This is a genomic window from Citrobacter sp. TBCS-15 (genome assembly GCF_005280815.1).
Classification (GTDB): domain Bacteria; phylum Pseudomonadota; class Gammaproteobacteria; order Enterobacterales; family Enterobacteriaceae; genus Citrobacter; species Citrobacter werkmanii.
This window is the reverse complement of record NZ_SZWK01000101.1, coordinates 690,635-774,166: the sequence shown is the minus strand read 5'-3', so window position 1 is coordinate 774,166 and position 83,532 is coordinate 690,635. Positions and strand designations below refer to the sequence as shown.

Here is an 83,532-nt window from a genome sequence, read left to right as displayed (position 1 = left end):
GTGTCAGTGGAGGCGCATTATAGGGAGTTATTTCAGGCTGACAAGTTAAAAATACAAAAAACTTATCAAACGATTACTTTTCACTCAACCCTTCTATTTTTGCCTGGTTTTTAAACAAAAACGAGCCCCGCAGGGCTCGTTTATTGTCGTTTTGTGACTTACTGCACTGCCACGATACGGTCGTCGTTCACTTCCAGGCGAATGGCTTTGCCAGGAATCAGCTCCCCAGACAAAATTTGCTGCGCCAGCGGGTTTTCGATCTGTTGCTGGATAGCGCGTTTCAATGGACGCGCGCCATATACCGGATCGTAACCATTCGCGCTCAGCAGTTTGAGCGCTTCGTCAGAGATATGGATTTCATAGCCACGCTCTTCCAGACGTTTATACAGACGCTGCAGTTGGATCTGAGCAATAGAAGCAATGTGCTGCTCACCCAACGGATGGAATACCACAACCTCATCTATACGGTTGATAAATTCCGGACGGAAGTTATGGCTCACAACGCCCAGCACCATATCCTTCATGTGGCTGTAATCAAGCTCGCCAAAACGTTCCTGGATCAGATCGGACCCCAGGTTCGAAGTCATGATGACCACCGTATTACGGAAGTCGACCGTTCTCCCTTGCCCGTCAGTCAGACGACCATCGTCAAGCACTTGCAGCAGAATGTTGAACACATCCGGATGCGCTTTCTCCACTTCATCCAGCAGAATGACGGAGTAAGGACGACGGCGCACTGCTTCAGTGAGATAACCACCCTCTTCGTAGCCGACATATCCCGGAGGCGCACCGACCAGACGAGACACCGAGTGTTTCTCCATAAACTCGGACATATCGATACGCACCATTGCATCGTCACTGTCGAACATAAAGTTTGCCAGCGCTTTACACAGTTCAGTTTTACCGACACCGGTCGGCCCAAGGAACAGGAATGAACCAATCGGACGGTTCGGGTCAGACAGCCCAGCACGGCTACGGCGGATCGCGTTAGATACCGCTTCAACCGCTTCGTTCTGGCCAATCACACGACTGTGCAACTCCTGCTCCATACGCAACAGTTTTTCCCGTTCGCCTTCCAGCATGCGGGCAACCGGGATCCCCGTCCAACGCGCCAGCACTTCAGCAATTTCTGCATCGGTCACTTTGTTACGCAACAGACGCATAGTTTTACCTTCCGACTGGGTAGCGGCTTCCAGCTGTTTTTCCAGCTCCGGAATTTTACCGTACTGCAGCTCGGACATCCGCGCCAGATCGCCCACACGACGCGCCTGCTCAATGGCAATCTTCGCCTGCTCCAGCTCAGCCTTAATCGTCTGAGTACCAGAGAGCGAGGCTTTTTCCGCTTTCCACTCTTCTTCTAACTCAGAATACTGGCGCTCTTTGTCGTCCAGTTCTTCGTTGAGCATATCGAGACGCTTTTTACTCGCCTCATCAGACTCTTTCATTAATGCCTGCTGTTCCAGTTTGAGCTGGATAATACGGCGGTCGAGTCTGTCCAGTTCTTCCGGCTTGGAGTCAATCTGCATACGAATGCTGGATGCCGCTTCATCGATTAGGTCGATAGCTTTATCCGGCAACTGACGGTCGGCAATATAGCGGTGAGACAGCGTAGCTGCCGCCACAATTGCCGGGTCAGTGATCTGCACATGGTGGTGCAGCTCATAACGCTCTTTCAGACCACGCAAAATGGCGATGGTGTCTTCTACTGAAGGTTCAGCCACAAACACTTTCTGGAAACGACGTTCCAGCGCCGCATCTTTTTCGATGTACTGACGATATTCATCGAGCGTGGTTGCGCCTACGCAGTGCAGTTCCCCACGCGCCAGCGCCGGTTTCAGCATGTTCCCGGCGTCCATGGCGCCATCGGCTTTACCCGCGCCAACCATGGTGTGCAGCTCATCAATAAACAGAATGACGTTGCCTTCTTGTTTAGAGAGATCGTTCAGCACACCTTTTAAACGTTCTTCAAACTCGCCACGATATTTGGCCCCGGCCACCAGCGCGCCCATATCCAGCGCCAGTACGCGGCGGCCTTTTAAGCCTTCCGGCACTTCGCCGTTGATAATACGCTGCGCCAGCCCTTCAACGATGGCAGTTTTACCGACGCCAGGTTCACCAATCAACACCGGGTTATTTTTAGTACGACGTTGCAGCACCTGAATAGTGCGGCGAATTTCTTCATCACGACCGATAACCGGATCGAGTTTGCCCTGTTCGGCGCGTTCGGTCAGATCGACGGTATATTTTTTCAAGGCCTGACGTTGGTCTTCAGCTCCCTGATCATTCACGCTTTCACCTCCACGCATTTGTTCAATTGCCTGAGTGATATTGGCGGCCGTCGCCCCTGCTGATTTTAATAAATCGGTCAGCGTACCGCGTGACTCAAGCGCCGCCAGAACGAACAGTTCTGACGAAATAAAGTTGTCCCCTCGTTTTTGCGCCAGCTTGTCGCAAAGATTCAGTACACGCACCAGATCCTGAGAAGGCTGCACATCACCGCCGGTGCCTTCTACCTGCGGCAAGCGGCTCAGCGCCTGGTCAATGGCTGTACGTAACTGGCCGGCATTAATGCCAGCAGAGGTTAATAAAGGACGTACCGATCCCCCTTCCTGATTCAGCAAGGCGCTCATTAGATGAAGTGGTTCGATGAATTGATTGTCGTGCCCCAATGCGAGTGACTGGGCATCGGCAAGAGCAAGCTGGAATTTATTAGTAAGACGATCCAGACGCATAACTCCTCCCATAACAGGTCAAAATTGCTACTGGAGATTAAATGAGGTCATCCCTCAATTATTCAAGGTGAATGACCTGAATTATGTGAAAAGAAAATTACACGTACCGGATCGTCTTGATTCTTTAGGTTATATCAGCCAAATAAAACTTGCCATACGCCCCGTGGTATTGTCGCGACGATAAGAGAAGAAAGTCTCACTTTCGCTGAAGGTGCAACGGTCACCGCCATAGAGGTTCGTCACACCAACATTTGCCAGACGCTGGCGCGCAAGCTGGTAGATATCCGCCAGATATTTGTCTGCGCGCGGTACAAATGCGAGGTCCGCCTGCGAATCTTTCGCCATAAACGCTGTGCGGACTTCTGGCCCCACTTCGAACGCGTTCGGGCCAATCGCCGGGCCTAGCCAGGCAATAATATTTTCAGGTTTGTCGGCAAAACACGCCACCGTCTCTTCCAGCACGCCGGCGCATAATCCACGCCAACCCGCATGAGCCGCCGCAACTTCCGTACCTGCACGATTACAAAATAATACGGGCAGACAGTCCGCCGTCATCACCGCACATACGGTGCCCGGCGTATTGCTGTATGACGCATCCGCACGTTTGGATGAGTACGGCTCGCCCGTCAGTTTCAGGACGTCCTTACCGTGGACCTGTTCCAGCCAGACTGGCTTTGAAGGCAGATTGCCCGCAGCAAACAGTCGTTTGCGGTTCTCTTCGACATGCTCCGGGTTATCGCCGCAATGTGCGCCCAGATTCAGCGAATCATAAGGCGGCATACTGATACCGCCAATACGGGTAGAACTACATGCCGCAACACCTTGCGGTAGCGGCCACTGCGGGACAATTAGCTTACTCATAACCAGGCAATATCATCCTTATGTTCTTCGAAATCAGCGCGCATCACTTCAATCAGTTCCACCATATCTTGCGGAATTGGCGCATGCCATTCCATTTCGATACCGGAAATCGGGTGATACAGACGCAGCATGGTCGCGTGCAGCGCCTGACGGTCGAACTTACGCAATACGGAAATAAATTCGTCAGAAGCGCCTTTCGGTGGACGCGGACGGCCGCCGTAGACCTGATCGCCCACCAGCGGATGGGTAATATGCGCCATGTGCACGCGGATCTGGTGCGTACGTCCGGTTTCCAGACGCAACCGCAGACGCGTGTGCACACGGAAGTGTTCCATAATGCGATAGTGCGTCACCGCCGGTTTACCCATCGGGTGTACCGCCATGTGTGTACGCTTGGTCGGGTGACGGCTAATCGGCTCTTCAACGGTTCCGCCCGCTGTCATATGACCAATCGCCACGGCTTCGTACTCACGGGTAATTTCACGCAGCTGTAATGACTCCACCAGACGCGTTTGCGCCGGAACGGTTTTTGCCACCACCATTAATCCAGTCGTGTCTTTGTCCAGTCGATGGACGATACCCGCACGAGGAACATCTGCAATTGGCGGGTAGTAATGCAGCAACGCATTCAAAACCGTGCCATCAGGATTGCCTGCACCCGGATGCACCACGAGGTCACGCGGTTTGTTGATAACAAGAATATCGTCATCTTCATACACGATATCCAGCGGGATATCCTGAGGCTCAAAACGAACCTCTTCGTCAATTTCTGCATTGATGGAGACCTGCTCTCCACCCAACACTTTTTCTTTCGGTTTATCGCAAAGATTGCCATTTACCAGCACGCGCTGGTCGAGGATCCATTCTTTTATGCGCGATCGCGAATAATCAGGGAACAATTCGGCCAAAGCCTGATCTAAGCGTTGACCGAGCTGATTTTCGGAGACTGTTGCGGTGAGTTCTACTCGTTGTGCCATAAACTGCTTCTTTGTTTAACGTTGGGTTTTACGGCTTTGCCGTTTAATATAGTGTGCTATTGTAGCTGGTCTTAACCGGGAGCAGGAACAGAGAATCTCCCGTAAAACATTTTGAGGAAAGTCAAAACGTCATGACGCGCATGAAATATCTGGTGGCAGCAGCCACGTTGAGCCTGTTTTTGGCGGGTTGCTCTGGTTCAAAGGAAGAGGTGCCCGATAATCCGCCAAATGAAATCTACGCGACTGCTCAGCAAAAGCTGCAGGACGGTAACTGGAAACAGGCAATAACGCAATTGGAAGCGTTGGATAACCGTTATCCATTTGGACCGTATTCTCAGCAGGTGCAATTAGATCTCATCTACGCCTACTACAAAAACGCCGATCTGCCACTTGCTCAGGCTGCCATCGATCGTTTTATTCGTCTTAATCCGACACACCCTAACATTGATTATGTCATGTATATGCGTGGCCTGACCAATATGGCGTTGGATGATAGCGCACTGCAAGGATTCTTTGGGGTTGATCGCAGCGATCGCGATCCACAACATGCCCGAGCTGCGTTTAATGACTTTTCCAAACTGGTACGTGGCTATCCGAACAGCCAGTACACCACTGATGCCACTAAACGTCTGGTGTTCCTGAAAGATCGTCTGGCGAAGTATGAATACTCCGTTGCGGAATATTACACTGCCCGTGGCGCATGGGTGGCGGTGGTAAACCGTGTGGAAGGCATGCTGCGCGACTACCCGGATACCCAGGCAACGCGTGATGCTCTGCCGTTGATGGAAAACGCTTATCGCCAGATGCAAATGAATGCGCAGGCAGAAAAAGTAGCGAAAATCATTGCCGCCAACAGCAGTAATACCTGATTTACCTCAGAATGCAAAACGGCAGCCCCAAGGGCTGCCGTTTTTTTATCCGTTTACGCCATAACTGAAGCGGTTTAGCTCCGACGCATCTCATCAAATATGGCCTGCTTTCTGCTATTCCTCAAGTAAAAAATCGCTTGTTCCTGCGGTGCCTCACAAAAAGGTTTTCTTGACAAAAAGCGACAAAATAATGTGATTTAAATCACACATTTTGACATTAGGAACGGTATGCTGGAATCACCAAGACGGGAAAGACAAGAGGTAAAATTTATGACAATGAACATTACCAGTAAACAAATGGAAATTACTCCGGCAATTCGCCAGCATGTCGCAGACCGTCTCGCCAAACTTGAAAAATGGCAAACTCATCTGATTAATCCACATATCATTCTGTCTAAGGAGCCACAGGGTTTCATTGCTGATGCCACCATCAATACACCGAACGGACATCTGGTCGCCAGCGCAAAACACGAGGATATGTACACCGCAATTAACGATTTGATCAACAAGCTGGAACGGCAGCTCAATAAAGTGCAGCACAAAGGCGAAGCCCGTCGTGCAACAACTTCAGTCAAAGACGCCAACTTCGTCGAAGCAGAAGAAGAGTAGTCCCTTACATTGAGTGTATCGCCAACGCGCCTTCGGGCGCGTTTTTTGTTGACAGGGTGAAAACAGTACGGGTACTTTACTGACGTAGCCAAAGGAAAATTACATGAAACTTGTCCCGTTCTTCTTCGCATTCTTTTTTACCTTCCCCTGAATGGGAGGCGTTTCGTCGTGTGATAAAGAATGCGAAGACGAACAATAAGGCCTCCCACAACGGGGGGCCTTTTTTATTGATAACAAGAAAGGCAACACTATGACATCGGAAAACCCATTGCTGGCGCTGCGCGATAAAATCAGTTCGCTGGATGAAAAATTACTGGCCCTGCTGGCTGAACGGCGTGGGCTGGCCGTAGAAGTCGGTAAAGCTAAACTGCTTTCACATCGTCCGGTACGTGATATCGACCGCGAACGCGATCTGTTAGACCGGCTGATTCAGCTTGGCAAAGCGCATCATCTCGACGCGCACTATATCACCCGCCTGTTCCAACTGATTATCGAAGACTCCGTCCTGACGCAGCAGGCACTGCTCCAGCAACATCTGAACAAAATTAACCCCCATTCCGCGCGCGTCGCCTTCCTTGGGCCAAAAGGCTCATACTCACACCTCGCCGCACGTCAGTACGCTGCCCGTCATTTTGAACAATTCATTGAAAGCGGCTGCGCGAAATTTGCCGATATCTTTAATCAGGTCGAAACCGGACAAGCTGACTATGCGGTGGTCCCGATTGAAAACACCAGCTCCGGTGGGATTAACGACGTCTACGACCTGCTGCAGCACACCAGTCTGTCTATCGTTGGCGAGATGACTATTACGATTGACCACTGCGTACTGGTATCCGGCACAACCGATCTCGAGACCATTGATACGGTATACAGCCACCCGCAGCCGTTCCAACAGTGCAGCAAGTTCCTGAGCCGTTACCCACACTGGAAGATTGAGTACACCGAAAGCACCTCAGCGGCGATGGAAAAAGTTGCACAAGCTAACTCACCTCGCGTAGCCGCATTGGGGAGCGAAGCCGGAGGCGTACTGTATGGTTTGCAGGTTCTCGAGCATATCGAAGCAAACCAGACACAAAACATCACCCGCTTTGTGGTACTGGCACGCAAGGCTATCAATGTTTCCGACCAGGTTCCGGCGAAAACCACGCTGCTGATGGCAACAGGCCAACAGGCCGGTGCGCTGGTTGAAGCGCTGCTGGTACTGCGCAACCATAATCTGATTATGACTAAACTGGAGTCACGCCCGATTCACGGCAATCCATGGGAAGAGATGTTTTATCTTGATATCCAGGCCAATCTGGAATCCCCCCAAATGCAAAAGGCGTTAAAGGAATTGGGGGAGATTACGCGTTCGATGAAGGTGCTGGGATGTTACCCGAGTGAGAACGTGGTGCCGGTCGATCCGAGTTAACGTGACAATGCCGGATGGCGCCAGGCTTATCCGGCATCTTACTTAAGGACGGCTGTCATTCGCCTGGCGCAGCAAAGTACGGCTTTCGCTCTGGAAGCGTTTCGCATAATCGCCAAACCAGTGCTCCACCTTACGGAAGCTGTCGATAAACGCTTGCTTATCGCCCTGCTCCAGTAAACCAATCGCCTCACCAAAACGTTGATAGTAGCGTTTGATCAGCGCAAGGTTGCTCTCAGACGACATAATGATATCAGCATAAAGCTGCGGATCCTGGGCAAACAGGCGTCCAACCATCGCCAGCTCAAGGCGGTAAATCGGCGAGGAGAGCGCCAGCAATTGTTCCAGTTGCACGTTTTCTTCCGCCAGATGCAGACCATAGGCAAAGGTCGCAAAGTGCCGCAATGCCTGAATAAACGCCATATTCTGGTCGTGTTCAACGGCGCTGATCCGATGCAGCCGCGCGCCCCAGACCTGAATCTGTTCCAGAAACCACTGATAGGCTTCCGGCTGACGTCCATCACACCAGACAACCACCTGTTTTGCCAGACTGCCGCTATCCGGACCAAACATGGGATGTAACCCCACCACCGGACCATCGTGCGCTGCCAGCATCGCCTGTAAAGGACCATTTTTCACCGATGCCAAATCGACCAGAATACAGTCAGACGGCAGACGCGGTAATTTGGCGATCACCTGCTCGGTGACGTGGATCGGCACGCTGACGATCACCATGCCTGCATCAGAGACGATCTCCGGCGCGCGATCCCAGTCCTGCTGTTCCAGGATCCGCACCTGATAACCTGACAGAGTGAGCATTTTTTCGAAAAGACGCCCCATCTGACCACCGCCGCCGACGATCACCACCGGTCGCAGAGAAGGACAAAGCGTTTTAAATCCTTTGTCATTTTCACTGGAGTAGGACTCGCGCATAACCCGGCGCAGCACATCTTCAATCAGATCCGGCGGTACGCCAAGGGCTTCCGCTTCCGCGCGGCGTGAAGCCAACATAGAGGCCTCCCGCTCCGGCACGTAAATCGGCAGCCCAAAGCGGCTTTTTACTTCACCGACTTCAGCAACCAGCTCCAGGCGGCGTGCCAGCAAATCCAGCAGCGCCTTGTCGACTTCATCAATTTGATCGCGTAATGCGGTCAATTCAGCAACCATAACCAACCTCTTATGCTACACGCGCCGTCAGCTGGCCGTTTAAATCCTGGCTAATTTCACGCAGCAGCGCATCCGTCATTTCCCAGCTAATGCACGCATCGGTTACGGACACACCGTATTTCATTGCGCTGCGCGGCTGTTCGGAAGACTGGTTGCCTTCATGAATATTACTTTCAATCATCAAACCAATGATCGAGCGATTGCCATCTTTGATTTGCGCAATCACGGATTCAGCCACGGCAGGCTGACGGCGGTAATCTTTATTGGAGTTACCATGACTGCAATCTACCATCAGGGAAGGTCTTAGTCCCGCCTGCTCCATCTCTTTTTCGCATTGGGCAACATCTGCCGGGCTGTAGTTCGGCGCTTTGCCGCCACGCAGGATCACATGACCGTCCGGATTGCCCTGAGTTTGCAGCAGCGCTACCTGCCCTGCCTGGTTAATACCGACAAAACGGTGTGACTGCGCCGCGGCACGCATGGCATTGATAGCGGTGGCCAGGCTGCCGTCAGTGCCGTTCTTAAAGCCAACCGGCATCGAAAGACCAGAAGCCATTTCACGGTGAGTCTGTGATTCCGTGGTACGCGCACCGATTGCTGACCAGCTAAACAGATCGCCCAGGTACTGCGGGCTATTAGGATCCAGAGCTTCAGTTGCCAGCGGAAGTCCCATATTTACCAGTTCAAGCAGCAGCTGACGCGCAATTTTCAGTCCTGCTTCAACATCAAAAGAGCCATCCATATGAGGATCGTTAATTAACCCTTTCCAACCAACGGTAGTACGGGGTTTTTCAAAATAGACGCGCATCACCAGGTAGAGGTTATCGCTGACCTCTGCGGCAAGGGCTTTAAATCGACGAGCGTACTCAATTGCCATTTCAGGATCGTGAATGGAGCACGGACCACATACCACCAGCAGGCGCGGATCGCGACCGGAGATAATATCTGAAATGGTTTTACGCGACTGGGCGATTTGCGCCTCTTGCGCCTGGCTCAGCGGAAATTCAGCTTTCAGCTGCTCCGGAGTCATCAGAACCTGTTCGTCGGTAATATGTACGTTGTTCAGCGCGTCTTTTTGCATGATGGTGATCCTGTTTAGCTCGTTTGCGATAGTTGATCCTCAGCGAGGAGGAAATAACGATATCACAACAGGTAAAGATTTCAATCCATAATCCGTAAATTTTACTTTACATCATGCTATTAAGCACTAAATAAAGCCCATCCATATGTATATTTAAATTTACACCCGCCCAATATCAGATCCACTATGCTTAAAAAAAACGCGGGAGCACAGGCAATGAAGCAACTCATCAGCACCTTATTGATACTACTTCTGAGCGGCTGTCAGATAGATCCCTATACTCACGCTCCTACCTGGACAGGAACCGACTGGTACGATGCCGGGATACGCGATGCCATTTCAGGCTATGCGGTTAAAGATAATGAAATTCTTGCCGACAATTACAATGATCCAGAAGTCGATCGTACGGAATATCTTAAGGGTTACGCCGAGGGACAACGTAAAACCTGCCAGCAGGATTTTGTTTACGCCAGGGGTCTGGCCGGGAAAACCTTTCCCCCAAGTTGCGATACGGTCGAAAATGTTGACCAGTTACACAACGCCTGGCAAAAAGGGGAAAACGAAGCTAATGCCTCTATAAGATTAAATTAAACAATAGCTTATATTTTATAAGCACATAAGATTTAACTTAAATTATCAATAGCTTTATACCCGGAATAATGACGACTTAGGAAAATAATGTTATTTTGTCTCAAACAATCTTGAGTGTATTTCGACGCTTTACGGCAACCGCTGGTAGGTAACTATTCATGAGCTATTCTTACCGACTCATACTTCTACTGGCACTGCTCCTGACCGGATTACCGCTGTACGCCCAGAGCGTTACGGAAGAAGCAAAATCTGTACGTGCGATGGTTTCCGGCATCGTCAGTTATACACACTGGCCTTCACTTTCCGGGCCACCAAAACTGTGTATTTTCTCTTCATCGCGTTTTTCCAGTGTACTGGTAGATACCAGTACTGGTGCTTTACCCTATCTTCCCGTCATCATTCGTACGGAACAAGAAATATTAGTTGCGCAGTGTGATGGTTTTTATTTTGGAAAAGAATCCCCTGGTTATCAGGTGGAATTAAAGAATAAATATCCGACAAAGGCACTGTTATTAATCGCTGAACAGAATCCCGAATGCGTTATTGGCAGTGCCTTTTGCCTCATAATTAAAGATGAAGATGTGAGATTTTCCGTAAATATGGATTCCCTTTCACGCAGTGGCGTAAGGGTCAGTCCAGACGTATTGATGCTTGCACGGAATAAAAAGCATGGATAAGGGCCATTCTCCCATAACACGCCCGACGTTTAAGCGGACATTACGGCGTATCAGCATAATCAGCGTCCTGGTCACCATGACGTTGATCTGGCTACTGCTTAGCATTTCCTCCGTGCTGGCATTAAGACAGTATGCGCAAAAGAACCTGGACCTGACCGCAGCCACTATGACTCGGACACTTGAAGCTGCATTAGTCTTTTCTGACAGTGTTGCGGCCACAGAAACACTGGCGGCGCTAGGGCAACAAGGGCAGTTTTCCGTAGCGGAAGTGCGTAATAAAAATCAGAACGTGATTGCCACCTGGCGCTATGACGCGCAGGACACCACTGAAAAGATCAGCGGTCTGATCAGCCACTGGCTGTTTCCGCAACCGGTCACACAGCCCATTTTGCACAATGGCAGCGTGATTGGTGAAGTGCGCCTGACGGCACGCGATAGCGTGATCAGCCATTTCATTTATCTGTCGCTGGCCGTTCTTACCGGATGCATTCTGCTGGCATCAGGCATTGCATTAATGCTCACTCGCTATTTGCACAATGGCGTAGTAGAAGCCCTGCAAAATATAACCGAGGTGGTACATGATGTCCGTACCAACCGTAACTTTTCACGACGTGTTTCAGAAGAACGTATCGAAGAATTTCATCTTTTTGCCCAGGATTTCAATAGCCTACTGGACGAAATGGAGGAATGGCAACTTCGGTTGCAGGCAAAGAACGCTCAGCTTTTGCGTACCGCGTTACATGATCCTCTGACAGGACTGGCAAATCGCGCCGCATTTCGCAGCAGCATTAACGCCCTGATGAACGACGATGCTGCCCGCAGCAGTTCTGCATTGCTATTCCTTGATGGTGATAATTTTAAATTTATTAACGATACCTGGGGCCACGCAGCGGGCGACCGTGTCCTGATTGAAGTTGCAAAAAGGCTGGCCGAGTTTGGAGGTGATCGACATCACCCCTACAGGCTTGGCGGCGATGAGTTTGCCATGGTGCTGTATAGCGTTCACTCAGAATACGAAGTTCAGCGTATCTGTGCCGCACTGTCGCAAGCGTTTAACCGACCTTTTGACCTGCACAATGGTCATCTGGCAAGCATGACACTCAGCATTGGCTTTGCGCTGACGTGGGAACATGCCTCTGCCGAGAAATTACAAGAACTTGCCGATCAAAATATGTATCAGGCCAAACATTTGCGTTCTGAACGCATTATTAAATAAGGAATTACACACATGTTAAAACGTCTATTTTCACCGTTTTTTCTGCTTTTACTGATCGTGGCAGGCTGTCAGGCACCGCAGGGAAAATTTACCCCAGAGCAAATTGCAGCTATGAAATCGTACGGATTTAGCGAAGTTTCAGGAGACTGGTCTCTTGGCCTGTCTGACAATATCCTGTTTGATAAAAACGACTATAAGCTCCGTCCGGAAAGTGAAAAGCAGATTCAGGAAATGGCATCCAAACTGGCTGCTACCGGGCTAAACCATGCACGTCTGGACGGTCATACGGATAACTACGGTGAAGACAGCTACAACGAAGCTCTGTCGCTCAAACGCGCAAATGTCGTGGCCGATGCCTGGGCACAAGGCGCTAATATTCCCCGTACCAATCTGACCACCCAGGGACTCGGGAAGAAATACCCTATCGCCAGTAACCAGACCTCAAAAGGTCGTGCTGAAAACCGCCGTGTCGCGGTAGTGATCGCCACACCGTAATCATTCCCGGCTGACTGTATCCAGAGAGTATGTAAAATCCCCCGGCAGTCAGTCTGTTCCCATAAATAAATATCGCGATAAAAAAAGGGCCAGCCTTTCGGCCAGCCCTTTTCTAACAGGATGTCGCTTGCGCGAATCTTAGTTAAGACGCTCTTTGATACGAGCAGACTTACCAGTGCGCTCACGCAGGTAGTACAGTTTAGCTTTACGAACAGCACCACGACGTTTAACAGCAATGCTGTCAACTACCGGAGAGTGAGTCTGGAAGACACGCTCAACGCCTTCGCCGTTGGAAATTTTACGAACAGTGAATGCAGAGTGCAGACCGCGGCTACGAATAGCGATAACCACGCCCTCAAATGCCTGCAGACGTTTTTTGGAACCTTCAACAACCCATACTTTCACTTCCACGGTATCACCCGGACGGAAGGAAGGTACGTCCTGCTTCATCTGTTCTTGTTCAAGTTGCTTAATAATGTTGCTCATAATTTAATCTCTTATCCTGGGTAAACTGATATTGGGGGCTTACGCCTGCCCATCATGTTTATGTTGCTGTTGTGCGTGTTCCTTTTTGAACTCCGCCAGCAACCTTGCTTGCTCTTCAGTCAGAGCCAGGTTTTCCAGAAGTTCAGGTCTTCTAAGCCAGGTCCGGCCCAGCGACTGTTTCAAACGCCAGCGACGTATCTCAGCGTGGTTCCCCGACAGTAATACTGCCGGTACTTCCATCTGCTCTAACACTTCAGGTCGGGTATAGTGTGGACAGTCCAGCAACCCGTCAGCAAACGAATCTTCGATTGCTGATGCTTCATGACCCAGAACCCCCGGAATAAACCGGGAAACGGAGTCGATCAGCGTCATTGCCGGTAACTCACCACCGCTGAGGACGTAATCGCCGATTGACCATTCTTCATCAATTTCGGTTTGAATCACGCGCTCATCGATACCTTCATAGCGACCACACACCAGAATCAGCTTTTGATTCGTGGCCAGTTCGCTGACGCCCGCTTGATCAAGCTTGCGTCCCTGAGGTGACAGATAAATCACCTTTGCGCCTTCACCAGCCGCAGCTTTTGCTGCATGAATGGCGTCCCGTAAGGGTTGCACCATCATTAACATCCCCGGTCCGCCGCCGTAAGGACGATCGTCCACGGTACGGTGCCGGTCATGAGTAAAGTCTCGAGGACTCCAGCTCTGGATGTTCAGCAGGCCATTTTTTACTGCCCGGCCAGTTACCCCGTAATCGGTAATTGCGCGGAACATTTCAGGAAACAGGCTAACGATACCTATAAACACAAGCCAATCCCCATAACGCCGACTTTTACCGTTTATCCGGTGGTTTAAAAACCAGGATCCCAATCTACTTCGATAGTACGAGTAGCGAGATCGACTTTCTTGATAACCTGCCCATCGAGGAACGGTACAAGACGTTCCTTGATACCAAACGCATCTTTCAGGTTTGCCTTGATGACGATGACGTCATTCGAACCGGTTTCCATCATATCGACGACTTTACCGAGATCGTAGCCTTCGGTGGTCACTACCTGGCAGCCCATAAGGTCTTTCCAGTAGTAGGAACCATCTTCCAGCGCTGGCAACTGCGAGGAATCCACGACAATTTCACAATTGGTCAGTAGATTCGCCGAATCACGATCGTCAACGCCTTTCAGCTTGATGATCAGATCCTGATTGTGGTGCTTCCAGCTTTCCAGCTGTACTTGCTGCCACTGACCCGCCTTCTGGATAAACCAGGGCTGATAGTCAAAAATGCTTTCGGCGTCTTCAGTGGAAGAAAACACTCTGAGCCAACCACGAATACCGTAAGAAGACCCCATTTTCCCCAAAACGATGGGTTCCACAGGAGCCTGCGCGGCGAGTTGCTTGCTCATCATGACCACCGTGACAGATTAAGCTGCTTTGTTTGCTGCTTTGATCAGCGTAGCTACGCGATCAGAAATAGTCGCGCCCTGGCCAACCCAGTGAGCGATGCGATCCAGATCCAGGCGAGTGCCTTCTTCTTTTTCGCTAGCGATTGGGTTAAAGAAGCCAACGCGCTCGATGAAGCGACCGTTGCGTGCATTACGGCTGTCGGTGACAACAACCTGGTAGAACGGACGCTTTTTAGCGCCGTGACGAGCTAAACGAATAGTAACCATAACATCCTCTTGTGTGAATAAAACACCGGGCCCCATCGAGGGAAGGGACCCGGTGTCATATTAAAAGCCCGAAAATTTTACTGATTTCTGGGAAAAAAGCAATCAACAGTTAATAACTCTGCTGTAGAAGGCCGTCGGCGGCGCAGCGAGTTCGGTGCCGGCGTGCGCGCAGCCACCGCAGCGTACACACAGTACGTGAGGATGGCTAGCACACCCCGGTGCCGAAGTAGCAAGTGAGCCAGGCCGGGAAATTAGCGCCCCGGGAAGCCTGGCGGCATCATCCCCTTCATACTCCGCATCATCTTCGCCATCCCGCCTTTCTTCATTTTCTTCATCATGCGCTGCATGTCGTCGAACTGTTTCAGAAGGCGGTTAACATCCTGTACCTGCATGCCGCAACCGGTGGCAATGCGGCGTTTACGGGAACCTTTGATGATTTCCGGCTTAGCGCGCTCTTTCATCGTCATCGAGTTGATGATGGCTTCCATACGCACCAGCACTTTATCGTCCATCTGCGATTTCACATTGTCAGGGATCTGACCCATGCCCGGCAGTTTGCCCATCAGGCTTGCCATACCGCCCATGTTTTTCATCTGCTTGAGCTGCTCAAGGAAATCGTTGAGATCGAAGCCGTCGCCTTTTTTCAGCTTGCTGGCTAATTTCTCTGCCTGCGCGCGGTCAACTTTGCTTTCGATATCTTCGATCAGCGACAGCACGTCGCCCATGCCGAGAATACGTGAAGCAATACGGTCTGGGTGGAACGGCTCCAGCGCTTCGGTTTTCTCGCCGACACCGAGGAATTTAATCGGCTTGCCGGTGATATGACGAATAGAGAGCGCCGCACCGCCACGCGCATCACCATCAACTTTGGTCAGCACCACACCAGTTAACGGCAGCGCTTCGTTAAAGGCTTTTGCGGTATTCGCGGCATCCTGACCGGTCATCGCATCGACGACAAAAAGCGTTTCTACCGGTTTGATAGAAGCGTGGACCTGTTTGATTTCGTCCATCATCGCTTCGTCAACGTGCAGACGACCGGCGGTATCCACCAGCAGCACGTCGTAGAATTTGAGTTTGGCTTCTTTCAGCGCGGCGTTGACGATATCGACCGGTTTTTGACCGACATCCGACGGGAAGAAGTCTACACCGACCTGCTCGGCCAGCGTTTCCAGCTGTTTAATCGCCGCCGGGCGATAAACGTCCGCGGAGACCACCAGCACTTTCTTCTTGTGCTTCTCACGCAGGAATTTCCCCAGCTTACCAACGCTGGTCGTTTTACCCGCACCCTGCAAGCCCGCCATCAGTACGACGGCAGGCGGCTGAGCAGCCAGATTCAGGGTCTGGTTTTCTTCGCCCATTGCCGCAACCAGCTCGTTACGGACAATCTTGACGAACTCCTGACCCGGCGTCAGGCTTTTGTTAACTTCATGACCAACCGCTTTCTCTTTTACGCGATTGATAAACTCACGCACTACCGGCAGCGCTACATCAGCCTCCAGCAGCGCCATGCGCACTTCGCGCAGCGTCTCTTTAACGTTGTCTTCAGTAAGGCGTCCACGGCCACTGATATTGCGCAGCGTGCGCGACAAACGATCGGTTAAATTATCAAACATTGTCTCTCGCCTGGGGTGGAAACGGTCGGTCGCGACAGCGACACATCAACAGAAATTTGTCGCAGTATAACATGAAGCCGCCTTTGTTGTTATGCAACGGTTGGAGCAGCGGTCACGTAACGCTATACTGCTTTTCTTTATCACTGGCCAACTGTCGACACCTAATATGCCCGTTTTTGCTCTGCTCGCCCTTGTCGCCTACTCAGTCAGCCTTGCGCTGATTATTCCCGCCCTGCTGCAAAAAAACAGCGGCTGGCGGCGTATGGCTATTCTTTCTGCGGTCGTCGCGCTGGTAAGCCATGCTATTGCCCTGGAAGCGCGTATCCTGCCCGGCGGTGAAAGCGGACAAAACCTGAGCCTGTTGAACGTAGGCTCACTGGTTAGCCTGATGATCTGCACGGTAATGACTATCGTCGCTTCCCGCAATCGTGGCTGGCTATTACTGCCCATTGTCTACGCCTTTGCCCTGATCAACCTCGCGTTCGCGACGTTTATGCCTAACGAGTTCATCACCCATCTCGAAGCGACACCGGGCATGATGATTCACATCGGGTTATCGCTGTTTGCTTATGCCACGCTGATTATTGCCGCGCTCTATGCGTTACAACTGGCGTGGATCGACTATCAGCTGAAAAACAAAAAACTGGCGTTCAGTAATGAAATGCCGCCACTGATGAGCATTGAGCGGAAAATGTTTCATATCACCCAGATCGGTGTGGTTCTGCTGACGCTAACTCTGTGTACTGGCCTGTTTTACATGCATAACCTGTTCAGTACTGAGAATATTGATAAAGCCGTTCTTTCTATCGTGGCATGGTTTGTCTATATCGTTCTGTTGTGGGGGCATTACCATGAAGGCTGGCGCGGACGTCGCGTCGTATGGTTTAACGTCGCAGGCGCAGTCATTCTGACGCTGGCCTATTTCGGCAGCCGTATACTGCAGCAGTTCGTGAGTTAAATCTTTAAGGAACCCTACGTGGAACACATCTCCACCACCACGCTCATTGTCACGCTTCTCATCATGGTGGTCATTTCCGCCTATTTTTCCGGTTCTGAAACCGGAATGATGACCCTGAATCGCTATCGTCTGCGGCATCGGGCCAAGCAGGGTAATCGTCAGGCAAAACGCGTTGAAAAGTTACTTCGCAAACCGGATCGCCTGATAAGCCTGGTACTGATCGGGAATAACCTGGTGAATATTCTGGCCTCCGCGCTTGGCACTATTGTCGGTATGCGCCTGTATGGCGATGCCGGCGTCGCCATCGCTACCGGGGTGCTAACGTTTGTGGTGCTGGTTTTTGCCGAAGTACTGCCAAAGACCATTGCCGCGCTGTATCCAGAAAAAGTCGCCTACCCGAGCAGTTTTTTGCTGGCTCCCCTGCAAATCATCATGATGCCGCTGGTGTGGTTGCTTAATACCATCACCCGCCTGCTGATGCGCATGATGGGTATCAAAACGGATATCGTGGTGAGCGGTTCGCTGAATAAAGATGAACTGCGAACGCTGGTCAATGAATCGCGCTCCCAAATCTCGCGTCGTAATCAGGATATGCTGCTGTCCGTGCTGGATCTGGAAAAAGTCAGCGTCGATGACATCATGGTGCCGCGCAGTGAAATCATCGGCATTGATATTAACGACGACTGGAAATCAATCGTGCGCCAGCTTTCGCACTCCCCTCACGGCCGCATCGTGCTGTACCGCGACTCACTCGACGATGCCATCAGTATGCTGCGCGTACGCGAAGCCTGGCGATTAATGGCGGAGAAAAAAGAGTTCACCAAAGAGACCATGTTACGCGCGGCCGACGAAATTTATTACGTCCCGGAAGGTACGCCCCTCAGCACCCAGCTCATTAAATTTCAGCGCAATAAGAAGAAAGTGGGTCTGGTGGTCAATGAATATGGCGATATTCAGGGGCTGGTCACGGTCGAAGATATTCTGGAAGAGATTGTCGGCGATTTCACCACGTCAATGTCACCGACGCTTGCTGAAGAGGTGACGCCGCAGAATGATGGCTCAGTGATCATTGACGGCAGCGCCAACGTTCGTGAAATCAATAAGGCGTTTAACTGGCACCTGCCGGAGGATGACGCACGTACCGTGAACGGTATTATTCTTGAAGCGCTGGAAGAGATCCCGGTAGCTGGCACACGAGTGCGTATTGGGCAGTACGATATCGATATTCTCGACGTGCAGGACAATATGATTAAACAGGTACAGGTGTTGCCGGTTACACCACTGCGCGAGAGTGTAGCGGACCAGTGAGCATAGTCCGGGCCGGGTAGCGCATCAGCATTACCCGGCCCAGGGCTGATTAGCCTTTGGCTTTCGCCACGGAGACCATCGCCGCACGGATGGTACGTCCGTTCAGGGTATAGCCTTTCTGCATTACCATCAGCACATTACCGGCGGCAACGTCGTCAGACTCTACCATTGCAATGGCCTGATGCACGTTCGGGTCCATCGGCACATCGATATCCGCAACCACCTGCACACCAAACTTCGCCACCACATCCAGCATTGACTTACGCGTCAGCTCAATACCTTCAATCATTGGTGCCATCGCATCATTGTCTTTGTCCGCCACTTCCAGCGCACGATCCAGACTGTCCAGCACCGGCAGCAGCTCGTTGACGAATTTTTCCAGCGCAAATTTATGCGCTTTTTCTACATCCAGTTCGGTACGACGACGCAGGTTTTCCATTTCCGCTTTGATACGCAACACGCTGTCGCGCTCGCGAGTTTCGGCTTCAGCAAGCTGAGCTTCCAGATTCGCAATTTTTTCATCGCGCGGATCCACCTGCTCAGCAGAAGCGTCTGGTTCAACCGCCTCAACTTCTTCGTGCTGATCCATGATAATTTCTTCCGGGGCTTGCCCCTCAGGCGTTTTCTGTTCTTTACTACTCATGAATTTCTCCGCGTTTTTTTCGCATTCATCTCGCTAACCTGGATTATTATGGGGATAAGATTCAGGGTTTCAAGGGAAGTACTCACATTGTCACTAATCTTCGTTACAAGGACCTCGAGAAAATGAACAATCATTTCAAGTGTATTGGCATTGTGGGGCATCCACGTCACCCCACTGCACTGACAACACATGAAATGCTCTACCGCTGGCTGTGCGCCAAAGGTTATGAGGTTATCGTGGAGCAACAAATCGCGCACGAGCTACAGCTGAAAAATGTGAAAACCGGTACGCTCGCGGAGATTGGCCAGCAGGCAGACCTCGCCGTAGTCGTCGGCGGCGACGGCAATATGCTGGGCGCTGCGCGCACCCTTGCACGTTATGACATCAAGGTTATCGGAATTAACCGCGGTAACCTCGGTTTCCTCACCGACCTTGATCCAGACAATGCCCACCAACAGTTAGCTGACGTACTGGAAGGCCACTACATCAGCGAAAAACGCTTTTTACTCGAAGCCCAGGTATGCCAACAGGATTGCCAAAAGCGCATCAGCACCGCGATCAACGAAGTGGTGCTGCATCCAGGCAAAGTGGCGCATATGATTGAGTTCGAAGTGTATATCGATGAAATCTTTGCCTTCTCTCAGCGTTCCGACGGGCTAATTATCTCTACGCCTACCGGCTCTACCGCCTACTCGCTCTCTGCCGGAGGCCCAATTCTGACGCCTTCCCTGGATGCCATTACGCTGGTGCCGATGTTCCCGCATACGCTTTCTGCGCGCCCGCTGGTGATCAACAGTAGCAGCACAATTCGCCTGCGCTTTTCTCATCGCCGTAGCGATCTGGAGATCAGCTGCGACAGCCAAATCGCCCTGCCGATACAGGAAGGTGAAGACGTATTGATCCGCCGCTGTGATTATCATCTGAACCTGATACATCCAAAAGATTACAGCTATTTCAATACATTAAGTACCAAGCTGGGCTGGTCAAAAAAATTATTCTAATTTAACGCCAACCTCTTTACTGTATAAAAAACCAGTTTATACTGTATGTAATTACAGTTATGGTTTTTCATACAGGAAAACAGCTATGTTGGCACAACTGACCATCAGCAATTTTGCTATCGTTCGTGAACTTGAGATCGATTTCCAGAACGGCATGACCGTCATCACCGGTGAGACAGGTGCGGGTAAGTCCATTGCCATTGATGCTCTCGGTTTGTGCCTGGGCGGGCGCGCAGAAGCCGACATGGTGCGCGCAGGCGCTGCGCGAGCCGACCTCTGTGCCCGTTTCGCCTTAAAAGACACCCCAGCAGCCCTGCGCTGGCTGGAAGAGAACCAGCTTGAAGACGGCCGTGAGTGCTTGCTGCGTCGCGTTATCAGCAGCGACGGCCGCTCCCGTGGCTTTATTAACGGTACCGCCGTTCCGCTATCACAGCTTCGTGAGCTGGGCCAGTTGCTGATTCAAATCCACGGTCAGCACGCACACCAGCTTCTGACAAAATCCGAACACCAAAAATTCCTGCTTGATGGTTACGCCAATGAAGCGTCCCTGACCCAGGAAATGACCGCGCGCTATCAGCTATGGCACCAAAGCTGCCGCGATCTGGCGCATCATCAGCAACAAAGCCAGGAGCGCGCAGCACGGGCGGAACTGTTGCAATATCAGCTAAAAGAATTGAACGAATTCAACCCACAGCCGGGCGAGTTTGAGCAAATTGATGAAGAGTACAAGCGTCTGGCTAACAGCGGGCAATTGCTCACCACCAGCCAGCAGGCTCTGGCTATCCTCGCGGATGGCGAAGACATCAATCTGCAGAGCCAGCTGTACACCGCAAAGCACCTGGTCACCGAACTGGCAGGCATGGACGGCAAACTTTCCGGTATCCTCGATATGCTGGAAGAGGCAACCATTCAGCTCAGCGAAGCCAGCGATGAACTGCGCCACTATTGCGATCGTCTGGATTTAGACCCTAACCGTTTGTTCGAACTTGAGCAGCGTATTTCAAAGCAAATCTCGTTGGCACGTAAGCATCACGTCTCTCCGGAAGCGCTGCCGCAGTTCTATCAGTCTTTGTTAGATGAACAGCAGCAACTTGACGATCAGGCCGACTCGCTCGAAACCTTAACCCTGGCGGTGAACAATCACCATCAGCAGGCGCTGGAAACAGCAAAAAGGTTGCACCAACAGCGCCAGCATTACGCCCAGGAACTGGGGCAACTCATTACCGAGAGTATGCATACCCTTTCGATGCCACATGGTCTCTTTTGCATTGATGTAAAATTTGAGGAGCATCATCTGAGCGCAGACGGTGCTGACCGCGTGGAGTTTAAAGTTACCACTAACCCGGGTCAGCCGTTACAACCGATCGCGAAAGTTGCTTCCGGCGGCGAGCTGTCGCGCATCGCTCTGGCTATTCAGGTTATTACCGCACGTAAAATGGAAACCCCAGCGCTGATTTTCGATGAGGTTGATGTCGGCATCAGCGGTCCGACTGCGGCGGTCGTGGGCAAAATGCTGCGGCAGTTGGGAGAATCAACCCAGGTAATGTGCGTAACGCACCTGCCGCAGGTTGCTGGTTGTGGTCATCAACATTTCTATGTCAGCAAAGAAACTGACGGCGCAATGACGGAAACACACATGCAGCCGCTTGATAAACGCGCACGTCTGCAGGAGTTAGCCCGCTTACTTGGCGGAAGCGAAGTCACACGCAATACCCTCGCAAACGCAAAAGAACTGCTGGCAGCATAAACTTTTTTCCCTTGTGAAGGTCTGAGTTCAACATAAAATCGCCGACCGACCCGACAGCAAAAGGTTTTAAAGTGGTGAAAGGTCTATTATCATCGGCATATTACATATGAGCCGCGTACTGCTCGGGCCCGAAAAGGAATCAAATCACTATGCGCTGTAAAACGCTGACTGCTGCTGCAGCAGTACTACTGATGTTGACTGCAGGCTGTTCCACTCTGGAGCGAGTGGTTTACCGCCCTGACATCAACCAGGGAAATTATCTGACACCGACCGATGTCGCCAAAGTGCGTACAGGCATGACGCAACAGCAGGTTGCTTATGCTCTGGGTACCCCGATGATGTCCGATCCTTTTGGCACTAACACCTGGTTCTATGTGTTCCGTCAGCAACCTGGACACGAAGGCGTAACTCAGCAAACGCTGACGCTGACCTTTAACAGCAGCGGCGTATTGACCAACATTGATAACAAACCTGCCCTGACCGACAACAAGTAGGTTTGAGAGATTAAAAAAAGGTGCTCAATGAGCACCTTTTTTATTGTCTGTTATTTTTTAGCGGATTTCTCTGCTCGCTGCCTGCGCAGCTCTTTGGGATCGGCAATCAACGGCCGATAAATTTCCACCCGCTCGCCGTCATGCAGAACATCAGCAAGCTTTACCGGACGGCTGTAGATGCCCACTTTATTTTTGCTGAGATCGATATCATTACGTAATTCCAGCAACCCGGAAGCGCGGATAGCCTCTTCCACCGTAGCGCCCTGCTGCAGCGTTACGCGCTGTAAATACTGTTTTTCAGGCAGCGCGTATGCCACTTCAACGACAATTTTAGCCGACGCTGACACTGTAAACCTCTTTCGCGCGAACGGTGAAAGCCTGCACCATATTCGAAGCCAGCTCTTTAAAGATGCGGCCAAACGCCAGCTCGATGAGTTTATTCGTGAACTCAAAATCGAGATGAAACTCAATGCGGCACGCGTCCTGGCTTAACGGCGTAAATTTCCAGCCGCCAATCAGTTTTTTAAACGGTCCATCGACCAGATGCATCAGGATGCTCTGATTACTGGTCAGTTGGTTACGCGTGGTGAACGTTTTGCTAATCCCTGCTTTAGAGACGTCCACAGCGGCCGTCATTTGTCCCGGAGTCGACTCCAGTACGCGGCTACCGGTGCACCCCGGTAAAAACTGGGGATAGGATTTAACATCATTCACTAACTGATACATCTGCTCCGCACTGTAAGGTACTAAAGCGGTCCGGCTAATCTGAGGCATAACAATTTCCATCAATATCAATCACACAAATAATACCATTTATCACTCGCTAAAAAAAACGCTATAGCCCAACTCGTGCTAAGATAGCGCCTTGCGCCCCGCTGGATGAAATGGGGTGTTTTTCGATTCCAGATTACCTATACTGAGCGGCATTATGACGAAGAAAAAAGCACACAAACCTGGCTCAGCCACAATCGCGCTTAACAAACGCGCACGACACGAATACTTTATCGAAGAAGAGTTCGAAGCAGGACTCGCTCTGCAGGGCTGGGAAGTCAAATCCTTGCGCGCAGGTAAAGCCAACATCGGCGATAGCTACGTTATACTCAAAGACGGCGAAGCGTTCCTGTTTGGCGCCAACTTCACACCGATGGCCGTTGCTTCAACACACGTGGTATGCGATCCCACCCGTACCCGTAAACTACTGTTAAACCAGCGCGAACTCGACTCTTTGTATGGTCGCATGAATCGTGATGGTTATACCGTGGTAGCACTTTCGCTGTACTGGAAGAACGCCTGGTGTAAAGTGAAAATCGGCGTCGCAAAAGGTAAGAAACAACACGACAAGCGCTCCGATGTGAAAGAACGTGAATGGCAGGTGGATAAAGCACGTATTATGAAAAATGCCGGGCGATAACCTTCTTTTCTTTGTGGCCAGTCTATCACCATGATGACTGGCCTTTATTTTTTAGTTATTGAAAGTCGCATTATACATTCATAGTAATTATAGATTCCATTGCTGAATCGTTCAGCTAAAAATACAACCTCCAATCCGCAGGCAAGGAGTAGCCTAATAGAATAAAACTTCAAGTACTCCCGCCCTATATTTTCCACTCTACGAAATAGCATTATTATTACTGTTGTTTATTATTAACAATAAATAATAAAAGCAATGATTACAGCAAGTTATAAATAAAGCCTATTTATCGAAACGTTTAACTCTTTTCGGTGAAAAATGTCATCATATATTTTTAATATCTGGACATTGCAGAAAAGTTTCTTTCTGACTATATCATCTAATACGAAAGAACTATTTTTGGTGCTCAGACTACGACTTTATTTGTTCAGAAACTGATATCTGTAAATCTCATCCATGAAATTACATGTGCAAGTTCATCATTATGATGAACGAGGCACCTGTCTGCTCATTTTCCCGGCACGCCGTTGCGGATTAATACTCCCGACCTGCCATCAGGAGTGAACATATGCGTCTACTCGCCGTTGTATCGAAGTTGACTGGTGTTTCTACCAATGTTGAAGCCTCTGAAATTACGCTCAACTCACCTTCTATTGTGAAACTGTCCGTTTCGCGTGAGGAGGTCAGCCAGTTGACTCGCGTTAATCAGGATCTGGTTGTCACACTCCGTTCAGGTGAAACCATCACCATTAAAAATTTTTACGTCGGAAAAGGTGATGCGCAAAACCAGCTGGTTCTGGAAGACAGCAATGGCGCGCTGTGGTGGGTTCAGGATACGGATGGCGCTTTCCATTTTCAGCACCTGGACGATCTCACGCCGCTGATGACGGCCGAAGGCAGTCATGACGGTGGCGCAGTCTGGCCCTGGGTTCTCGGCGGGGTCGTTGCCGCAGGTGGGATTGCAGCTATAGCCTCTTCTGGCGGCGGTGGCGGACATCACAATAACGACAACGGCTCAGGCAATGGTAATCCCGGTGGTAGTACGGATCCTGGCGTTGGAACAAATCCAGATGGTGGCACTAATCCAGGCGGTAATAATAGCGGAGATACCACTCCACCAACATCCCCAACTGCACTGGTGGTCTCCCCTGATGGCAAGTCGTTGACCGGGCAGGCAGAACCGGGCAGTACAGTCATCATTAAAGATGCGCAGGGCAACATTGTTGGTCAGGGTAAAGCAGACAGTGACGGCAAATTTGCGATCGATCTTAATCCCCCTAAACTCAGCGGAGAACACCTGACCGTTACCGCAACCGATGCGGCAGGTAATACCAGCCCCGCCGCGAGCGTTAACGCGCCCGATATTCCTCTGCCTGCCACACCGGTAATTTCTGCTGCTATAGACGATCAGGCTCCGGAAACCGGGACTGTCGCTAACAAGCAATTTACCAATGACAATACCCCAACGCTACAGGGAACCGGCACCCCCGGCTCAACTATCCATATTTATGTTGATGGTAAAGAGACAGGTACCGCCGTGGTGGGATCGAATGGAAAATGGAGCTTTGCTATTGCCACACCGCTGGCAGATGGTGAACACAGCTTTACAGCCATTGCTACCAACCTTAAAGGCAGCAGCGGAGAATCTACCCAATTCACGCTCAACATTGATACTCACACCCCGGAAGCCCCTGTACTTGAAGCCCTAACGGATAAAACAGGGTACATTACTGGTCTACTCATCAATAACGCACACACTGATGAAGCAAAACCAACCCTATCCGGTAAAGGTGAAGCAGGAAATACCATCACCATCCGTGAAGGGAACATCATTCTGGGGACGACTGTCGTTGATGCCAGCGGCCAGTGGAGCTTCACCCCGACAACAGCGTTAAGCGACGGCGCACATACGTTCACGATCCAACAGACGGATAAAGCAGGAAACGTCAGCGAAATAACGACAACCCCAACGATTATTGTTGATACGACTCCCCCACCTGCTGCGGTGGTTGACTCAGTCTCCGTGGATGGCACCACCGTAACAGGCCATGCTGAAATCGGCAGTACCGTCTCCATCTATGATGCCGATAACAATCTCCTCGGTTCAGCTGTAGTAGGCCAGGATGGCTTATTCAGTATTACGCTGAATCCAGCGAAAACGCATGGCGAAACGCTGGAAACACGTATCCGGGACGAGGTAGGTAATAACGGACCGGCAGGCCAATTTACTGCATCAAACTCTCAATATCCTTCTCAACCGATCATCATCACCGTGTCAGATGACATTGGGAGCGTGACCGGTGCTTTGAAAAACGGCGATGCTACAGATGACAATCGCCCGACCATCAGCGGCACTGCTGAACCGGGAAGTGTTATCACAATTAATGACAATGGCGTGCCAATGCCAACAATCCCGCCGGTGATTGCTGACAACGATGGGAAGTGGAGCTTTACGCCCTCTCAGCCACTTCCTGATGGCGATCATCTTTTTACCGCAACGGCGACAAATAACTTCGGCACCAGCGGACAGTCCATCAGCTTTGCGGTTGATATCGACACCCAACCTCCGGTGCTGGAAGATTTGGAAGTCATTAATCAGGGAACCACGCTGACAGGCTCCACCGAAGCAGGCAGCACGGTGGTGATTAAAGACAGTCAGGGAAATGTTTTGGGAAGCGGTAAGGCAGGTAATGACGGCTCATTCTCAATAGGCATTAATCCCGCCAAAACCAATGGTGAAACGCTGACCATTTCGGTTACTGATAGAGCCTCAAATACGGGTCCTGTAGAGAGCCTGAAAGTACCGGATATTTCGCCACCAGCCTCCCCTTCCGGACTAACTGTCGCTGCCGACGGTGAATCCGTTAGTGGTCAGGCGGAACCCGGTTCTACGGTTATCATCAAAGACGTCGCGGGTAACGTACTGGGTACCGGGATCGCCAACGGCAGCGGGCAATTCATCGCCCCGCTAAATTCACCACAAACCAATGGCGAAGCGTTAACGGCAACAGCCAAAGACGCTGCACAAAATGAGAGTCTACCGTCTACCGTGCTCGCACCGGATACGACCGCACCACTCGCACCAGAAGATGTGAAGGTGAGCCCGGAAGGCACCAGCGTAACGGGGACGGCTGAACCAGGCAGTACAATAACCATTACCGCACCGGACGGCAGCACCATCGGTACTGGAAAAACGGGAAGCGATGGCAACTTTAGCGTACCGCTTTCACCTGCGCAGACAAATGGCGAAACCGTCAGCGTCACCGCCACTGACAGCGCTAAAAATGAAAGCCCGGCGAAAACCGCAGTTGCGCCGGATACTACCGCCCCAGATAAGCCCATTATTTTGCAGGTATTTGATGACGTCGCAGGCGATACCGGGCCACTCACCAGTGGACAAACAACCAACGATAACCGTCCGACGCTGAGCGGCACAGCAGAAGCTGGCTCAACTGTAGAGATATTTGATAACGGGACATCTCTAGGTGTGGCCGTAATGCAGCCAGACGGTAGCTGGAGCTTCACCCCTCAGACCGACCTCGGTGAAGGGAAACACCAGCTTACGGCTGTCGCTACAGATACCAAAGGCAACGCCAGCCCGGCGACCGCGTTTGAACTGATTGTTGATACGCAGTCACCGCAAATGCCTGCCATTACCCATGTAACGGATGACAAGCCGGGCATTGTCGGTTCCATCGCCAATAACGGTCTGACCAACGATAACACGCCAACCATCAACGGAACCGGCGAACCCGGCTCAATAGTTCATCTGATGCGTGACGGGCAACTGATTGCAGATATTACCGTCGATACTAGCGGGATATGGAGCTACACCCCGCCGCAAACGTTGCCCGATAATAAATATGAATTTACGGTGACAGCCAGCGACAACAATGGAAACACGACACCTCTCTCCGCAGGGTTCACCATTACCATTGACAGCACGGCACCCCTCGCCCCGGGATTTTCTGCGATCCTTGATCCTGATAAAAATCCTATCGATACCAGTCAACCGACCAACTCTTCTCAGCCACAGTTAACCGGTAGTGGCACCGCTGGCGACACCATCACCATTTATGACAATGGCAAGCCGATTGGCGAAACAAAGGTTGGCACGGATGGAAGCTGGCAATTCACGCCGCCAGTGGTTCTGGGTGACGGCACACATGTTCTGACGGCAACCGCCAGCGATCCGGCGGGCAATGAAGGCCCGAAATCCACCAGCTTCACGCTACAGGTCGATACAAATGCGCCAAATGCACCACAAATCCTGTCAGCAACCATTGTTGTGGGTACCGAAAATGTCGTCCTGGCTAATGGCAGCACAACGAATCAGGAAACCCCACTTCTGAGCGGTACCGGTGAGCCAGGCGCCACGATCACGCTCTATAATAATGGCACTGAGGTGGACACGGTAAAGGTCAATGCACAAGGGAAATGGACCTACCAGCCAACCGCCAATTTATCTGAAGGGTTAAACGTCATTACCGCGACGGCTACCGATGCGGCAGGCAACGTCAGCCCGGTATCCGGCGTCTACTCGATCACAATTGATACCATTCCACCTGCGAAACCTGACGTACCGCTAATCACCGATAACGTTCTACCCGTTGTCGGAAACGTTGCCAGTGGTGGCACAACCAATGACACCACGCCCACCTTCAGCGGGAAGGGAGAGCCGGGTAGCACTATCACTATCTATAATAACGGCAGCGAAATTGGTCAAACAACGGTAGGTGATAACGGGAGCTGGACCTTTACCCCGAGCCCATTAGACCCAGACACGACTTACGTCATCACCACAACTGAAACCGACATTGCGGGCAATACCAGCGATCCGTCGGATCCCGTCACCCTAACCATTGACACAACAGCACCAGGCAATCCTACCATCGGATTTGCGACGGATGATGACAACACGCCCAATGCCAACTTTAACAGCGGCGCCACCACCGATGACAATACGCCGGTTATTCATGGTACGGGTGAAGCTGGCAGTATTATTACTGTATTCAATGGCGCTACCGTTCTGGGCGTGGCCACCGTCGACAGTTCTGGCAACTGGGAATTCCCCATTACCAGCGCCCTGCTCGATGGTACCTATACCCTGACCGCCAGCGCAAAAGACGCCGCCGGTAATCCCAGCGGGACATCGAACAGCTTTACCTTTACCGTTGATACCATTCCTCTGCAGGCACCGGTAGTGACGGAAATCCTTGATAACGTCAACCCGGTCACTGGCACTCTGAGCGATGGCTCCTTCACTAACGACCAGACGTTAACCATCAACGGCACCGGAGAGACGGGCAGCACAATAACGATTTATGACAATGGCACAGCTATAGGGACCGCAAACGTCATTGATGGAAAATGGACCTTCACCACGCCTGCACTTTCAGAAGATCCTCACGCGCTGACCTTCAGTGCAGATGACGGAGCCGGAAACACGACGGTTCAAACGCCGGCCATTAATATCACCGTAGATATTACACCGCCGCCAGCCCCGACGATCCAGACTGTCTCACCGGATGGCACCCGGGTTGCTGGTCTGGCAGATCCTTTCGCCACGGTTGAAATTCGCGATGCTTCCGGCACGCTAATCGGTACCGCAACCGCAAATAATACCGGCGAATTCGCCGTAACCTTAAGCCCGGCGCAGACCAACGGCGGTGAACTCACGGCGAAAGCAATTGATCGCGCGGGTAACGAAAGCCCCAATGCGACCTTTCCTGCCTCTGACAGCGGCCTGCCTGATGTGCCGTTCATTACCGCGATTGACGACGATGTCGGTAGCGTACAGGGAAATATTCTCACTGCTGGCGGTAGAACAGACGACACCACCCCCACGCTTCGTGGCACAACGGAAGTGGGGTCGACGGTCGAAGTCTTTATTAACGGCACCAGCGCTGGCCAGGCCATCGTTGATACCAGCGGCAATTGGACATTTGCGGTTCCCACCCTGCCGGGCGAAGGGAACTACAATTTTACCGTTCAGGCCACCAACGGTAACGGCAAGGGCGGTCTGTCCGCCCCCGTTGCAATAACGGTAGATTTAACCGCACCGCTCCAGCCGGTGATTGTCAACGCGACGGATGACGTTCCCGGCTACACCGGCTCACTGGCTAACGCCGCGCTAACAAACGATGCGCGCCCTACGCTCAACGGTACCGGCGAAGCAGGTGCCACTATAACCATCTTTGATAATGGCAATGCGATCGGCACTACCACCGTAGCTCAAAACGGTAGCTGGAGCTTCACGCCGGGAAGTAATCTCAGTAACAGCCAGCATGTGTTCACCGCCCGCGCAACGGATAGTGCGGGTAATACCGAGGCTATTTCGGGCGATTTCACCCTGACCATTGACGCACAAGCGCCCACCGTCCCGACAATTACATCGGTGATTGACGATAACAACCTACCGAACGTTTCCGTTTTACCAGGCCAGGCAACCGACGATCGCCAGCCCGTGCTGAACGGTACGGGCGAAACCGGTGCGACAATTAATATCTTTGATAACGGCGTACTCCTTGGTACGACTGTAGTAGGTGCAGGAGGAACCTGGTCCTGGACGGTTGACAGCGCGCTAACGGAAGGCAGCCACACCCTGACCGTCAGCGCCACCGACCCGGCAGGTAACACCAGCGCAGCCTCCTCTGGGTGGAATATCGTCGTGGATGTGACGCCCCCCGCCGTACCAACGCTCACTTCCGTGGTAGACGATCAGCCCGGTTTAACCGGCAATCTGGTCAGCGGTCAACTCACCAACGACGCGACTCCGACGCTCAACGGTCGCGGAGAAATCGGGGCTACAATTAACATCTGGCTGGATGGCGGAACAACACCGATTGGCACAGCCATTGTTGATGGAACCGGGTCGTGGAGCTTCACGCCTGGAACACCACTCACTAATGGTAACCATACCTTTACCCTTAGCGCGACTGACCCAGCCGGCAACACCAGCGCCCTGTCCGGTGGATTTACGCTGAATGTTGACGCCACTCCACCTGTAGCGCCAGTCATTACCAGCATCGCGGATAATACGGCCCCCGTGATAGGCGTCGTACCGAATGGTGGAAGCACCAATGAGACAAGGCCGACAATTACCGGAACCGGTGAAGCAGGCTCGACGATATCTATTTATAACGGCGCTTCTCTCGTGGGCACCGCCCTCGTCCAGGCCAGCGGCAACTGGAGCTTTACACCAACAAATGCGCTTGCTGCGGGCACATGGAATCTTACCGCGAAGGCAACAGATACCGCGGGAAATACCGGGCCGGCATCGGATGTTCGCTCATTCACTATTGATACCACCGCCCCCGTTGCACCTGTCATAACCACCGTCTTTGACGATCAAGGGCCACTCACCGGCAATCTCAGCAATGGACAAATTACTGATGATGCCCGCCCGACATTCAGCGGTACCAGCGAACCCAACGCCATAATCCGTATCTTTGACAACGGCTCTTTGTTAACGGAGATAACCGCTAACAGCAGCGGTAACTGGAGCTATACGCCTACGCAACCAACAGCGCCTGCAATGGCCACGGGAAACCATGTCATCACCGTAATGGCCATCGATGCGGCGGGTAATGTGAGTCCTGCATCGGACAGCTTCACATTCGTGGTGGATACCACCGCGCCATTGCTACCGGTTATTACCCTGGTGACCGAAGATATGCCCCCTGGCACCGGGGCGATTACTAACGGACAAAGTACCAACGATCCAACGCCGACGTTTAGCGGAACAGCGGAGGCCGGAGCCACAATCACCCTGTATGAGAATAATACCGTCCTGGGAACCACCACCGTGTTAGCCAACGGTACCTGGAGCGTCACCACCTCCACGTTGGGAAGCGGTACACATACCATTACCGCTGTCGCTACAGATGCAGCAGGCAACGCCAGCCAACCAACAGGCGGTTTTACGCTGACTGTCGACACATCGGCCCCCGCTACGCCAATCCTGACTACCGTCGTGGATGACGTTGCTGGCGGTGTATTCGGCAACCTGAATAACGGTCAGATCAGTAATGACAGCCGGCCAACACTGAACGGGACTGCTGAGGTGGGAAGTACGGTAAGTGTTTATGACGGCAACACCTTGTTGGGAACAACCACGGCTGGAGCAGGTGGTGTCTGGAGCTTCACGCCGGGAACCCCGCTCAGCGAAGGCTCGCACACGCTAACCGTCACCGCCACCGATGCGGCGGGTAATAACAGCCCGGCGACCAACAGTTTTGTGATAGTCGTTGATACCACCGCGCCAGGCGTGCCAGTTATTGTCAGCATTATTGATGATGTGCCTAACATCACTGGTGCAGTGGGTAATGGTCAGTCCACCAATGATACCCTCCCCACGCTCAACGGCACGGCGGAAGCCAACAGCACGGTCAATATCTTTGACAACGGCGCGCTGGTGGCCTCCGTAACGGCGAACGCCAGCGGAAACTGGACCTGGACTCCCACCTCAGCGTTGGGCCAGGGCACGCATGCTTATACGGTGAATGCCACTGATACGGCGGGTAACGTGAGCCCCACCTCCCCTGGCTCGTCGATTGTAGTGGATACCCTTGCGCCCGGCGCGCCGACAGGCCTTACTATCAATGCAACCGGCAACCGTGTCAGCGGTACAGCTGAAGCAGGGAGCACCGTGACCATTACATCCAGTACAGGAACCGTACTGGGAATCGCCACTGCGGATGGTGCTGGCAGCTTTGTGGTGGCGCTTTCCCCGGCACAAACCAGCGGCCAGGCGCTGCTGGCATTTGCTCAGGATAAAGCGGGTAATACCGGTGTTTCTGCCGGGTTCACTGCCCCGGATACCCGCGTACCCGATGCCCCAACCATCGTCAGTGTTGTGGATGATTTCGGCATTTATACCGGGATTATCGCCAATGGCCAGGTAACCAACGATGCCTTACCTACGCTAAACGGAACGGCACAGGCCAATGCCGTCATCAATATTTACAACAACGGGGCGCTGCTTGGCTCCACAACGGCAAACGCCAGCGGCGTCTGGTCCTTCACGCCTGGCAGCAATTTGACCGAGGGCTCGCACGCCTTTACCGCAACGGCAACCAACGCTAATGGCACAGGAGCCGCATCAGGTCCCGCCACAGTGGTGGTCGATACACTGGCTCCCAATACGCCAACCGGCATACTAAGTGCGGATGGCGGTTCGCTAACAGGTCAGGCAGAAGCAAACAGCACGGTGACGGTGACAATCCCTGGCGCGGGTACCTACACCACGACGGCAGGAAGCAACGGCGCCTGGTCATTGACCTTGCCGACCAAACAAATTGAAGGGCAGAAGCTGGGCATAACCGCAACCGATGCGGCGGGCAATACGTCGGGGTCGCTCTCCATTACCGCCCCAATCCTCCCACTCTCGGCTAACGATAACGTCACCAGCCTCGCTCTGACGACCACCGCAACCACCAGCTCACAAAGCTACTCTGACTACGGTCTGCTGTTGGTAGGTGCTTTGGGGAATGTCGCCTCCGTTCTGGGTAATGACACCGCACAGGTACAGTTCACCATTGCCGCCGGCGGTTCTGGCAATGTTACGATCGATGCGGCAGCGACAGGCATTGTTCTGTCATTGCTCAGTACCCAGGAGATTGTGGTGCAGCGCTTTGATGCCACTCTCGGCACCTGGAGCACCTTCATCAACACTGCAAATGGCGACTTCGCAAACCTACTGACGTTAACTGGTAGCGGCGTCACCCTGAATCTGACTGGCCTGACCGGCGGGCAGTATCGCGTGCTGACGTATAACACCAGCCTGCTGGCGACAGGTTCATATACCAGCCTGGACGTAGACGTTCATCAGACCAGCGCAGGCGTTGTCAGCGGGCCGACCGTCAATACTGGCAACGTGATGGCCGATGACGTTACGCCAACCGGAACAACACTAACATCAGTCACTGATGCCAGCGGGAAAACCACCGTCGTTGGCGCGGGAGGGGTCGATATCACAGGTCAGTACGGCACCCTGCACATCAACCAGGACGGCAGCTACAGCTACAAATTAACTAACACCAGCGCCGCGGTTTACGGTCAAAAAGAGAGCTTCACCTATACCATCACACAGGGTAGCAACAGCAGCTCGGCACATCTGGTGATCAACCTGGGGCCAGCCCCGGCGGCCACCACCGTTATTGCGGCCGACAACAATGCTGCCATGGTCTTTGATACCAGCGTCAGCTATGTCAACAATGGGTCATCAGTACAAAGCGGTCTGACGGTATTAAGCGTCGGAGTTGGTACCGTACTTAACGCCAACCTGCTTGATGACATGAGCAATCCGATTATCTTTGATGTAGAGGATGGCTCAACCCGTACGATGACCATTCAAGGGACCGTTGGCGGCGTAACGCTGGCCTCAACGTTCGATCTTTATATCTACCGCTTCAATGATGCGATCCAGCAGTTTGAACAATACCGGGTGCAAAAAGGCTGGATCAACACCCTGCTGCTGAATGGAAATTCACAGCCGTTGACGGTAACGCTGCCAGGCGGTGAATACCTGTTTGTACTGAATACCGCCAGCGGGATCAGCGCCCTCACCGGTTACACGCTCAATATCTCGCAGGATCATACCTATGCCGTAGATAGCACTACCGCCAATACCACCGGCAATGTGTTAACTAACGATATTGTGCCGCCAGATGCGGTGATCACTGAAGTCAACGGCGTGGCTGTCCCGGCATCGGGAAGCACCACCATAAACGGACTCTACGGTACGTTATCCATTGATGCAAAAGGAAATTACACCTATACCCTGAAAAACGGCGTTGGTGCGGACAGCATCAAATCCCCGGACAGCTTCGTCTATACCGTTCGCGCGCAGAATGGTGATACGGATACCGCCTCACTGAACATCACGCCAACCCCGCAGGCGTTGAATGCCGTCGATGACGTCAGCAGCATCATGGCGGTAAATACCGTTCAGGACTCGGCTGCATATGGCAGCGGCGCGCTGGGAACAGCGACAATTCCGACACTGGGGAGCAAGGCAACCGCGACAGGTTCGTTTGACATCGCGACAAATGACGTCCTGAAAAACGCTACGCTTAACTTCGATATCAACACGCTAATCACCGTCGGTACGCTCGGTGTGAGCTGGACGATAACCGGCCCTGGCGGATACACACTTTCAGGTACGGTACCTGCCAGCGCCATCAGTCTGTTAGGCAGTTCAATCGCGGTCTCGCTGGGGAATGCCGAACTGACCGCAGGTCATTATAGCGTCAGCTTCACAGGAACGATGGGAGGGCTGGCCGTGGGCGACGTCAGCATTACGCCGAACGTCACCGGCACCACCTGGCACCTTAATACCTTTGACGTCAACACCACCACGGTAAATGGCAATATTTTTGATGGTAGTGATGCGGCAGGCGCCCACGATCAGCTGTCAACCGTCCATACCCTGCTTACCGTTAATGGCTATAACGGCAGTACCGCCACGCTCAATCCGACCAGCAGTACCAGTAGCGCCACCGTTCAGGGCCATTATGGTTCACTGACCATGAATCTGGATGGCTCATACACCTACACGCTGAAGCCGGGTACGACCGTGGCATCGATGACCACCAAAGAGACCTTCACCTATACGCTTAATGACCAAAACGGACATACGGACACCGCCACGCTGACCATCAATATGAATCCGCAGCTGGCAAGCTCCTCACAACATGATGTGATCACCGGGTCGGTCTACGGCGATACGCTTATCTATCATCTGCTTAATGCCAACAACGCAACCGGAGGGAACAACAGCGACAACTGGACCAATTTCTCTATGGCCCAGGGCGACAAGATCGATATCCACGAACTGCTGAGCGGATGGAACCATCAGGCCTCAACGCTTGGAAACTACGTGCAGGTCACCACCAACGGATCCAACACCGTGATCGCCATCGACCGCGATGGTACGGGTGGAACTTATCAATCCACCAACCTCATCACCCTGGAGAACGTCAACACCACGCTGAATGAACTGCTACAGAACAACCATCTCATCACGGGTGGTTAATACATAAAGCTCCGGGCGCCACGACGCCCGGAGCAACTGCCGTAACGGTTGTATTTGAAAGGGATGAGATATGGGAAAAGTCATGCCCGTGGCATTACTGCTGGCATTAACGCTGTGTTCCATGCAGGTGAATGCCGAGGATGAACCGCAAATTATTACGCCGGAAGGGTTGGCAAATAGCCAGATGCTTCCAAACCTTGACGGCTCCGTTGCCGATCTGCCGCTAAGCTCCGCCGCCCCCGGTACTCTGACGCTGAACGATGCCGTGAGTCGTGCCGTGAGCTGGCACCCATCCATTCGTGAATCTATCGGCAAATTACTCACACAGAATGAGCAGATAGACGTGGCGAAATCGAAATATTACCCGCAGGTAACTGCCGGAATGAACAACGGCTACAGCAATACTTACACCGACCACGGCTTTAGCCCGGCCCTGGTTATTTCGGTGTCACAAATGCTGTATGACTTCGGCAAAGTGGCCAGCCAGGTCCGCGCTGAAACCGCAGGTTCCGCGCAGCAGCAGGCTAATGTGTTACTCAGTATTGATACCATCGCGCACGCGACCGCTAACGCGATAGTCCAGGTGCAGACGTGGCAGCAAATGGTGGATGCCGCCGAGGAGCAACTCGCCGCTCTGAACGGCATTGGCCGACTGACCCGGCAACGCAATGATGAAGGCGCAACCTCGCTATCAGACGTGGTGCAAACCGATGCGCGTATAGAGTCCGCTCGTTCGCAACTGGCGCAGTACCAGGCCAATCTCGACAGCAGCAAGGCAACTCTGATGAGCTATCTCGGCTGGAACTCGCTCAACGGCATCAGCAATGAATTCCCCGGCAAACTGGACAGCAGTTGTGATGTCGTTAAACCCGACGATAAGCTGGTTCCTGCCGTGCTGGCGGCGTGGGCGCAGGCAAATGTGGCGCAGGCCAACCTCGACTACGCCAACGCGCAAATGACGCCAACTATTTCTCTGGAGCCGTCGGTTCAGCACTATCTCAACGACAAATACCCCAGCCATGAGGTACTCGACAAAACCCAGTACTCCGCATGGGTAAAAGTTGAAATGCCGCTGTATCAGGGGGGTGGACTTACCGCCAGACGCAACGCCGCCAGTCATGCGGTTGAGTCAGCCCAGTATTCCATTCAACGAACCCGGCTTGAGGTACGGCAGAAATTACTGGAATCCCGCAGCCAGGCTATGAGTCTCGCCACCGCCCTGCAAATTCTGCGACGCCAGCAGCGACTGAGTGAACAAACGCGCGAGCTGTATCAACAGCAGTATCTGGATCTTGGTTCACGCCCGTTGCTCGATGTGCTTAACGCCGAGCAGGAGGTGTATCAGGCGCGCTTTGCTGAACTCCAGACCCAAAACCAGCTGCGCCAGTTACAGCTTAACTGCCTCTACAATACCGGATCGCTACGCCAGGCGTTCGCCTTAAATAACCGCAGCATTCAATCGGTGGAGATACAGCTATGAGCGACGTCGATTCACATGCGGAAGAGGCCATTGGCGAACAGCCCCTAAGCCAATGGGCGCAGGCGATGACGTATATTGCCAGCCACTATCGTGTTGCCTGCTCGCCCGGCGCAATCCAGGCCAACGCCCCGTGGTTTGCAGGGAAAAACCGCCCCCTCGCGCTGACACAACTGGCGCGCCAGGCGGGTCTGTCATTTCACGCGCTGGACACCACAAAGCAGGCGTTCAGCCAGTGGCGTTTACCGGTAGTAGCGGAACTGCGCGACGGCCAAATCATGGTGATAGAGCATTTCAACGGTGACGATGCACTGGATGTTTTTATCATCGCCGAAGAGGGGCAACGTAACCGGGTGACGGTCGCAGAGCTTGTGCCAGAGATCGTAAGCATTACCGCGCTGCGCCCGCTTTCGGCGCTAAAAGACAGTCGGGTAGACCGCTATATTTCTCGCTTTAAACCCGACTGGATGCGCGAACTGGTTTTACAGGATATCCGCCCTTACCTGCCAGTGATGGTTGCCGCTTTTCTGATTAACGTTCTGTCGCTCTCCGGGATTATCTTTTCGATGCAGGTCTACGATCGGGTGATTCCGGCGCAGTCATATCCGACGCTGTATGTTCTCTCAACCGGCGTTCTGGTGGCGGTCCTGTTTGGCTTTCTGCTGCGCGAAGCACGTACCCACATTATGGATCTGCTGGGTAAACGCGCCGATATGCGCATTTCCGATCGGGTATTCAGCCATGCCCTGCGGCTGCGTAATAGCGCCGTACCTCGCTCGACGGGGAGCTTTATTTCTCAACTCCGCGAGCTGGAGCAGGTTCGCGAGATGATCACCTCCTCGACCATGTCGACTATTGTCGATCTGCCTTTTTTCTTTCTGTTTATCGTGGTACTGGCCTGCATTGCCCCGCCGCTGGCATGGATAGCGCCCGTCGCCGCCCTGCTGATGATCCTGCCAGGTTTACTGTTACAGAAGAAGCTGGCTGTGCTCGCCAACCAGGCCGCACATGAATCCACCCTGCGTAATGCGGTACTGGTTGAAAGCGTTCAGGGGCTGGAGGACATCAAGCTGATGCAGGCGGAAAACCGCTTTTTACAGCAGTGGAACAGCTACATCCGCATTACCGGAGAGTCCGGACTGCGCACGCGCAAGCTGACTCAGGGGCTGATTGGCTGGGGCATGTCGGTACAGAGTCTGGTCTACGCCGCCATTATTATGTTCGGCGCGCCGATGGTCATTGAAGGCACGATGACCACCGGGGCCGTGGTGGCCGCCTCCATGCTCGGTTCCAGAATGATTGCCCCAATGGCTAACCTATGCGGCGTGCTGGCCCGCTGGCAGCAGGTTAAAGCAGCGAAGATGGGGTTGGACAGCATCATGCAGCTCCCCACCGAAACGCAATACGATGAAGATCGGGTACATCAGGAGATTCTTCACGGTCATTATCTCTTTGAAAACGCGCACTTTCGCTACCACAGCGACGATCAGCGCGTTCCGCTGCGTATCTCCCGTCTGGAGATCATGCCCGGGGAACGAATAGCGATCCTCGGTCGTAACGGCGCGGGGAAATCAACGCTGCTGCAGGCCATGGCGGGCGGCGTGGAGATTATTCAGGGCGAGGTCCGACTCGATAACCTGAGCCTGGCGCAAATCGATATGGCCGATTTACGCCGCAACATCGGTTTTCTCAGCCAGAATGCGCGCCTGTTTTTCGGCACCCTGCGTGAGAACCTGACTCTCGGCGCGCCGCATGCCAGCGACGCGCAGATATTCGAAGCGCTGGAGGTCAGCGGCGCAGCGGCTTTTGTTAAACAACTCGCCAAAGGGCTGGCGCATCCGATTATGGAGGGCGGCAACGGTCTGTCCGGGGGACAGAGGCAGTCGATTTTGCTGGCAAGAATGCTGCTGCGCTCGCCCAATATCGTACTACTCGACGAACCCAGTGCTTCACTGGATGAGCATACCGAGCGGGAGTTTATTCAGCGGCTGAACCTGTGGCTGGGCAACCGCACATTGATTGTCGCCACCCATCGCGTGCCGGTTCTGGAGCTGGTTGAGCGCGTGGTGGTGTTGAAAGAAGGTCAACTGGTGATGGATGCCCCGAAAGCGCAGGCGTTGAATGCGAGTCGGGCACCTGTACCGACTCACGGTCGGGAGTGGAAAAATGAAAACCAATCCGCATGACGCCGCCATGGACGATCTCGATATCCGCCGCGAACACCGTTTTTCCGGGGCCAGCCGCATTATTCTGCTCAGCACGCTGTTGTTTGCTGTGCTGGGTATCTGGGCGTATTTCGGTAAACTGGATGAAGTCTCAACCGGCAGCGGGAAAGTGATCCCCAGCTCACGTGAGCAGGTATTGCAGTCGCTGGATGGCGGGATCCTCGCCGAGCTGACGGTACGCGAGGGCGATAAGGTGCAGGCCAATCAAATCGTGGCACGCCTCGATCCTACCCGGTCTGAGTCCAACGTTGGGGAAAGCGCCGCCCGCTATCGCGCCTCGCTGGCTTCCAGCGCGCGGCTTAATGCTGAAGTTAACGATCTGCCGCTGACCTTTCCCGATTCACTGCGCGCCTGGCCTGATCTCGTCGCCTCCGAAACGCGTCTGTATAAAAGCCGCCGCGCGCAGCTTGCTGATTCTATGGCGGAACTGCAGGACGCGCTGGTCTCAGTTAACAAAGAGCTGGCCATTACCCAGCGTCTGGAGAAAAGCGGCGCCGCCAGCCATGTAGAAGTGCTGCGCCTGCAACGACAAAAAAGCGACCTGGGATTAAAAATTACCGACCTGCGTTCCCAATACTTCGTGCAGGCGCGTGAGGCGCTGTCTAAAGCCAACGCCGAAGTGGATATGCTGGCAGCTATTTTGAAAGGACGTGAGGATTCCGTCACCCGGCTGACAGTGCGCGCGCCCATGCGCGGTATTGTGAAAAATATCCAGGTCACCACCATTGGTGGGGTTATCCCACCCAATGGCGAAATGATGGAAATAGTGCCAATAGACGATCATCTACTCATTGAAACCCGTCTGTCGCCACGTGATATCGCATTTATTCACCCAGGCCAGCGAGCGCTGGTCAAGATAACCGCTTATGACTACGCCATTTATGGCGGTCTGGAAGGCGTAGTTGAAACCATCTCTCCGGACACCATCCAGGATAAAGCGAAACCGGAAATCTTCTACTACCGCGTGTTTATCCGTACCCATCAGGACTACCTGGAGAACAAACTGGGACGCCATTTCTCCATCGTACCGGGCATGATTGCCACAGTGGATATAAAAACAGGTGAAAAAACCATCGCCGACTATTTAATCAAACCATTTAATCGGGCTAAAGAAGCGCTGCGCGAGCGGTAAATCCTTGAGGATAAGGGGTTGCGGGGGCTGGTCACGCGTGTCACAAGTCTGTTATACTTGCTCTAACACATTGGGGCTGATTCTGGATTCGACGGGATTCGCGAAACCCAAGGTGCATGCCGAGGGGCGGTTGGCCTCGTAAAAAGCCGCAAAAAAATAGTCGCAAACGACGAAAACTACGCTTTAGCAGCTTAATAACCTGCTCTGAGCCCTCTCTCCCTAGCTTCCGCTCTTAAGACGGGGATCAAAGAGAGGTCAAACCCAAAAGAGATCGCGTGGATGCCCTGCCTGGGGTTGAAGCGTTAAAACTAATCAGGCTAGTCTGGTAGTGGCGTGTCCGTCCGCAGGTGCCAGGCGAATGTAAAGACGAACTAAGCATGTAGTACCGAGGATGTAGGAATTTCGGACGCGGGTTCAACTCCCGCCAGCTCCACCAAAATTCTCCATCGGTGATTACCAGAGTCATCCGATGAAGTCCTAAGAGCCCGCACGGCGCAAGCCCTGCGGGCTTTTTTGTGTCTGTTGTTGCCCGAGGGAATCCGGCTAAATCCAGAGAAAATTGGTACACGTTTAGGTACACGCTATATTGTGGTCCATTAAACGTGTACTAACTATGGAAAGATTCCAGACATGGCGCGTATCACACGCCCCCTCACTAACAACGAGATCCTTAAAGCTAAGCCCCAAGAAAAAGAAGGCATGGTCAGTTTTGAACGATATACTAACCTTTACTTGCGAAAAACTTCATAGATTACAAACTCAAGGCACTTATACAGAGCTGAAATTTTCCGGCTGCATAGAACATCAAGCCATTAAGCGTTGTTTCTCTCATGCTCAATGAGCCATTCTTTGCGCGAAATACCACCACCATAACCAGTCATTTTGCCATCTTTTCCAATTATCCGGTGACAAGGGATCACTATCGCAATTCGGTTTGCGCCATTAGCTGCAGCGACGGCGCGCACAGCATTGGGCTTATTAAGCCGAATTGAAATCGCCTGATAGTGTGAGGTCTGGCCATATGGAACTGCACGCAGCTCATGCCAGACAGATTGTTGAAAATCACTGCCCGGAGTATCGACAGAGAGCTCAAACTGTCGGCGAGTTCCGGCAAAATACTCGCTGATTTCTTTTACTGTCTGCCGGGTATGGCTGTTTTCTCCGGTGACAATTCTGGCGTTAAATAAACGCTGGATATCGCGAAATTCTGTTTCTAACATCCGGCGATCGGTAAACTCCAGCAGACAGACCCCCCTCTCTGTAGCACAGACAAACATCGGTCCAAGCATAGTGGTAAACCGGTGAATGACAATCACCTGGATTGCCTGAGTCGGCGCTGCGCCAGTAAGACGCTTGTAGGTATAACCAAAGCCGCTCAAGGATTCATAGCCATTGTCCAGCGCAACGTCAGTCGCCGCTCGTCCGCTTTTCAGCTCCTGCAGGGCAATATTCACCCGCTGCATTCGCTGGAAAGCCTGAAAAGTGATGCCATGGTGTTGCAGGAACCAGCGTCTTACCCGCTCCGGGCTGATGCCATGCTGGCGAAGCTGCGCGTCAGCTACACGGGATTTTATATCGCGCCTGACAAGCGCAAGCGCCTGTTCAACAAATAATGGCGCGCTGTGCGCATTTTCTGCGGGTCTGCAGACTTTACAGGGACGAAACCCGGCCGCCAGGGCCGATTTAGCATCTTTATAAAATTCGACATTTTCGCGTTTGGGCTTTCGTGCCCGGCATACAGAAATACAGAATACGCCAGTGGTTTTGACGCCAACAAAAAACACGCCAGTATATTCTGGAGCTCGTTCAAGTAATGCCTGATACCAGATATCACACAAATTCTTATCGGTTATTTTCATCACCAAAAAGTCCTTCAAACGTCTGACGAGTTCGGATCGCATGCATGACATCAGTCAGCGTTGACTGCATGGCCGAATGAACAAAATTGCCCATTGAAATGCGGCTTACCCCGGCCCGTTTCAGCCTGTCGAATGAGGGAAGATCGGGCATACACATGACATTCAGAGGCAATCCCATTGCCTCTGCAATGAGGCTGATGTCTTTCTCTGACGTCAGGCAGGGAACAAAAAGGCCGTCAGCACCTGCAGCTTTATAGCGTTGACCCCGTGATATCGTCTCCTGCAACGCGTCTTCATGCCCGAGCAGGTAAGTATCAGTCCGGATATTCATAAACAGGCTGTAATTTTCGCTTCTCAGCGTATCGCACACTGTTCTCAGGTTACGGGAAAAATCAGAGACATCGTCAAGCTGACGAACCCCGTTTATGACTCGGCTGTCTTCGAGGTTAACGCCTGCGACGCCTGTCTGAGCAAGGCGCCTGAGATTGGCTGCTATCTCTTCGGCTGAATCACCATACCCTGCTTCCATGTCAACGCTCAATGGCAGGTTGCTGACAGCCCGGATCCGGGTGACCATATAAAATAACTCATCAAACGGAATTCCCTGCCCATCGTCATATCCCAATGTGGACGCTATAGCTGCACTGGACGTTCCCAGAACCTGGTAGCCTGCTTTTTGCGCTGCGACAGCACTGGCGGCATCCCAGACGTTGGCGATAAGAAGAGGCTCATGCTGATAGTGGCGTTCTGCAAAGTTCATATTCATATCCTCTCGATAGATTGAAAATGAATCTAAGCACTCAGGAAGAACCTCACAACCGAAATTCAGACGACCATTTTTTAGCAAACATCGTCTGAACATGAGTGCGGAACAGACCAAACCTTTTAAGGTCAGGTTCTGGCTTCGAGCATGGCAAGAACAGCCCAACGTGCCGCATCGTCTGCGATATTTTCCGGCAACGCATCAGCCCGCAGCGTGATATAAGCATCAACAGCCTTTCTGATGGCCATGCTGACGGAATCACGATCGTGCGTTGCCAGCGTGGAAGTCAGCAAGTCATCAGGATCAATGCTGAGGAATTCGATGCGGCGAACCCCACGTTGCGGTAGATTGGCACGACGGTACAGCATAGGTCCCAGCACTTGCTCGCGGAAGAATGCCAGCATGCCTATCGCTTCAAAGAGTTCGCCTCTTCCCAGCTTAACCACTGCATAATGAAGCCAGATCCAGGCTCGGGACTCAAACCACTCCGGCGTCATGTTGGGCCACTGAGCACTAAATTTTGCCAGTTGGCGCTCCAGAGCAGTGCTATCACGGGTAAATAACACTGCTGGCTCCTCAACGCGTTTAGTGAGCATTTCCAGGGTGACGAATTTCAGATCGACATGAAGGAGTTCGGGACCATACAGGCAGATAAGCAGACGAGGCTCTCCCACATGTTCCCCGGTGAAAGCATGGAGCAGGTGACCCAGTGTTCCGGCGAACACAATACGCTGAGCCATGATTTCGTCATAGTGGAGAGGGTCTACAACAACGACAAAATCCAGATCGGAGTATTTATCAAATCCGCCATGGATAATCGAACCGCCAGCGAGAAGGGAATGAATTCGCGAATCAGACTGGAATTTAAGCTTGAGTTGCTCTGCAAAACTTCTGTGTAAATCGGGTAATGTACTAAGCATACTTTTTCCTGTTCACAAAAAATACAAAGCATTTCAGAATATCGAGTAGTTTATATTCAGGCCAGATATTTTTGCAGGAACAGTCATGTCCTTCGAAGACGCTCACTTAGCCGCATGCCCACTATTGGTGGGTAAGACCAGAGAGCGAAGTGCAGCGTTTAGTTGGGGGAACGTTTGATCATCTGCATTGGCAGCGTCCTCAGATTCCATCGAATGGTGAAATCCTGCCCACCTATCAGTCGTATTGCTAGCACAGTTTTAGAACGTCCTGTCAGAACGAGTAGCGGATATGCAAGCCAGGATAAAATGTAGTTAGTCAAACCATCAACAAGTAATCTGCCGACACGGGAAAATACGCCAGAAGAATTGCTACTTCATCGCGACTATAAATGTTCAGGAGGGTTCAATGTCTTCATCTTTTCAACATCGTTTCATTCTTACAGGTGGCCCAGGGTCAGGCAAAAGCACGATAATTGATACCCTTAAAAAAAGAGGTGTTTGGTGTTCTAAAGAAGCTGGACGAGGTGTTATACAAGACCAGGTTAACATCGGCGGTGATGCATTGCCATGGGCCAATCAAACTGCGTTCGCAGAGCTCATGCTATCCTGGGAAATGCGTTCATGGCACGAAGCAGAAGGGCAAACAAGACCCTGCTTCTTCGACCGTGGTGTTCCTGATGTTGTAGGTTATTTACGTCTTTCAGAGCTTACCATACCGAAGCATCTGGAAAACGCCATCGAGAGATTTCGCTATAACCGAACAGTATTTATTGCCCCCCCCTGGCGTGACATATATGTACAGGATACCGAGCGCAAGCAATCTTTCGATGTCGCCGTCGCGACATATCACGCAATGGTGCAAACATACCGTATGTATGATTATCAGTTGATTGAATTGCCATGCGTTTCGGTTGAGGAGCGTGTGGATTTTATCCTTTCCAGGATAGTACGCTGATAAAACAGCAACTACGCGTAATGGTGAATCACTCTGCCTGAATCGGCCATCGTGGCAAGAAAATACATTCTCTATGCGCGCTTGCAGACTGCAATTTATGTTTATATGAAAATCCGCAATGAGGGTTTAAATTTTATTTAAGAGGGAATAAATGCGTACTCGTCCATCCTCTCGATTGATAGTTCTTTCACCTGAAAATCACGTTCTGCTCTTTAGGTTCTGCCATAAAGATGATGCTCTGGATGGAAAAACTTACTGGGCAACGCCAGGGGGAGGACTTGAGCACAACGAGTCTTTTGAGCAGGCGGCGCTACGTGAATTATTTGAAGAAACGGGCCTGATAAGAAAAACGGCGGGACCACAAATAGCCTCCAGAACCTTTCCTATGATGTTGCCAAGTGGTGAGAACGTTCTCGCTGAAGAACATTTCTTTATTATTACTGCAGAAAAACCAGATATTGACCGATCAGGTTGGAGTAACAACGAAAAAGAAGTCATTCGCGAGCACTACTGGTGGAGCTTAGAAGAGCTCAAACAAACTAAAGAAATCATCTTCCCACTCGATTTGATAATTAACATACTTGAAGGCTTCCCCTGCACTTAACTCTCTGAAACGGCTTAGATGTCCACTTCTGGCACGAAGTGGACAAGTTACCTGAGCTGAAGGTCCGCTATGAGCGAGGAGCGGACATTGGATTTGAGAACTGTTATGTTCGTGTGCATATCTATGATGGCAAATTATCATCCAAATCCAGTTGGTTGTAAAACTCCTGCTCCAGTTTCGTTTCCAATATCGAACGAATCTCAAAGGCCAGGTTTTTATAAAAAACTGAGAACTCATCATTCTTGCACAGCAGAACAATTTTACGACGCTCTTTACGCTTTTTGATCCGGATAATCTTCAGCAAGTTAGAAAAAGCAGGAATAGTAGTAATGAACAACGGTGTCGTTAACGTCCACCCGTAACCACAGGATATTAGTTTCAATATTTCATCAGCATTGTCCATTTCAAACTGAATGGTAGGAGAAAAGTTTTGCCATTTCAGCCAGTTAAGTGTCTGGATTCCCGTTGGCGTATTTTGGGTATAAGCAATGTAGTTCCGCTGTTTACATAATTCTTCCAGCTCTGTTTCCGGCCAAGATTTGGGGCAAATACATAGAAACTCTTCCTCAATCAAAGGATACATTCTAACATTGGGTGGCATTTCAGTATACAGCATGGTTACAGCAAGATTAATACTCCCATTATTAAGTGCCTGGAGTAATCCGGATGCTGTACCAGTCACCTGAAAAATATGCTTCACCTGTGGTTGCAGGAATTTCAGGATATCCAGGCCAACGGTTTTACTAATTGAATCCACAAACCCAATTTTCAGATTTGAAATATGTCCGTCGCTTATTGCATTGATACGTTCTTGCAGGTGGACACCGTTATCAATAATTTTTTTTCCTAACGGGTAGAGTGCTTGTCCAGCTATCGTCATCTGGATTGGTCGCTGTGAACGGTTGACTAGAGCAGTATTTAATCCGAGCTCCAGGTTTGCAACCTGCTGCGAAATTGATGACTGAGTCACATTCAGTTTCCTCGCTGCGGCTGTAAATGAGCCAGTGTCTATCACGGTTAAAAATGCCTGCAATTGCTTAAAATCAAAGTTAATATCCTTCATTTTCACCCTTTATTATTAAATTTTTTAATAGTATATATTTAACTTTTAAATGGTATTTTTTCTTTGAGCTACTTCAAACTATCTGTTACATCGCTAAATTAATGTATAGGCAACCTTAATACACAAGAGAAACAGATATGCGTGAAGAAAAAGATCTATTAGGAACTTTAATGGTGCCAGATGAGGCCTACTATGGTATTCAAACACAACGTGCGGTGCTGAATTTCTCCGTGTCAGGAAAAACAGCAGGAGAAATACCACACTTTTTATGGTCTATCGCCGCTATCAAGCAAGCGGCAGCAGAGGCTAACAGACAAATTGGTGCGCTGGATGAACAGAAAGCGTCAGCCATCGTTACTGCGTTGAAAGAGGTAATGGCCGGCGATTTTGATGCCCATTTTCCTATTGATATTTTTCAGGGGGGAGGCGGCACTTCAACCAATATGAACATGAATGAAGTAGTCGCAAACCGGGCAAGTGAGCTAATCACAGGCAAACGCGGATATGATGAGATTCACCCAAATACCCATGTTAACATGGGGCAGTCAACGAATGACGTCATCCCTGCGGCGATGAAAATGACCAGCCGTATGAATATAAATCAATTGTTAATTCGATTAGAAGAACTTGAAGCGGTGTTGTCAGAAAAAAGTTTTCTGTTTTCTGACAAGGTGAAGTTGGGGAGAACCTGCTTACAAGATGCAGTACCGATGACGTTTGGCCAGCAGTTTGGCGCTTATCGCACGCAGGTCAGCAAACTTAGAGCAAAAATGGCTGAAGTAAGCGAAGAAGCATTGTTTTTACCATTGGGCGCGACAGCTATAGGCACAGGTCTGTCAACTCACGAAGGATATATCCCGGCAGTTTATCAGTGGCTGGAAATCATTACTGGGGATAAATACACGCCAGAATCGGATTTCTTTGACGGTCTTCAGCACGGTGATTTTTATATTGAATTTTCCGCACAGCTAAAAAAAATAGCTGCGTTTCTCTCCAAAATGGCTACCGATTTTCGTATACAAGGTTCAGGACCAAGAGCGGGGTTTAATGAAATTATTGTCCCTGCTGTCCAACCGGGCTCTTCAATTATGCCGGGAAAAATTAATCCTGTAATACCTGAATTGATAAATCAAATTGCGTATCAGGTGATTGGTAATGACGTAACTGTGACGATGGCTGTGGAGGGCGGTGAGCTTGATCTGAACGTGTGGGAACCTGTGTTGTTGAAAGCTCTCTTTGAATCCTGCTCATTATTAAGTAAAGGGATACCGTTATTTATTGATAAGTGCCTGAAGGATATTGCGATCAACGAAAAAGTGAGCGCCCGTTATGCAGAGGAAAGTACAGCGCTTGCGACTATCATCTCCACATTATTTGGCTATCAGGTAGGATCTAGAATTGCCAAAACCGCATTTCAGCAGCAGACCAGTGTAAAGCAGGTCGTTTTAGCAGAAAATCTGTTAACGCCAGAACAGGCAGATTACTTGCTTGATCCAATGAATATGACTGACCCACAAAAAAGTACAGCAGTGATTAAGCGGTATCAAAAAGAAATGAATATTTTGTAGTCATCCGATTTAATAAATAATTAGTTTTGACTTGAGGTAATGAATGTAAAAATTCATTACCTTTGCATCCACTTTGCGTGAAATAAAAATAAAAAAAGGATAATTATATGGTAATGTTTCATGTCGTTTTATTGCTGGGGACTATCATGCTTGCCGCCCGTTGGGGGGGGATTGGAGTAGGGTTTGCTGGTGGGGTTGGATTGGCAATTTCAGTTTTTATTTTTGATGTTCCGGTGGGGACTCCGCCTGTCGACGTCATGCTCATTATTCTGTCCACCATTGTAGCGCTCTCTGCAATGCAACAGGCTGGCGGAATGGATTATTTAGTAACTCTAACAGAGAAATTATTACGTAATAATCCAGGTTATCTTAATATTCTTGCGCCAACAGTGACCTTTATCCTGACGGTACTTTCTGGTACGGGATATACCGCTATGTCAGTCATGAATGTGATTCAGGAAGTTGCAAAAGATAACGGTATTAGGCCCAGCCAACCATTAAGTTCTGCTGTTGTTGCCTCACAGTTAGGAATTACAGCCTCACCAATCTCCGCAGCTACAGCAATTATGTATGGTACTGTTGAGGTAATGGGAGTCAGTTTTGGTGATGCTATGTTGATTGTTTTCCCCACGGCTTTTTTTGCTATGCTGGTTGCAGCTTTTATCGCCAGCAGACAAGGTGAAAATTTGGCTGATGATCCCATTTGTAAAAAGGTTATGCAAGAAAATAAAATTGTTATAAATAAACATATCAAAAATGAAGTTCCCGCAAGGGCTAAATCTTCGGTAGTGATTTTTTTGATGGGCGTTATATTTGTAGTTTGTATGTTGCTGTTTAAATCGGTTATTGGGCATGCAATTAATTCTCGTGATCTAATAATCATTACCATGTTTGTTGTTTCTACGTTAATTATTTTTATCTGTAAACTTGATATGAAAGAACTGAAGAATACACCTATATTTAAATCTGGTGCTGAATCACTGGTTGTGGTATTAGGTATTGTGTGGTTAAGCAGTACACTTATTGGCGCACATATCGATGAGATAAAAATACAAGCCAGTGATATGTTACGTATGTACCCGGGACTACTGGCGGTAGTTTTTTTCTGTACCAGCGCAATGTTATTCAGTCAGGGCGCAACATGTGCTTTATTGATGCCTATTGCCGCCTCTATTGGTATTAGCGTTGATGCCATTTTGGCCAGTTTCGTCGCTGTTAGTGCACTTTATCTCACTAACATTTACCCAACAACTGCATTTGCAATTGCAACTGCAACTGATGATACTGGCTCATTTTTAAGTAAACGGTGGAATGGTTCTAAGATAATTAATCATCCATTCTTTTTACCGGGCTGCATCTCTATATTAGTTGCAGTCCCAATCGGTTTTGCCCTGGCAAAAATCATTCTTTAATTGATATGATTACCAATCAGATATAAGAAATAGTAAGATGCAATCTAAAACATTTTATCATTTACAGATTAACAGTGATTCATAGCTTAATAGCTATCAAAAACAACGTCCGCTTCTGGCACACTGCAGTCACATTCCTGACGCGGAAGGTCTGCTGAGAGCGAAGAGCGGACGTTGAGGAACGTAATAAATCGTCTCAATCTTCTACTTTTCTGACCCGTAATATCCGGAGGAGCAAATATATCTTCGTTTTGTTTTCATTATCAGTAATAATTAAATTATTCATCCAACAACTAAAATAATAAGGCCGATTAAAAAAATAATATATCCTGAGCACATAGGAGCATCGCCATTACTTGTTTTAACCGCCTCTCTTATATTAGTCTTAACTAAAGCATGGTGACGTCTGGATTGAATAGTACCAACCACAAGAAGACATAAACCAACTACAACAAGAGTCCAAGCAATAAATTCCATAACCGTTCCTATGTAATGAAAATATCTTAACAAAGTGAAAACCACATTAAATCAACCAACATATCTACCACTTTATAATTCAATAAGCAAATCATTTAATTAGTATGAAAGCCAGCTTATTGAATGAATCGAATTTTAGTGAGTTTGACATCGTCTGGTGGCTTGAGAACGTCCCCAAATTTTTGATTTAATCTAAATTTATACTTTATTGTTGAACAATCATCTCATCAAAAGTGACTTATTCAACAAGCCCCCGTAAAGGGCAAGCAACCCTTGCTGTCCGAGGCGATACACGCTGCGTTTACACCACAGCGGCAAGCCTTAGGGAGTGAGTCGATGCACTGGATCATGGATGTCAGCCTAAAGGCAGAAGCCTGCCAAATTTACCGCGAAAACGCAGCGGAAAACTTGGCGGGTTTACGACACATGGCACTCAATATGATGCGCGAGGAAGATACTAAAATCAGCATACCGATTAAGCAGAAGCGCTGCATGATGAATCCGGCTCTTTTAAAGCGGGTTCTGATCGCAGGATCTACATCAGTGGATAAAAAACAAGCACTCATGCGGACGCCCTGTCGTTTACACTCGAATACCGTAACGCTCCTTACAGTATTAAACATCCCCGTTCTTTAGACGAACTTATTGAAGCTTCAGAAAAAACTTGCTACTGACTTTGATTATTGCAGGGTTGATCTTATGGTTGAAAAAAAAGGTTTTCTTCAGTGAGATCACACCAACTCCTGAAAGTGGTCAGCTGAAGTTCAGTTCTGCAGAGTGGGATTTACGACTTGGCTGCTTATGGGATATGCCTGTGGCGAAAGGCGATTATCTCGCGGGAATAACAAATGTCCGCTGTTGGCACTAAGCGGACGGCTAGCAGGATCACGGAGACCGTTACAAGCAACGAGCGAACATAGTTTGCATCTCTATTGTTGATAGTGACGCTGAGTGGATGCAGGGTGCCGCAGGAGGGATGCTTCGGGGCGTATTGGACGTCGCACCAGCTCCCCTCCGCAGTTCGGGCACTGGCCATTAAGTCGTTGGGTCACGCAATCTACACAAAATGTGCATTCGAATGAACAGATGTAGGCCCCTTTTGATTCAGGTGGCAGATCTTTATCACAGCATTCGCAATTAGGACGGAGTTCAAGCATGGTGCTCTCTTATTGTTAAAGGCACATCATTGGACATACCAAAAGCCCTCTATCGGTATCACTTTTGCGATAAACGACGTTATTGTTTATGCCCGTATGAAATAAGCATGGTCTACAGGCCGGAAAAATCAAGAGAGTGAATTATTTGATAGAAACGCTCACCTTCGGAAACGAACGACCAGCCTATAACGCCCCAATCAATCACATAAAAATCAAACAGATAAAACTTTTCATATCAACATTATCACTACGATTTTTACACCTTCCCTTTCGCGCAAAAAAACAATACCCGCCATAAAAATAACCGTATTAATTGCTCAAAGCTGCACAAAATGGATAAATAACGTTAGCAGCACTTACAGTTTTTTCCTAAAGTCAGCGCTTCGTTTGTATGTCATGCTTCATCACGCTAATAACTTATAACGCTAAGCGAGGATATTATGAAAAAGACAATTATCGCATTATCTGCAATTCTGCTGGCTTCTCCTGTTATTGCCGCAACAACACACGCAACCGATAATGATGTCGCTGCCGCGCACGAAAACGCGAATACTGCAAAAGAAAAACTGCATCAGGCGCAGAATCAGGGCGAAGAGCAAAAATTAAAAGCAAAACATACTGCTGAAGGTAAGCAAGATGACCTGAGCAGCAAGGTGAGTGAGGGCTCACAAAAAGCCTGGAATACAACCAAGGAAGGCGCTGAAAAAGGTTGGAATGCAACAAAAGAAGTTACCGAGAAAGGCTGGAATAAGACCAAAGAAGGTGCAACCTCCGTTGAGAAAAAAGTCAGCGAATAATCCACCTGCCATCTAATAATAAAAGCCGCAAAAGCGGCTTTTATTATTAGCATGACCCGCCCTGAATAGCGTTGACACGTTCCTGACTTAAATCCGCAGAACGTGATGATGACTGAGTTCAAACGCCCCTAACGTGATTATCCTGCCATGGTCGCCACCGTGTAATAACCTTGTGGTATCATCAGCACCTCACAGTTGTTGACCGTCATCCACTCTCCCTGCGACCCGCTAAAATACTGTCTGTTATTACCATAAGCTACAATTATATTAATTTTAGATAATCAGCCTCACGCCTGCTGACATTAATGAGTAAAGGTTTACTATAGGCCTGTCTTTTTTAGCAGGAAAGTAAAATGAAAAAACAAAAAGGGTTGCTGATTATTGCCCTTGCTTTCACTCTGGCATCATGTGCTTCAATTCCTGAAAATATCAAAGGTAATAATCAACCAGATATACAAAAGAACTTTATCTCCGTGCATAACCAACCGGGGTTATATACAGGCCAGCAGGCCCGATTTGGGGGTAAAGTCATCAATGTAATTAACACCAAAACGGATACGTTACTGGAAATCGCCGTTCTGCCGCTGAACAACGACGCTAAACCACAAATAGACGCCAGCTATCAGGGACGTATTCTTGCCCAACAGAAGGGTTTTCTCGACCCGGTAAATTACAGAAACCACTTCGTGACTATTTTAGGGACAATTCAAGGAGATGAACAAGGATTCATCAACAAAATCCCGTACAACTTTGTTAAAGTTGATTTACAAGGCATTCAGGTTTGGCATTTAACTGAGTCCGTAAACACGACCTATAATATGTGGGATTACGGTTATGGCGCGTTCTGGCCCGGACCGATGTGGGGAATGCCCTACTCCGCAAGTACCGTAACCGAGGTTACGCCAGAGCTAGTGAAATAATCCCTGTAGTACGATGATGCGAATAGACTCCGGAGTCGAGTGTTTGCCAACACGCATTTTAATCACTCCGCGTTTCGCTTATTGCGTCATCGTGCTCCATGTGATCCTTCGCTAAATATTCATTATTTCTGCTGCATATAATTTAACCGCTAACTTTTAGCGCAAAAATGGGCGTTACTTTTCTCATGCCTGACCATCTTCTGTTATTTACCGATAACTCCCCCACCCTGCATGCCATAAAAAACATTTGTGCTTACGAATTCTTCAGGGATTACTATGAACAGAAAATGCTTACTGTTGATACCATTATTTTTTAGCAGCGTCATTATTACCGCCTGCGATAATAAACCTGCAGTAAAAACCGCCATGGAGCCCGAGGTCGGCGTTGTTACCTTAGCGCCTTCCTCAGTGAATATTAAAAGCGAGCTTCCTGGCCGCGCGGTTTCATTTGAGATCGCCGAAATCCGCCCTCAGGTTGGGGGGATCATCATCAAACGTAATTTTATTGAAGGTGACAAAGTCAGCAAAGGAGAGTCACTGTATCAAATTGATCCCGCCCCGTTGCAGGCCAGGCTGGATGCAGCCAGAGGCGCACTGGCAAAGGCACAGGCGACGGCCAATAATGTGCGACTGACATTAAATCGGCAGTCAGCATTAATAAAGTCCAATTACGTCAGCCGCCAGGACTACGACACGACGCGCTCGCAGCTTAATGAAGCAGAAGCCAATGTCGCCGTCGCCAAAGCGGATCTTGAGCAGGCCACCATCAACCTGCGTTACGCCAATGTCACCTCGCCGATTGAGGGCATCAGCGGTAAATCCTCCGTAACCGTGGGTGCTCTGGTCACCGCGAATCAGGGAAACGCGCTGGTTACCGTGCAAAGACTGGATCCAATTTATGTTGATTTAACGCAGTCAGTACAAGACTTCTTACGCCTGAAAGAAGAAAAAGCCAGTGGGAAAATTGCCCAGCAAAAGGGCAAAATTCCGGTTGAGCTGATGCTGGAAAATGGCAAGCCCTATCGCTATACCGGCACGCTTGAGTTTTCCGATCCTGCCGTCGATGAGACTACCGGCTCCGTGACCTTGCGCGCCGTGTTCCCCAATCCTGAGGGTGAAATTTTACCCGGTATGTACGTCACAGCATTGCTGGATGAGGGCAGCCAACAGAATGTTTTAATGGTTCCACAGCAAGGGATTACGCATAACGCGCAGGGAAAGGCCACAGCGTTAATCCTCGATCAAGAAAACGTGGTGCAACTACGCGAAATAAATGCGGTGAAGGCTGTAGGCAATCAATGGTTGGTGACTACGGGATTACATCCTGGCGATCGGGTCATTGTATCCGGATTACAAAGAATCCGTCCGGGAATTAAAGCCAAAATCCTCGCAGCAAAACCAAACACACCTGACACGGTAACTGAACAGTAATATTTCAGGTATTAAGGACACCTTCTTCATGGCTAACTTTTTTATTGAGCGCCCGGTTTTCGCCTGGGTGCTCGCTATTATCATGATGTTTACCGGCGGTATCGCGATAATGAACTTACCCATCGCGCAATATCCGCAAATTGCTCCCCCCACAATTACCATTAGCGCAGCCTACCCCGGTGCAGACGCCAAGACCGTTGAAGACTCGGTGACTCAGGTGATTGAACAGAATATGAACGGGCTTGATGGCCTGATGTATATGTCATCCACCAGCGATGCGGCCGGTAATGCGTCGATTATCCTGACCTTTAAAACGGGGACTTCACCTGATATAGCGCAGGTTCAGGTACAGAATAAACTGCAGCTGGCGATGCCTTCCTTGCCACAGGAAGTCCAGCAGCAAGGGATCAGCGTTGATAAATCCAGCAGCAATATCTTAATGGTCGCCGGTTTTATCTCTGATAATAACAGTCTGAGCCAATATGATATTGCTGACTATGTGGCGTCAAATATTAAAGATCCACTAAGCCGCACCCCCGGGGTCGGGAGCGTACAGTTATTCGGTTCGCAATACGCCATGCGTATCTGGCTGGATCCGCAAAAGCTCGACAAATATAACCTTACGCCGCAGGACGTTATTACCCAACTCAAAGTACAGAATAACCAGATATCGGGCGGACAGCTGGGAGGAATGCCGCAATCAGCCGACCAGCAGTTAAATGCGTCGATCATTGTTCAGACACGCCTGCAAACTACCGATGAATTCGGCAAGATCTTCCTTAAGGTTCAGCAGGATGGCTCCCAGGTTCTGCTGCGCGACGTCGCACGCATTGAGCTGGGTGCGGAAAATTATGCCACGGTGGCACGTTACAACGGAAAACCCGCCGCCGGGATTGCGATTAAACTTGCCGCAGGCGCCAATGCCCTGGAAACCTCCCAGGCCGTTAAACAAGAGTTGAACAGATTATCAGCCTGGTTTCCGGCCAGCATGAAAACCGTTTATCCCTATGACACTACCCCCTTTATCGAGATCTCAATTCAGGGTGTGTTTCATACATTGATCGAGGCAATCATCCTGGTATTCCTCGTCATGTACCTGTTTTTGCAAAGTTTCCGCGCGACGCTTATCCCCACTATCGCGGTTCCGGTTGTTATTCTCGGAACCTTTGCAATACTCGACGTCGCCGGTTTTTCGATCAATACGCTCACGATGTTTGGCATGGTGCTGGCAATAGGATTGTTAGTTGATGATGCCATCGTGGTGGTTGAGAACGTAGAACGTATTATTGCCGAAGAGCACTTGTCACCAAAAGCGGCGACGCATAAAGCGATGGGTCAGCTCCAGAGAGCACTGGTCGGTATTGCCGTCGTCTTATCCGCCGTGTTTATGCCAATGGCATTTATGAGCGGGGCAACGGGTGAGATTTTCCGTCAGTTTTCCATCACCTTAATTTCCTCCATGCTGCTGTCGGTGTTCGTGGCGATGAGCCTGACGCCCGCACTCTGCGCCATGCTGTTAAAATCCCACGAGGGAGAAAAAGAAAACACCCATTTTCTGTTTACCCGTTTCAATCACTTCATGGAGAAATGCACCCATCACTACACGGACAGCACCCGTAGGCTGTTACGTTGCACCGGCCGTTATATGGTGGTCTATTTAGTGATTGGTGCTGGCATGATGGTACTGTTTCTCCGTACTCCTACCTCCTTTTTGCCTGAAGAAGATCAGGGCGTATTCATGACCACGGCGCAATTACCTTCCGGTTCAACGATGGTAAATACCAGCAAAGTGCTTGGGGAAATAACGGATTACTATCTGACAAAAGAACAGAAAAATGTCGCGTCTGTTTTTACCGTTGGCGGATTTGGCTTCAGCGGACAGGGGCAAAATAACGGTCTGGCGTTTATCAGCCTGAAACCGTGGTCAGAACGTGTTGGCGAAGAAAACTCGGTTACCGCCATCATTCGCCGGGCAATGATGGCTTTAAGCACCATTAATAATGCCGTCGTTTATCCGTTCAATTTACCCGCAGTCGCGGAATTGGGCACCGCTTCAGGTTTTGATATGGAGTTGCTGGATAACGGCAACCTTGGGCATGAAAAAATGATGCAGGCCCGCAACCAGCTCCTGGCTTTGGCCAGCCAGTCACCCGATGAAGTTAACGGAGTGCGCCCAAATGGGCTGGAAGATACGCCGATGTTTCGTATCCACGTCAACGCGACAAAAGCAGAGGCGATGGGTGTGGCATTGTCGGATATCAATCAGACCATCTCTACGGCGTTTGGTAGCCGCTACGTCAATGATTTCCTTAACCAGGGACGCGTTAAAAAAGTGTATGTGCAGGCCGATACGCCGTTCCGTATGCTGCCGGACAATATCAATCACTGGTACGTACGTAACGCCTCTGGCGCGATGACGCCGCTTTCGGCCTGCTCATCAACCGAATGGACCTACGGCTCTCCCCGTCTTGAACGCTACAACGGACAGCCTGCAATGGAAATTCTCGGCCAACCGGTCGCAGGGAAAAGCAGCGGCGATGCGATGAAATTTATGGCATCACTGATTAATAAACTGCCCGCGGGCGTCGGTTATGCCTGGACGGGGCTGTCGTATCAGGAGGCGCTGTCTACCCACCAGGCGCCAATGCTGTACGGCATTTCTCTGATCGTCGTATTTCTGGCGCTGGCAGCACTCTATGAAAGCTGGTCAATACCGTTTTCTGTGATGCTGGTTGTACCAATCGGTGTGGTCGGGGCTTTGCTGGCGACCGATCTGCGTGGCCTGAGCAATGATGTTTACTTCCAGGTTGGCCTGCTCACCACCATGGGACTCTCAGCTAAAAACGCTATTCTGATCGTCGAGTTTGCCGTCGAGATTATGCAAAAAGAAGGAAAAACGCCGCTTGAAGCTGCGGTGGAAGCTGCGCAAATGCGTTTACGTCCTATTTTGATGACGTCATTGGCCTTCATTCTGGGGGTTATCCCACTGGCAATAAGTGACGGCGCAGGCTCTGGCGCGCAAAACGCCGTCGGTACGGGCGTTATCGGTGGGATGCTGGCCGCGACCGTGCTGGCGATCTACTTTGTTCCGGTCTTCTTTGTTCTTGTCGAAAACATGCTGGCGCGATTTAAAACCCGGCATTAATTCCCTGCCCTTGTAGATGCTTATCCCTGGGATCGGGTAATAAGATCCCAGGAATGGCGCTTCACTTATCAGACCTACGGTTGTTAGCAGACACAGCTATCCAGCGAGTTTCCTCGTGGATAGCAGGGTGAGTTATTTTATTGTGAGGGGAAATGCGGGTGTAGGGACAGAGGTTGTCAATTCTAACTAAAGCCAGGCTATCAAAACGGTTAATCAATCGTGTGCAGATTTACGGCCAATTCGCCCAATTTCGTATTCGGGTGCTGATGACACATGTTAATCATTTTAGGAACAGCGACAGTTTCCACCTCATGCAGCGGAACATAATCATCGCCTTTAAAGTCAGAATTTTTATTAACAATCACAAAGGCAATTGCCGTCATGTATTGCCGACTCATATCAGCAAATTCTTTACAGGTCATATCTTGTGGCGCAGCTTCGGTTGCCTGAGTAGCAAACGCACAGCTCATCGGTGCCAAAACAGAGGTCATAATCACAACAGCTGAAACCATCATTTTAATATTCACGATACACTCCAGAGATAGGATTAGTTGTTATTGGCTAGTTTATCTGTTGATGCCAACTTCGTATTTCTACGCAGGCTGATAAAAGCCAAAGAACTGAAGATCATCTCGACTCCAATAAAAATCGAAGTAAACACGTAAGACTTATCGGGATCCATATTCAGCCATACGCCAGCAATAAGCAGATCTAAAATGCCGATAAAAATGTTCCAGACATAGCCCGGACTGCGGAACATTTGAACTCCGGAAGCCACACGAAAAATACCACCAAGAATAAACAAGCAGCAAAAAACCATAGCTAACGAATTCATGCCGATCACAGGGTTAACAAGGAAACAGTACCCCAGCAGTAACCATGCGATAGCAAAAAATGCATAGGTAAATTTGGCTTTCAACTGCTTCTTCCCAGCGCTAAACAGGCTATAGATAGAATAAAAACCGCATACCAGGAACATAAAACCTGTCGCATAGCTTAAATAAACGCCAGCAGCGATAGGATAGATTAAGCAGCAAATACCACATATCAACAACAGCACCGCCATAATTGTTGCGTGTCTTTTATAATGAGAAAGTGTTTTTTCATTAAACGTTCTCAGGGCTTGCTGATTAAAAATAAACATACATCCTCCGTTACATGTAAACGTAATGTAACCTACTAATAAAAGAGTTAATACTCACACAATACATATCACTTACAATCAAATGATAAGTCTTCTGCTAAGGATGCGTATATAAGAAGAAAGGAATGTCGTTATCCGTTTAATCCTACACATGTCAGACGTCTGACACCTGTAGGATTAAACGCTCATTATTATATCCTGGCTCTGATTCCGCTCTTTAAACTTATTTAATATGATTATTGCGTTTGGTGAACAATACCAACTTTATTCAGGAGAACGTAATGAAAAAGATTATTCTTGCAGGTCTGCTTGCAACTATGATGGGTTCAGCCCCAGTAATGGCTTCTGCCACTACCACCACTGCGGCACAAACAGCCACAGCAAATGTACAAAAAGAAGCAGCCGATATTATGCAGGTCGCCGTACAAGGCGCCAATGCGATGCGTGATATTCAACTTGCTCGCCTGGCTCTGTTTCACGGACAACCTGACAGCGCAAAAAAATTAACCAATGACGCCGCTTCCCTGCTGGCAGGCGACAGCAGCGACTGGGCAAAATTTGTCAAAGCAGCGCCTAAGGCGAAGATGATTGACGATCAGTACGTAATTATTAACGCTACAATCGCATTATCAGAAGACTATATTGCTACGCCGGAAAAAGAATCTGCTATCAAAACCGCGAACGGCAAAATGGCCAAAGGTGACTGGAAAGGTGCAGTGGATACCTTACAACTGGCAGGGATCAGCGTGCTTCAGACCCAATACCTGATGCCTTTGAATCAGACGCGTAAAGCCGTTGCCAGCGCCCAAAAACTGCTGTCCACGGGTAAATTTTATGAGGCTAACCTTGTGTTAAAAGGTGCTGAAGAAGGCATTGTTATTGATAGCGAAATGGTGGGTGCAGGCCAGTAATACTCTGCACTAACGAGTGATGAATCAAGACATTTCTCTCCTGATCGGGCAGCTACGGCTACCCGATCAGGGGGGATTAATGGCTCATCAGACTGTCGATCTCAATTTCAATTTCCCGCATGACAGCAACAATTTTCTGTAATGCCTGTTGCCGTACAGCCAGCGGAAGATCGTCATGTCGCATAGACTCAAAAGGTTCGCACAGCGTCTGAAGCGCGGTGATACCCAGAATTTGCGCCGAACCATGCAACCGATGAAGCGCCCGTAAAAACAGCTGCGGCTCATCTTGCGCAACGGCTTTCTCAGCCGCTTGTAAATCACTCAGTGTTGCCTCGCGGAATGTTTCGAGTATCTCGTTCATTAATGCGCGATCGCCACCGGTATTTTCAGTCAGTACATTGAATTTTAAATGCCGGATTGCACAAGGAGACGCATAGCCCGTATCGATTTTACTCAATTCATGCGTCAGCGTCTGGATTGACACCGGCTTAAACAGACACAAATTCATACCGTTTTGCAGACATCGATCGCGTGACTGCGGGAGCGCACTGGCCGTCAGCCCCCATATTTGCAAGTGAGGTTGTTGACGACGTAGCGAAGCCGCGAGATCAAACCCGTCTTTCTTCGGCATATTCACATCGGTTATCAACAGGTCGTATGATTTTTTGGCCAGTTTAGCTTCGGCTTCCTCGCCATCACAGGCCTCATCCACGCTATAGCCAATGGTATTCAACTGGCGTTTAAGCAGCAGCCGGTTAGTAGGATTATCGTCTGCAATCAGAATCGACAGACACGGTAACGGCAACACAGCGCCAGGGGTATCTCCATCCGGTACTATCGATTGTCGGGCAGTTTCAACCGGAAGCGTAATTGTGAACGTGGTTCCCTGCGACAGAATACTCCTCAGCTCCAGCGTACCGCCCATCAGCGTTACCAGTTCTTTGCAGATAAATAACCCCAGGCCTGACCCCGTTTGTTGACGCCCGCAACGCCCCTGAGCATAACGATGGAACAGTCCAGCCTGCTCTTCTTCGCTAATGCCGCAACCGGTATCACTGATGACGATTGTCAGGGTGCCGTGATTATCTGTGTCCGGAGCCAGACGGGCCGTAACATGAATACTACCCTGCACCGTAAATTTCAGCGCATTGCCCACCAGATTGGTGAGAATTTGCCGCAAAGCCTGCTGATCGACAAATACCCGCTCGTTTACTGGCAACTGGCTGACGCAGGCAAGCGATATACCTTTCTGCCTGGCCAGAGCATCGAAAGAGTGGCACTGCAATTCAATAAGCTGCGAGAGATCGGTCCACTGGGGAACAACCTCATATTTTCCGGATTCAATCTTATCAACGTCCAGAATCTTACCAATCAGACCCAGCAATGATTGGGCCGTCGCCCCGGTCAAAGCAATGGCCTCTTTGCGTTGTGCCGGACTGAGCTCTGAGCTTGAGAGTAATTCCACAAAACCAACGATCGAGCTTACCGGGGTACGTAACTCATGGCTCATGCTCGCAAGAAAACGGCTTTTGGCTTTTGTAGCGGCAATCGCTTTATTCTTTTCGCTCTCCAGCTCTTGAGATAAGACCTCTTTGAGATGCAACTGTTCTTCCAGTAACCGCTGCGATTGCTTTCTTTTACGGACTTCACGGGAGAGTGATATCCCCCAGATCAGGCTAATCGCAATAAGTACCAGCGCAAATACCACCAGTTGATAGAACTGTTTGCTATATCGGCTCCAGATATCAACCTGGGTATTGGAAATCTTCGACCACTTCTCCGTCATCTGTAAAATTTCACGCGGAGGTATGGCTTGCAGGGCCTTATCAATGACAGACTTCAGCATGGGCTCATGAGAAGAAATAGCAAAACTCACCGATGCACCTGGCATATCAGGAAGCCGGAAGAAGTGCATATTATTCTGGTAGTAATGATCGGTAATGAACTTTGCCGACAATTCAGTCGCGATTGCCGCATCAACGTCGCCCTCCTTGACCATAGCCATGGCAGCGCTACCGGTATCCGCATTCACCCATGTCACCTGCGGATAACGTTGTTTGAGGCCACGCTCCAGAATATGTCCGGCAGGCAGAGCAACGCGTATCGGTTTTTCCAGCAGCGAATCGGCTGTTTCCTGGCGCGATGTGATAACCACGAATGCAACATTCATCAGCGGATCGCTAAATGCCGAATCGTCCTGGTTTTGGTTAGCCGGGGCGATCGTCGGATACATATCCCACTGCCCACCACTGATGAGTTTGGTCTGTTCACTTCTGGACGTGGCCAAAACAGGTTCAAAATCAAGACCCGTTTGCAGATGAATAATATTCAGCAAATCGCCAAGAATACCGCGTAATTCGCCGCTGCTATCTACCAGCGTATAGGGCGGGTAATCCGGGTTGATCAAAATGCGGATGGTATGCTTATTCTTCAGCCATTCTTTTTCCTGATGGCTGAAAGGAATGGGCGCATTAAGATAAGCAAGATTACCGCGATTTAACCAGTTCTGCATCACCTGCATATGGATTTCATTACTTATTGACGTAATAAAACCATCAAGGATATTTCTTAATAGCGGTTGATTTTCATTAACCACAAAATAATTATATTGTTCTTGCTTGTCAAAATAATGCGTAATAACCAGGGATTGCGAAAAATACCGCGAAATACAATGACTGCTGGTAATATTGTTACCAATATAATATTGGTTATCATCGTTCACTACCGACGCCATTGCCTGATACTCGTCGTCATAAAATGAGACTTTAGCATCAGGAAAAGCGTCCTGGATGACGTTAAGAAAAGGGCAATCCCGCACACATGCGACGCTGACCTTATGGTTCGTCGTCAGCGGTAGCATGGTGTTTTTTAATGACGTCACAAGCGTCGGCCACGTTGTGAGTAATGCTGAAGTGCGCAGTAAATCCCCGCCGACATCCTGCCGCCGGGAAAGCTGGGTTATCAACGTATCAACATCATTATTGGCGAGTGCGGCAAGCGCCTGCTGCTCGTTATCATATTGCTTTATAACAATTTTTACTTTGAGACTTTTTTGCATTAGCGCAAGATAGTCCGCGTTAACGCCCCGATAATTTTCCCCGCTGTTTTGATAGACAATAGGGGAGACTTCCGGTAACCAGGTGCCAACCACTAATGTTTTTTTATGCGCCAACCAGTTTGTTTCTTCCTTGTTTAAACTGATATTTTGCACTGCAGTATTATAGTTGCTTTTTAGCTCAACCTGACGCGCTGAACTCACACCCGTAGACAATCCGATGGTAAATATGACCATCAAAAAAATAAATAAGCGTTCCAGCATTACTCTACCCTATTTTATTTCTTTGCGCGTAATCATAAATTTCCATTAATGAAGAACAATCTAACTTTTCCATTAAACGACTTTTATAGGTACTCACCGTTTTATTACTGATATTCATTTTACTGGCAATAGTGCTGTAATCCATGCCATTAAGGATATAACGCAACACTCTCATTTCCTGTGTCGATAATGTATCAAGTTTATCCTGCTCGCTGACCGATGAGCCAGTAAAGTGCTCAAGGGAGAAGGGGAAATAACTATAACCATTTTTAGCGGCTTCGATAGCGGCAAGAATATTATTCATGCCTTCTTTTTTACTCACAAATCCGTTGGCACCGTATTCAGCACTGCGTTTACCATAAAAATATTCATTTTTTGCTGAAATGATAATGATCACGCCAGCATAGTGCCGCTTGCGTAATTGTTCCAGCACCTCGATGCCACTGATGCCAGGAATGTCCACATCGATAATTAGCAGCTCAGGTTTGTTTTTTTCAACCACCTGCACGACTTGCTCGCCACTGTCGAGCTCAGTGGTCACAGTGATACCATTAGTATCGAGTAAGTTGCGAATGGCAATGCGGGCCAAAGGGTGATCATCAACGATTATCGCGTTCATTGCGTATAAGAATCCCGATAAATAAAGAGAGGCGATGGCTATAGTGCAGGTGAGTCTTCGATATTATTAATTTATAAGCGCCAGACCCAGGACGCAAATTCTAACATAGTCACGTGTATATTTTATGATTTTTTCATAACCAAGATGAATAAACCATAAAAATAACATTTAGATTTACAAGAATTAAACCTTGAGCCTTTCTGTAGATCAAATCATTAACACATAATAGAGAGAATATTCCTACACATGTAGGACTGGTCTTTCATTTATTATGCTTAATTCTTAATAAAAGGAGAGAAATAGAATTGCCGTGGTAACTGTACATCTGGCGGGAAATTCAGTTATTGCGAGTACTTAAACGCTAATACCCGTCAATCCCTGTGGCCCTGAAACAGCAGAGCCACAGGAGACAGACATTAATCAAGCCTGACTGGGTAATGCTCCAACCGCGCGCGAGTTTTTCACGGTCAGCGTAACGACGGCAGAACATAACAGTGCGGCAATCATAAAGATAAAGGCGCTGTTATAGCTTCCTGCACTGCTTTGGATCAGCCAGCCGATGATAGGTGCGGAAACAACGCCCGCCATCTGACCGCCAAAGTTAACGATCCCCGACGCCCGTCCCATAATGTTGCTGGGGATGGTATCCATCAAAATTCCCCAGAACGTCGCCATAGCGAAGAACATGAACAGGGCTGAAATACACTGATAAACCACCGCCATATCTGCACTACTCACGCTGAAGGTCAGATACAGGAAGCCTGCAGCAATGACAGAGGTTACGACGTACAACGTTTTACGCATCGGTTTGAATTTATCTGAACAGTATCCGCCTAACAAAGTCCCTCCTGCACCAAACAGGAACGGAATTGCCGCCATTACGCCGGTCTTGGCCAGAGAAAACTCACGTACAGTGATCAGGTAACTGGGTAACCAGGTTGAAAAACCCCAGAAGGTGATATCAAACAAAAACCAGATACTTGCCATTTGCCACAGCACCGGCATTTTGAGTACGTCTTTAAACGCGATAGCGCTGGTGTTTTGCAGACCACCCTGATCGTCAACGGCCAGTTCCGCCAGATCCTGCTGCGTAATGGCGGGGTGATCTTTCGGGTTGTCACGCGTAAATAAGTAGATACCTGCGGCGATAAACAGGCCAGGAATACCCAGCACGATAAAAACCATATGCCAGCCAAAAGCCCCGATAATGCTTGCTGCAACCACGACCGCCAGCGCCGGGCCTAAGGTGTTCACCGTTGATTGAATCGCCGTCGCACGTCCGCGTTCTTTCGACGGGAAATAGGTCGAAATCATTTTCCATGAGGCCGACGGGAAGCACCCTTCGCCGATACCAAAGAAGAAGCGTACGGCCAGCATCAGCGGTAGCGTCAGCACAGCCCCGGTTAAGCTGGTAAAAACAGACCACCAGGCAATACCAATGGCCATAATTTTACGTGAGCCAAACTTATCCGCCAGTAAACCACCGGGAATTTGAAATGCCGCATAACCAATAAAAAAGGCGCTAATAATTAAACCTTGTTGGGTCGTATCCAGATTTAAATCTTTGCCGATATAAGGGAGCGAAACGCTCATGACCATTCTGTCGAGAAAAGAGAGGAGCCACGCCAGCCAGATCAATGTCAGGACGGTATATCTTGCTTTCCAGGTCTTCGGTTTACCTGAAGGTAAAGATGTTTGTAGGTTCATTGTGATGTCCTTAGGGTGTAGTGATCTACCGCGGCTATAAATAGTCGCGATAGATCAATGCGTGTTTAGCGTTATTTATTAATATTCTTTTCTTATAACCGTACCGCTACAGGCATAACTTTCCGTGCCATTAATTAAGGCAATGCGCCCATTAACCATGACAATTTCAATCCCTTGCGGATACTGATTAGGTTCAACAAACGTGCCCCTATCAGCGATAGTGTTCGGATCGAACATCACGATATCCGCCGCGTAACCCACCTTCAGCAGCCCACGATCCTGCAGGCCCAGCACCTCAGCAGGTTTACCCGTCATTTTGCGAATTGCCGCTTCCCAGCTCAGACATCCCTCTTCACGTACGTATTTACCGAGCACACGTGGGAATGCGCCGAACACGCGAGGGTGCGGTTTTCCGGCCCCCATTAAACCGTCGGTACAAACGTTTTGCTCTGGCCGACAGAGAAACTTAATCACATGCTCTTCAGTGCCGTAGAAGTCGACCATTCCAACGGCGTTTTCTTCTTCAAAAAGCAGGTCGAAGGTGGCGTTGTAGGGGTCTTTCCCGCGCAATTCCCCCAACTGGACGAGGTTCAGACCAACGGCATCCTGATTTTTGGCCGTTTTCACGCTGGTAACAAAAATCTGGTCCAGACCGGCAAAATCGATAAAGTTATCCCAGCCGGGAATACCCTGCTGAATATCCTCGATCATTTTGGCGCGCAGTTCAGGCGAGGCCAGGCGTTCCAGCAATTTGTCTGTTCCACCGGAGTGGACCCATGGCGGCAGGATCACCCCAAGCATCGTGCTACCCGCCACATACGGATACTGGTCGAAAGAGATGCGGATCCCCTCTTCCTGCGCCTGCTCCAGCATCCCCAGCATCTGGTCGATCAGCCCCCAGTTTTTCTTTCCGCAAACCTTCATATGTGAAATATGTAGCCAGACGCCAGTGGCTTTGGCGATATCAATCAGTTCCTGCGTTGAGTTGATAATATCGTCAGCTTCACTGCGCTGATGTACCACAAAGATCCCGTTATATTTCGCCGTGACCTTGCACAGTTCAATCATTTCGGCAGTATCGCCAAAGGCGCAAGGCATATAGATAAGCCCGGTGGAAAGACCAAACGCTCCCGCTTTTAATTCCCGCTCAAGGACTTCGCACATCTTCGCCACATCTTCACGGGTGGAAGGCCGTCCATCCAGCCCCATAGCCTCCATGCGCACGTTGCCATGCGGAACTAAATAGGCAAGGTTTGTCGCCGGATGTCGAGATGCCAGCAGATTGAGATAACCGTCCGTATTTTTATATTTCCAGTCTATTTTGTCGGTATCGCCGTCAAGGCCGGCGATATTTTTACGCCACGCTGGAATATATTCTTCCGGCAACGGCGCTAACGCGACGCCATCCTGCCCCAGCAATTCAGTGGTAATTCCCTGACGAATTTTTGCCGACAGCGCGGGGTTAATAATCGCCGACAGGTCAGAGTGCGTATGGGTATCAATAAAGCCGGGACAAATAATTTTTCCCGTGGCATCAATAACCTGTTCATTGACGCCAACGTCTATTTGACCGATTGCGACAATACGTCCTTCATCAACGACCACATCGGCAATTCTGCCTTCACTGCCCGTCCCATCGATCACATTTCCGTTTTTGAAAATGGTTTTCATCGTTATTCTCCATTGCGGCGGCGCTGCGCGGCACCGCCTGTAAGGTAAGAGGATTTTTATCGTTCTTTTTATTGGCGATAGAGTGTCTGGATGATGCTGTAATAGCCGCTGGCCGAACCGGTTAACTGATCGATCTCGATATACTCATCAATGGTGTGCGCCAGATTTTCACGCGAAGGTCCGAAGCCGATAGTTTTAATTCCCGCTTCGCCCGCATAGTGGCTACCGTTGGTGCAAAATGAGTATTGCGTGATGCCCGGATTAAACCCGGCCTCGCGGACGCCAGCCAGAGCGGCTTGCACGAATTCGTCCGACTCGTCATACACCCAGCCCGGGAAGAAGCGCTCTCCCTCAATAGTGGCACCTGTATAACAAGACTCCTGACCCACCGCGTAGGAGACACGGGCCTTAAATTGCGGATCCTGCGCGATGAATTCTGCAAGGACATTTTCCAGCGGGGCAATCACGCTTTCTTTGGTTTCGCCCACCAGCAAACGGCGATCGTAGGTTGCGCGGCAGTAATCCGGCACGACCGAGGCCCCCGGGTACGGCGAAGATTTAATGTCGGTCAGTTCGAGAATGCCAGGCCCGAGTACCGGGTGCGTTGGCGGGGTAATGGTGCGAATTTTGTCGATCAATTGCGCCATTTTATACACCGCGTTAATCCCTGCCTGCGGGTTGGCGGAGTGCGCAGGTTTACCAAACGTTTCAACCACAATTTCAGCACGGCCACGCTGGCCAATTTTCAGGTTTAGCTCGGAAGCTTCACCGATGATTACGTAGTCTGGCTTATAGCGCTCGCTGACCAGGCGAGCGGCAATACCTTCAAAGCACTCTTCATGCACGATGCAGGCAACGTAGATTTTCCCGGCGAAATTGCGCTGATTGTCCTGACCGAAAAAACCCACGGCGGAGATCATTGCCGCCACGGCGCCTTTCATGTCTGTTGTACCGCGACCATAAATCTTGCCATCTTCGATATCACCGCCGTACGGGTTGCGGGTCCACTTCTCTTCATTCACCGGCACGGTATCGATATGCCCATCAAGAACCAGCGTTTTCCCAGGCTGATTACCCACGATACCGCCAACAATGTTGCCGTACTTATCAACGTGGATGTCATCGAACTGGTAATGCTGCATCATTGTTTTTATGGCATTAACCACTTCCCCTTCCTGACCGGAATAACTTTTTTGTTGGATTAACGCCTGACAGTTTTTAATCACTTCTTCAATACGGTTTGCAGATAACATGGGTTTCTCCGTTCTTATTCTCAATCAGGAAATTATTTGTTGATGCCCGGGTACTGACCGCCCCAGACAATATCCAGATACTGTTGTGGGTCAGTGTCACCCTCAGTACTTATCAACAACACGCGGGAATGCTCATCCAGTCCCAGTTGCGCACGCGTTTGCGCCAGTTCAGGCGAGGTCATCAGCAGTGACAGCAGGCCGGTCGTCACCGCCCCGGACTCACCGGAAACGATCTGCGGATCGCCTGCCAGCGGATTACCCAACATGCGCATGCCAAGCGCCGCAACCTCATCCGGGCAGGAGGCAAATGCAGTGGCATAATCACGCAACAGTTTCCAGCCGATGCTATTTGCCTCACCGCAGGCGAGACCAGCCATCACGGTTTGCAAATCTCCACCCACCGCTATGGCATCACCCTCTTTCGATCGGGCTGAGCGGTAGAGACAATCGGCAATTAACGCCTCGGCGACGATCACTTTCGGGCGATTTTCTCCCCATGCCGCTGTCACCATTCCCTGAACCATGCCGGCAAACGAGCCAACACCTGCCTGAACAAAAATATGCGTCGGCGCAACCTGATGCAGCTGGTCGATCGCCTCCAGCATCAGCGTGCCGTAGCCCTGCATAATCCACTGCGGGATTTTTTCATACCCTTCCCAGGCGGTATCCTGCACCACAATCCAGCCATGCTTTTCCGCCTGTTCTGCGGTCATGCGAACCGCATCGTCATAGTTCATATCGACGATTTCAGCGGTAGCGCCTTCGTTACGGATAGACGCCAGACGTTGCTGCGAAGAGCCTTTTGGCATGTAAACCACGGCATTTTGCTTCAGCTGTCGTGCCATCCAGGCAACGCCGCGACCGTGATTGCCATCGGTGGTGGTAGCAAACGTGACGGTTTGCAGATCGCGGCGCACCTCTTCGCTAGTCATCACATCAAACGGTAATTCGCTGATATCTTTACCGATTAATTCAGCGATATGGCACGCCATCGCATAGGAACCGCCCAGCGCTTTAAAGGCTTTCAGGCCAAAACGTTGAGACTCATCTTTGAGGTAGATATTTTTTACGCCCAGTTTTTGTGAAAGTGCCGGCAGCGTATACAACGGCGTTGGGGAATATCCCGGAACAGACCGATGAAAATTCAACGCTTTGACCAACTCCTGGCGGCTAAACGGCGCCAACGGCGCGTTCGGATGTTCGGTAAACGGTGTCTGGTTGATAAAAAATGATAAGTTTTCCTGCATCATAAAACCTCATTGTGCTGGTAATCCATTCCCTGCAATTGATGTCATACAGAGATATTTCCGCTATCGGTAATGCCAATAGAGCAAAATGCTTACCAGCTTTTTATTAATTGAGTAAAATCTTATAAATAATTTAATAAATGCTTAAATTTCAATTAAATAGACAGAGAATAAGATTTGCAGCCAAAAATATCATCGTGTTAGTTTATCGTTTCATTTTGATAAATTCTCATAATTGATAAATAGTGTGATCGCGGAAGATAAAATAAAAAAAACATACTAAAACAGAGCAGTAGATTGATTTTTCGCAAATCATTTTGGGATTAGTTCGCCTATTTATCACTTTTCATGATAAATGCGACACACGCCGGAGAAGTAGCATGATTTCAGTACTCAGCAATATTCAGGATGATATATGCAATTATGCCGATGCTATTTCTGGCATCACCGGAACGGATGTTGAGATCATTGATGAATCTTTAATGCGTATCGCTGGCACCGGTAAATACCGGCATATGCTCAATGAAAACGTGGCAAAAAATGGCTATATCTACCGCCACGTTTTGCAGGTGCGGGAAACGGTACTGATCAAAAATCCTGGCGAACATCCGCTGTGTCAGTTATGTGAAAAACACCACTATTGTTCTGAAATGCTGGATTTGAACGCACCAATTTTTCTCAACAATCGTGTCATTGGGGTGATCGGGATTATTTGCTCAACCCAGGCGCAGCGAGACACCCTCCTGAGCCAGATTGAGAAATTTGTTACTTTCATTGAGCAAATAGCCGTGATGATTTCCAGTAAGGTTTTTGAATGTCTGGAACGTTTACGCGCGCAGGAAACGCTGGGCGCTTTTCGCCGTCTGATCGACGCCATGGACCGCGGCGTCGTGGCAATCGATGGTCATGGTCTTGTCTGGCATGCCAACCATTCAGCCGATCGCATTCTCAATCGCGAGGTTCAGGGATTACCGTTGACCATTGAAACAACCGGGGACAGTTTGTATGGCGATGAGGAAGCCTGGCTGACGCTCGAAGGTCAGAAATACCATGTGCTGTGCAAGCAAATTTCGCTCTCGTCTTTGGATAACGATCGCTTGACCATGATTATCTTTCGTGACGCGCACGACTACCTGAGTACCCTACTTCCATCGCCTTATGAGGCCGACACCCAGGTGCGGTTGATTGGTCACTCCCCCTTGATGGAACAGCTCAGAAGCACCATCGGTAAAATCGCCAACAGCTATGCCAGTGTGCTCATTACCGGCGAAAGTGGCTCAGGAAAAGAGGTCGTGGCATTTGCCATTCACCAGAGCAGCCCCCGTAAAGCCGCACCCTTCGTAACAATCAACTGTGCAGCCATTCCCGAACAGTTGTTGGAAAGCGAACTGTTTGGCTATGTGCGCGGCGCATTCAGCGGGGCCGACCCCAAAGGCCGAGTGGGAAAATTTGAGCTGGCCAACGGCGGCAGTCTGTTTCTGGATGAGATCGGCGATATGCCGCTTCATCTGCAGGCTAAGCTGCTCAGGGTTCTGCAGGAAAAGGCGATCACTCGCGTCGGGTCTAACAACACCATCAATATTGATGTACGAATTATTGCCGCGACCAACAAAAATATTAACGCCATGGTGGAGAATAATCAGTTTCGCGAAGATCTTTTCTATCGCCTGAACGTGGTCCCGTTGGTTCTTCCCTCTCTACGCGAACGACGAGCAGATATTGCCGTTCTCGCGCAATATTTTGCCGATGAGTTTTCGGTCAGTTATCAGCGACCGTCGCAAAAACTCCCCGATGACGTCATCAACCGCCTCTATGCCTGGCACTGGCCTGGCAACATTCGTGAATTACGTAACGTCATCGAATATATTTTCGTGATGCGCGGGGAAGCCGCTGGGATCAACGCCAGCCATCTGCCTCCTTACCTGCTCACCGCAGCTGACGGCAGAAAAACGTCGATGACAGCCCAGCCTCAGCAGCTTGCTAATAAGGGAAAGCAAGCGGAAAGGGAGGCCATTGAAAATGTCATCCAGCGATTTGGCGCAAGCGTGGAGGGAAAAAAACAGGCAGCGACTGAACTGGGGATCAGCATTGCCACGCTTTATCGAAAAATAAAGCTATACGGGTTATGAACCCCATCTTACTTAACGTAAAAGCCCGCGTAACGCGGGCTTTCGGCAGGAACAACAAAGCCAATTAATTCCGTGGCGACTTAATCAAACACACCATTAATAACAGCAGTGACAATCGCCGTGCTCAGTGCAATCAACACCAAATTGTCGCCAACGACCTGCCATTCATAGCCAGGGTAATACGGCAGTTGATTCAACATAGAGGGTGGGACACTTTTTTTAGCGATCCCCGGAGGAAGCGGTTTTCCTCGCGCCAGATTTTTGGCAATGCCTGGCGGCAGTGATTTATACCCCGTCAAACCGTATCTGACAGCATACTGCCTGGCCACGTTATAGCTGATGTCACTATCCACATGATCCGGCTTGCCATAATTTTTACGCTGTTCTGTATGTGAATTATTTTTTTGGCCAGCGTTTCCTTTCTGGCTGTTACCACTATTACCCTTGTTTCCGCTATTACCATGGTTGCCACTATTACCATTGCCGTTACCGGGGTTAGCGAATACAGGGGTGGCGCACATCGTCATCGCGGCAACGGCGACTAAAGCCGTTGCTAAAGTACGGAGTCTGGACATGATGATTCCTTGAGGTGTGGATACATATAAAAATGTAAGGTATTCCATGATGACTGGCTATCGCTATAACTCCGATTTATTGGCAAAAAAAGCGATGACATTTTGCAAAGCGAACACCTCCGAATACGTATTTTTGTGATTAAAGCTCACCACTCCCGATAACTCAGATTGGCAAGCGAGAGGCACAGGATCTGAGTTTTTGGGAATAATTTGGCGAAAATGGAGAGAAAACGGCGCTTTTTTTCGGTTAAGCTATGTTCATGCTTTGACGCTACACCATGGTCAGATTCACTATCCAGGAACCCTCCATAATGGCAAAAAGTACCCCGCAGCTGCCACTCGACCCACATATGTGCCGCAGCTATGAAAAAAAGACGAGAAGTCCGTTGGCGCTCTATTCAGAGTATCAGCGTATGGACGTCGAACTGCGGGCGCCGCTGGCCATGACCTACAGCCACTGGCATGGTCAGGTTGAGGTGAATGTACCGTTCGATGGTGATGTGGAGTACCTTTTTAACGACGAAGTGGTGAAAAGCAAACAGGGTTTTATCACCTTGTTCTGGGCCTGTACTCCCCATCAGCTCATCGATGCCGGGCATTGTAAACAAATGGCTATCTTCAATTTGCCGATGCATTTGTTTTTATCCTGGCCGCTGGACAGGGATTTGATCAACCACGTGACGCACGGGATGGTGGTTACTTCGCTTGCCTCGCAGCAACTGAGCGCTTTTGAAGTACAGCGCTGGCAAAGTGAACTTAGCAGCGACAACGAGCAGATTCGCCAGTTAGCTATCGATGAAATCGCCTTGATGCTCAAGCGTTTTAGCCTCTCAGGTTGGCGGCCAGTGCTGGGTAATAAAACACCACGGACGCAGAAAAACAGTATTTCACGGCATTCACAGTTTTACGTCAGCCAAATGTTGGAGTTTATCGCCGCTAACTGCGACAAACAGCTCACGGTCGATGCCATTGCCGAGCACGTTAAGCTCAATCCCAATTATGCGATGGGTATTTTTCACCGGGTGATGCAACTGACGATGAAACAGTACATTACGGCGATGCGTATCAACCATGTGCGAGCGTTACTCAGCGATACGGATAAAACAATTTTGGATATCGCCACGATTGCTGGTTTTCGCTCCAGTAGCCGCTTTTATAGCTCGTTCCATAAATATGTCGGCATGCCACCGCAGCAGTATCGCAAACTGAGCCAACAACGACGAAATCACTCACCTTATGCCGAGGGGTAATTCATTCGCCAAATTTTCTCTTATCCTACTACAAAAAAGAAATACCATAACTGCAGGTCATAATAGATAACCTGACACAGTTAATAAAATAGAGTTCAGCCGAGCTCTGGCAACTATGTTGCTCAATACTGAGTAACCTGTAGCGGGTAGTTATTTGACGTGTTCAACCATTAATGATTGGGATGGAATTATGCAATTAAATAGCTGCACCTCCAACAACAGAAAGAAATTGTCTTTCTGTTGGTCAGTTTTACCTATGATAGTCATGCTGGGCGGGATTAGCATCGGATATTTTATATTCAATATTCGTGCCGAACCCATGATCCTGATGGGCACAGCAACCGCCTCATTTATCGCCGTCGCTCATGGCTACACGTGGGATGATATTCTACAAGCTATTTGCAATAAAATATCTGAAGCGCTGCCAGTCATATTAATTGTCGCCAGTATCGGTTTCTTAATTGGCGCATGGATGGTGTCAGGCACTATCCCGATGATGATTTATTATGGTTTAAAATGGATTAACCCGCAGTATTTCTATATTTCAGCATTTATGCTGGGTGCGCTGATCTCAGTTTGTACCGGTACTTCCTGGGGCTCTATCGGGACCGTGGGGATAGCCATGATTGGCGTGGCAATTGGTCTTAATGTTTCGCTGCCTATTGCCGCAGGCGCCATTGTCTCAGGCTGCTGGTTTGGTGATAAGCTCTCACCGGTTTCTGATTCAACCAACATGGCGGCACTGGCTGCCGGTGTAAATCTGTACTCGCATATCGGTCATCTGCTGTGGACCACCGGCCCGGGGTTTATAATTTGCTGCATTATTTATAGCTATATGGGTATGGGTATTGATGCCTCATCCAGTGCTCCTGAAAATATCACCAGCTTAATGAACGCTATCGGCCAGATTTATCATTTTAACATTCTGTTGTTATTACCGCCGATCATCGTTTTATATGGCTCACTGTCAAAAAGGCCACCAATTCCGATGCTCTTTTTGTCTACGATAGTGTCGATGATTCTGGCATTAGTCTTTCAGCAATTCACCGCTTCGTCCGTTGGCGAATCCGTAGTCAGCGGTTTTAAACTCGCGATGCTTACCGGGGATAACCTGCCCGCACTGTCCTCCGATGTCTCCCGCTTGCTGGAAAGAGGTGGCGCAATATCTATGTTCAGCAGTTTTGTCACCGTCTTCAGCGCCTTCAGTTTTGCCGGTGCAATGAGCGCGACAGGCTCTTTACACACCGTAATTAACGCGCTGACCAAAAGGGTTCAATCCACATTCCGCCTGGTGGCCACCACGATTGTTACGACCTTCACCATCTGTGCCTGTACGGCAAACGGGACTCTGCCACTGCTGCTGTGTGGCGACGCCTTTAAAGATGAGTATAAAAAACGGGGGTTGGCAGCAAAAAATCTTTCACGAACCACCGAAGATGCCGGAACTGTGGTTGAGCCGATTATTCCCTGGTCTGCTTCAGGCGTTTATTGCGCCACGATGCTGGGCGTGGCAACGCTTGATTATTTACCATGGGCAATTCTGTGTTATAGCGGCGTCATCTTTGCCTTGCTGTGGGCGGCAACGGGTATTGGCATTGCGAAATATGAGCCAAATGAAGCTGCTGAAAATATGGTTGAGCAAAAATCATAGGCTAATAACAGCTATAACCGGGGTAAATTTAATATATCAATAAAATAGATATTCTTCGCTGTTTGCGTTGCTAAACCTATTTTTCAGAGGCTTTCCAGGAGTCAGCAATGTCTTTGTTTGATGAAATTGTCATAAGGGATGCTAATTGCCGAAAATACGGTCAATTACAACAAATGTACGGCACCACCGATGTATTGCCATTATGGATTGCAGATATGGATTTTGTGACGCCGGAACCTGTAATGAACACGCTGCGTTCAGTAGTCGCGCAGCCTGTACAAGGATATAACCTGGATTATCCGCAATGGAAAGAATCCGTGATCCATTGGTATGCACAACAGTATGATGCCGACGTCAGGCCGCACTGGTTGCATTTTATTCCTGGGGTTATAAAAACCATCGTACTTTCTTTAATGGCGCTTACCCGACCAGGCGATAATATATTGACCTGTACGCCAATATATGATCCCTACCCTAACCTGGTGAAAACCAGCGGCAGGAATTTAATCCAAACGCGCCTTATTGAAAAAGACGGGTATTATGAATTTGACTGGCATGATTTCAGCGAGAAGCTCAAGCAGTGCAAAATGTTTCTTTTCCCGTCACCGCATAATCCGGGGGGAATGGTGTGGTCGCGGGAAACGCTGGAACAAGTTAGCCATTATTGCCAGCAGGCTGGCGTCATCATTCTGTCTGATGAAGTGCATAGCGATTTAACCCTGCCAGGTAAGCGCCATTTGCCATTTTTTACGCTCAATGAAACGTCAGGCAGCAAATCAATTGTACTGACCTCAATCAGTAAAACCTTCAATACGGCAGCACTCCAGGGCGGAATAGCCATTATTAAAAACGATGAGTTACGCCATCAGTTCTATCACTTTCTTGATAACTGCTACCTTGCCGAGACGCATTCATTACAGCAAGCGGCCATTTACAGCGCGTTTACTCATTGTGGCGACTGGCACCAGAAACTACTGGCCTATCTGGCTGACAATGTCGCGTTTGTTAAACGCGACATTGAAAAGCACTGTCCCTTGATATCTGTCGTATATGGCGGCGCATCTTATCTTCTGTTTCTGAATGCGGAAAAAATGGGTCTCAACGATGCACAACTAAGCGATTTTTTTGTGCATGAAGCGAAGCTTGGTCTGTCGCCAGGCGCACAATATGGTCCTGGCGGAGAGGGTCACATGAGACTCAACGTGGGCTGTCCGCGTTCTGTCCTGGTAGAAGCCATGAGCCGCCTAAAAGCGGCCTACCAGAAACGGCAAAACGCGTAGCGTACATCACGATACTTGCCCTGCCATGGTGGGGCAAAATTAGCCAGAAATGTTGCAAAACTGCTATAAAGTCTTTCCCTTCTGTCGGCTGGTGTTAAACTGGAAAGTGTGATCTTCATCATAACCTGTTCAAACAGAAAAAAGAGACACTGCTATGCAACATATCATTGAGGGCTTCCTCAACTTCCAAAAAGAGATTTTCCCTCAACGTAAGGAACTCTTTCGCAGCCTGGCATCCAGCCAGAATCCAAAAGCGCTTTTCATTTCCTGTTCCGATAGCCGTCTGGTGCCGGAACTGGTGACCCAGCAAGAGCCGGGGCAGCTTTTCGTTATTCGCAACGCCGGCAATATCGTACCGTCTTTCGGTCCCGAACCTGGTGGTGTCTCCGCCACTATTGAATATGCGGTAGTTGCACTTGGCGTGACGGATATCGTCATCTGTGGTCATTCCAACTGTGGCGCGATGAAAGCCATTGCTGATAGCCAGCCTCTGGATCCGATGCCCGCAGTGGCTCACTGGCTGCACTATGCCGATGCCGCCAAAGCCGTGGTTGAGAAAAAAACCTGGGATAACCCCATCGATAAAGTTAACGCCATGGTGGAAGAGAACGTTATTGCGCAGTTGAACAATATTAAAACGCATCCTTCAGTAGCTGTTGGACTGCGAAATAATGCGCTGCGTCTGCATGGCTGGGTGTATGACATCGAAAGTGGTGAAATTCGTACCCTGGATAAAAACAGCAAAACCTACGTTTCCCTTGCTGACAACCCGCAGGTGCATTTCGAGTAACCCCTCCACTGGAGCAAGGATGCTCTGGACATTTTTTCCTACTTTTGTGCTACCGACAAAAAAACATCTGCAACTAGTTTTTAAGATAGGCGTAGATATTTCTACATCAGTCATCGCGCATTCATTCAACATTGCGGCAAATGACATGTAGTGACCTGCAAAACGGCTGTCCCTATAGGCATTTTTTCAAGTTGCAGGCGATAACAAGGAGTATGCGCAAATGCTAGCGAAAATAAAACGAATGATAAAAATGTTATTCTATCATGAGTCATGGGACATCATGATTCTGAAAGATCATGGCTCACACTTATTCCCTGATAATACTCTGGAAATACTGAGTAAAACTGCTGCCCAGCAGTTAAAAAAGAAATATACGTTTCAGGCCGACCCTTTTATTATTGAAAAGGCCGATAAACTGTATGTTTTTTATGAAGCTTTTAGCTTTCGAAACTCGAAAGGTACGCTAAGATGCCGTGTTCTGGATCGTGAACTGACTGAAATCGATGATGTTAAACTTGAGGGCTTTGACGACTTAAAGTGTCATTTGTCATTCCCTTTCCTGATTCATATCAACGATCAGCTATTCATGATCCCCGAGTCTTCAGAAAGAAAAGAAGTCATACTGTTTCAGTCGGTAGAGTTCCCGGTACGCTGGAAGAAAATCAAAGTCTTAATATCGGATACTGAAGTAACAGATAATGTGTTTCTCACAATTAATGAAACCTGTTATCTTTTATCCACCACAATGGATAATGAAATTATTATTCACTCTGCTGAGAATATCTATGGGCAGTGGCAGCGGATTGCCCCCTCATTGAAGGTGAGCAACCATCACCATCGGGGAGCAGGTGCGCCCTACCTTGTCGATAACAAAATGTACTTCCTCACCCAAGAATGCACGCCTGAAACCTACGGAAAATCCATCTACATCAAAGAATTAGTCACATTAAGCAATACTGTATTTGATGAAAGCCTGATCGAGAAAATCAATTCATCGATCAACCACAGTGATGGTGTCCATACACTAAACTTCTCAAATAATTATATTGTTTATGACACTAAAATAAACAAGTTCAGTTTTTTATCTATACTTAAAAAAATATCTTACAAATGTATGGTGAGATATCGTAACTACAACCTTACCAGACTTCACCAATAGCAAGTTTTCTATGGTAGTGGCGTGAATCAAAACCCGTTTTGATAGCATAAATCTGGAGTCTGTATGGCAATTTTTGTCACTGGTGGCGCAGGTTATATTGGTTCACATACTGTTTTAACACTACTGGAAAGAGGCGATGATGTCGTTGTCGTTGATAATCTGTCGAACTCTTCTCGAGTCTCGCTGGACAGAGTCGCGGAACTCACCGGCAGGGAACCGACTGTCTATATCGCCGACGTTCAGAATCGGCAGGCATTAAAAAACATTTTCACCCGCCATAACATCACTGATGTCATCCATTTTGCGGGACTCAAATCGGTTTCAGAGTCGATAAAAGAACCCCTCGCCTACTATGAAAACAACGTCACTGGTACGCTGGTATTACTGGATGAGATGCTGGCGGCAGGCGTTAATCGTTTTATTTTTAGCTCATCGGCCACAGTATACGGTAATCCGGAAAGCGTGCCGCTAAGCGAGCAATCACGCACGGGCGGTACGACCAATCCGTACGGCACGTCTAAATTAATGGTCGAACAGATTCTGGCAGATTTTTCACGCGCACAGCCCGATTTTCGCATCACCTGCCTGCGCTATTTTAACCCGGCCGGTGCCCATCCATCGGGTCGAATTGGCGAAGATCCTAACGGTGTTCCTAATAATCTGGTCCCGTATATCTCCCAGGTCGCAATTGGTAAACTTGAAACCGTGTCGGTATACGGCAATGACTATCCAACCTCCGACGGTACCGGCGTTCGTGATTACATACACGTTATGGACCTGGCGACCGGCCACTTAGCCGCGTTGGATTGCCAGAACAAAGGCGCTGCCTACAAAGTGATTAATCTCGGTACCGGAGTCGGGTATTCCGTGCTTAACCTTATTGAGGCGTTTGAAAAAGCAGCGCAAACAAAAATTAATTATCAGTTTGTCGCCAGAAGACCTGGGGACATTGCCGAGTGTTGGTCAGACCCTTCTCTGGCGCGAAAAGAGTTAGGCTGGCAGGCTATTTATAGCCTTGATGACATGATGCGCGACACGTGGAACTGGCAAAAAAATAACCCGAATGGTTATAACCTGTGATGTTCTCAGCAACGAGCCTGGTCACCAGGCTCGTTGCTTTACCGGGCTAGCGTGACGTTATGGTTGATACACGATACCAGCCGCTGCTCTGCTTCCCTTCATTGGCAAAGTTAATTCTCGCCGCACCGGATTTATCCAGCATCGCAACCTCAATCGCATATTGCCCTTTCTCCAGTCGACCTGGCATAGGCAGCGCATAACTGACCTGATGAATTCCTGGGAGCCAACGTCGTATATCATCCGCCGCATTACCCTGCGCCACCACCTTATTGGCACTGTCTACCGCACGAAATGCCAGCGTATAGGGCAGGTAGATCGGTGCCACGCCATCGTTATACCAGGTACTGTTCAACGTCAGCGTTTGTCCACCGCTCCACACGGCCTCATGGCTCAGGGATGCTAAGCGAAATCGATAGCCCAGTTTGGTCAGCGCATCATCGACAATCGGTCGATAATCGCTGGGTATCGCTCTCGATTTCAGGTTGATAGTACTGGCATGCTGTTTGAACGCCCAGTCAAAAATCCCCTGCACTTCGGCGCGCGTATAATGAAAAGAATTCTTCCAGTCCTGCATATACGAACAGATTTCCAGACTCACTGGCGCGCGTTTCCAGGCATCGTTAAACCCTGCATAACTTTGCTGCGCTGCCAGTAATCGCTGCGGGTAATCATCTTGCATATGATTCCAGGCGTCTGAAAACACGCGCAGGTCACCCCAACAGTCCGCTCGCCACCCGGCCCCACGCGCCACCGCATTTGCCAGGCTTTGCCCACCGCTTATCAGCATAATTTTGGGCGTTTTGGGAAAGGCAGAAAAGTGCATCGCAACGTAGCGATCCAACTGTCCGGTGGTGTATCGCTCCAGGAGTGGCTTCAGATCGGGGAAGTTGCTGTTATGCCACTCGCCCCACGAACCCACCATGCCGATATCAACAAAAGCGAGATTCTCATTACCATCGTAGCGCTGACCCAATGTGTTGAGCAGACGCTGGCTGTATTCGATAAACAGTGGGTCATCTAAATCCGGTACAAACGTCTTATTATCAGACGTCCAGGTTCCTTTTACGCCTTTTTTAATCAGCCAGTCGGGAATTTTAGTGCCATCCGCCGGGTCGGCAAGCGCCATAAATCGTAGCCCGACATTCATCGCGGGACGGTGCGCCGCAGCGTATCTAAAGGCATCATCCACCAGCGCAAAATTGTACTGCCCTTCAACAGGTTCCAAATCTCGCCAATAAAATCGCTCATACTCGAACCCGGTATTGGGATAATCCGCCAGGCTCAGCGTTTCACCGTATCCCTGATGAAAACTGGCAACGCCAATCCCCGGGTTGGTCAACGGCCCGGTCAATGCTTTGGGGGTTACGGTCGTTAATGCGGCCATCACCGACAGCGGAAGGAACATACCCAACAGCGCAGAAACCCATTGACACTTCATCGCAGTAACGCCCCCGTAGGTTTAATAACACTAGTGTTTTTTCAGGTTTAACCACCAGTCCCAAATACCGACGTGAAAATTTTGGAATACATCAATACCTAGCGCTGATTTGATCATATACAGCGTCAGCAATATGCAGCAGGTGACGAACAGCACGGCGATCAACAGCAAAAAAGTGAGCAAGATCCGCGACAAGGTCGATTCCTGGCGATGCTGGCGGCGTAAATCTCTGCCAAACAAAAAAACCAGATAAAAACGTTTACTGAAAAAAGGAAAACTCCGGCGAATATCAATCTGATGCCGTGCAGCCAATGTCGAGGCCAGGATCGCGTTTTCCACCCCTGCTTTTTGTTCCGGGGTCAACTCCTCCGCTATTTGCTCATCAAGGTGAGCATAGAACCGTTCGATGACGGGGGGACGATTTTGAGGACTGGTCAAAATTAACCTATATCTTTATCAATTGAGTGGTAGACGTTGACTGTCTTTTTGGCGATTTCATGCCAATTATAGTTTTGCAAATATACACGATAGTCCACACGATTGGCTGTCACCCACTGGGTTAATTTCCCGGCCAGACTGTTCACGTCCCCGACCTTAAAATAGGCTGCGACAGGTAACTGAACTTCAAGGTTAGCCGGAATATCACTGACCACAGCGGGAAGAGAAAAGGACATCGCTTCCAGCAGCGCAATAGGTAGACCTTCGTGATATGAAGGCATCACAAACAGTTTCGCCTGTGAAAATACCGCCTGCAGTTCATCACCGCGTAAAAATCCGGTCATCACCACACCAGGCGTGTCGGCGGCCAGCTTTTTGAGGCGAATGCTGTATTCGGTCGGATGATCTGCATCGCCAATTAACACCAGCGGCAGGGTCAAACCGCTATGTTGATAAGCGGCGATGGCGTCATGCATCCCTTTTTCTTCTACAAATCGTCCAACCACCACAAGATAATTTTTCGGCTGTAGCCCAAAGCGGGAGAGCGTATTTTCGATAGTCAGCTCAGATAACAACCGCGGCTCATTCACGCCGTTGTGAATTAAATGCGCGTCATAGCGACCATGTTTTTTCTGGATCAGTTGATTAATCACCTCAGAAATCACAATCACCTCGTGGGCGTATCTCACCGCCCAGCGCTCACCCAGCAACAGTATTTTTTTGGCAATGAATCCCCATTTCTGACGATCGTAGTCAGGCCCATGGTGGGTAAAAACGACCTTTTTGCCCAGGACGCGTAATAATGGAATCACAAGGCCCGGTCCGATAGCATGCACATGCACAATATCCGAATGGTCGAAAACTGTCCTCAATGCCGCTAAAACGGAATGCACAATCGCTTCCAGCGAGCGTTTTTTGGGCGCCCACAGCGCATAGGTTTCGACTTTCTTATACGTTGACCGTTTGTAATTTACATACGGTGAGCGAGCGATAACACAAATATCAACATCGAGCTGCTGCTTAATAGCAGGATAAAGATTCTGGCAGTGAGTCTCCACGCCGCCCAACACATCCGGAATACCTCGTGTGCCAAAAACCGTTATTTTTTTCATACTAGGGCCTGCTCAGCAGTTCTTTATACAGCGCCAGCAAGGTGTCCATATGTTTGCTTAGCGCATATTTTTCACTTAATCGCGCCCGACCATGTAACCCCATAACCCGTGCTTTCTCTGGCGAGTCGGCCAGCGTATCCATCGCATTCGCCAACGCTTGCACGTTGCCCGGCTCGAATAAAATCCCTTCGCTACCGTCACGAATTTGTTCCGGGATCCCGCCAATGCGCGATCCAATCACCGGCTTGCCCAGGGACATCGCCTCTAATATCGCCATGGAACAGTTTTCATAACATTCAGAAGGAAGGATTACCGCCCGTGCATGCTTAATAAGCTTATCAAGGGCTTCCCCTTGCTGCACATAACCTAAAAATTCAACATCCGGGTATTTGGCGACTAACTCGTCATGTAGCGGGCCGTGGCCCACAATTTTCAACGGCGCTTTGTTCTGCATTTTCTCATGTGCCGCCAACAGCGTTGCCACCCCTTTTTCACGGCTCAGGCGACCAAAGAACAGCATATAGCCTTCATCGCTTGCCTCATCCAGAGGACGACTGTCATCTACGCCATTGACGATCACATCAATGCGCGACTTCGGCAGCGTACGCAGCAGCACCCCGCGTAAAAAAACGCTCGGCGAAACGATCACATCCAGCGCCTGGTAATTTTGCGCAATGTATTGCCAGGTTGCCTCCAGAGAGAGCAATAAGCTTTTTGAGGCGGAACCTTCCTGGCAACGATACCTGAAAGCATTAAAAACCGTGCCGGTGATACAGGAGTCACACACTTTGCCGTCGCGCAACATG

At 49.8% G+C, this 83,532-nt stretch carries 66 protein-coding genes, 1 other RNA gene, 1 pseudogene and 1 other annotated feature (1 of these 69 running past the window's edge); of the genes and pseudogenes, 36 read left to right on the top strand and 32 right to left on the bottom strand.

Features of this window, described 5'->3' with window-relative positions:
* Positions 1 to 158 precede the first annotated feature (158 nt).
* The 3 genes from clpB to rluD form a co-directional block, all read right to left on the bottom strand.
* Complete coding sequence (clpB, locus tag FDW96_RS06700; protein ID WP_137365391.1) at positions 159 to 2,732, bottom strand: ATP-dependent chaperone ClpB; 2,574 nt, start codon at positions 2,730 to 2,732, stop codon at positions 159 to 161.
* A 129-nt stretch (positions 2,733 to 2,861) separates the two neighbouring features.
* Complete coding sequence (gene yfiH, locus FDW96_RS06695) at positions 2,862 to 3,593, bottom strand: purine nucleoside phosphorylase YfiH (protein ID WP_042313307.1); 732 nt, start codon at positions 3,591 to 3,593, stop codon at positions 2,862 to 2,864.
* Positions 3,590 to 4,570: a 23S rRNA pseudouridine(1911/1915/1917) synthase RluD gene (gene rluD / locus FDW96_RS06690; protein ID WP_042313304.1), complete on the bottom strand. Its 981-nt coding sequence runs from the start codon at positions 4,568 to 4,570 to the stop codon at positions 3,590 to 3,592. Before rluD ends, yfiH begins: the two co-directional genes overlap by 4 nt.
* 131 nt (positions 4,571 to 4,701) lie before the next feature.
* Between rluD and bamD the strand changes: the two genes are divergently transcribed.
* The 4 genes from bamD to pheA all read left to right on the top strand — a co-directional run bounded on the left by bamD (position 4,702) and on the right by pheA (position 7,459).
* Positions 4,702 to 5,439, top strand: coding sequence for an outer membrane protein assembly factor BamD (gene bamD / locus FDW96_RS06685; protein ID WP_005130417.1), 738 nt, complete (start codon positions 4,702 to 4,704; stop codon positions 5,437 to 5,439).
* A 270-nt stretch (positions 5,440 to 5,709) separates the two neighbouring features.
* Positions 5,710 to 6,048 carry a ribosome-associated translation inhibitor RaiA gene (raiA, locus tag FDW96_RS06680; RefSeq protein WP_003031244.1) on the top strand — a complete coding sequence of 113 codons (339 nt, stop codon included), beginning with the start codon at positions 5,710 to 5,712 and terminating at the stop codon, positions 6,046 to 6,048.
* Between the two features lie 102 nt (positions 6,049 to 6,150).
* Positions 6,151 to 6,276 (top strand) — a sequence feature (Phe leader region).
* Positions 6,152 to 6,199 (top strand): pheA operon leader peptide PheL, encoded by a 48-nt coding sequence (gene pheL, locus FDW96_RS06675; protein WP_100250063.1) that lies wholly within the window; start codon positions 6,152 to 6,154, stop codon positions 6,197 to 6,199. (Overlaps the previous feature by 48 nt.)
* 22 nt (positions 6,277 to 6,298) lie before the next feature.
* On the top strand, positions 6,299 to 7,459 hold the full coding sequence (gene pheA / locus FDW96_RS06670) for a bifunctional chorismate mutase/prephenate dehydratase (RefSeq protein ID WP_038642743.1): 1,161 nt from the start codon (positions 6,299 to 6,301) through the stop codon (positions 7,457 to 7,459).
* Between the two features lie 42 nt (positions 7,460 to 7,501).
* Here pheA and tyrA read toward each other — a convergent pair whose 3' ends face one another.
* Together tyrA and aroF are read right to left on the bottom strand one after the other, a co-directional pair.
* Positions 7,502 to 8,623: a bifunctional chorismate mutase/prephenate dehydrogenase gene (gene tyrA, locus FDW96_RS06665; RefSeq protein ID WP_003826456.1), complete on the bottom strand. Its 1,122-nt coding sequence runs from the start codon at positions 8,621 to 8,623 to the stop codon at positions 7,502 to 7,504.
* Positions 8,624 to 8,633: 10 nt separating this feature from the next.
* Entirely contained in the window at positions 8,634 to 9,704 is a 1,071-nt protein-coding gene (gene aroF / locus FDW96_RS06660) for a 3-deoxy-7-phosphoheptulonate synthase AroF (protein ID WP_137365390.1), read from the bottom strand.
* 216 nt (positions 9,705 to 9,920) lie between these two features.
* Here aroF and FDW96_RS06655 point away from each other — a divergent pair, with 216 nt between their 5' ends.
* The 4 genes from FDW96_RS06655 to FDW96_RS06640 all read left to right on the top strand — a co-directional run bounded on the left by FDW96_RS06655 (position 9,921) and on the right by FDW96_RS06640 (position 12,683).
* Positions 9,921 to 10,295, top strand: coding sequence for a DUF2799 domain-containing protein (locus tag FDW96_RS06655; RefSeq protein WP_042313298.1), 375 nt, complete (start codon positions 9,921 to 9,923; stop codon positions 10,293 to 10,295).
* Between the two features lie 158 nt (positions 10,296 to 10,453).
* Complete coding sequence (locus FDW96_RS06650; protein WP_042313295.1) at positions 10,454 to 10,972, top strand: YfiR family protein; 519 nt, start codon at positions 10,454 to 10,456, stop codon at positions 10,970 to 10,972.
* A complete protein-coding gene (dgcN, locus tag FDW96_RS06645; RefSeq protein WP_042313293.1) occupies positions 10,965 to 12,188 on the top strand; it encodes a diguanylate cyclase DgcN in 1,224 nt (407 codons plus the stop codon). Before FDW96_RS06650 ends, dgcN begins: the two co-directional genes overlap by 8 nt.
* A gap of 12 nt (positions 12,189 to 12,200) precedes the next feature.
* Entirely contained in the window at positions 12,201 to 12,683 is a 483-nt protein-coding gene (locus tag FDW96_RS06640) for an OmpA family protein (RefSeq protein ID WP_038642755.1), read from the top strand.
* Positions 12,684 to 12,821: 138 nt separating this feature from the next.
* On the opposite strand, the gene rplS is transcribed toward FDW96_RS06640, so the two are convergent.
* The 5 genes from rplS to ffh form a co-directional block, all read right to left on the bottom strand.
* Positions 12,822 to 13,169 carry a 50S ribosomal protein L19 gene (rplS, locus tag FDW96_RS06635; RefSeq protein ID WP_006687325.1) on the bottom strand — a complete coding sequence of 116 codons (348 nt, stop codon included), beginning with the start codon at positions 13,167 to 13,169 and terminating at the stop codon, positions 12,822 to 12,824.
* A 39-nt stretch (positions 13,170 to 13,208) separates the two neighbouring features.
* The gene (trmD, locus tag FDW96_RS06630) at positions 13,209 to 13,976 is read right to left on the bottom strand and encodes a tRNA (guanosine(37)-N1)-methyltransferase TrmD (protein WP_003031232.1); all 768 of its coding nucleotides are present in this window, start codon (positions 13,974 to 13,976) and stop codon (positions 13,209 to 13,211) included.
* Between the two features lie 44 nt (positions 13,977 to 14,020).
* Positions 14,021 to 14,569, bottom strand: a complete 549-nt coding sequence (gene rimM / locus FDW96_RS06625) for a ribosome maturation factor RimM (RefSeq protein WP_003031230.1) — start codon at positions 14,567 to 14,569, stop codon at positions 14,021 to 14,023.
* Positions 14,570 to 14,587: 18 nt separating this feature from the next.
* Positions 14,588 to 14,836: a 30S ribosomal protein S16 gene (rpsP, locus tag FDW96_RS06620; protein WP_003031228.1), complete on the bottom strand. Its 249-nt coding sequence runs from the start codon at positions 14,834 to 14,836 to the stop codon at positions 14,588 to 14,590.
* A gap of 251 nt (positions 14,837 to 15,087) precedes the next feature.
* Positions 15,088 to 16,449 carry a signal recognition particle protein gene (ffh, locus tag FDW96_RS06615; RefSeq protein WP_006687321.1) on the bottom strand — a complete coding sequence of 454 codons (1,362 nt, stop codon included), beginning with the start codon at positions 16,447 to 16,449 and terminating at the stop codon, positions 15,088 to 15,090.
* Between the two features lie 166 nt (positions 16,450 to 16,615).
* On the opposite strand from ffh, the gene FDW96_RS06610 reads away from it, so the two are divergent.
* The gene (locus FDW96_RS06610; protein ID WP_042313291.1) at positions 16,616 to 17,407 is read left to right on the top strand and encodes an inner membrane protein YpjD; all 792 of its coding nucleotides are present in this window, start codon (positions 16,616 to 16,618) and stop codon (positions 17,405 to 17,407) included.
* A gap of 18 nt (positions 17,408 to 17,425) precedes the next feature.
* Positions 17,426 to 18,715: an HlyC/CorC family transporter gene (locus tag FDW96_RS06605; RefSeq protein WP_137365389.1), complete on the top strand. Its 1,290-nt coding sequence runs from the start codon at positions 17,426 to 17,428 to the stop codon at positions 18,713 to 18,715.
* Positions 18,716 to 18,764: 49 nt separating this feature from the next.
* On the opposite strand, the gene grpE is transcribed toward FDW96_RS06605, so the two are convergent.
* Positions 18,765 to 19,358, bottom strand: coding sequence for a nucleotide exchange factor GrpE (gene grpE / locus FDW96_RS06600; protein ID WP_038642760.1), 594 nt, complete (start codon positions 19,356 to 19,358; stop codon positions 18,765 to 18,767).
* A 122-nt stretch (positions 19,359 to 19,480) separates the two neighbouring features.
* Between grpE and nadK the strand changes: the two genes are divergently transcribed.
* From nadK to bamE, 3 genes are all read left to right on the top strand, one after another.
* Positions 19,481 to 20,359, top strand: a complete 879-nt coding sequence (gene nadK, locus FDW96_RS06595; RefSeq protein WP_042313284.1) for an NAD(+) kinase — start codon at positions 19,481 to 19,483, stop codon at positions 20,357 to 20,359.
* 85 nt (positions 20,360 to 20,444) lie between these two features.
* A complete protein-coding gene (gene recN / locus FDW96_RS06590; RefSeq protein WP_137349536.1) occupies positions 20,445 to 22,106 on the top strand; it encodes a DNA repair protein RecN in 1,662 nt (553 codons plus the stop codon).
* 149 nt (positions 22,107 to 22,255) lie between these two features.
* Positions 22,256 to 22,600, top strand: a complete 345-nt coding sequence (gene bamE, locus FDW96_RS06585) for an outer membrane protein assembly factor BamE (protein WP_003826401.1) — start codon at positions 22,256 to 22,258, stop codon at positions 22,598 to 22,600.
* Between the two features lie 50 nt (positions 22,601 to 22,650).
* Here the strand turns inward: bamE and FDW96_RS06580 are convergent, their stop codons facing one another.
* Both FDW96_RS06580 and ratA read right to left on the bottom strand, forming a co-directional pair.
* Positions 22,651 to 22,947 (bottom strand): RnfH family protein, encoded by a 297-nt coding sequence (locus FDW96_RS06580; RefSeq protein ID WP_137365388.1) that lies wholly within the window; start codon positions 22,945 to 22,947, stop codon positions 22,651 to 22,653.
* On the bottom strand, positions 22,931 to 23,374 hold the full coding sequence (gene ratA, locus FDW96_RS06575) for a type II toxin-antitoxin system toxin RatA (RefSeq protein WP_038642770.1): 444 nt from the start codon (positions 23,372 to 23,374) through the stop codon (positions 22,931 to 22,933). Before ratA ends, FDW96_RS06580 begins: the two co-directional genes overlap by 17 nt.
* 154 nt (positions 23,375 to 23,528) lie before the next feature.
* Between ratA and smpB the strand changes: the two genes are divergently transcribed.
* The 6 genes from smpB (at position 23,529) to ssrA (ending at position 41,318) form a co-directional block, all read left to right on the top strand.
* Complete coding sequence (gene smpB / locus FDW96_RS06570) at positions 23,529 to 24,011, top strand: SsrA-binding protein SmpB (RefSeq protein WP_043017973.1); 483 nt, start codon at positions 23,529 to 23,531, stop codon at positions 24,009 to 24,011.
* 568 nt (positions 24,012 to 24,579) lie between these two features.
* Complete coding sequence (locus FDW96_RS06565) at positions 24,580 to 36,048, top strand: BapA/Bap/LapF family large adhesin (protein WP_137365387.1); 11,469 nt, start codon at positions 24,580 to 24,582, stop codon at positions 36,046 to 36,048.
* Between the two features lie 70 nt (positions 36,049 to 36,118).
* A complete protein-coding gene (locus FDW96_RS06560; RefSeq protein ID WP_137365386.1) occupies positions 36,119 to 37,528 on the top strand; it encodes a TolC family outer membrane protein in 1,410 nt (469 codons plus the stop codon).
* On the top strand, positions 37,525 to 39,711 hold the full coding sequence (locus FDW96_RS06555) for a type I secretion system permease/ATPase (protein WP_137365385.1): 2,187 nt from the start codon (positions 37,525 to 37,527) through the stop codon (positions 39,709 to 39,711). The genes FDW96_RS06560 and FDW96_RS06555 overlap by 4 nt, the downstream gene beginning before the upstream one ends.
* Before the next feature lie 7 nt (positions 39,712 to 39,718).
* Complete coding sequence (locus tag FDW96_RS06550) at positions 39,719 to 40,882, top strand: HlyD family efflux transporter periplasmic adaptor subunit (RefSeq protein WP_137361384.1); 1,164 nt, start codon at positions 39,719 to 39,721, stop codon at positions 40,880 to 40,882.
* Positions 40,883 to 40,954: 72 nt separating this feature from the next.
* Positions 40,955 to 41,318: a transfer-messenger RNA gene (gene ssrA / locus FDW96_RS06545) on the top strand.
* A gap of 376 nt (positions 41,319 to 41,694) precedes the next feature.
* Here ssrA and FDW96_RS06540 read toward each other — a convergent pair.
* From FDW96_RS06540 to FDW96_RS06530, 3 genes are all read right to left on the bottom strand, one after another.
* Positions 41,695 to 42,741, bottom strand: a complete 1,047-nt coding sequence (locus tag FDW96_RS06540; RefSeq protein ID WP_042313267.1) for a bifunctional transcriptional activator/DNA repair enzyme AdaA — start codon at positions 42,739 to 42,741, stop codon at positions 41,695 to 41,697.
* Entirely contained in the window at positions 42,725 to 43,501 is a 777-nt protein-coding gene (locus tag FDW96_RS06535; RefSeq protein WP_137365384.1) for an isocitrate lyase/phosphoenolpyruvate mutase family protein, read from the bottom strand. Before FDW96_RS06535 ends, FDW96_RS06540 begins: the two co-directional genes overlap by 17 nt.
* Before the next feature lie 131 nt (positions 43,502 to 43,632).
* Positions 43,633 to 44,424 carry a hypothetical protein gene (locus FDW96_RS06530; RefSeq protein ID WP_061382287.1) on the bottom strand — a complete coding sequence of 264 codons (792 nt, stop codon included), beginning with the start codon at positions 44,422 to 44,424 and terminating at the stop codon, positions 43,633 to 43,635.
* A gap of 406 nt (positions 44,425 to 44,830) precedes the next feature.
* Between FDW96_RS06530 and FDW96_RS06525 the strand changes: the two genes are divergently transcribed.
* A complete protein-coding gene (locus FDW96_RS06525; protein WP_137365383.1) occupies positions 44,831 to 45,379 on the top strand; it encodes an AAA family ATPase in 549 nt (182 codons plus the stop codon).
* A gap of 151 nt (positions 45,380 to 45,530) precedes the next feature.
* On the top strand, positions 45,531 to 45,983 hold the full coding sequence (locus FDW96_RS06520; protein ID WP_079226128.1) for an NUDIX hydrolase: 453 nt from the start codon (positions 45,531 to 45,533) through the stop codon (positions 45,981 to 45,983).
* Positions 45,984 to 46,104: 121 nt separating this feature from the next.
* Here FDW96_RS06520 and FDW96_RS06515 read toward each other — a convergent pair whose 3' ends face one another.
* Positions 46,105 to 47,046: a LysR family transcriptional regulator gene (locus FDW96_RS06515; protein WP_137365382.1), complete on the bottom strand. Its 942-nt coding sequence runs from the start codon at positions 47,044 to 47,046 to the stop codon at positions 46,105 to 46,107.
* 137 nt (positions 47,047 to 47,183) lie between these two features.
* Here FDW96_RS06515 and FDW96_RS06510 point away from each other — a divergent pair, with 137 nt between their 5' ends.
* Both FDW96_RS06510 and FDW96_RS06505 read left to right on the top strand, forming a co-directional pair.
* Positions 47,184 to 48,614, top strand: a complete 1,431-nt coding sequence (locus FDW96_RS06510) for an aspartate ammonia-lyase (RefSeq protein ID WP_137365381.1) — start codon at positions 47,184 to 47,186, stop codon at positions 48,612 to 48,614.
* Positions 48,615 to 48,721: 107 nt separating this feature from the next.
* Positions 48,722 to 50,026 (top strand): anaerobic C4-dicarboxylate transporter family protein, encoded by a 1,305-nt coding sequence (locus FDW96_RS06505; protein WP_137365380.1) that lies wholly within the window; start codon positions 48,722 to 48,724, stop codon positions 50,024 to 50,026.
* 282 nt (positions 50,027 to 50,308) lie between these two features.
* Here FDW96_RS06505 and FDW96_RS06500 read toward each other — a convergent pair whose 3' ends face one another.
* Positions 50,309 to 50,503, bottom strand: a complete 195-nt coding sequence (locus FDW96_RS06500) for a hypothetical protein (RefSeq protein WP_137365379.1) — start codon at positions 50,501 to 50,503, stop codon at positions 50,309 to 50,311.
* Between the two features lie 312 nt (positions 50,504 to 50,815).
* Here FDW96_RS06500 and FDW96_RS06495 point away from each other — a divergent pair.
* Positions 50,816 to 51,037: pseudogene (locus FDW96_RS06495) on the top strand (transposase); the annotation flags it as partial.
* A gap of 395 nt (positions 51,038 to 51,432) precedes the next feature.
* On the opposite strand, the gene FDW96_RS06490 reads toward FDW96_RS06495, so the two are convergent.
* On the bottom strand, positions 51,433 to 51,660 hold the full coding sequence (locus FDW96_RS06490; RefSeq protein ID WP_072014810.1) for a DUF1272 domain-containing protein: 228 nt from the start codon (positions 51,658 to 51,660) through the stop codon (positions 51,433 to 51,435).
* 440 nt (positions 51,661 to 52,100) lie between these two features.
* On the opposite strand from FDW96_RS06490, the gene FDW96_RS06485 reads away from it, so the two are divergent.
* The 4 genes from FDW96_RS06485 to FDW96_RS06470 all read left to right on the top strand — a co-directional run bounded on the left by FDW96_RS06485 (position 52,101) and on the right by FDW96_RS06470 (position 57,953).
* Positions 52,101 to 52,457 carry a hypothetical protein gene (locus tag FDW96_RS06485; protein WP_137365377.1) on the top strand — a complete coding sequence of 119 codons (357 nt, stop codon included), beginning with the start codon at positions 52,101 to 52,103 and terminating at the stop codon, positions 52,455 to 52,457.
* Between the two features lie 353 nt (positions 52,458 to 52,810).
* On the top strand, positions 52,811 to 53,377 hold the full coding sequence (locus FDW96_RS06480) for a Slp family lipoprotein (protein ID WP_137365376.1): 567 nt from the start codon (positions 52,811 to 52,813) through the stop codon (positions 53,375 to 53,377).
* Between the two features lie 276 nt (positions 53,378 to 53,653).
* Entirely contained in the window at positions 53,654 to 54,808 is a 1,155-nt protein-coding gene (locus FDW96_RS06475; RefSeq protein WP_079226124.1) for an efflux RND transporter periplasmic adaptor subunit, read from the top strand.
* Between the two features lie 28 nt (positions 54,809 to 54,836).
* Positions 54,837 to 57,953 carry an efflux RND transporter permease subunit gene (locus FDW96_RS06470; RefSeq protein ID WP_137365375.1) on the top strand — a complete coding sequence of 1,039 codons (3,117 nt, stop codon included), beginning with the start codon at positions 54,837 to 54,839 and terminating at the stop codon, positions 57,951 to 57,953.
* Between the two features lie 209 nt (positions 57,954 to 58,162).
* Here FDW96_RS06470 and FDW96_RS06465 read toward each other — a convergent pair whose 3' ends face one another.
* Together FDW96_RS06465 and FDW96_RS06460 are read right to left on the bottom strand one after the other, a co-directional pair.
* A complete protein-coding gene (locus FDW96_RS06465) occupies positions 58,163 to 58,501 on the bottom strand; it encodes an HdeA/HdeB family chaperone (protein WP_079226122.1) in 339 nt (112 codons plus the stop codon).
* Positions 58,501 to 59,097, bottom strand: a complete 597-nt coding sequence (locus tag FDW96_RS06460; protein ID WP_042313240.1) for a DUF308 domain-containing protein — start codon at positions 59,095 to 59,097, stop codon at positions 58,501 to 58,503. Before FDW96_RS06460 ends, FDW96_RS06465 begins: the two co-directional genes overlap by 1 nt.
* 281 nt (positions 59,098 to 59,378) lie before the next feature.
* Between FDW96_RS06460 and FDW96_RS06455 the strand changes: the two genes are divergently transcribed.
* Positions 59,379 to 60,008: a YfdX family protein gene (locus tag FDW96_RS06455; RefSeq protein ID WP_061382295.1), complete on the top strand. Its 630-nt coding sequence runs from the start codon at positions 59,379 to 59,381 to the stop codon at positions 60,006 to 60,008.
* 76 nt (positions 60,009 to 60,084) lie between these two features.
* Here FDW96_RS06455 and FDW96_RS06450 read toward each other — a convergent pair whose 3' ends face one another.
* The 6 genes from FDW96_RS06450 to dpaL all read right to left on the bottom strand — a co-directional run bounded on the left by FDW96_RS06450 (position 60,085) and on the right by dpaL (position 69,824).
* Positions 60,085 to 63,327: a response regulator gene (locus tag FDW96_RS06450; protein WP_137365374.1), complete on the bottom strand. Its 3,243-nt coding sequence runs from the start codon at positions 63,325 to 63,327 to the stop codon at positions 60,085 to 60,087.
* A gap of 4 nt (positions 63,328 to 63,331) precedes the next feature.
* Positions 63,332 to 63,946, bottom strand: coding sequence for an acid-sensing system DNA-binding response regulator EvgA (gene evgA / locus FDW96_RS06445; RefSeq protein ID WP_042313232.1), 615 nt, complete (start codon positions 63,944 to 63,946; stop codon positions 63,332 to 63,334).
* Between the two features lie 420 nt (positions 63,947 to 64,366).
* Entirely contained in the window at positions 64,367 to 65,653 is a 1,287-nt protein-coding gene (locus FDW96_RS06440; protein ID WP_042313230.1) for an MFS transporter, read from the bottom strand.
* Between the two features lie 78 nt (positions 65,654 to 65,731).
* A complete protein-coding gene (locus FDW96_RS06435; RefSeq protein WP_079226121.1) occupies positions 65,732 to 67,324 on the bottom strand; it encodes an amidohydrolase family protein in 1,593 nt (530 codons plus the stop codon).
* Positions 67,325 to 67,392: 68 nt separating this feature from the next.
* A complete protein-coding gene (locus FDW96_RS06430; protein ID WP_137365373.1) occupies positions 67,393 to 68,577 on the bottom strand; it encodes a YgeY family selenium metabolism-linked hydrolase in 1,185 nt (394 codons plus the stop codon).
* A gap of 32 nt (positions 68,578 to 68,609) precedes the next feature.
* The gene (dpaL, locus tag FDW96_RS06425) at positions 68,610 to 69,824 is read right to left on the bottom strand and encodes a diaminopropionate ammonia-lyase (RefSeq protein WP_079226211.1); all 1,215 of its coding nucleotides are present in this window, start codon (positions 69,822 to 69,824) and stop codon (positions 68,610 to 68,612) included.
* A gap of 380 nt (positions 69,825 to 70,204) precedes the next feature.
* Here dpaL and FDW96_RS06420 point away from each other — a divergent pair, with 380 nt between their 5' ends.
* On the top strand, positions 70,205 to 71,953 hold the full coding sequence (locus FDW96_RS06420) for a sigma-54-dependent Fis family transcriptional regulator (RefSeq protein WP_061382300.1): 1,749 nt from the start codon (positions 70,205 to 70,207) through the stop codon (positions 71,951 to 71,953).
* Between the two features lie 80 nt (positions 71,954 to 72,033).
* Here the strand turns inward: FDW96_RS06420 and FDW96_RS06415 are convergent, their stop codons facing one another.
* Positions 72,034 to 72,528 (bottom strand): anti-virulence regulator CigR family protein, encoded by a 495-nt coding sequence (locus FDW96_RS06415; protein ID WP_061382301.1) that lies wholly within the window; start codon positions 72,526 to 72,528, stop codon positions 72,034 to 72,036.
* 311 nt (positions 72,529 to 72,839) lie between these two features.
* On the opposite strand from FDW96_RS06415, the gene melR reads away from it, so the two are divergent.
* The 6 genes from melR (at position 72,840) to galE (ending at position 79,738) form a co-directional block, all read left to right on the top strand.
* On the top strand, positions 72,840 to 73,778 hold the full coding sequence (gene melR / locus FDW96_RS06410) for a transcriptional regulator MelR (RefSeq protein ID WP_042313217.1): 939 nt from the start codon (positions 72,840 to 72,842) through the stop codon (positions 73,776 to 73,778).
* 190 nt (positions 73,779 to 73,968) lie between these two features.
* Positions 73,969 to 75,429, top strand: coding sequence for a Na+/H+ antiporter NhaC (gene nhaC / locus FDW96_RS06405; RefSeq protein ID WP_137365372.1), 1,461 nt, complete (start codon positions 73,969 to 73,971; stop codon positions 75,427 to 75,429).
* A 107-nt stretch (positions 75,430 to 75,536) separates the two neighbouring features.
* On the top strand, positions 75,537 to 76,709 hold the full coding sequence (locus tag FDW96_RS06400; RefSeq protein WP_061382302.1) for a MalY/PatB family protein: 1,173 nt from the start codon (positions 75,537 to 75,539) through the stop codon (positions 76,707 to 76,709).
* Positions 76,710 to 76,863: 154 nt separating this feature from the next.
* Positions 76,864 to 77,499 (top strand): carbonic anhydrase, encoded by a 636-nt coding sequence (locus FDW96_RS06395; RefSeq protein ID WP_038632863.1) that lies wholly within the window; start codon positions 76,864 to 76,866, stop codon positions 77,497 to 77,499.
* Between the two features lie 220 nt (positions 77,500 to 77,719).
* Positions 77,720 to 78,658, top strand: a complete 939-nt coding sequence (locus FDW96_RS06390; protein ID WP_137365371.1) for a hypothetical protein — start codon at positions 77,720 to 77,722, stop codon at positions 78,656 to 78,658.
* 63 nt (positions 78,659 to 78,721) lie between these two features.
* Complete coding sequence (gene galE / locus FDW96_RS06385; RefSeq protein ID WP_137365370.1) at positions 78,722 to 79,738, top strand: UDP-glucose 4-epimerase GalE; 1,017 nt, start codon at positions 78,722 to 78,724, stop codon at positions 79,736 to 79,738.
* A gap of 46 nt (positions 79,739 to 79,784) precedes the next feature.
* Here the strand turns inward: galE and FDW96_RS06380 are convergent, their stop codons facing one another.
* The 4 genes in view from FDW96_RS06380 to FDW96_RS06365 are tightly spaced (at most 30 nt apart) and all read right to left on the bottom strand, a layout consistent with a single transcriptional unit that may run on beyond the window.
* Complete coding sequence (locus FDW96_RS06380; protein ID WP_137365369.1) at positions 79,785 to 81,176, bottom strand: DUF4832 domain-containing protein; 1,392 nt, start codon at positions 81,174 to 81,176, stop codon at positions 79,785 to 79,787.
* A gap of 30 nt (positions 81,177 to 81,206) precedes the next feature.
* The gene (locus FDW96_RS06375; protein ID WP_042313200.1) at positions 81,207 to 81,614 is read right to left on the bottom strand and encodes a membrane protein; all 408 of its coding nucleotides are present in this window, start codon (positions 81,612 to 81,614) and stop codon (positions 81,207 to 81,209) included.
* Between the two features lie 2 nt (positions 81,615 to 81,616).
* Positions 81,617 to 82,726 carry a glycosyltransferase family 4 protein gene (locus FDW96_RS06370; RefSeq protein ID WP_079226115.1) on the bottom strand — a complete coding sequence of 370 codons (1,110 nt, stop codon included), beginning with the start codon at positions 82,724 to 82,726 and terminating at the stop codon, positions 81,617 to 81,619.
* 1 nt (position 82,727) lies between these two features.
* On the bottom strand, positions 82,728 to 83,532 hold the 3' portion of the coding sequence (locus FDW96_RS06365) for a glycosyltransferase family 4 protein (RefSeq protein WP_042313195.1). 407 nt of this gene lie beyond the right edge of the window; 805 of the gene's 1,212 nt are visible here — the last part of the coding sequence; its start codon lies beyond the right edge, outside the window; its stop codon occupies positions 82,728 to 82,730.

Coding starts and splice junctions, on each gene's coding strand:
- FDW96_RS06535 (WP_137365384.1), bottom strand. CDS start 43,501: ATGAACTTTGCAGAACGCCACTATCAGCATGAGCCTCTTCTTATCGCC.
- FDW96_RS06400 (WP_061382302.1), top strand. CDS start 75,537: ATGTCTTTGTTTGATGAAATTGTCATAAGGGATGCTAATTGCCGAAAA.
- FDW96_RS06655 (WP_042313298.1), top strand. CDS start 9,921: ATGAAGCAACTCATCAGCACCTTATTGATACTACTTCTGAGCGGCTGT.
- rluD (WP_042313304.1), bottom strand. CDS start 4,570: ATGGCACAACGAGTAGAACTCACCGCAACAGTCTCCGAAAATCAGCTC.
- pheA (WP_038642743.1), top strand. CDS start 6,299: ATGACATCGGAAAACCCATTGCTGGCGCTGCGCGATAAAATCAGTTCG.
- FDW96_RS06380 (WP_137365369.1), bottom strand. CDS start 81,176: ATGAAGTGTCAATGGGTTTCTGCGCTGTTGGGTATGTTCCTTCCGCTG.
- FDW96_RS06555 (WP_137365385.1), top strand. CDS start 37,525: ATGAGCGACGTCGATTCACATGCGGAAGAGGCCATTGGCGAACAGCCC.
- recN (WP_137349536.1), top strand. CDS start 20,445: ATGTTGGCACAACTGACCATCAGCAATTTTGCTATCGTTCGTGAACTT.
- FDW96_RS06420 (WP_061382300.1), top strand. CDS start 70,205: ATGATTTCAGTACTCAGCAATATTCAGGATGATATATGCAATTATGCC.
- FDW96_RS06515 (WP_137365382.1), bottom strand. CDS start 47,046: ATGAAGGATATTAACTTTGATTTTAAGCAATTGCAGGCATTTTTAACC.
- nadK (WP_042313284.1), top strand. CDS start 19,481: ATGAACAATCATTTCAAGTGTATTGGCATTGTGGGGCATCCACGTCAC.
- FDW96_RS06485 (WP_137365377.1), top strand. CDS start 52,101: ATGAAAAAGACAATTATCGCATTATCTGCAATTCTGCTGGCTTCTCCT.
- FDW96_RS06430 (WP_137365373.1), bottom strand. CDS start 68,577: ATGTTATCTGCAAACCGTATTGAAGAAGTGATTAAAAACTGTCAGGCG.
- FDW96_RS06640 (WP_038642755.1), top strand. CDS start 12,201: ATGTTAAAACGTCTATTTTCACCGTTTTTTCTGCTTTTACTGATCGTG.
- ratA (WP_038642770.1), bottom strand. CDS start 23,374: ATGCCTCAGATTAGCCGGACCGCTTTAGTACCTTACAGTGCGGAGCAG.
- ffh (WP_006687321.1), bottom strand. CDS start 16,449: ATGTTTGATAATTTAACCGATCGTTTGTCGCGCACGCTGCGCAATATC.
- FDW96_RS06550 (WP_137361384.1), top strand. CDS start 39,719: ATGGACGATCTCGATATCCGCCGCGAACACCGTTTTTCCGGGGCCAGC.
- tyrA (WP_003826456.1), bottom strand. CDS start 8,623: ATGGTTGCTGAATTGACCGCATTACGCGATCAAATTGATGAAGTCGAC.
- dpaL (WP_079226211.1), bottom strand. CDS start 69,824: ATGCAGGAAAACTTATCATTTTTTATCAACCAGACACCGTTTACCGAA.
- FDW96_RS06460 (WP_042313240.1), bottom strand. CDS start 59,097: ATGTTTATTTTTAATCAGCAAGCCCTGAGAACGTTTAATGAAAAAACA.
- FDW96_RS06450 (WP_137365374.1), bottom strand. CDS start 63,327: ATGCTGGAACGCTTATTTATTTTTTTGATGGTCATATTTACCATCGGA.
- FDW96_RS06480 (WP_137365376.1), top strand. CDS start 52,811: ATGAAAAAACAAAAAGGGTTGCTGATTATTGCCCTTGCTTTCACTCTG.
- evgA (WP_042313232.1), bottom strand. CDS start 63,946: ATGAACGCGATAATCGTTGATGATCACCCTTTGGCCCGCATTGCCATT.
- FDW96_RS06370 (WP_079226115.1), bottom strand. CDS start 82,726: ATGAAAAAAATAACGGTTTTTGGCACACGAGGTATTCCGGATGTGTTG.
- FDW96_RS06440 (WP_042313230.1), bottom strand. CDS start 65,653: ATGAACCTACAAACATCTTTACCTTCAGGTAAACCGAAGACCTGGAAA.
- FDW96_RS06500 (WP_137365379.1), bottom strand. CDS start 50,503: ATGGAATTTATTGCTTGGACTCTTGTTGTAGTTGGTTTATGTCTTCTT.
- clpB (WP_137365391.1), bottom strand. CDS start 2,732: ATGCGTCTGGATCGTCTTACTAATAAATTCCAGCTTGCTCTTGCCGAT.
- rplS (WP_006687325.1), bottom strand. CDS start 13,169: ATGAGCAACATTATTAAGCAACTTGAACAAGAACAGATGAAGCAGGAC.
- smpB (WP_043017973.1), top strand. CDS start 23,529: ATGACGAAGAAAAAAGCACACAAACCTGGCTCAGCCACAATCGCGCTT.
- rimM (WP_003031230.1), bottom strand. CDS start 14,569: ATGAGCAAGCAACTCGCCGCGCAGGCTCCTGTGGAACCCATCGTTTTG.
- aroF (WP_137365390.1), bottom strand. CDS start 9,704: ATGCAAAAAGACGCGCTGAACAACGTACATATTACCGACGAACAGGTT.
- FDW96_RS06610 (WP_042313291.1), top strand. CDS start 16,616: ATGCCCGTTTTTGCTCTGCTCGCCCTTGTCGCCTACTCAGTCAGCCTT.
- bamD (WP_005130417.1), top strand. CDS start 4,702: ATGACGCGCATGAAATATCTGGTGGCAGCAGCCACGTTGAGCCTGTTT.
- nhaC (WP_137365372.1), top strand. CDS start 73,969: ATGCAATTAAATAGCTGCACCTCCAACAACAGAAAGAAATTGTCTTTC.
- raiA (WP_003031244.1), top strand. CDS start 5,710: ATGACAATGAACATTACCAGTAAACAAATGGAAATTACTCCGGCAATT.
- FDW96_RS06525 (WP_137365383.1), top strand. CDS start 44,831: ATGTCTTCATCTTTTCAACATCGTTTCATTCTTACAGGTGGCCCAGGG.
- galE (WP_137365370.1), top strand. CDS start 78,722: ATGGCAATTTTTGTCACTGGTGGCGCAGGTTATATTGGTTCACATACT.
- FDW96_RS06390 (WP_137365371.1), top strand. CDS start 77,720: ATGCTAGCGAAAATAAAACGAATGATAAAAATGTTATTCTATCATGAG.
- FDW96_RS06510 (WP_137365381.1), top strand. CDS start 47,184: ATGCGTGAAGAAAAAGATCTATTAGGAACTTTAATGGTGCCAGATGAG.
- FDW96_RS06520 (WP_079226128.1), top strand. CDS start 45,531: ATGCGTACTCGTCCATCCTCTCGATTGATAGTTCTTTCACCTGAAAAT.
- FDW96_RS06505 (WP_137365380.1), top strand. CDS start 48,722: ATGGTAATGTTTCATGTCGTTTTATTGCTGGGGACTATCATGCTTGCC.
- FDW96_RS06395 (WP_038632863.1), top strand. CDS start 76,864: ATGCAACATATCATTGAGGGCTTCCTCAACTTCCAAAAAGAGATTTTC.
- melR (WP_042313217.1), top strand. CDS start 72,840: ATGGCAAAAAGTACCCCGCAGCTGCCACTCGACCCACATATGTGCCGC.
- bamE (WP_003826401.1), top strand. CDS start 22,256: ATGCGCTGTAAAACGCTGACTGCTGCTGCAGCAGTACTACTGATGTTG.
- FDW96_RS06490 (WP_072014810.1), bottom strand. CDS start 51,660: ATGCTTGAACTCCGTCCTAATTGCGAATGCTGTGATAAAGATCTGCCA.
- FDW96_RS06650 (WP_042313295.1), top strand. CDS start 10,454: ATGAGCTATTCTTACCGACTCATACTTCTACTGGCACTGCTCCTGACC.
- dgcN (WP_042313293.1), top strand. CDS start 10,965: ATGGATAAGGGCCATTCTCCCATAACACGCCCGACGTTTAAGCGGACA.
- yfiH (WP_042313307.1), bottom strand. CDS start 3,593: ATGAGTAAGCTAATTGTCCCGCAGTGGCCGCTACCGCAAGGTGTTGCG.
- FDW96_RS06565 (WP_137365387.1), top strand. CDS start 24,580: ATGCGTCTACTCGCCGTTGTATCGAAGTTGACTGGTGTTTCTACCAAT.
- FDW96_RS06540 (WP_042313267.1), bottom strand. CDS start 42,741: ATGAAAATAACCGATAAGAATTTGTGTGATATCTGGTATCAGGCATTA.
- FDW96_RS06415 (WP_061382301.1), bottom strand. CDS start 72,528: ATGTCCAGACTCCGTACTTTAGCAACGGCTTTAGTCGCCGTTGCCGCG.
- rpsP (WP_003031228.1), bottom strand. CDS start 14,836: ATGGTTACTATTCGTTTAGCTCGTCACGGCGCTAAAAAGCGTCCGTTC.
- FDW96_RS06560 (WP_137365386.1), top strand. CDS start 36,119: ATGGGAAAAGTCATGCCCGTGGCATTACTGCTGGCATTAACGCTGTGT.
- FDW96_RS06530 (WP_061382287.1), bottom strand. CDS start 44,424: ATGCTTAGTACATTACCCGATTTACACAGAAGTTTTGCAGAGCAACTC.
- FDW96_RS06455 (WP_061382295.1), top strand. CDS start 59,379: ATGAAAAAGATTATTCTTGCAGGTCTGCTTGCAACTATGATGGGTTCA.
- grpE (WP_038642760.1), bottom strand. CDS start 19,358: ATGAGTAGTAAAGAACAGAAAACGCCTGAGGGGCAAGCCCCGGAAGAA.
- FDW96_RS06470 (WP_137365375.1), top strand. CDS start 54,837: ATGGCTAACTTTTTTATTGAGCGCCCGGTTTTCGCCTGGGTGCTCGCT.
- FDW96_RS06435 (WP_079226121.1), bottom strand. CDS start 67,324: ATGAAAACCATTTTCAAAAACGGAAATGTGATCGATGGGACGGGCAGT.
- FDW96_RS06475 (WP_079226124.1), top strand. CDS start 53,654: ATGAACAGAAAATGCTTACTGTTGATACCATTATTTTTTAGCAGCGTC.